The sequence below is a fragment of the Paraclostridium bifermentans genome (assembly GCF_964259345.1).
GTDB classification, from domain to species: Bacteria; Bacillota; Clostridia; order Peptostreptococcales; family Peptostreptococcaceae; genus Paraclostridium; species Paraclostridium bifermentans_B.
In genome coordinates this window covers 1-115,343 of sequence record NZ_CAXVJR010000008.1, presented here as the reverse complement: position 1 = coordinate 115,343, position 115,343 = coordinate 1, and the positions used below count along the sequence as shown (strand labels likewise).

The 115,343-nt window shown below is 27.5% G+C and carries 106 protein-coding genes and 1 riboswitch (1 of these 107 running past the window's edge); of the genes, 89 read left to right on the top strand and 17 right to left on the bottom strand.

All coding sequences use genetic code 11. The annotated features are described in order from the left end of the window. The 7 genes from tsaD to ACEXNK_RS14860 all read left to right on the top strand — a co-directional run. Nucleotides 1-465 carry the end of a tRNA (adenosine(37)-N6)-threonylcarbamoyltransferase complex transferase subunit TsaD gene (gene tsaD / locus ACEXNK_RS14890; RefSeq protein ID WP_373599858.1) on the top strand. The gene continues 552 nt to the left of window position 1, outside the view, so the window shows 465 of its 1,017 coding nt (coding positions 553-1,017); its start codon lies beyond the left edge, outside the window; the stop codon is at nucleotides 463-465. Nucleotides 466-756: 291 nt separating this feature from the next. After that, a complete protein-coding gene (glgB, locus tag ACEXNK_RS14885; protein WP_373599859.1) occupies nucleotides 757-2,661 on the top strand; it encodes a 1,4-alpha-glucan branching protein GlgB in 1,905 nt (634 codons plus the stop codon). A gap of 35 nt (nucleotides 2,662-2,696) precedes the next feature. Continuing rightward, the gene (locus ACEXNK_RS14880; protein ID WP_373599963.1) at nucleotides 2,697-3,824 is read left to right on the top strand and encodes a glucose-1-phosphate adenylyltransferase; all 1,128 of its coding nucleotides are present in this window, start codon (nucleotides 2,697-2,699) and stop codon (nucleotides 3,822-3,824) included. A gap of 13 nt (nucleotides 3,825-3,837) precedes the next feature. Then, nucleotides 3,838-4,965: a glucose-1-phosphate adenylyltransferase subunit GlgD gene (gene glgD, locus ACEXNK_RS14875; protein WP_373599860.1), complete on the top strand. Its 1,128-nt coding sequence runs from the start codon at nucleotides 3,838-3,840 to the stop codon at nucleotides 4,963-4,965. 13 nt (nucleotides 4,966-4,978) lie between these two features. Continuing rightward, nucleotides 4,979-6,424: a glycogen synthase GlgA gene (gene glgA, locus ACEXNK_RS14870; protein ID WP_373599861.1), complete on the top strand. Its 1,446-nt coding sequence runs from the start codon at nucleotides 4,979-4,981 to the stop codon at nucleotides 6,422-6,424. A 15-nt stretch (nucleotides 6,425-6,439) separates the two neighbouring features. Further along, nucleotides 6,440-8,875 carry a glycogen/starch/alpha-glucan phosphorylase gene (locus ACEXNK_RS14865; RefSeq protein ID WP_373599862.1) on the top strand — a complete coding sequence of 812 codons (2,436 nt, stop codon included), beginning with the start codon at nucleotides 6,440-6,442 and terminating at the stop codon, nucleotides 8,873-8,875. Between the two features lie 15 nt (nucleotides 8,876-8,890). Next, nucleotides 8,891-10,684, top strand: a complete 1,794-nt coding sequence (locus tag ACEXNK_RS14860) for a glycoside hydrolase family 13 protein (protein WP_373599863.1) — start codon at nucleotides 8,891-8,893, stop codon at nucleotides 10,682-10,684. A gap of 62 nt (nucleotides 10,685-10,746) precedes the next feature. On the opposite strand, the gene ACEXNK_RS14855 is transcribed toward ACEXNK_RS14860, so the two are convergent. Together ACEXNK_RS14855 and ACEXNK_RS14850 are read right to left on the bottom strand one after the other, a co-directional pair. After that, a complete protein-coding gene (locus tag ACEXNK_RS14855) occupies nucleotides 10,747-12,123 on the bottom strand; it encodes an MATE family efflux transporter (protein WP_373599864.1) in 1,377 nt (458 codons plus the stop codon). A 110-nt stretch (nucleotides 12,124-12,233) separates the two neighbouring features. Next, on the bottom strand, nucleotides 12,234-14,147 hold the full coding sequence (locus tag ACEXNK_RS14850) for an ABC-F family ATP-binding cassette domain-containing protein (RefSeq protein ID WP_373599865.1): 1,914 nt from the start codon (nucleotides 14,145-14,147) through the stop codon (nucleotides 12,234-12,236). 127 nt (nucleotides 14,148-14,274) lie between these two features. On the opposite strand from ACEXNK_RS14850, the gene ACEXNK_RS14845 reads away from it, so the two are divergent. After that, nucleotides 14,275-14,904: a redox-sensing transcriptional repressor Rex gene (locus ACEXNK_RS14845; protein ID WP_373599866.1), complete on the top strand. Its 630-nt coding sequence runs from the start codon at nucleotides 14,275-14,277 to the stop codon at nucleotides 14,902-14,904. Between the two features lie 61 nt (nucleotides 14,905-14,965). On the opposite strand, the gene ACEXNK_RS14840 is transcribed toward ACEXNK_RS14845, so the two are convergent. Then, complete coding sequence (locus ACEXNK_RS14840; RefSeq protein ID WP_373599867.1) at nucleotides 14,966-15,136, bottom strand: DUF362 domain-containing protein; 171 nt, start codon at nucleotides 15,134-15,136, stop codon at nucleotides 14,966-14,968. A 181-nt stretch (nucleotides 15,137-15,317) separates the two neighbouring features. On the opposite strand from ACEXNK_RS14840, the gene ACEXNK_RS14835 reads away from it, so the two are divergent. The 12 genes from ACEXNK_RS14835 to pyrE all read left to right on the top strand — a co-directional run bounded on the left by ACEXNK_RS14835 (nucleotide 15,318) and on the right by pyrE (nucleotide 28,635). Further along, complete coding sequence (locus tag ACEXNK_RS14835) at nucleotides 15,318-16,409, top strand: CapA family protein (protein ID WP_373599868.1); 1,092 nt, start codon at nucleotides 15,318-15,320, stop codon at nucleotides 16,407-16,409. A 160-nt stretch (nucleotides 16,410-16,569) separates the two neighbouring features. Continuing rightward, a complete protein-coding gene (gene cooS / locus ACEXNK_RS14830) occupies nucleotides 16,570-18,471 on the top strand; it encodes an anaerobic carbon-monoxide dehydrogenase catalytic subunit (RefSeq protein ID WP_373599869.1) in 1,902 nt (633 codons plus the stop codon). Beyond that, on the top strand, nucleotides 18,464-18,934 hold the full coding sequence (locus ACEXNK_RS14825) for a 4Fe-4S dicluster domain-containing protein (protein WP_373599870.1): 471 nt from the start codon (nucleotides 18,464-18,466) through the stop codon (nucleotides 18,932-18,934). The genes cooS and ACEXNK_RS14825 overlap by 8 nt, the downstream gene beginning before the upstream one ends. Then, nucleotides 18,909-20,141, top strand: coding sequence for an NAD(P)/FAD-dependent oxidoreductase (locus ACEXNK_RS14820; RefSeq protein ID WP_373599871.1), 1,233 nt, complete (start codon nucleotides 18,909-18,911; stop codon nucleotides 20,139-20,141). The genes ACEXNK_RS14825 and ACEXNK_RS14820 overlap by 26 nt, the downstream gene beginning before the upstream one ends. A gap of 62 nt (nucleotides 20,142-20,203) precedes the next feature. Further along, complete coding sequence (locus ACEXNK_RS14815) at nucleotides 20,204-21,013, top strand: ATP-binding protein (RefSeq protein WP_373599872.1); 810 nt, start codon at nucleotides 20,204-20,206, stop codon at nucleotides 21,011-21,013. Between the two features lie 129 nt (nucleotides 21,014-21,142). Then, nucleotides 21,143-22,420, top strand: coding sequence for a Glu/Leu/Phe/Val family dehydrogenase (locus tag ACEXNK_RS14810; RefSeq protein ID WP_373599873.1), 1,278 nt, complete (start codon nucleotides 21,143-21,145; stop codon nucleotides 22,418-22,420). 443 nt (nucleotides 22,421-22,863) lie between these two features. Beyond that, the gene (locus tag ACEXNK_RS14805; protein WP_373599874.1) at nucleotides 22,864-24,090 is read left to right on the top strand and encodes a C40 family peptidase; all 1,227 of its coding nucleotides are present in this window, start codon (nucleotides 22,864-22,866) and stop codon (nucleotides 24,088-24,090) included. A gap of 251 nt (nucleotides 24,091-24,341) precedes the next feature. Next, nucleotides 24,342-25,268 carry an aspartate carbamoyltransferase gene (gene pyrB, locus ACEXNK_RS14800; protein WP_373599875.1) on the top strand — a complete coding sequence of 309 codons (927 nt, stop codon included), beginning with the start codon at nucleotides 24,342-24,344 and terminating at the stop codon, nucleotides 25,266-25,268. Beyond that, nucleotides 25,261-26,424 (top strand): dihydroorotase, encoded by a 1,164-nt coding sequence (locus ACEXNK_RS14795; RefSeq protein WP_373599876.1) that lies wholly within the window; start codon nucleotides 25,261-25,263, stop codon nucleotides 26,422-26,424. Before pyrB ends, ACEXNK_RS14795 begins: the two co-directional genes overlap by 8 nt. After that, complete coding sequence (locus ACEXNK_RS14790; protein WP_373599877.1) at nucleotides 26,424-27,116, top strand: dihydroorotate dehydrogenase electron transfer subunit; 693 nt, start codon at nucleotides 26,424-26,426, stop codon at nucleotides 27,114-27,116. Before ACEXNK_RS14795 ends, ACEXNK_RS14790 begins: the two co-directional genes overlap by 1 nt. Beyond that, nucleotides 27,109-28,011: a dihydroorotate dehydrogenase gene (locus ACEXNK_RS14785; protein ID WP_373599878.1), complete on the top strand. Its 903-nt coding sequence runs from the start codon at nucleotides 27,109-27,111 to the stop codon at nucleotides 28,009-28,011. Before ACEXNK_RS14790 ends, ACEXNK_RS14785 begins: the two co-directional genes overlap by 8 nt. Nucleotides 28,012-28,050: 39 nt before the next feature. Then, on the top strand, nucleotides 28,051-28,635 hold the full coding sequence (gene pyrE, locus ACEXNK_RS14780; protein WP_373599879.1) for an orotate phosphoribosyltransferase: 585 nt from the start codon (nucleotides 28,051-28,053) through the stop codon (nucleotides 28,633-28,635). Nucleotides 28,636-28,679: 44 nt separating this feature from the next. Here the strand turns inward: pyrE and ACEXNK_RS14775 are convergent, their stop codons facing one another. Next, complete coding sequence (locus ACEXNK_RS14775; protein ID WP_373599880.1) at nucleotides 28,680-29,567, bottom strand: LysR substrate-binding domain-containing protein; 888 nt, start codon at nucleotides 29,565-29,567, stop codon at nucleotides 28,680-28,682. A 130-nt stretch (nucleotides 29,568-29,697) separates the two neighbouring features. Here ACEXNK_RS14775 and ACEXNK_RS14770 point away from each other — a divergent pair, with 130 nt between their 5' ends. Continuing rightward, complete coding sequence (locus ACEXNK_RS14770; protein WP_373599881.1) at nucleotides 29,698-30,702, top strand: YeiH family protein; 1,005 nt, start codon at nucleotides 29,698-29,700, stop codon at nucleotides 30,700-30,702. Between the two features lie 165 nt (nucleotides 30,703-30,867). Here the strand turns inward: ACEXNK_RS14770 and ACEXNK_RS14765 are convergent, their stop codons facing one another. Next, on the bottom strand, nucleotides 30,868-31,521 hold the full coding sequence (locus ACEXNK_RS14765; RefSeq protein WP_373599882.1) for a deoxynucleoside kinase: 654 nt from the start codon (nucleotides 31,519-31,521) through the stop codon (nucleotides 30,868-30,870). Then, entirely contained in the window at nucleotides 31,514-32,176 is a 663-nt protein-coding gene (locus ACEXNK_RS14760; protein WP_373599883.1) for a deoxynucleoside kinase, read from the bottom strand. The genes ACEXNK_RS14765 and ACEXNK_RS14760 overlap by 8 nt, the downstream gene beginning before the upstream one ends. A gap of 168 nt (nucleotides 32,177-32,344) precedes the next feature. Here ACEXNK_RS14760 and ACEXNK_RS14755 point away from each other — a divergent pair, with 168 nt between their 5' ends. From ACEXNK_RS14755 to ACEXNK_RS14685, 15 genes are all read left to right on the top strand, one after another. Then, nucleotides 32,345-33,220: a DNA-3-methyladenine glycosylase family protein gene (locus ACEXNK_RS14755; RefSeq protein WP_373599884.1), complete on the top strand. Its 876-nt coding sequence runs from the start codon at nucleotides 32,345-32,347 to the stop codon at nucleotides 33,218-33,220. 14 nt (nucleotides 33,221-33,234) lie between these two features. Beyond that, a complete protein-coding gene (gene cls, locus ACEXNK_RS14750) occupies nucleotides 33,235-34,725 on the top strand; it encodes a cardiolipin synthase (protein ID WP_373599885.1) in 1,491 nt (496 codons plus the stop codon). Nucleotides 34,726-34,922: 197 nt separating this feature from the next. Continuing rightward, nucleotides 34,923-35,207, top strand: a complete 285-nt coding sequence (groES, locus tag ACEXNK_RS14745) for a co-chaperone GroES (RefSeq protein ID WP_373599886.1) — start codon at nucleotides 34,923-34,925, stop codon at nucleotides 35,205-35,207. Nucleotides 35,208-35,228: 21 nt separating this feature from the next. After that, on the top strand, nucleotides 35,229-36,851 hold the full coding sequence (gene groL / locus ACEXNK_RS14740) for a chaperonin GroEL (RefSeq protein WP_373599887.1): 1,623 nt from the start codon (nucleotides 35,229-35,231) through the stop codon (nucleotides 36,849-36,851). A 265-nt stretch (nucleotides 36,852-37,116) separates the two neighbouring features. Continuing rightward, nucleotides 37,117-42,078 carry an MSCRAMM family protein gene (locus ACEXNK_RS14735; protein ID WP_373599888.1) on the top strand — a complete coding sequence of 1,654 codons (4,962 nt, stop codon included), beginning with the start codon at nucleotides 37,117-37,119 and terminating at the stop codon, nucleotides 42,076-42,078. 154 nt (nucleotides 42,079-42,232) lie between these two features. After that, nucleotides 42,233-42,904, top strand: a complete 672-nt coding sequence (locus tag ACEXNK_RS14730) for an NAD(P)/FAD-dependent oxidoreductase (protein WP_373599889.1) — start codon at nucleotides 42,233-42,235, stop codon at nucleotides 42,902-42,904. A 253-nt stretch (nucleotides 42,905-43,157) separates the two neighbouring features. Beyond that, on the top strand, nucleotides 43,158-43,901 hold the full coding sequence (larB, locus tag ACEXNK_RS14725; RefSeq protein WP_373599890.1) for a nickel pincer cofactor biosynthesis protein LarB: 744 nt from the start codon (nucleotides 43,158-43,160) through the stop codon (nucleotides 43,899-43,901). Nucleotides 43,902-43,933: 32 nt separating this feature from the next. Beyond that, nucleotides 43,934-44,704, top strand: coding sequence for a nitroreductase family protein (locus tag ACEXNK_RS14720; protein ID WP_373599891.1), 771 nt, complete (start codon nucleotides 43,934-43,936; stop codon nucleotides 44,702-44,704). A gap of 17 nt (nucleotides 44,705-44,721) precedes the next feature. Beyond that, complete coding sequence (larC, locus tag ACEXNK_RS14715; protein ID WP_373599892.1) at nucleotides 44,722-45,459, top strand: nickel pincer cofactor biosynthesis protein LarC; 738 nt, start codon at nucleotides 44,722-44,724, stop codon at nucleotides 45,457-45,459. Between the two features lie 29 nt (nucleotides 45,460-45,488). After that, entirely contained in the window at nucleotides 45,489-45,893 is a 405-nt protein-coding gene (gene larC / locus ACEXNK_RS14710) for a nickel insertion protein (RefSeq protein ID WP_373599893.1), read from the top strand. A gap of 63 nt (nucleotides 45,894-45,956) precedes the next feature. Continuing rightward, nucleotides 45,957-46,058: riboswitch (purine riboswitch) on the top strand. A gap of 216 nt (nucleotides 46,059-46,274) precedes the next feature. After that, complete coding sequence (guaB, locus tag ACEXNK_RS14705; RefSeq protein ID WP_373599894.1) at nucleotides 46,275-47,738, top strand: IMP dehydrogenase; 1,464 nt, start codon at nucleotides 46,275-46,277, stop codon at nucleotides 47,736-47,738. A 3-nt stretch (nucleotides 47,739-47,741) separates the two neighbouring features. Continuing rightward, entirely contained in the window at nucleotides 47,742-49,280 is a 1,539-nt protein-coding gene (gene guaA / locus ACEXNK_RS14700; RefSeq protein ID WP_373599895.1) for a glutamine-hydrolyzing GMP synthase, read from the top strand. Nucleotides 49,281-49,396: 116 nt separating this feature from the next. Further along, nucleotides 49,397-50,725, top strand: a complete 1,329-nt coding sequence (locus ACEXNK_RS14695; protein ID WP_373599896.1) for an NCS2 family permease — start codon at nucleotides 49,397-49,399, stop codon at nucleotides 50,723-50,725. A gap of 362 nt (nucleotides 50,726-51,087) precedes the next feature. Further along, on the top strand, nucleotides 51,088-52,485 hold the full coding sequence (locus ACEXNK_RS14690; protein WP_373599897.1) for an MFS transporter: 1,398 nt from the start codon (nucleotides 51,088-51,090) through the stop codon (nucleotides 52,483-52,485). Nucleotides 52,486-52,735: 250 nt separating this feature from the next. Next, the gene (locus ACEXNK_RS14685) at nucleotides 52,736-54,070 is read left to right on the top strand and encodes an NCS2 family permease (RefSeq protein WP_373599898.1); all 1,335 of its coding nucleotides are present in this window, start codon (nucleotides 52,736-52,738) and stop codon (nucleotides 54,068-54,070) included. Between the two features lie 70 nt (nucleotides 54,071-54,140). On the opposite strand, the gene rbr is transcribed toward ACEXNK_RS14685, so the two are convergent. Further along, on the bottom strand, nucleotides 54,141-54,722 hold the full coding sequence (gene rbr / locus ACEXNK_RS14680; RefSeq protein WP_373599899.1) for a rubrerythrin: 582 nt from the start codon (nucleotides 54,720-54,722) through the stop codon (nucleotides 54,141-54,143). 245 nt (nucleotides 54,723-54,967) lie between these two features. Here rbr and ACEXNK_RS14675 point away from each other — a divergent pair, with 245 nt between their 5' ends. The 25 genes from ACEXNK_RS14675 to ACEXNK_RS14555 all read left to right on the top strand — a co-directional run bounded on the left by ACEXNK_RS14675 (nucleotide 54,968) and on the right by ACEXNK_RS14555 (nucleotide 84,217). Then, nucleotides 54,968-55,324 (top strand): hypothetical protein, encoded by a 357-nt coding sequence (locus tag ACEXNK_RS14675; RefSeq protein WP_373599900.1) that lies wholly within the window; start codon nucleotides 54,968-54,970, stop codon nucleotides 55,322-55,324. Between the two features lie 45 nt (nucleotides 55,325-55,369). Further along, on the top strand, nucleotides 55,370-55,498 hold the full coding sequence (locus ACEXNK_RS14670) for a hypothetical protein (RefSeq protein WP_373599901.1): 129 nt from the start codon (nucleotides 55,370-55,372) through the stop codon (nucleotides 55,496-55,498). 202 nt (nucleotides 55,499-55,700) lie between these two features. Then, a complete protein-coding gene (gene purE, locus ACEXNK_RS14665) occupies nucleotides 55,701-56,177 on the top strand; it encodes a 5-(carboxyamino)imidazole ribonucleotide mutase (protein ID WP_373599902.1) in 477 nt (158 codons plus the stop codon). A gap of 5 nt (nucleotides 56,178-56,182) precedes the next feature. Next, nucleotides 56,183-56,878: a phosphoribosylaminoimidazolesuccinocarboxamide synthase gene (gene purC, locus ACEXNK_RS14660; RefSeq protein WP_373599903.1), complete on the top strand. Its 696-nt coding sequence runs from the start codon at nucleotides 56,183-56,185 to the stop codon at nucleotides 56,876-56,878. Between the two features lie 16 nt (nucleotides 56,879-56,894). Continuing rightward, nucleotides 56,895-58,265, top strand: a complete 1,371-nt coding sequence (gene purF, locus ACEXNK_RS14655) for an amidophosphoribosyltransferase (protein ID WP_373599904.1) — start codon at nucleotides 56,895-56,897, stop codon at nucleotides 58,263-58,265. After that, nucleotides 58,259-59,287, top strand: coding sequence for a phosphoribosylformylglycinamidine cyclo-ligase (gene purM, locus ACEXNK_RS14650; protein ID WP_373599905.1), 1,029 nt, complete (start codon nucleotides 58,259-58,261; stop codon nucleotides 59,285-59,287). The genes purF and purM overlap by 7 nt, the downstream gene beginning before the upstream one ends. After that, nucleotides 59,281-59,874 (top strand): phosphoribosylglycinamide formyltransferase, encoded by a 594-nt coding sequence (gene purN, locus ACEXNK_RS14645; RefSeq protein ID WP_373599906.1) that lies wholly within the window; start codon nucleotides 59,281-59,283, stop codon nucleotides 59,872-59,874. Before purM ends, purN begins: the two co-directional genes overlap by 7 nt. Further along, nucleotides 59,867-61,399, top strand: coding sequence for a bifunctional phosphoribosylaminoimidazolecarboxamide formyltransferase/IMP cyclohydrolase (gene purH / locus ACEXNK_RS14640; RefSeq protein WP_373599907.1), 1,533 nt, complete (start codon nucleotides 59,867-59,869; stop codon nucleotides 61,397-61,399). Before purN ends, purH begins: the two co-directional genes overlap by 8 nt. An 11-nt stretch (nucleotides 61,400-61,410) precedes the next feature. Then, on the top strand, nucleotides 61,411-62,670 hold the full coding sequence (gene purD, locus ACEXNK_RS14635) for a phosphoribosylamine--glycine ligase (protein WP_373599908.1): 1,260 nt from the start codon (nucleotides 61,411-61,413) through the stop codon (nucleotides 62,668-62,670). Between the two features lie 15 nt (nucleotides 62,671-62,685). After that, nucleotides 62,686-66,510, top strand: coding sequence for a phosphoribosylformylglycinamidine synthase (locus ACEXNK_RS14630; RefSeq protein ID WP_373599909.1), 3,825 nt, complete (start codon nucleotides 62,686-62,688; stop codon nucleotides 66,508-66,510). Between the two features lie 487 nt (nucleotides 66,511-66,997). Beyond that, nucleotides 66,998-67,846 carry a hypothetical protein gene (locus ACEXNK_RS14625; protein WP_373599910.1) on the top strand — a complete coding sequence of 283 codons (849 nt, stop codon included), beginning with the start codon at nucleotides 66,998-67,000 and terminating at the stop codon, nucleotides 67,844-67,846. A gap of 21 nt (nucleotides 67,847-67,867) precedes the next feature. Then, a complete protein-coding gene (locus tag ACEXNK_RS14620; RefSeq protein ID WP_373599911.1) occupies nucleotides 67,868-69,100 on the top strand; it encodes a glycosyltransferase family 4 protein in 1,233 nt (410 codons plus the stop codon). A 96-nt stretch (nucleotides 69,101-69,196) separates the two neighbouring features. Continuing rightward, entirely contained in the window at nucleotides 69,197-69,559 is a 363-nt protein-coding gene (locus ACEXNK_RS14615) for a C-GCAxxG-C-C family (seleno)protein (protein ID WP_373599912.1), read from the top strand. 167 nt (nucleotides 69,560-69,726) lie between these two features. Next, nucleotides 69,727-71,739 carry a sigma-54 interaction domain-containing protein gene (locus ACEXNK_RS14610; protein WP_373599913.1) on the top strand — a complete coding sequence of 671 codons (2,013 nt, stop codon included), beginning with the start codon at nucleotides 69,727-69,729 and terminating at the stop codon, nucleotides 71,737-71,739. A gap of 280 nt (nucleotides 71,740-72,019) precedes the next feature. Next, the gene (locus tag ACEXNK_RS14605) at nucleotides 72,020-72,757 is read left to right on the top strand and encodes a gamma-glutamyl-gamma-aminobutyrate hydrolase family protein (RefSeq protein ID WP_373599914.1); all 738 of its coding nucleotides are present in this window, start codon (nucleotides 72,020-72,022) and stop codon (nucleotides 72,755-72,757) included. A 33-nt stretch (nucleotides 72,758-72,790) separates the two neighbouring features. Further along, nucleotides 72,791-74,098 (top strand): APC family permease, encoded by a 1,308-nt coding sequence (locus ACEXNK_RS14600; RefSeq protein ID WP_373601610.1) that lies wholly within the window; start codon nucleotides 72,791-72,793, stop codon nucleotides 74,096-74,098. 124 nt (nucleotides 74,099-74,222) lie between these two features. Continuing rightward, on the top strand, nucleotides 74,223-74,744 hold the full coding sequence (locus tag ACEXNK_RS14595) for a GNAT family N-acetyltransferase (protein ID WP_373599916.1): 522 nt from the start codon (nucleotides 74,223-74,225) through the stop codon (nucleotides 74,742-74,744). 118 nt (nucleotides 74,745-74,862) lie between these two features. Continuing rightward, entirely contained in the window at nucleotides 74,863-75,363 is a 501-nt protein-coding gene (locus ACEXNK_RS14590; RefSeq protein WP_373599917.1) for a PH domain-containing protein, read from the top strand. Next, nucleotides 75,347-76,825 carry a PH domain-containing protein gene (locus ACEXNK_RS14585; RefSeq protein ID WP_373599918.1) on the top strand — a complete coding sequence of 493 codons (1,479 nt, stop codon included), beginning with the start codon at nucleotides 75,347-75,349 and terminating at the stop codon, nucleotides 76,823-76,825. The genes ACEXNK_RS14590 and ACEXNK_RS14585 overlap by 17 nt, the downstream gene beginning before the upstream one ends. Nucleotides 76,826-76,918: 93 nt before the next feature. After that, nucleotides 76,919-77,629, top strand: a complete 711-nt coding sequence (locus ACEXNK_RS14580; RefSeq protein ID WP_373599919.1) for a LytR/AlgR family response regulator transcription factor — start codon at nucleotides 76,919-76,921, stop codon at nucleotides 77,627-77,629. Beyond that, nucleotides 77,626-78,933 carry a GHKL domain-containing protein gene (locus tag ACEXNK_RS14575; protein ID WP_373599920.1) on the top strand — a complete coding sequence of 436 codons (1,308 nt, stop codon included), beginning with the start codon at nucleotides 77,626-77,628 and terminating at the stop codon, nucleotides 78,931-78,933. The genes ACEXNK_RS14580 and ACEXNK_RS14575 overlap by 4 nt, the downstream gene beginning before the upstream one ends. 90 nt (nucleotides 78,934-79,023) lie before the next feature. Beyond that, on the top strand, nucleotides 79,024-80,592 hold the full coding sequence (murJ, locus tag ACEXNK_RS14570; RefSeq protein ID WP_373599921.1) for a murein biosynthesis integral membrane protein MurJ: 1,569 nt from the start codon (nucleotides 79,024-79,026) through the stop codon (nucleotides 80,590-80,592). Between the two features lie 155 nt (nucleotides 80,593-80,747). Next, complete coding sequence (locus ACEXNK_RS14565) at nucleotides 80,748-81,791, top strand: Fe(3+) ABC transporter substrate-binding protein (protein ID WP_373599922.1); 1,044 nt, start codon at nucleotides 80,748-80,750, stop codon at nucleotides 81,789-81,791. A 119-nt stretch (nucleotides 81,792-81,910) separates the two neighbouring features. Next, nucleotides 81,911-83,536 (top strand): ABC transporter permease, encoded by a 1,626-nt coding sequence (locus tag ACEXNK_RS14560; protein ID WP_373599923.1) that lies wholly within the window; start codon nucleotides 81,911-81,913, stop codon nucleotides 83,534-83,536. Nucleotides 83,537-83,539: 3 nt separating this feature from the next. Next, nucleotides 83,540-84,217: an ABC transporter ATP-binding protein gene (locus tag ACEXNK_RS14555; RefSeq protein ID WP_373599924.1), complete on the top strand. Its 678-nt coding sequence runs from the start codon at nucleotides 83,540-83,542 to the stop codon at nucleotides 84,215-84,217. Between the two features lie 37 nt (nucleotides 84,218-84,254). Here the strand turns inward: ACEXNK_RS14555 and ACEXNK_RS14550 are convergent, their stop codons facing one another. Continuing rightward, nucleotides 84,255-85,391 (bottom strand): AI-2E family transporter, encoded by a 1,137-nt coding sequence (locus ACEXNK_RS14550; protein WP_373599925.1) that lies wholly within the window; start codon nucleotides 85,389-85,391, stop codon nucleotides 84,255-84,257. A gap of 190 nt (nucleotides 85,392-85,581) precedes the next feature. Between ACEXNK_RS14550 and ACEXNK_RS14545 the strand changes: the two genes are divergently transcribed. The 4 genes from ACEXNK_RS14545 to ACEXNK_RS14530 all read left to right on the top strand — a co-directional run bounded on the left by ACEXNK_RS14545 (nucleotide 85,582) and on the right by ACEXNK_RS14530 (nucleotide 87,939). Next, nucleotides 85,582-86,508: an ROK family protein gene (locus ACEXNK_RS14545; protein WP_373599926.1), complete on the top strand. Its 927-nt coding sequence runs from the start codon at nucleotides 85,582-85,584 to the stop codon at nucleotides 86,506-86,508. A gap of 72 nt (nucleotides 86,509-86,580) precedes the next feature. Then, on the top strand, nucleotides 86,581-87,042 hold the full coding sequence (locus tag ACEXNK_RS14540) for a hypothetical protein (RefSeq protein ID WP_373599927.1): 462 nt from the start codon (nucleotides 86,581-86,583) through the stop codon (nucleotides 87,040-87,042). A 99-nt stretch (nucleotides 87,043-87,141) separates the two neighbouring features. Further along, nucleotides 87,142-87,678, top strand: a complete 537-nt coding sequence (locus tag ACEXNK_RS14535; protein WP_373599928.1) for a GNAT family N-acetyltransferase — start codon at nucleotides 87,142-87,144, stop codon at nucleotides 87,676-87,678. Between the two features lie 90 nt (nucleotides 87,679-87,768). Continuing rightward, entirely contained in the window at nucleotides 87,769-87,939 is a 171-nt protein-coding gene (locus tag ACEXNK_RS14530) for a hypothetical protein (RefSeq protein WP_373599929.1), read from the top strand. Nucleotides 87,940-88,020: 81 nt separating this feature from the next. Here ACEXNK_RS14530 and ACEXNK_RS14525 read toward each other — a convergent pair whose 3' ends face one another. Then, nucleotides 88,021-88,296, bottom strand: a complete 276-nt coding sequence (locus tag ACEXNK_RS14525) for a hypothetical protein (protein ID WP_373599930.1) — start codon at nucleotides 88,294-88,296, stop codon at nucleotides 88,021-88,023. A gap of 160 nt (nucleotides 88,297-88,456) precedes the next feature. On the opposite strand from ACEXNK_RS14525, the gene splB reads away from it, so the two are divergent. The 7 genes from splB (at nucleotide 88,457) to ACEXNK_RS14490 (ending at nucleotide 95,944) form a co-directional block, all read left to right on the top strand. Next, entirely contained in the window at nucleotides 88,457-89,482 is a 1,026-nt protein-coding gene (gene splB / locus ACEXNK_RS14520) for a spore photoproduct lyase (protein ID WP_373599931.1), read from the top strand. 97 nt (nucleotides 89,483-89,579) lie between these two features. Beyond that, nucleotides 89,580-91,334: a sensor domain-containing diguanylate cyclase/phosphohydrolase gene (locus tag ACEXNK_RS14515; RefSeq protein ID WP_373599932.1), complete on the top strand. Its 1,755-nt coding sequence runs from the start codon at nucleotides 89,580-89,582 to the stop codon at nucleotides 91,332-91,334. 84 nt (nucleotides 91,335-91,418) lie between these two features. After that, the gene (hcp, locus tag ACEXNK_RS14510) at nucleotides 91,419-93,059 is read left to right on the top strand and encodes a hydroxylamine reductase (RefSeq protein WP_373599933.1); all 1,641 of its coding nucleotides are present in this window, start codon (nucleotides 91,419-91,421) and stop codon (nucleotides 93,057-93,059) included. A gap of 112 nt (nucleotides 93,060-93,171) precedes the next feature. Then, the gene (locus ACEXNK_RS14505) at nucleotides 93,172-93,435 is read left to right on the top strand and encodes a hypothetical protein (protein WP_373599934.1); all 264 of its coding nucleotides are present in this window, start codon (nucleotides 93,172-93,174) and stop codon (nucleotides 93,433-93,435) included. Between the two features lie 95 nt (nucleotides 93,436-93,530). Further along, nucleotides 93,531-94,211, top strand: coding sequence for a response regulator transcription factor (locus ACEXNK_RS14500; protein WP_373599935.1), 681 nt, complete (start codon nucleotides 93,531-93,533; stop codon nucleotides 94,209-94,211). Then, nucleotides 94,201-95,607 (top strand): sensor histidine kinase, encoded by a 1,407-nt coding sequence (locus tag ACEXNK_RS14495; protein WP_373599936.1) that lies wholly within the window; start codon nucleotides 94,201-94,203, stop codon nucleotides 95,605-95,607. Before ACEXNK_RS14500 ends, ACEXNK_RS14495 begins: the two co-directional genes overlap by 11 nt. Before the next feature lie 76 nt (nucleotides 95,608-95,683). Further along, nucleotides 95,684-95,944: a hypothetical protein gene (locus ACEXNK_RS14490; RefSeq protein WP_373599937.1), complete on the top strand. Its 261-nt coding sequence runs from the start codon at nucleotides 95,684-95,686 to the stop codon at nucleotides 95,942-95,944. Between the two features lie 265 nt (nucleotides 95,945-96,209). Here the strand turns inward: ACEXNK_RS14490 and ACEXNK_RS14485 are convergent, their stop codons facing one another. Next, nucleotides 96,210-96,785: a beta-class carbonic anhydrase gene (locus ACEXNK_RS14485; RefSeq protein WP_373599938.1), complete on the bottom strand. Its 576-nt coding sequence runs from the start codon at nucleotides 96,783-96,785 to the stop codon at nucleotides 96,210-96,212. 162 nt (nucleotides 96,786-96,947) lie between these two features. On the opposite strand from ACEXNK_RS14485, the gene ACEXNK_RS14480 reads away from it, so the two are divergent. The 3 genes from ACEXNK_RS14480 to ACEXNK_RS14470 all read left to right on the top strand — a co-directional run bounded on the left by ACEXNK_RS14480 (nucleotide 96,948) and on the right by ACEXNK_RS14470 (nucleotide 98,533). Then, entirely contained in the window at nucleotides 96,948-97,088 is a 141-nt protein-coding gene (locus ACEXNK_RS14480; RefSeq protein WP_373599939.1) for a hypothetical protein, read from the top strand. A gap of 10 nt (nucleotides 97,089-97,098) precedes the next feature. Next, nucleotides 97,099-97,344, top strand: a complete 246-nt coding sequence (locus ACEXNK_RS14475; RefSeq protein WP_373599940.1) for a hypothetical protein — start codon at nucleotides 97,099-97,101, stop codon at nucleotides 97,342-97,344. A 322-nt stretch (nucleotides 97,345-97,666) separates the two neighbouring features. After that, a complete protein-coding gene (locus ACEXNK_RS14470; protein ID WP_373599941.1) occupies nucleotides 97,667-98,533 on the top strand; it encodes an ROK family protein in 867 nt (288 codons plus the stop codon). Nucleotides 98,534-98,559: 26 nt separating this feature from the next. Here ACEXNK_RS14470 and ACEXNK_RS14465 read toward each other — a convergent pair whose 3' ends face one another. The 3 genes from ACEXNK_RS14465 to ACEXNK_RS14455 all read right to left on the bottom strand — a co-directional run bounded on the left by ACEXNK_RS14465 (nucleotide 98,560) and on the right by ACEXNK_RS14455 (nucleotide 99,876). Beyond that, nucleotides 98,560-99,009 carry a MarR family winged helix-turn-helix transcriptional regulator gene (locus ACEXNK_RS14465; RefSeq protein WP_373599942.1) on the bottom strand — a complete coding sequence of 150 codons (450 nt, stop codon included), beginning with the start codon at nucleotides 99,007-99,009 and terminating at the stop codon, nucleotides 98,560-98,562. Between the two features lie 139 nt (nucleotides 99,010-99,148). Further along, nucleotides 99,149-99,373, bottom strand: a complete 225-nt coding sequence (locus tag ACEXNK_RS14460; protein ID WP_373599943.1) for a helix-turn-helix domain-containing protein — start codon at nucleotides 99,371-99,373, stop codon at nucleotides 99,149-99,151. A 14-nt stretch (nucleotides 99,374-99,387) separates the two neighbouring features. Continuing rightward, nucleotides 99,388-99,876, bottom strand: coding sequence for a DUF2975 domain-containing protein (locus tag ACEXNK_RS14455; protein ID WP_373599944.1), 489 nt, complete (start codon nucleotides 99,874-99,876; stop codon nucleotides 99,388-99,390). A 215-nt stretch (nucleotides 99,877-100,091) separates the two neighbouring features. On the opposite strand from ACEXNK_RS14455, the gene msrB reads away from it, so the two are divergent. From msrB to ACEXNK_RS14415, 8 genes are all read left to right on the top strand, one after another. Beyond that, nucleotides 100,092-101,045: a peptide-methionine (R)-S-oxide reductase MsrB gene (gene msrB / locus ACEXNK_RS14450; RefSeq protein WP_373599945.1), complete on the top strand. Its 954-nt coding sequence runs from the start codon at nucleotides 100,092-100,094 to the stop codon at nucleotides 101,043-101,045. An 86-nt stretch (nucleotides 101,046-101,131) separates the two neighbouring features. Next, nucleotides 101,132-101,797, top strand: a complete 666-nt coding sequence (locus ACEXNK_RS14445) for a Bax inhibitor-1/YccA family protein (protein ID WP_373599946.1) — start codon at nucleotides 101,132-101,134, stop codon at nucleotides 101,795-101,797. A gap of 63 nt (nucleotides 101,798-101,860) precedes the next feature. After that, on the top strand, nucleotides 101,861-102,325 hold the full coding sequence (locus tag ACEXNK_RS14440) for a metallophosphoesterase family protein (RefSeq protein WP_373599947.1): 465 nt from the start codon (nucleotides 101,861-101,863) through the stop codon (nucleotides 102,323-102,325). 53 nt (nucleotides 102,326-102,378) lie between these two features. After that, nucleotides 102,379-102,744, top strand: coding sequence for a hypothetical protein (locus tag ACEXNK_RS14435; RefSeq protein WP_373599948.1), 366 nt, complete (start codon nucleotides 102,379-102,381; stop codon nucleotides 102,742-102,744). A gap of 82 nt (nucleotides 102,745-102,826) precedes the next feature. Beyond that, nucleotides 102,827-103,918, top strand: a complete 1,092-nt coding sequence (locus ACEXNK_RS14430; protein WP_373599949.1) for an ornithine cyclodeaminase family domain — start codon at nucleotides 102,827-102,829, stop codon at nucleotides 103,916-103,918. Between the two features lie 218 nt (nucleotides 103,919-104,136). Next, on the top strand, nucleotides 104,137-104,973 hold the full coding sequence (locus tag ACEXNK_RS14425; protein ID WP_373599950.1) for a DUF5685 family protein: 837 nt from the start codon (nucleotides 104,137-104,139) through the stop codon (nucleotides 104,971-104,973). Next, on the top strand, nucleotides 104,966-105,412 hold the full coding sequence (locus tag ACEXNK_RS14420; protein ID WP_373599951.1) for a tetratricopeptide repeat protein: 447 nt from the start codon (nucleotides 104,966-104,968) through the stop codon (nucleotides 105,410-105,412). Before ACEXNK_RS14425 ends, ACEXNK_RS14420 begins: the two co-directional genes overlap by 8 nt. Before the next feature lie 10 nt (nucleotides 105,413-105,422). Next, complete coding sequence (locus ACEXNK_RS14415; RefSeq protein ID WP_373599952.1) at nucleotides 105,423-105,914, top strand: hypothetical protein; 492 nt, start codon at nucleotides 105,423-105,425, stop codon at nucleotides 105,912-105,914. 59 nt (nucleotides 105,915-105,973) lie between these two features. Here the strand turns inward: ACEXNK_RS14415 and ACEXNK_RS14410 are convergent, their stop codons facing one another. Beyond that, nucleotides 105,974-106,747, bottom strand: a complete 774-nt coding sequence (locus ACEXNK_RS14410; RefSeq protein ID WP_373599953.1) for a hypothetical protein — start codon at nucleotides 106,745-106,747, stop codon at nucleotides 105,974-105,976. A gap of 17 nt (nucleotides 106,748-106,764) precedes the next feature. Continuing rightward, nucleotides 106,765-107,493: an HAD family hydrolase gene (locus ACEXNK_RS14405; protein WP_373599954.1), complete on the bottom strand. Its 729-nt coding sequence runs from the start codon at nucleotides 107,491-107,493 to the stop codon at nucleotides 106,765-106,767. Between the two features lie 191 nt (nucleotides 107,494-107,684). On the opposite strand from ACEXNK_RS14405, the gene ACEXNK_RS14400 reads away from it, so the two are divergent. The 3 genes from ACEXNK_RS14400 to ACEXNK_RS14390 all read left to right on the top strand — a co-directional run bounded on the left by ACEXNK_RS14400 (nucleotide 107,685) and on the right by ACEXNK_RS14390 (nucleotide 109,590). Beyond that, complete coding sequence (locus tag ACEXNK_RS14400) at nucleotides 107,685-108,767, top strand: hypothetical protein (RefSeq protein WP_373599955.1); 1,083 nt, start codon at nucleotides 107,685-107,687, stop codon at nucleotides 108,765-108,767. 92 nt (nucleotides 108,768-108,859) lie between these two features. Then, nucleotides 108,860-109,252: a YtxH domain-containing protein gene (locus ACEXNK_RS14395; protein WP_373599956.1), complete on the top strand. Its 393-nt coding sequence runs from the start codon at nucleotides 108,860-108,862 to the stop codon at nucleotides 109,250-109,252. A gap of 2 nt (nucleotides 109,253-109,254) precedes the next feature. Next, on the top strand, nucleotides 109,255-109,590 hold the full coding sequence (locus ACEXNK_RS14390) for a hypothetical protein (RefSeq protein WP_373599957.1): 336 nt from the start codon (nucleotides 109,255-109,257) through the stop codon (nucleotides 109,588-109,590). Between the two features lie 147 nt (nucleotides 109,591-109,737). Here ACEXNK_RS14390 and ACEXNK_RS14385 read toward each other — a convergent pair whose 3' ends face one another. Next, the gene (locus ACEXNK_RS14385; protein ID WP_373599958.1) at nucleotides 109,738-110,223 is read right to left on the bottom strand and encodes a hypothetical protein; all 486 of its coding nucleotides are present in this window, start codon (nucleotides 110,221-110,223) and stop codon (nucleotides 109,738-109,740) included. A gap of 202 nt (nucleotides 110,224-110,425) precedes the next feature. Here ACEXNK_RS14385 and ACEXNK_RS14380 point away from each other — a divergent pair, with 202 nt between their 5' ends. From ACEXNK_RS14380 to ACEXNK_RS14370, 3 genes are all read left to right on the top strand, one after another. Then, nucleotides 110,426-110,803, top strand: a complete 378-nt coding sequence (locus tag ACEXNK_RS14380) for an ArsR/SmtB family transcription factor (protein ID WP_373599959.1) — start codon at nucleotides 110,426-110,428, stop codon at nucleotides 110,801-110,803. 25 nt (nucleotides 110,804-110,828) lie between these two features. After that, nucleotides 110,829-113,201: a heavy metal translocating P-type ATPase gene (locus tag ACEXNK_RS14375; RefSeq protein WP_373599960.1), complete on the top strand. Its 2,373-nt coding sequence runs from the start codon at nucleotides 110,829-110,831 to the stop codon at nucleotides 113,199-113,201. Nucleotides 113,202-113,323: 122 nt separating this feature from the next. Beyond that, on the top strand, nucleotides 113,324-114,325 hold the full coding sequence (locus tag ACEXNK_RS14370; protein WP_373601609.1) for a hypothetical protein: 1,002 nt from the start codon (nucleotides 113,324-113,326) through the stop codon (nucleotides 114,323-114,325). A 41-nt stretch (nucleotides 114,326-114,366) separates the two neighbouring features. Here ACEXNK_RS14370 and trhA read toward each other — a convergent pair whose 3' ends face one another. Beyond that, on the bottom strand, nucleotides 114,367-115,014 hold the full coding sequence (gene trhA / locus ACEXNK_RS14365; RefSeq protein WP_373599962.1) for a PAQR family membrane homeostasis protein TrhA: 648 nt from the start codon (nucleotides 115,012-115,014) through the stop codon (nucleotides 114,367-114,369). Nucleotides 115,015-115,343 lie beyond the last annotated feature (329 nt).

Below are 115,343 nucleotides of genomic sequence, written 5' to 3'. Positions count from 1 at the left end.
CCTATAATAGATAGATTAGCTAAAACAGGAAATAAAAAAGCTATAGATTTTCCTAGAGCATGTATGGATGAAGGATATGATTTTAGTTTCAGTGGTTTAAAATCAGCCGTATTAAACTATTTAAATGCTAAGAAAATGAAAAATGAAGAAATAGTTGTTGAAGATGTAGCAGCATCATTCCAAGAAGCAGTAGTAGAGGTTTTATCTACTAAAGCAATAAAAGCAGCAAAAGAAAAAGGGTACAAGACTATTGCTCTAGCAGGTGGAGTTGCAGCTAACTCTGCATTAAGAGCTAAATTAACAGAAATGGCTAAAAAAGAAGATATACAAGTCAAATATCCATCACTTATATTATGTACAGATAATGCAGCTATGATAGGATGTGCAGGATATTACAATTATATAAATGGAAAAATTCATGATATGAGTTTAAATGCAGTTCCTAATTTAAAAATAGGACAATAATTAAAATAGACTAGAAGATATTTTATATATCTTCTAGTCTATTTTAATTTATAAAAAAATTTAATTTTAAAATTAAGCAGAATTAAAAAAATATTTTATATAAGAATAAATTTACATTGCTGTAATTAATTGAAAAAATATGTTAAATACAAGTGAATTATATTAAATATTAAAGAAATTTTTGGATGAATACTTTATAAAGTAAACCACAAGTTAATATATAATTAAAATATGTGTTTGAAATATTTTATTGCTTATAACTAAAGATGTAATTTTAATGGGGGTATTAGATTGAAAAATTACGAAGATATTATAAATAGTTACAATATAGGGCTATTTAAGGAAGGGAATAGCTATAGAAGCTATGAATTCATGGGAGCTCATAGAGTTAAGTTAAAAGGAATAGAAGGTATGACGTTTACATTGTGGGCACCTAATGCAAAAGAAGTGTTTTTAGTAGGTGATTTTAATAATTGGAATGAAAATTCACATCCTATGATTAATATAGATGATAGTGGAATATGGAATATATTTATACCCAAAAACATGGATAAAGAGATATATAAATATAATGTAGTAAGTAAAAGTGGAAAAAATAAGTTGAAATCCGATCCCTATGCATTTCTATCTGAAAAAAGGCCAGGTACAGCATCTGTTGTTTATGATATTGATGATTATAAATGGAATGATAAACAATGGATAGAAAGAAAAAATAAAGTTTCTTACATTGATGAACCAATGAATATATATGAGGCTCACTTAGGGTCTTGGAAACGAAAATGGGATGGAGAATTCTTTAGTTATGAAGATTTATATGAAATGATAGATTATGTATCTGATATGGGATATACACATATAGAGTTACTTCCGATAACAGAACATCCATTAGATATGTCATGGGGTTATCAAAGTATAGGATACTATAGTCCTACAAGTAGATATGGATCCCCTAATGACCTAATGAAATTTATTGATAAATGTCATAATAAAGGTTTAGGAATAATATTTGATTTTGCATATAGTCATTTTTGTAAAGATGACCATGGATTATATAAGTTTGATGGATCTAATCAATTTGAATATGAAGATGAAACAAAATCAGAAAATATTGGTTGGGGTACTGCACATTTTGATCTAGGAAAATCTGAAATACAAAGCTTTCTAATTTCAAATGCTGTGTTTTGGTTGGAAAAATTTCATGTAGATGGTATTAGAATGGATGCTGTATCAAGTATGCTATATTTGGATTACGATATAGGATATTGGAAGCCTAATAAATATGGTGGAAGAGAGAATATTGAAGCTATAGAATTTTTAAAAATGTTTAATGAAGTTATACATAAAGAAATAAAAAATCCAATTATAATAGCCGAGGAATCAACATCATGGCCAATGGTAACGGGACCAGCTTATAAGGGAGGATTAGCATTTGATAATAAATGGAATATGGGTTGGATGAATGATACGTTAAAGTATATGGAGATGGATCCTATTTATAGAAAATATCATCATGAACTTATAACTTTTTCATTTATGTATGCATTTTCAGAAAATTTTATACTTCCATTATCACATGATGAAGTAGTACATGGTAAAAAATCTTTATTAAATAAAATGCCAGGAGATGAATGGCAAAAATTTGCTAATTTAAGATTACTGTATGCTTATATGATGATACATCCAGGAAAAAAACTGTTATTTATGGGAAATGAATTTGCTCAAGATTTAGAATGGAGATTTGAATATGGATTAGAATGGACTTTATTAACTAAAGAACCTAATAGTAAGTTTAAAGATTATGTTAAAAATTTAAATCATATTTATAAAAGTGAAAAGTCTATGTATGAGATAGATTATCATCATTCAGGATTTGATTTTATAGATCCACATAATATTAATCAAAGCGTAATAGTTATAATGAGAAAAGGAAAGAAAAAAGAAGACTTTATAATAGGGGTAATGAATTTTACTCCGGTAGTTTACGATGAATATAGAATAGGTGTGCCATATAAAGGAGAATATGAAGAAATTTTTAATAGTGATAATAATAAGTATTATGGGTCAGGGCAAACAATGGAAGGTATAATTTTAAAAACAGAAGATGTAAATTGGCATAATAAAAAATATTCTATAAATATAAAAGTTCCACCATTGGGAGCAGTATTTATAAAAGGTAAAAATATAAATATTAAATAGAAGTTTAACTTTATTAGGGGGATTAGTAGTATATGATGAAAAAAGAAATGATAGCTATGATTTTAGCAGGTGGCCAAGGATCAAGATTAGGGGTTTTTACTAAAAATATAGCTAAGCCAGCAGTTTCATTTGGAGGTAAATATAGAATAATAGATTTTGTCTTAAGCAATTGTTCAAATTCAGGAATAGATACAGTTGGAGTATTAACTCAGTACAGACCACTGTTATTAAATTCACATATAGGTATAGGAAGTCATTGGGATTTAGATAGAAGAAATGGGGGATTATCAATACTTCAACCATATATGAAGGAAAAAGAAGGCAATTGGTATAAAGGAACTGCAGATGCTATATATCAAAACATGGACTATATAGATAGTTACAATCCAGAATATGTATTGATATTATCAGGAGACCATATTTATAAAATGGACTATAGTGACATGTTAGAACAACATAAAGCTAAGGACTCTGATGTTACAATTGCTGTTATGGAAGTTGACTGGGATGAAGCGAGTAGATTTGGAATAATGAATACCAAAGAAGATTTAAGTATATATGAATTTGAAGAAAAACCAGAAAAACCTAAGAGTAACTTAGCATCTATGGGAATTTATATATTTAATTGGAAAACACTAAAAAATTATTTTGAGTCAGAAGAAACATATATAGATTTTGGAAAAAATTTAATCCCTAAAATGTTGGAAGATAATATAAATATGTATGCTTATGAATTTAATGGATACTGGAGAGATGTAGGGACTATAGAAAGTTTATGGCAAGCAAATATGGACTTGATTGATTATAATAATGGATTTAACTTAAATGATTCAAATTGGAGAATTTATACAAATACAATGGCTATGCCTCCCCAATATTTAGGTAAAGATGCTAAGGTGAAAAAATCAATAGTAGTAGATGGATGTAGAGTATTAGGAACCGTTGAAAACTCTATTTTATCACATGATGTTATTATAGAAGAAGGTAGTGTTGTAAAAGATTCTATAATAATGTCTGGGGCAAGGATAGGTAAAAATGTAGTTATAGAGAAAGCTATGATAGGAGAATGTGCAGTTATAAAAGATGATAGTAATATATCTAGTAAAGATGGAAATATAAGTGTAGTATCGGAATTTGAAGTGATATCTATGGAATTGGTATAGGGGGATTAATTTTATGAATAAGGAATGCATGGGGATTATTAACATAAATAAAAAAGGTGACAATTTGAAAGAGCTAACTGGTTCAAGAGTAGTTGCATCTATTCCAATTGGTGGAAGGTATAGAATAATAGATTTTACATTATCCAATATGATAAATGCAGGCATGAAAAATATTGGTATTTTTTCAGATCAAAAATATAGATCATTAACAGATCATTTAGGCAATGGAAGTCATTGGGATTTATCTACTAAAAATGATGGACTATTTGTATTTAGTCCAGAGAATACGAAAAAAAATATTTACCATACAGTAAAAAGAGGAGATTTGAAAAATATATTTTCAAATATAGACTATATAGAAAAAAGTAAACAAAAGTATGTACTTGTATCTCCAAGTTATATGATTTGTAATATAGATTACAAAAAAGCACTTGATTATCATAAGCTATCAAAAAATAAAATAACTATAATTTATAAAAATATAAATAATGCAGATAAAGACTTTTTAGGAACAACTGTATTGAATATAAATGAGGAAAATAAAATTTCAAGTATGGGAGTTAATATAGGAAGAGAAACAGAAGCTAATATATCTATGGAAATGTATATAATGAAAAAGGAATTATTTATAGATATTATATATTCAGCTGTATCAAAAGGAGAATACAATTGTATAGAAGATTGCATAGCTGAAAGTTTAGATAAGATAGACGTAGGAGTATATGAATATGAAGGATATCTAAAGTGTATAAACTCTACAAGTTCTTATTTTCAGGCTAATAAAGATTTATTAGATGTTTATATAGCTAGTGAATTATTTTACTCGGAAAGAAAAATATATACAAAAGAAAAAAATGAACAACCAACTTTATATACTGAAACATCGAATGTAAGAAATTCACTTGTGGCAACAGGTTGTTTAATAGAAGGGGAAGTAAAAGATAGTATTATATTTAGAAAAGTTCATGTGAAAAAAGGAGCAGTTATTAAAAATTCTATAGTTATGCAAAATGGAATTATAAAGGAATATGTTAAATTAGACAATGTTATACTGGACAAAAATGTATGTATATCAGACGGGAAAGAGTTAAAGGGAGATATAAATTTACCATTAGTATTAGAAAAAAATGTGAGTATATAGAGGGGGATATATTGTGAAGGTTCTTTTTGTTACAGCCGAATGTTGGCCTTTCGCAAAGACAGGTGGATTAGGAGATGTATCTTATGCACTTCCTAAAGCATTAAAAAAAGAAGGTGTTGATGTAAGGGTTATTATGCCTAAATACGTTAATATACCTAAGTATTTAAAAGATAAAATGAAAAAAGTTGCAGTATTTAACGTAAATGTAGCTTGGAGAAATCAATATTGTGGGTTATTAGAACTAGAGTTAGATGGAGTAATATTTTATTTTATAGACAATGAGTTTTACTTTAAGAGAGAAGGTGAATATGCATATTTATATGGATATGAAGATGATGCAGAAAGATTTACATTCTTTAGTAATGCAGTATTAGAATCATTAAAAAGAATAGATTTTTACCCAGATGTAATGAATTTAAATGATTGGCATACGGGTATGATACCGTTACTTTTAAAAGAACATTATAATCAAGATGAAAGATATACTAATATAAAAACTATCTATACTATACATAATTTACAGTATCAAGGTGTATTTTCTAATAAAAATATAGATGATGTATTAGCTATACCTAGGTGGTATTTAGATGAAGGATATATTGAATACTATGGTGCGATTAACTTTATGAAAGCAGGTATAGTATATTCAGATAAGGTAAGTACAGTAAGCCCGACTTACTCAAATGAAATTCAGACAAAATACTATGGAGAAAGTTTAGATGGATTAATAAAAGCTAATAACCATAAGTTAAAGGGAATTGTAAATGGAATTGATTATGAAGTTAACAATCCAGAAGAAGATAAAAATATAGTATGTAATTACAGTTTAAATTCCATAGAAGATAAAGTAAATAATAAATTAGAGTTACAAAAAATTCTTGGATTAGAAGTTAATAAGGATATACCTATGATAGGTATAGTTTCTAGATTAGTTTCTCAAAAAGGGTTAGATTTGATTTCATATATGATGCCAGAAATAATAGGGGAAGATTTACAACTAGTTGTTTTAGGAACTGGAGAAGAGCAATATCAATCTATGCTAAATTATTATTCATCGAAATATACTAGTAAAGTTGCAGCAATACTAACATTTGATGCAGCATTAGCTCAACAAATTTATGCAGCATCAGATATGTTCTTAATGCCATCTTTATTTGAACCTTGTGGAATAGGACAAATGATAGCTATGAGATATGGGTCAATACCTATAGTTAGAGAAACTGGGGGACTTAAAGACACAGTTATACCGTATAACAAATATAATGGAGAAGGTAATGGATTTAGTTTTAAAAATTATAATGCTCATGAGATGTTTTATTGTATTAAGTCGGCAGTAGATCTTTATAAGAATAATAAAGATGATTGGTATAAATTAGTTAAAAGTGCTATGAATACAGATAACAGCTGGGATAAGTCGGCAAAAACATATATAGAAACATATAATGAGATGACTATATAAAAAGGAGGGGGGACATTGACTCTCATAAATAGAGAAGAATTTAAAGTCGAGTTTAAAAGGCAAATGGATTTTTTATATAATCAAAGTATATGCGAAGCTAATAGTGAGCAATTACTAAATACATTAGTTACAGTTTTAAAAAATAAAGTAGCTAATGTATGGAAAGAAAGTAGAATTAATAAAGAAAAAGAAGTGTATTATTTTTGCATAGAATTTTTATTGGGAAGGCAATTAGAATCAAATCTTTTAAACTTAGGAATAATGAAAGAAATTAAATCAATTCTTAATGATATGGATATAAACTTAGATGAATTAATTCAAGCAGAAGTTGATCCTGCATTAGGAAATGGAGGACTAGGAAGATTAGCAGCATGTTTTTTAGACTCTATGGCATCTCTTAATATAAGCGGACATGGATATGGAATAAGATATAAATATGGCTTATTTGAACAAAAATTTGTAAATGGGCACCAAATAGAAGTTCCTGATAATTGGTTAAAAGAAGAATCGTATATATGGGAAACTGTAAGACCTAATAAAGCTCTTATAGTTAAATTTGGAGGTAATATTGAACTTATTGAATATAATGGTAGATTAAAACCTATTCATAAAAATTATATTCCTGTAATGGCTGTTCCTTATGATATACCAATAATAGGATACAACAATAAACATATAAACACGCTTAGATTATTTAAATCGGATATACCTAGAAAAGATTTTGAACCTATATTAAAAGATTGCAGAAATAGCTATGGAAGTTATCATGATGCGTTGCAATATCGATATTATGCAGATGAAATATCACAAGTATTGTACCCGAATGATTCTAATGATGCAGGGAAAATATTAAGGTTAAAACAGGAGTACTTTTTAGTTAGCTCAGGAATACAGGATATAATAAGAAAATGTAAAAAAAATAAAATAGATATTAAAAAAATACATGAGAAGGTAGCAATTCATATAAATGACACTCATCCATCATTGTGTATTCCGGAGCTTATGAGAATACTTATGGATGAAGAAGGACTTGGATGGGATGAAGCTTGGATAATAACTAAAAAATCTATATCATATACAAATCATACTATAATGGCGGAAGCTATGGAAAAGTGGCAAATAAATATGATTAAAGATTTATTACCAAGAATTTATATGATAATAGAGGAAATAAATAAAAGACAATTAAAAGAATTAACTAGTAAATATAAAGATAATAATGAAAAAATTGATAGAATGTCTATAATATCAAATAATAATGTTAACATGGCAAATTTAAGTATAATTGGAAGTTACAGTGTAAATGGAGTTGCACAACTTCATACAGAAATATTAAAGAAAGAGGTTTTAAGAGATTTTTATGAAAATGAACCATTTAAATTTAATAATAAGACTAATGGAATAGCCCATAGACGTTGGTTAATGTTGTCTAATCCTAGATTATCCAGTTTTATAACTCAACTTATAGGAAATGATTGGGAAAAAGATACAACACAATTAAAAAAGCTAGAAGAATATAAAAATGACATTAACACACTAGAAAAATTGGAAAAAATAAAGTTAGATAATAAAAATGATTTAGCTAAAATCATAAAAGATAGAAACGGGATATTAGTAGACCCGAATTCTATCTTTGATGTTCAAATAAAGAGATTACATGCATATAAACGACAACTTATGAATGCACTTCACATACTTCATCTATACCATGAACTTTTAGATAATCCAAACTTAGATATACAACCTAGGACTTTTATATTTGGAGCAAAAGCAGCACCAGGATATTATTTTGCTAAATGTGTTATTAAATTTATAAATGAATTAGCTCATAAAATAAATAATGATAAAAACATAAATAATAAATTAAAGATAGTTTTTATAGAAAATTATGGAGTTTCCTTAGCTGAAAGAATAATACCAGCTACAAATGTAAGTGAACAAATATCTACAACTACAAAAGAAGCATCAGGAACTAGTAATATGAAGTTTATGATGAATGGAGCTATAACTATAGCAACTTTGGATGGTGCTAATGTAGAGATTTATGAACAAGTAGGCGATGAAAATATAATTTTATTTGGATTGTTAGCAGAACAAGTTCTACAGTACAACAAATATGGGGGATATTCATCTGCAGATATATATTCTAATAATTTTTATATAAAAAGAGTTGTAGATGACTTAGTAAATGGATTTATACCAAATATACGAGAAGAAGGAAGGCAAATATATAATTCGTTAATAACATATAATGATGAATTTTTTGTATTAAGAGATTTTGAAAATTATATAGAAGCTCAGAAAAAAATAAATAAATTATATAAAGATAGAAATCATTGGAATGAGATGTCTTTAATAAATATAGCTAATTCAGGAATATTTTCAACAGATAGAACTATAAGTGAATATGCTAAGGATATATGGTATAAAAATAATTTATCTAAGAGATAAAAGGTGGGGGAGCAAATGAGTATAACATATAATTCTTGGGTAGAAAGTTTTAAAAAACCTTTCGGAGCATTAGAATTAGGAGAAAAATTAAATTTGAATGTAACAGCTAGGGATAATGTAAAAGATGTATGGTTAATCGTAGAAGCTGATGAAAAATATATAGAAGAAATACCAATGAAAAAAATACAAAATAATATATTTAATTTAGCTGAATATTATTTAGCTGAAAAAAATATTTATTTCTATTACTTTAAAACTCAAGAAGAGATAAATGGAAATATAGAAACTAGATATTATGGTAAAAATCATGAAAATGGAGAGTGTAGAGTTTATTTAAATTTAAATGATATTAACAAATATCAGATTACAGTTAGTAAAGGAATAAAAAGCCCTAAGTGGTTTAAAGAAGGTGTTTTGTATCATATATTTGTAGATAGATTCAATAAAGTTGGAAAAATAAATAATCCTAAAAAAAACAGTTTTATATACGCAAATTGGGAAGATACACCTATGTATATAAAAAACAATGATAATGAAGTAGTTAGATGGGACTTTTATGGAGGGAATTTAAAAGGAGTAATTAATAAATTAAGTTACTTGAAAAATTTAGGAATAAGCATAATATATTTAAGTCCTATATTTGAGTCTCAAAGTAATCATAAGTATGACACTGGAGATTATAAAAAAATTGATTCTATGTTTGGAGATGAAGAAACATTTAAAAAATTAATTGAAGAATGTAGTAAAAAGGGTATAAACATTATACTTGATGGAGTATTTAGTCATACAGGTGATGATAGTATATATTTTAATAAATATGGAAATTATGATTCATTAGGTGCATACCAGTCGCTAGAATCTCCATATATACAATGGTATAAATTTAAGAATCATCCAGAAAAATATGATTGTTGGTGGGGAGTAAAATCACTCCCAAATGTTAATGAAATGGAAAAATCATATATTGACTATATTATAAAAGATAAAGATAGTGTAATAAAAAAATGGATGAATTATGGAGTTAAAGGTTGGAGATTAGATGTAGTAGATGAGCTTCCAACTGAATTTATAGAAGAATTAAAAAGTGAGACTTTAAAAATAGATGAAGAATCTATACTGATAGGTGAAGTATGGGAAGATGCATCAAATAAAGTTAGCTATGAAGAAAGAAGAAAGTATCTTTTAGGAAATCAGTTAAATGGAGTCACAGGATATGTATTTAAAAATATATTAATCGATTTTTTAACGCATAAGATAGACTCTATAGATGCATATAATAAGTTTATGACAGTAAAAGAAAATTATCCAAAAGAAGCCTTTAAGTCTAATTTGAATTTAATAGGAACTCATGACACTAGAAGAATAATTACAGAATTAAATGAAGATAAAGAACTATTTAAATTAGCAGTTGCTACACAAATGACATTTGAAGGCGTTCCATATATTTATTATGGAGATGAAGCAGGACTTTTAGGAGAAAAAGATCCAGATAATAGAAGAACATATCCTTGGAAAAATGAAGATAAGGATATATTAAATTTTTATAAAGACATTACTAAGTATAGAAATACAAATAAAACTTTAATTAAAGGGGATACAAAGTTTTTAAAGTTGGAAAACACAAATGTATTTGGATACATTAGATATATTGAAAGTGAATATAAAGATGGAATTTTAATATTAATAAATAGATCAGAAAGCGAAGAATATATAGAATTTGATACTATTGAAAATTTATGTAATAAAGTAAAAAATTTAAAATTAAAACCTAAGTCATTTGAAGTAATTAATTTAGATAAAATATTATAATAATATAAAAAAGCTCTGCTTATAAATTATAAGCAGAGCTTTTTTGTTAAAATAACTAAAAATTAGTTAATTTCTTTTACAATATTTGCAACCCATTTTTTAGATAATGCTCTAGGCACCCCAAATATAAACTTAACAATTTCTTCAGAATAAGTAAGAAGAACTAAAACATAAATTGGAGCTCCTTTTACAGCAAATATGAATGTAAGTGGTAATGAAACTAACCACATACAACCTAACTCTAAGAATAGAGAGTATTTCGTATCTCCACCACTTCTTAGTATACCTATAATTAAAAGTGTATTAAAAGATTTAAGCCCCATAAGAAGTCCCATTATAATAAATATTTTTATTATATCAGGAGCTAGACTATCAGTTACACTAAACATCTTAAGTAATAAAGGTATATTGAATATAAGAAGTATACCAAATATTGTACCTACAACAAATACAATTTTAGAAAATCTCTTTGCATAATCAATAGCAATTTCTTTGTTATCGGCACCAAGTTCATTACCAAGCATAATAGATGCACCAATGGCAACACATACAGCTGTCATAATAAAGAAGTTTCCTGTACTAGTAGCTATTTGACTAGCTGCGATAGCAGAAGTACCTGCTTTAGAATAAGCAACTGAGTATAAAACAGTTCCTATAGCCCATCCAGTGTCATTTAATAATATTGGAGTACTTTTAGCAAAAAATGAATTTATGAATGATTTATCAATATCTTTTATATTACTTAAGTTGAATTTTAATATATAATCTTTTTTAGCAAAATAAACATAGCCAATTAATAATGAAAACTCAATTATTCTAGCTATAACAGTTGCTATTGCTGCACCTTTAACACCTAAAGCAGGCATGCCTAAATTACCAAAAATTAAGCCGTAGTTTAAAATTATATTACTTATAAGAGCAATTGCACTACAAATCATACCTAATTTTGGATTTCTAACACTTCTAGAACCCATGCTAAAAACTGTACTTACAGCAATTAAAGGATAACAAAATGCTATTATACCAAAGTAATCAATACATAGTTTTATAACATCTGGGTCATATGAAAAAAAGTGTATTATTAATTTAGGGAAGAAAAAAGCCGGTATAAAAAATAATAAACCAAGTATTATTCCTAATAAAACATTTAAACCAGTAACTTTTTTTATATTATTTATATCATTTTTCCCGAAAAATTGAGATATAAATAAACCAGCTCCACCTGTTAATCCAGACAAAGTCATATTATATAAAAAGAAAAATTGATTAGCTACACCGATAGATGCAACAGAGGTTTCTCCTAAACTACTAATCATAACAGTATCTATAACATTTACTGAAGTTGATATAAGATTTTGTATTATTATTGGAATACAAAGTGAAATTAATAGCTTATAAAATCTCTTATTTTCATCATTTAGAGTAAATATATTACTCAAAAAAACACCCCCTCTAAAAATTTAATGTCTATACTATGGTAATATAAATAGTATATGCATAGCAACTAATTTCTATTGGTAATGTCAGAATTATTAAAAAAAGAAGCAGTTTACATTAACTGCTCCCATTCTTCGTATAGACTATTTAATTTATCTTCTAGTTCTGACTTTTCTTGTCCTACTTCTTTAGATTTTTCAGGGTTAGAATAAACTTCTTCTTGGCACATAAGCATATTTAACTCTTCTATTTTTTCTTCCGTAGTTTCTATTTCTTTTTCTATACTTTGTCTTTTAACTCTAGCTTTTTTCTCAATTTCTCTTTGTTCTCTTTCTTTTCTCTTCTCATCTTTTAATTGAGTTTTTGTTTTTTCTTCTACTACCTCTATTGCATTCATTTCAGTAGTTTGTTTTTTCTTATCTATATAATAGTCATAATTTCCAAGATATTCAGTTATTCCTTCAGAATCTAATACTAATATTTTATCTACAACTGTATTTAAGAAATATCTATCATGAGATATAGTAAATAAAGTTCCTGTGTAATTAATTAAAGCCTCTTCTAGTACTTCTTTTGAGTCTATATCAAGGTGATTGGTAGGCTCGTCTAACAGTAAGAAGTTAGAGTTAGATAAAATAAGTTTTAATATTGCAACTCTAGCTCTTTCACCACCACTTAAAGTAGATATTTTTTTAAATACTTCTTCATTTTCAAATAAAAATGCACCTAGCATATTTCTAAGTTCTGTTTGACTAAGCTGAGGATGATCATCCCAAATTTCATCTATTATAGTGTTATCTAAGTTAAGAGTTTTTTGCTCTTGGTGGAAGTAATCAACATGAACATTAGTACCTAATTTAGTTGACCCTGTTAAAGGAACTATTTCATTCATTATTATTTTAAATAAAGTAGATTTACCGATACCATTAGCTCCTACTAAAGCTACTTTTTCTCCTCTGTAAATATTAAAATTAATATCTTTAAAAAGTATTTTTTCTCCATATCCCATAGAAATATCTTTAACTTCTAGTACATCATTACCACTCGAGACTGCAGGATTAAATTTTATACTAGCTCTTTTTCTAAAAACATCAGGTCTGTCCATTACGTCTACTTTATCTAGCATTTTTTCTTTACTTCTAGCTCTTTTTAAATGCTTTTCTCTGCCGTAGGCTTTTAGTCTTTCGATTGACTCCTCTTGTTTTTTTATTTCTTTTTGTTGATCTTCGTATTTTTTTACTTCTAATTCTTTCTCCGTTTTAGATAATTCTACGAATTTAGAATAGTTACCATTATAAGTTCTAAGTTTCTTGTTATGTATTTCAAAAACTCTGTTAACTACTTGGTCTAAGAAATATCTATCATGGGAAATTAGTATAACTGTTCCTTTGTATTGCTTTAAGAAAAGTTCAAGCCACTCTATAGCATCTGCATCAAGATGGTTAGTAGGCTCATCTAGAAGTAAAAGAGAAGGATTTTTAAGTAATAATTTTGAAAGTAAGACTCTAGTTTTTTCTCCTCCAGAAAGAATATTTATAGGAGTTTCCATATTTTCATCTGAAAAACCTAAACCTTTTAATATTCCTTTAACTTCTGATTTGTATCCATAACCGTTTAATTCAGAGAAAAGTTCTAATTTATGAGAATACTCATTCATAAGCTTTTCTAATATTTTAGAATCTGGATTTGAACTTTCTTCAGAAATTTTAACCTCTAAACCTCTTATATAGTTTTCCATTTCTATTAAATCTGAAAATACCTCTAAAACTTCTTCATATATAGTTTTATCGGATTGAAAATTTGTATTTTGCTCAAGATATCCTATTTCTACACCTTTTCCAAGATATATATCACCACTATCATAACCATATATACCAGAAAGTACTTTAAATAAAGTTGTTTTTCCAGTACCGTTAACACCTATGATACCGACTTTATCACCTTCATTTACAGTAAAACTTACATCTTCTAATATAGTATCTATTCCAAAACTTTTATTTAAGTTATTACATGACAAAACAATCATAAAATTATACCTCCTTTAAACTACCTAAAATTATAATGTTTTGATATAATATAATCAAGGATATATGTACTATGTTAAAAAAATAGCATGGTTTAGGGATCATGGACTAAAATTAGGAGGTGAGAATATGAGTAATAGAAATATTTCTATGGCTGTAATTAGAAGATTACCAAAATATCACAGATATCTAGGAGATTTATTAGATAGAGATATACAAAGAATATCTTCTAAAGAATTAAGTGATATAATTGGTTTTACAGCATCTCAGATAAGACAAGATTTAAACAACTTTGGTGGATTTGGACAACAAGGATACGGGTATAATGTTGAGGAGTTATATAATGAAATAGGAAAGATACTAGGATTATCTAGAACTTATAACTCTATAATAATTGGGGCTGGAAATTTAGGACAAGCTATAGCTAACTACACAGGATTTACAAAAGCAGGATTTAAAATAAAAGCTTTATTTGATGCAAACCCAAGAATGATAGGGTTAAAAATTAGAGATTTTGAAATACTAGATTCTGAAAGCATCGAAGAGTTCGTGACAGAAAATGATATAGATATAGCTATATTATGTATACCAAAGAATGGGGCGCAAGATGTTGTAGATAGACTTGTGAAGTCTGGTATCAAAGGGATTTGGAATTTTGCACCATTAGATTTAGAAGTTCCAAATGATGTTATAGTTGAAAATGTAAACTTAACAGAGAGTTTATTTACATTATCATATCTTATGAACGAAGACAAATAGTATACAAAATACAAAAAACTACCTACAATTGTAGGTAGTTTTTATTTTGAATAATTTTAAATTATTCTGGTTGTGGAGCATCTACAGGACAAACTCCGTTACAAGCACCACACTCAACACAAGCGTCTGCATCTATAACGTATTTGTCATCTCCAGCTGATATACAGCTAACTGGGCACTCAGCTTCACAAGCACCACAGCTTATACAAGCGTCATTTATTTTGTAAGCCATTCTAAATCCCCTCCTAATTTATGTAAATAATATGTTCAATAGTTATTATATCAAAAAAAATATAATATAACAATAATTAGCATATATACAAAAAATAAACATATTTTACAGAATATTTATATTTATTAAAACAATTGAACTATAATAAATATGGAATGAATTTTTAGGGGGAAGAGTATTTATGGGGAGGAGAATTAACAAAAAAAGATTGGGTATTTTACTAGCTATACCATTTGTTTTTCTAATGTTTATATTTTATATAGGGGGGAGAAATGCTTTTAATTATAATAATAAAGTAGTAAAACAAGAGAAGTATATAAAGTCGACTGGGAGTACAGAAAAGAAAGCAAAAAAGGAAAGTATAACTATAAGTTTTGCTGGAGATGTAACTATGGGAAATTATAAAGGAGCATCATATTATAGTTCTTTTGACCATGAATTTGAAAAACAAAATCAAAATTATAGTTATTTTTTTCAAAATGTAAAAGATGTATTTGAACAAGATGATTTAACGGTAGTCAATTTGGAAGGACCACTTACAACATCAAATAATGCTCAAGTAAAAAGATTTGCATTTAAAGGAGATCCAACCTATGTAAATATTTTAAAAGAAGGAAATATAGAAGCAGTTACTTTAGCTAACAATCATTCAAAAGATTATTTAGAAGAAGGCTTAAAAGATACTGAATTTATACTAAAAGAAAATGGTATTGAGTATTTTGGTTCAAGTAAGCAAGCTATAATAGATGTAAAAGGAGTTAAGGTTGGATTATTGGGATATAATGGATGGCCAGAAAATTATAATGATAAATATTTAAATAATATGAAGAATGAAATTGAAGTTATGAAAAAAGAATCTGATTTAATTTTAGCATATTTTCATTGGGGAACGGAAAGTATGTATTACCCAGATAAGGTTCAAATAGATTTTGCACACTTTGCTATTGATAGTGGAGTTGATGGAGTATTAGGTAGCCATCCTCATGTTATTCAAGGTATTGAAAAATATAAAGAAAAATATATAGCATATAGTTTAAGTAACTTTTGTTTTGGGGGGAATAAAAATCCAAAAGATAAAGATGCTTTTATATATCAACAAACATTTAATTTTGAAGATGAAAAATTAGTGAGTATTAATAAACCGAATTTAATACCGTGTTCTATATCTTCTAAAAGTAATATAAATAATTATCAACCTACTCCATCTGAAGGAGAAGAAAAGAATCGTATATTAAACAAGGTAATAGATATTAGCGAAAGTTTAAATAAATAAAAAAAGATATATGAGATTTATTATTAATTTTTATAAATCTCATATATCTTTTTTAAAATTTTCAGAAAAATTTCGAAAAACATGTTTAATAATTAACAATAAATGGTATTATAAGTAAAAATAGTAATAATTATTAAAACTAAATTAGGGGGACAAACAAATGAATTGTAGTAGTTGTAAAATGTGTGAAAGTGCAGATAAGAAGTTAGAAAGTTTTGTAGCAACTAGAGAGGTTGAAACAGCATTTCACAGAACAGAAGATCAAAAGGTAAAGTGTGGGTTTGGATTACAAGGAGTATGTTGTAGATTATGTGCAAATGGACCTTGTAGGGTTACGCCTAAATCACCAAGGGGAATATGTGGAGCAGACGCAGATACAATAGTTGCGAGAAACTTTTTAAGAGCAGTTGCAAGTGGAGCAGCATGTTATTTACATGTTGTTGAGAATACAGCAAGAAACTTAAAAAAATTAGGGGAAGATAAAGGGATAATAAAAGGAGAAAAAACAATAGATGAACTTGCTGAAATATTTGGGGTTGAAGCTAAAGATAGACATGAAAAATGTATAAAAGTAGCACAAAAGGTTTTAGATGATTTATATAAATCTAGAGATGACAAAATGGAATTAGTAGAAAAAATAGCATATGCACCAAGAGTTAAAAAGTGGAAAGCGTTAGGGATAATGCCAGGTGGAGCTAAATCAGAAGTATTTGATGCTATAGTAAAATCATCTACTAATTTAAATAGTGATCCAGTTGATATGTTAGTTAACTGTTTAAATCTTGGTATATCTACAGGGTTATATGGGCTTACATTAACAAATTTACTTAATGATGTTATGTTAGGAGAACCTGTAATAAGAACGGCTCCAGTAGGGTTTAGAGTTATAGACAAAGATTATATAAACATAATGATAACAGGACATCAACATTCAACATTTTCTAACTTCCAAGATAGATTAAAGGATGAAGATGTAGTAGCTTTAGCTAAAGAATTAGGAGCAAAAGGATTTAGACTAGTTGGATGTACATGTGTAGGTCAAGATTTACAATTAAGAGGAGAGCACTACCAAGAAATATTTGCAGGTCATGCAGGAAATAACTTTACAAGTGAAGCTGTATTATCTACAGGAGCAATAGATATGGTTTTATCAGAATTTAACTGTACTATACCTGGTATAGAACCAATAGCTGATAAATATAAGGTGAAAATGATATGTTTAGATGATGTAGCTAAAAAATCTAATGCAGAATATATTCACTTTGACAGAAATAATATAGATGAAATTACAAATAAATTAATAAATGAAGCTTTAGAAAGCTATAAAAATAGAAGAAATGAAATTGAAATAGATATACCTAGTGATCATGGATATGAGTCTTCTTTAACTGGTGTAAGTGAAAAGAATTTAAAGGCTTTCTTGGGAGATTCATGGAAACCACTTATAAACTTGATAGGAGAAGGTAAGATAAAAGGAATTGCAGCAGTTGTAGGATGTTCAAATATGACGGCTAAAGGACACGATGTATTTACTGTAGAACTTACAAAAGAACTTATAAAGAGAGATATAATAGTTTTATCAGCAGGATGTTCGACTGGAGGACTTGAAAATGTTGGATTAATGTCTCCTGGAGCTGAAGAATTAGCAGGGGACAATTTAAAAGAAGTATGCAAGTCTTTAGGAATACCTCCAGTATTAAACTTTGGACCATGTTTAGCAATAGGAAGACTTGAAATAGTTGCAACTGAAATAGCTAAGGAGTTAGGTATAGATATACCTCAATTACCTTTAGTACTATCAGCACCACAATGGTTAGAAGAACAAGCTTTAGCTGATGGTGCATTTGGATTAGCATTAGGATTACCTCTGCATTTAGCACTACCTCCATTTATAACAGGTGGTAAATTAGTAACAGAGGTTTTAACTGAAAAGTTAAAAGACCTTACAGGAGGACACGTTATAGTAGATTCAGAAGTTAAATCTTCAGCAGACACTTTAGAGAAAATAGTTATAGACAGAAGAGAAAAACTTGGTCTAAAGGAAGTGGAGTGTTATGCATAGAATTTTAATAAATAAAGATTTATGCACAGGATGTAAAAGTTGTGTTTTAGCTTGTATGGTAAAACATAATCCAAACAAGGATATGTATACTTTAGATTTAGAATGTTTAAATAATGATGGAAGAAATCATATTGAAATAGATAAAAGTAATAAACCAGTTCCGATAGTATGTAGACATTGTGACACACCAGAATGTGTATTAACATGTATGAGTGGAGCTATGACTAAAGATAAAGAAAGTAAAATTGTTAGTTACAATGAAGAAAAATGTGGATTATGCTATATGTGTGTAATGGCATGTCCATATGGACTTTTAAAGCCAGATGATAAAACTAAACAAACTATACTAAAATGTGATATGTGCAAAGGTTTAGGATATCCTAGGTGTGTAGCGAACTGTCCAACTGGGGCGATAATGCTACAGGAGGAGGTAGAACATGAAGTATGTAGTTCTGGGTGCTAGTGCTGCAGGAATAAATGCAGTTAAAACTTTAAGACAATTAGACAAAGACTCGCAAATAACTATGATTTCCAAGGATGAAAATATATATTCAAGATGCATGCTACACCATGTTATATCAGAACATAGACAATTAGATAGTTTAAACTTCGTAGAAGAAAACTTTGAAGAAGAATATAGAGTTAACTGGATTAAAGGATGTACTGTTAAATCTATAGATATAGAAAATAAATTTATAGAAATGAAAGAAGATAATAAAAAAATACAATACGATAAACTATTGATAGCTACAGGCGCATCTTCTGCGATGCCACCTATAAAGAACTTAAAAGAATCTAATTTTGTATATGGACTTAGAAATATAGAAGATGTATATAATATAAGAGAAAAAGCTAAGTCATGTAAAAAAATAACAATATTAGGGGCTGGGCTTGTTGGAATAGATGCTTTAGTAGGACTTTTAGAATATGAAAATCTAGAAATATCTGTAATATACAGAGAACCATTCATTTTAAATAGGCAATTAGATGAATACTCTGCGTCTATCTATGAAAATAAATTTACTGAGATTGGTATAAAATTTTATCCTAATGCATCTGTAAAAGAAATATGCATAGATAGTAGTAAAAATATAACAGGAGTTTTATTGGATGATGGAACTTGTATAGAGTGTGAACTGGCAATAGTTGCTACAGGAGTTGTACCTAATGCAAACTTTATAGATAAAGATATTATAAAATATGACCGAGGAATAGTAATAGATGATCATTGTAAGACTAACATAGAAAATATATTTGCAGCAGGCGATGTAGTTGGAAAAAATGCTATATGGCCAATAGCTGTTAAACAAGGCATTGTAGCTGCATATAATATGTGTGAAATTAAAAAAAATATAGATGATGATTTTATATATAGAAACACAATGAATTTTTTAGGAATTCCTACGGTTTCATTAGGTATAGTAGATAATATTGATAAAGATTGTGTTGTAAAAATAATTAAAGACAAAAATGGATATAAAAAGTTTATTATAAAAAATAACAAACTTAAAGGTTGTATTATTCAAGGTGATATATCTTATGTAGGTGTATTTACTCAACTTATAAAAAATAATATAGAAGTTGATAATTTAGAAAATAGAATATTTGATATAGGATATGCAGATTTCTTTTCTATTAAAGGAAATGGAGAGTTTTGCTATAATATATAATATTAAAGGCTATAGATAAAAATCTATAGCCTTTAAATTATATCTAAATTATAGGAGAAATTATGAAAGTATATGCATTAGTTGGAGAAAGTGGAACTGGAAAGAGCTATAAAGCTTTAGAGGTTGCTTATGAAAATAATATAAACTATATAGTTGATGATGGAATTTTAATTCATAAGAATAAGATAATAGCAGGGATATCAGCGAAACAAGCAAGCACAAAAATACAAGCAGTTAAAAGAGCTATTTTTAATGATAATGATCATCGAGATTCTGTTAAGAGAAAAATTACAGAAGAAAATATAAATAAGATTTTATTGATAGGAACTTCTGACAGGATGGTAAATCAAATATCTAAAAGATTAGGAATCGATAAAATAGATAAAACTATTTATATTCAAGATATTGCTACTAAATCTGAAATAAGTATAGCAAAGGAATCTAGAAAAGCCGGAAATCATATAATACCCGTTCCTACTTTGGAAGTTAAATCAATTGCTAGTGGATTAAGTATAAATCCTATAAAAAGGTTATTTAAAAGAAATAATAAAGATTCTATTGTAATGGAAAAAACTATAATAAGACCTACTTTTAGCTATATAGGTAAGTTTTATATAAGTAAGAATGCTATAAATCAAATAATTTTTCACGAACTTTCTAAATTTGAAGAAATAAATAAGGTAAATAGTGTAAAATTTCAAAATAAAAACAGCAATCTAGAAGTTTTTATAATTTTAGAAATTAATTTATTTAAAGGAATTGAAAGTATTTACCAAATTCAAAAACACATAATAAAGTCTTTGTATGAAACAACTTTAATAAATGTAAATAGGGTCGATATAGTTATAAATAAAGTCAAGACTGTTAAATAAAAAACTAATAGAAATTATATACAAAAGCTAAAAAAACTATGTTATAATCAAAATGTAACAACAGGAAAATGTTTTCAAAAAAGAAACAGGGGATATAAAATTATAAATATTTTTAAGGGGGCTTTTAAAATGGCTGAAAAAACTTTAAATGTTCTAGAGATAGCAAGATCTCAAGTTAAAACTGCATGTGATAAGTTAGGGGCTGATCCAGCAGTATATGAAATATTAAAAAATCCGATGAGAGTATTAGAAGTATCATTCCCAGTAAAAATGGATGATGGAACTATAAGAACATTTACAGGATATAGATCACAACACAATAATGCTTGTGGACCATTTAAAGGTGGATTAAGATTCCATCCAGCGGTTTGCATGGATGAGGTTAAAGCATTATCTACTTGGATGACTTTCAAGTGTTCAGTAGTAGGTATACCATATGGTGGAGGTAAAGGTGGTATGGCCATCGATCCAACTGAATTTTCTCAAGGTGAATTAGAGAGAATATCTAGAGGATTCTCAAGAGCTATAGCTCCAATAATAGGAGAAAAAGAAGATATACCAGCTCCAGATGTTAATACAAATGGACAAATAATGGCTTGGATGTTAGATGAGTATGCAAATGTTACAGGGGAATTCCAACCAGGAGTATTTACTGGAAAGCCAGTAGATTTCTACGGATCTTTAGCTAGAACAGAAGCTACAGGATATGGAGTTGCTACAATGGCAATGGAAGCAGCTAAGAAAAAAGGTATAGATGTATCTAATGTTACAGTAGGACTTCAAGGATTTGGAAATGTTGGAAGCTTCGCAGGTATGTACATAGAAGAAGCTGGAGCAAAAGTTATATATGTAGAAGACCACACAGGTACTATATACAATAAAGATGGAATAGATATGAAAGCATTAATGGCTTATAATAAAGAACATAGATGTATAAAAGGATTCCCAGGTGCAGAAGCATTTGATGGAAGTGTTATAACTAGAGAAGTTGATATATTAATGCCATGTGCATTAGAAAATCAAATAACTTCTGCTAATGCAGCTGATATAAAAGCTAAAATAGTATGTGAAGGTGCTAATGGACCAACTACTCCAGAAGCAGACCATATATTATTTGAAAAAGGTGTTACTTTAGTACCAGATATATTAGCTAATAGTGGTGGAGTTACAGTTTCTTACTTCGAGTGGGTACAAAACTTAATGAGATACAACTGGACTTTCGAAGAAGTTCAAGAAAAAGAAAAAGCTTTAATGGTAAAAGCTTTTGAAGAAATATGGGCACTAGCAGGAGAACATAAAGTTGATATGAGAACTGCTGCATATATGATGTCTATAAAGAGAGTATCTGCAGCTATGAAGTTAAGAGGATGGTATACAGAAGCTCCAGAAGCAGCTCTTAACTGCTAATAAATTGAAAATATAAATTTTTATAATATAAAAGTGCATACTTCTAGATCGCACGATCTAGAAGTATGCACTTTCTATTTATAAACAAAAAGAGCATAAAAAAATACATAAAAGAAATTTTTTATGTAATGGTATATGCTAAAATAGGTAAAAATATTTACTTTTTGAAAAAATTAGTATATAATAAAGATAAAAATGTATATTAAGGTTATTTTTGGATAAAATAATAAATTTAAATATTATATACAAGATATAAATTAATTATCTTTAATATAAGAATACTACATAACTTGTAACAATTATTTACAAAAAAGTTACAAAAGTTATAATATATAAATAAAATAAAAAGATATCTTGTGTATTAGTATTTTATCCTACATAGGTTTAATCTATTAAAATAAAACGTAAGAAAACTTATGGGTGAATTTTGGAGGAGAAACATTATGAAGAGAAAAATATTAGTACCAGTATTTGCATCATTTATGGCATTATCAATGAATGGAGTAGCACATGCAGATGACGCAAAAACTGAAAAAGTTACAGATAAAAAAGACACTAAAGAAGTAAATGAAAAGAGTATAATAGATTTAGCAAACTTTAAAGATGTAGATTATAAAGTGGCTACTGTAAAAGACGGAGTAGCTGTAAAGATAAGAAAACAAGGTTCAGTTCAAACTGTAGCATATGAAGGAGATTCATTCAGAATCGTAGGAGAGCAAGATGGTTGGTATAAAATCCAATTAGATGATGAGTCTGAAGGATGGGTAGCATCTAGATTTGTTGATGTAGATAATGCTCATGGATATGTAACAGCAGATAAAGTAAACTTAAGAGAAAAAGCAACTACAGAGTCTGAAGTAAAAGATGAGTTAGATGCATCTACAAAGGTTAAAGTATTAGAAACTAAAGACAATTGGGTAAAAGTTAAGAGTGGAGATAAAGAAGGATATATAAGAGATTTATATGTATCAGATAAAGCTCCAGTAGTTGAAGAAGAAACTCAAACTGACGATCAAACTCAAAATGATGTACAAGAATCAACTGTTGATCAAACTCAAAATAATGTACAAGAGTCAACTAATGATCAAGCTCAAAATGATGTACAAGAGTCAACTAATGATCAAAATAATACACAAGAGTCAACTGAGTCAGAAGACAACAGTAGCGATGTAGTAAACAATAACAATAGTAATACTAATAACAATAATAATAACAATCAATCATCAAATAATAATAATTCTTCAAGTAATGAAGAAGCTAAACCAGAGGAGAAACCAGCTCCTCCAACAAGTAATACAAATGCAGCTAGTGCTGTAGTAAACTTAGCATACTCTAAGTTAGGATCTCCATATGTATGGGGAGCTGAAGGTCCTAATAGCTTTGACTGTTCAGGATTAACTTCATATGTATACAGAAATGCAGCAGGAATATCTTTACCAAGAACTTCAGGATCTCAATATGGAGTAGGTAGATCTGTAAGTAAAGCTAATTTACAAGCTGGAGATTTAGTATTCTTTGCTACTGGTGGTGGAGGAATAAGCCACGTTGGTATATATGTTGGTGGAGGAAATATGATACATGCACCTCAAGCAGGAGATGTTGTTAAAGTTAGTAATATAAACTCTTCTTACTGGCAAAATGCTTATGTAGGAGCTAAGAGAGTATTATAATAAATGAAAAATACGAGACTGTCTATTTTTAGATAGTCTCTTTTTTGTGTAATTAATAAAAATAACAATTTTATTAAAGTAATTAGTTTATATAATGCTAAATTAAATTGAAAAATTGAATAATTTTAAGATTACAAAATATAAAAAGTTATATTGACATACTTTGGCAAAGGTGATAAGCTACTATCAAAGAAAAAATTAAGATACTTTTAAATTTAGTCCAGAGAGGCTAAAAAAGGAGGATATATAAAATGAACTTAAAGGGAAGAAATTTAATCCAACCAGAAGACTTTTCAATAGATGAAATAGATGAAATATTATCGTTATCTCAGAAGATAATAGATAACCCATCAAAATACTCGCGTGTTTGTGAAGGTAATTTACTAGCAACCTTATTTTATGAACCATCAACAAGAACAAGATTTAGCTTTGAAGCAGCTATGAATAGATTAGGAGGAAGAGTGATAGGCTTTTCTGAACCGAACTCATCATCAACAGCTAAAGGTGAAACATTAGAAGACACTATGCAAACAGTATCTTGTTATGTAGACGTTATTGCTATGAGGCATCCAAGAGCAGGTTCAGCTCTAGAAGCATCAAAATTTGCTAGAGTACCATTTATAAATGCGGGAGATGGAGGAAATCAACATCCAACTCAAACACTTACAGATATTCTTACAATAAAATCACTTAAAGGAAGTTTAGAAAATCATACAATTGGCTTATGTGGAGATTTAAAAAATGGAAGAACAGTACATTCTCTAGTTAAAGCTATGGCTAGATATAAAAATACTAAATTTGTATTTATATCACCTAAAGAATTAGAAATGCCAGAGTATATAAAGGAATCTATAAAAGGACATGATTATGTAGAAACAAATAACTTAGATGAAGTTATAGGTGACCTAGATGTACTTTATATGACAAGAGTTCAGCAAGAGAGATTCGAAGATAAAGCTGAATATGAAAGATTAAAAGATTATTATATACTAACTACTAATAAAATGGATAAAGCCAAAGAAGATATGTTAGTAATGCATCCACTACCAAGAGTAAATGAAATAGATACAGAAGTAGATAAAGATGATAGAGCGGTTTATTTTAAACAAGCACAGTTTGGAATGTATGTGAGAATGGCTCTAATAATGAAACTTTTGGGGGTAAACATAAATGAATAATCTTCTTATAAAAAATGTTAGAGTAGTAGATGCTAAAAAAAACTTAAAAAGTGATGTACTTGTAGAGAATGGTAAGATTTCTAAAATAGATTCAAATATAAATATAGAGAACATTAATTGTATAGATGGAAAAAATTATGTACTAATGCCAGCTTTTATAGATTTACACACTCATTTAAGAGATCCTGGATTAACTCATAAGGAAGACTTAGAAAGTGGTCAAAAAGCTGCATTAAAAGGTGGATTTACAGTTCTTTGTCCTATGGCAAATACTAAACCGGCTTGTGATAATAAAGAAACGATGGAGTATATATTAAATAAATCTAAAGAATTAGATTTATGTGAAATAAAACAAGTTTGTGCTATAACTAAAAATCTTGAAGGTCAAGAGATGATAGATATAGAAAGCATGAGAACTTACACAGATTTATTTTCAGATGATGGATATACACTTCATAATGAAAAGATAATGAAAGAGGCTTTAGAGTTATCTAGAAACTTAAACTTTAAAGTATTAACTCATTGCCAACCCGAATATGAAATAGTAAATAGAGATTTAAAACTGCTTAAAGAAGTAGGTGGAAATCTTCACATATGTCATATAAGTTTAAAAGATACTTTAGAAGAAATTAAAAAGTATAAAAATGAAGGATTTAAGTTTACGTGTGAAGTTGGACCACATCATATATTTGGATATGGACTTGATTATAAAGTAAATCCATCATTTGCTGAAGAAGAAGATATGAAATACCTTATACAAGGAATAAAAGATGGATATATAGATATGATAGGAACAGATCACGCACCTCATACAGAGGAAGATAAGAAGAATGGGTCACCTGGAATATCTAATATAGAGGTTGCATTCCAAATGGTTAATAAGGTATTTAGTGAAAATAATATAAAATTAAGCAAATTGAGTGAAATGATGAGTTATAATCCAGCTAAACTTTTAGGATTAGACCAAGGATTGATAGAAGAAGGATTAAGAGCAGATTTAGTTTTAGTAGATGAAGAATATGAAGAGTCTATAGACACAAGTAAATTTATATCAAAAGGAAAAAATAATCCTTTTAATGGCCAAAGAGTAAAAGGAAAAGTACTTATGACTATAAAAAATGGCAAAATTATGTATGACATAAAGGGGGATATGTAATGTATAAAATTTTAGAAAATAAATACATAGGAGAAGATATGTATTTTATGAAAGTAGCAGGTAATTTTGATGCTAAGATGGGGCAATTTTATATGCTAAGAGCTTGGGATACATATCCTTTATTATCAAGACCAATAAGTGTTCATGATGTAGATGATGAAGGAATATCATTTTTATATAAAGTAGTTGGAGAAGGCACAAAAATTTTAAGTAACTTAAAAGAAAATGATGAGATTAAACTAGAAGGACCATATGGAAATGGATACGAAAAAGTAGAAGGAAGAGTAGCTTTAGTAGGTGGTGGAATCGGAATAGCACCATTATACTTAGTAGCTAAGAATATAGAAAACTGTGATGCTTACTTAGGATTTAGAAAAGAAGTAATATTAGAAGAGGAATATAAAGCAGTGTGTAATGAGGTTAATATAGCTTTGGGGGATACATTTGTAACGGATATAATAGATGTTGAAAAATATGACTATATACTAACTTGTGGGCCAACTCCTATGATGGAAAAATTAGTTAAAATGACAGAAGGTACTAACACAAAAATAATGGTATCATTAGAAAACCACATGGCATGTGGTGTTGGAGCATGCTTAGTATGTACTTGTAAGACTAAATTTGGAAATAAAAAGACATGTAAAGATGGGCCAGTTTTCTGGGGAGAGGACGTGATATTCAATGGCTAATTTAAATGTTAAATTTGGAAATATAGAATTTAAAAATCCTTTGATAATGGCATCGGGAACTTTTGGATTTGGAAAAGAATATGCAGAAATTTATGATATAGAAAAATTAGGTGGAATAAGTAGTAAAGGTCTTACACTAGAAAAAAGAGATGGAAACAAAGGAATGAGAGTTCATGAAACACCATCTGGTATGATGAATAGTGTAGGATTAGAAAATCCAGGAGTTAGAGGATTTATAGAAAATGAGCTTCCATTTTTTAAAGAATTAAATACTGTTAGGATAGCAAATCTAGGTGGAGGAACACTAGATGATTACATAAAAGGAGTAGAACTTCTTAATGAACAAGATATAGACATGATAGAACTTAATATATCTTGTCCAAATGTAAAAGCTGGAGGAATGGCTTTTGGTATAAAAAATGAAGTTGCAAGAGAAGTTGTAAGAGCTGTAAGAGCAAAAACAAAGTTACCTTTAGTTGTAAAATTATCACCAAATGCTGAAGATATAGTTGGTATGGCTAAAGTTTGTGAAGAAGAAGGTGCTGATGGAATATCTTTAGTAAATACATTTAAAGCTATGGCCATAGATATAAATAAGAAAAAGCCAGTATTTGAAAATGTATATGCTGGATTATCAGGTCCAGCTATAAAACCAATAGCACTTAGAATGGTACATGAAGTTTGCAAAGCTGTTAATATTCCTGTAATGGGAATGGGCGGAATAACTACTTGGCAAGATGCTATAGAGTTTATAATGGCTGGAGCAACTTGTATACAAGTTGGAACTGCAAACTTTATAAATCCTAGAATAGGATTAGATATAATCAAAGGAATAGAAGATTATATGGACAGAGAAGGAATACAAAGTTTAGATGAAATTAGAGGAATAATATAGATAAAACTAAAATAAAAAGACAAAAGGGAGAATATAATTATGAGTAATGTAAATGTTGTTGAAATATTAAAAGAATGTGATGCTTTATTAGAAGGGCATTTCTTATTATCATCAGGAAAGCATAGTAATAGATATGTTCAATGTGCTAAAGTTTTAAGATTTCCAAATCAAGCTGAAAAAGTATTAAGTACAGTTGTAGATCAAATAAAAGATTTAGGTATAGATTTAGTTGTAGGGCCAGCTATGGGTGGAGTTATAGTTTCTTATGAGTTAGGAAGACAGTTAAACAAAGAATCTGTATTCACAGAAAGAAAAGATGGTGTTATGCAATTAAGAAGAGGGTTTGAGGTTAAGCCGGGAGCTAAGATAATAATAGCTGAAGATGTTGTAACTACTGGTAAATCAACTATAGAAACTAAAAAAGCATTAGAAGCATTAGGCGGAGAAGTTATAGGAGTTGCTTGTATAGCAGATAGAACGAATCATGATATAGGGATGCCAATATATAGTGCTATAAAATTAGATATACAAGTTTATGAAGCTGATGAATGTCCTTTATGTAAAGAAGGTAAAATAGAATTAACTAAGCCAGGAAGTAGAGAATTTAAAGAATTAGGAATGTAAGTAAATAAAAATGGGATGGATTGTAAAATCCATCCCATTTTTATTTATTTATTTAATGAAGCAGCATATTTATTAAGTTCATCTATAAACAAATTAGTTGTGTTTGACGGATTGATACCTTTTGGTGTAATAAATGAAAAATATCTATTATAGGTATCATCTAAGCTAACGGTAGATAAATAGTCAGGTTCTGAATCAGTTACCAATTTAGAAATAATTGAGATTCCTAGATTATTTTTAATGGCTTCTTTAACAGCATAGTTACTACCTAAAACCATTATTTGCTTAGGGGTTATTTTATGAGTACTTAAAAATATATTTAAGTATTCTCTTGTTCCTGAACCATCTTCTCTAACTATCCATTTTTTATTTTTTATAGAGTCTAAGTTGAAATTACCAGAGTCTATATCTGATTTTGGAGAAAAAGTTAATACCATATTATCTTTAAAGAAAAACTTTTGGTTAAAGTCAAAAGAAGCTAAAGTTCCTTCAACCAATCCTATATCTAAATTAGAACTCTTAACTTTATCACAAATCTTATGAGTATTTTCAATTAACATTTCTAACTCTATTTCTGGGTATTTACTTGAAAATAAAGCTAAAAAATTAGGTAAAAAATATTCAGCTATAGTAAGGCTAGCACCTATTTTTATATGTCCCTTTATAGAGTTAGACATACTATTTAATTCATCTTTAATGGATTCAATTGAAGTTATTATTTCTCTAGCTCTTTTATAAAGTAAATATCCATTATCCGTTATAGAGATAGTTTTTTGTTTTATTGATCGATTAATCAATGTTGTATTAAAATAGTTTTCTAAATTTTTTATATGCGTACTTACTGTTGGTTGAGATAAGTTTATACTCTCTCCAGCCTTTGTAAAATTTTGATGCTCAACAACGGCTATAAATGTTTTAAATTCCTCTATCACCTTGCAAACCTCCTAGTTAGTAATCATTAAAAAAAATAATGGTTATTATATTATATATCTATTTTACCAATAATAATGGTTTTGTTATACTAATTTATGAAAAAAAGATAAAAAAATAGGAGAAAAAAAGATGAATAAATTTAAAAGTATACTACCCGGATTAATGGTATCTGTTATTATAGGATTTGTAAGTATATTCTTAGCCAGGTATGCGCCGAGTTTAGGGGCAGCAACAATATCTATATTTTTAGGAATGATAATGGGGAATTTATTTTTAAATAAAGAAAAATTTTATGATGGATATAAATTTTCAGAAACAGAGTTATTATCATATTCAATAGTTCTTTTAGGAGCAACTCTAAGCATTTCAACAATAATGGAATTAGGTATAGGTGGAATATTATTTATAATTATACAAATGACTGTAACAATAGTTGGAGCAATATATATAGGAAAGAAGTTAGGATTTAATGAAAATTTTAGATTTCTAATGGCAAGTGGGAACGCAGTATGTGGTTCATCTGCTATAGCGGCAACTGCACCAGTTATAGATGCGGATGATAAAGATAAAGGGATAGCAATAACTATAGTTAATGTAACTGGAGTTGTATTAATGTTATTACTACCAGTTTTAGCAGGGATTTTATATAATCATGAGTTAATAAAAACTTCTGCAATAATAGGAGGTACACTACAATCAGTAGGGCAAGTTGTTGCGAGTGGAGCTATGGTAAACGAAGCTACAAAAGATCTAGCTACTATTTTTAAAATAATGAGAGTTATATTTTTAGTAGTAGTAGTATTTGTATTTGGACATTTAAAACATAAAAGTAATGCTGAAATTATAAGAGAAGAAGAAGTTGAAATTTCTAAAAAGAAAATAAAAGTTCCTTGGTATGTAATTGGATTTTTTATAACATGTGCATTATTCTCTATGAACTTAATACCTATGGAAGTATCTCATATAGCAAAAGAGTTAAGTAGTAAGCTAGAAATAATAGCATTAGCGGCTATAGGTCTTAGAGTTAATTTTAAAGATCTTATGAAACAAGGAAAAGAGGTATCTCTATACGGTTTATTTGTAGGAATTTTACAAATTATAACAGCAATAATATTAATAAGTATATTATTATAAAAAAGTCGCTTCGCTCCTTTCGCCAACGACTTCGTCCGTTGCTCAAAAATGTACTTTTTTTACTTTCGGCAAAGTGTTTATATAACTATACTCTATAAGTTATAAACAGATATTCATTAAGTATAAATTCGTTAAGCGTAAAAAATGACCATCAAGGTCATTTTTTTATATATTTAATATATTTTTTATCTCATTACATAGAGCATCAAGATGTTCAGGATTATTTATTAAATCGACTTCATTTATATTTATATAAAGAACTGGAGATTGATCATATTCTCTTATCCATTTTTCATATCTATTATGAAGGTTAGTCCAATATTCTAAATCAACAGATTTTTCCATTTCGCGCCCTCTAAGATTTATTCTATTTATTATAGTATCAATAGACCCATCTAAATATATCATTAAATCTGGTCTTCTTAAATGAGGGACCATATCATTAAATAAATCTCTATATGTTATATAATCTCTTTTTGACATTTTACCATTGTCATATAAGTTTCTGGCGAATATTTCAACATCTTCGTATATACTTCTATCTTGTATATTATTTAATCCGTTACTATCAATTTCCTTTTGTTGTTTAAATCTTTGCGCTAAAAAATATAATTGAAGATGAAATCCCCAAGTGTTTTGGTCTTGATAAAAATCTTCAAGATATGGATTGCCGTCAACTTTTTCGAAATGTGTTTCAAAACCTAATTTTTCTCCAACTAGTTTAGTAAGTGTAGATTTACCAGCACCAACGTTACCAGCAACAGTTATGAATAAGTCTCTATTTAGTGGTTTGTTACATTGATTTACTAACTTAAACATTATATTGACCTCCTAAGGAATTAATTGCATCTTCTACTTTTTTTATTATAAAGTTTCTATCAGTTTCACTATTTAAAAAATCTAAATTTGAATTATCTATTTCTAATATAATTGGTTCTTTGCTAATGAAGTTATGTTTTATAGATAAAGGATTGAAATAATATTTGTACTCAGATCTTAACTCATCTATATAGTTTCTATCCATTTGTCTTTCAAAACTTCTATCTCTCATAGCGATTCTATTCATTAATACATCAGTTTTTGAGTTTAGATATATAATTATATCTGGTTGAGGTAAGTCATTAATGAAAATATTATACATTTGTTTATATTTATAAAATTGCATTTTATCAAGTGTTATTCCTGCAAAAATAAGATTCTTAATTATATGATAATCACTTACGACACCCATTCCTTTATTTAAAAAATCATTTTGAGTATCTTCAAGTTGCTTGATCCTATTAAAAAGAAAAAATGCTTCAGTTTGTAAAGCATACTCTTTTATATCAGTATAAAATTTTGATAAAAATGGATTTTCTTCAACTATTTCTCTAAGCAATGTATAGTTGAAGTGGTTATTTAATATATTTGCTAAAGTGGTTTTCCCAACACCTATAGGCCCTTCTATGGCTATAAAAACACCTTTATTACTCATATAATCACCCTCTAAAAATAATGTCTTCTGTATTTTAGCAAAAAAAAATAATCAATTCTACTCTAGACTTTTTAAATTAAATTTGTATTATAAATAAATAGTTAATTTAAATTTAATGAAATATGGGTAAAATGAAAGGTATAAGTGTAAATTGAAGGGAGTTTTAAAATGAAAATATACGAAAATAAAAATACAGTTATACTAGAGGGTGTATCAGATTTTGATCCAAAGCATATATTTGAATGTGGGCAATGCTTTAGATGGAAGGTTCAAGATGATGGCTCTTATACTGGAGTAGCAAAAGGAAGAGTTATAAACGTATCGAGAGAAGGAGATACAGTTTATTTAAAGAATACTAATTTAGAGGATTTTAATAAAATTTGGAAAGAATATTTTGATTTAGATACAGATTATGCGCAAATAAAAAATGAATTAAGAAAAATGGATGAATACTTAGAAAAAGCTACAGAGTTTGGATGGGGAATAAGGTTATTAAAACAAGATCCATGGGAAATGATAATTTCATTTATAATATCATCTAACAATAGAATTCCTATGATACAAAAAGCTATAGCTAATTTATCTAGAGAATATGGTACATATATAGGAGAATACGGTGGTGTAGATTACTATGATTTTCCAACCCCAGAACAACTGAATAATGCATCTGTAGAAGAAATAAGAGCTTGTTCTACAGGTTTTAGAGATAAATATATAAAATCTACAACAGAATCTGTTATAAACAATAATGATGATGTTTATGAATATTTCAAACTAGATACTGAAGATTGCAGAAAAGAACTTATGAAATTTAATGGAATAGGTCCTAAAGTATGTGATTGTATAGCATTATTTGGAATGCAAAAGTATGATACTTTTCCAGTAGACGTATGGGTAAAAAGAGTTATGCAAGAATTTTATGTAGAAGATGATATGAGTTTACCGAAAATTAGAAAATACGCTATAGATAAATTTGGAGAACTTTCTGGATTTGCACAACAATATTTATTCTATTATGCACGAGAGTTAGGTATAGGCAGATAATTAAAGGAGGTAGTATGGGTGTTTTAGACATAATATTACTAAGTTATGTAGCTATATCTTATATAGCAAGTATTATAGTATCGATTAATATAATACTTCAAAATAGAGATCCAGCAAAAACTATGGCATGGCTATTGATATTTATATTACTACCAGGTATAGGGTTATTAATATATGCAGTTTTAGGTAGAAATATAAGAAAACACAAGATATTTAAAACACAAAAGCTAGCAACAAATATAAAAGAAAATAATTTATTTAAAAATATGGAGTCCATAGAAGAACTAGTTGAACTTGAACAGCAAGCGATAAAAGATAAAAAACTAATAAATGATAATAATTATGAAGGTATAAAGAAAAAAGTCATAAGCCTTCTTTTGAACACTGGAAAATTTCCATTTACAACAAATAATACAGTGGATTTATTTATTGATGGTAATGAAAAATTCGAACGATTATTAAAAGATATCGAGTCTGCGAAAGATCATATTCACTTAGAATATTTTATAATAAAAGATAGTGATATAGGTAGAAAGCTAAAAAATCTATTAATAAAGAAAGCTAAAGAAGGTATAACTATAAAAATATTATATGATGATGTTGGTTGCTGGAGATTTTGGTTTCATAGAGGATATTTTAGAGAAATGAAATCTGTTGGAATAGAAATAGTTCCATTTTTACCTGCTAAATTTCCTATAATAGGAGGAAAAATTAATTATAGAAATCATCGTAAAATAGCTATAATAGATGGTTATATAGGATATACAGGAGGAATAAATGTTGGAGATGAGTATATGGGTAAGAATAAAAAGTTTGGATACTGGAGAGATACCCATATAAGAATAGAAGGTAGTTCTGTATATATGTTACAAATGGTATTTTTAACTGATTGGTATTATACAACTCAAAAAGTATCGTTTGAAGAAAGATTTTTTCCTAAATTAGATGATAAAGGTAACTCTATGATACAAGTTGTTGCAACTGGTCCAGATAGCGATTGGGAGGCTATACACTATGCTTATTTTTCAGCTATATGTAACGCCAAAAAGCGGGTATATATAGAAACTCCATATTTTATACCGGATGAAAGTTTATTAAGGGCATTGAAAAGTGCAGCTCTTAGTGGTGTTGATGTAAGAATTATTTTTCCAAGTATAGCAGATCATAAAATAGTTCATCATGCATCTTACTCCTATTTTGATGATATTTTAAGGTCAGGGGGAAAAGTTTACTTATATAAAAAAGGGTTTATACATTCAAAAGTAGTAATTATAGATGATAAGATTTCATCAACTGGTTCTGCAAATATGGACTTAAGAAGCTTTATGCTTAATTTTGAAATAAATGCATTTATGTATGATGAAAAAATAATAAAAAAAATAACAGAAGATTTCTTTGAAGATATAAAAAATAGTGAAGAAATTGATTTGAATGATTTTGCAAAAAGGCCTTTTATAAAAAAATGGATAGAGTCAGTAGCTAGATTATTTTCACCAATGTTATAGAACTTATATATAAGTATGCGAGGAATTATGTCAATAAAAGTAAATATTCCTCGCATAAAAAATGTATAAAATACAATTAAAGCTATTGAAAAATAAAAAGATTTGATATATTATAAAATTATTAGCAGTCTATAAATAAGAGTGATAAAAAGGTTAATAAAAATTTACATATATAAATTTCATTAGGAGGGATAATTATGAAAATAAGACCATTGGCTGACAGAGTAGTAATAAAGAAAGTTGAAGCTGAAGAAAGAACTGCAAGTGGTATAGTTTTACCTGGTGCAGCTAAAGAACAACCTCAAATGGCAGAGGTAGTAGAAGTAGGACCTGGTGGAATAGTAGATGGTAAAGAAGTAAAAATGGAGTTAAAAGTAGGAGATAAAGTGATCTTCTCTAAATATGCAGGAACAGAAGTTAAATTAGAAGGTCAAGAATATATAATATTAAAACAAAATGATATATTAGCAGTAGTTGAATAATTTTGAGGGAGGGTATTGAAAATGGCTAAAGAAATAAAATTCGCACAAGATTCAAGATCAGCTTTAGAGGCTGGTGTAAATAAATTAGCAGATACAGTAAAAGTAACATTAGGACCAAAAGGGAGAAATGTTATATTAGATAAAAAATTTGGAGCACCACTTATAACAAATGATGGGGTTACTATAGCTAAAGAAATAGAACTAGAAGATAGATTTGAAAATATGGGAGCACAATTAGTTAAGGAAGTTGCAACTAAGACTAACGATGTTGCTGGAGATGGAACTACAACTGCAACTGTACTTGCTCAAGCTATAATAAGAGAAGGATTAAAAAATGTTACAGCAGGAGCAAACCCAGTACTTTTAAGAAAAGGAATACAAAAAGCTGTAGAAGTATCTGTTGAAGAGTTAAAGAAACAATCAAGAACTATAGAAACTAAGGAATCTATATCTCAAGTTGCATCTATATCAGCTGGAGATGAAGAAGTAGGAAACTTAATAGCAGAAGCTATGGAAATAGTAGGAAAAGATGGAGTTATAACTGTTGAAGAATCTAAAACAATGCATACTGAATTAGATGCTGTTGAAGGTATGCAATTTGATAGAGGATTTGTTTCTGCATATATGGTAACAGATGTAGATAAAATGGAAGCAGTTTTAAATGATCCATATATATTAATAACAGATAGAAAGATAACTAACATACAAGATATATTACCTGTACTTGAGCAAATAGTTCAACAAGGTAAGAAGTTATTAATAGTAGCTGAGGATGTAGAAGGAGAAGCATTATCTACACTAGTTGTTAATAAATTAAGAGGAACTTTCGAGGTTGTAGCTGTTAAAGCTCCTGGATTTGGAGATAGAAGAAAAGCTATGCTTGAAGATATAGCTATACTTACAGGAGGAACTGTTATATCTGAAGAATTAGGATATGATTTAAAAGATGCTGATTTATCTATGTTAGGTAGAGCAGGTTCTGTAAAAGTTACAAAAGAGAACACAACTATAGTTGATGGAGCTGGAGATAAAAAAGCTATAGAAGATAGAGTTTCTCAAATTAAGAATCAAATAGAGCAAACTACTTCTGAGTTTGATACTGAAAAGTTAATGGAAAGATTAGCTAAACTTGCTGGTGGAGTAGCTGTTATAAAAGTTGGAGCTGCTACAGAAGTTGAAATGAAAGAAAGAAAATTAAGAATAGAAGATGCATTAAATGCAACAAGAGCAGCTGTAGAAGAAGGTATAGTTGCTGGTGGAGGTACTGCGCTTGTTAGTGTAATACCAGTTGTGGATAAATTAATAGAAGAGCTTGAAGGAGAACTTCAAGTTGGAGCTAAAATAATAAGAAGATCTTTAGAAGAGCCATTAAGACAAATAGCGACTAATGCAGGTCTTGAAGGAGCTGTTATAATACAAAAGGTTATAAATGAAGAAGCTGAAATAGGATTTGATGCTTTAAATGAAAAATACGTTAATATGATAGATGAAGGAATAGTAGACCCAACTAAGGTTACTAGAAGTGCTTTACAAAATGCTGCATCTATAGCAGGAGTATTCTTAACTACAGAAGCTGCAGTAGCAGATCTTCCTGAGAGTGAACCAATGCCTGGAATGGGTGGAGGAATGCCCCCAATGATGTAGGGAATTAAATATTAAAAAGAGATTGATTAATTAATTAATCAATCTCTTTTTTTATGCGTATTAAAATTCTGAATTTATAAATAAAATAACTAATAAAATAAAAATTTAAAAATAGTATAAAGTTAAAAATACTTTTTACGTACATATAACTGTCTGATGTGAGAGGAAATTTATGTATACTAAATTTTCTGAAATAATAAATAAAAATTATATTACATTATGAACCAACAAAAACATAAATGCATGTAAGAAAAGGAGACAGTTTATGAAAAGAAAGAATTTAGCATTTATAAGCATGGTGATGATCTTTACACTAATAATTAATATTATCTCACCTCAATTAGTTGTATTTGCAAATACTCCAGATTTAAGTCTAAGTATTACTACTAATCCTAGTAGTGGAGTATTAAATTCAGAAAATGATATTAAAATAATTATAAATTATAAGATATCAAATTATAGTGTTGAAGATGGAGATAAAATTTCTATTAAACTCCCCAATATACTAAAAGACGCAAAGGTGGATTTCCCCAAAAAACATTTTAAAGATAAGGGAACATCTACACAAACATCAGATGGAATAGTATATGAGGCTACTTTTGGAAATCAAATTAAATATGCTGTACAAGGATTTGTAAAGATAGTAGCAAAAGCGGAAGATGTAAAAGTAGCTACAAAAGGCAAAATAGCAGTTGATATAGAGGGAATAAAATCTGAGAAAGAGATTATGGTCAATCCAAAACCCATACCCCCGCCACCAAAGCCACCAGAACCTCCAAAACCAATAGAAATACCAGATAGATATTTATATAAAACAGTGAATACTACTACTATACAAAAGCCTTCTATAGGAAGGGTGTTAAATTATACATTGTATGTAAATGAAAAATTTGCAAATATAAATGATGCTAAACTAGAAGATACAATACCGAGTTCTTTAAAGTTTCTAGAAAATACTGCTAGAGTATATATAATTGATAATTATGGTAAAAAACAAGATGTAACAAGTAGTATACCTAAAAAGTATGAAAATGGAACATTTAAGGCTTACTTTGGAAAAATAAATTCTAGATACGAAGTAAGATATTCATGTGAAGTAATAAAGCAAGAAGCATCATATTTAAATGAAGCTACACTATATGATGGAAGTAGTGAATTAGAAGAGAGCTCAGCTAAAGTAGATACTTATATAAATGATGATATTATAGATAAAGTTAATAAAGTATATAGAGTAGATGATAGAGGTAATAGAAATGCTATTCCAGCAGTAGAAACTATAGGAAATCAAGTGGACTATGTTATAGATATTAACAGAAACTTCCATGAAGTTAAAAATGTTAATATATTTGATGAGTTACCGGAAGATACAAGTATAGTTCCGGGATCACTGAAAATAGTTACTGTAGATGTTAAAAACCATTATACTAATGTAACAGATAAATTTAAAGGTAAGATAGTCGACAAAGATGGAAATATAAATATGTATGTAGGCGACACTAATTATTGGTATAAAGTTTATTACACATTGAGGATAGATGATATACACAGAATATACAATAACAAAGCAACAGTTACCGCAGATAGAATAAATCAAACAACAGTATGCCCAGCTAGATTACAAAGCGGACCAGGTGCATTAAATGCATGGAAAGAGGTAGACAAAAAAGTTGTAGATAAAAATGGCGATCAGACAGTTACCTACAATATAGTTTTTGATAGTGAAGGATTCTTTGATAAGGGAAATATAAAAATATCTGACAAAATTAATCCATACGTTAAAATACTAAAAGTAGAGCCATCTGAACAATTTAGTGTAAGTGTGGATAAAAGTACAAATACAGTAAATATAGTAAATGATAAAAAAGATATAAAATACGGAGAAGTATCTCAGATAAAAATAGTAACAGACTTTACGGGTGTAGAAGAAGGAACGACTATAGAAAATGTAGCTAAAATAAAAGTAGGGTCTGAATCAGTTAACACCAGATCGGTATATACTAAAAAAGGTTATAGATTTAAAGCAACTAAAATAGATGCTATAAATAAAACTGGATTAAAAAATGTTAAATTCCAATTACTAGATAGTTCTAAAAAGCTTATAAAAAGCATTGAAAGTGATGAAAATGGGATTATAACATCTCCAATAGACAAACCAGGGAATTATTACATAAAAGAAATACAAACCATAGATGGATACAAATTAGATAGCAAAGAAATAAAACTTACAGTAAAACCAGAAGATCTAGGAACGGCAGTAGATTTAGGTTGCATAAAAAATGAAAGATTAAACCATACATTTACCATTGTAAATATTGATAAAAATGATAAAAATAAATTCTTATCAAATTCTAAATTTACTATAAAAAATATTAATGATAAAGAGGTAGGCCAAATAAGTACTAACTATAAAGGAATTGGAAGTTTAGAGTTGCCACCAGGAGATTATACAGTTGTTCAAACTAAACCACCTAAAGGTTATATAATTAATAATGAAAAAAAAGAATTTACTATAAAGATAGGTAAAGACTGTGATGTAAAGCTTGAAATAGATAATTCTATAATAAGAGGGAATTTAGAAATAACTAATATAGATAAAAACAACAGTAGTATTTTACTAGAAGGTACAGATATCAAGTTATTTGACAAGAATAAAAAAGAGATATCAGAGAGTAAGACAGATGATGAAGGAAAAGTAGTATTTAATAACTTAGAATATGGAAATTATTATTACAAAGAAATAAAAGTTCCTAAAGAATATGTTATAGACAATAATTACTACTCAATTAATATTGAGTCAAACAACACTACATTAAAAAGAACCATAAAAAATAATATGATAAAGGGTAGTTTAGAGATAACTAAGTTAGATTCAGACACAAAAAAAGCATTAGCAGGAGTAGAGTTTACCTTGCTAGATAAAGATAATAATGAGTTAGAAAAGAAAACTACAGATAAAGAAGGTAAGGTAGTATTTGATAATTTAATATATGGAAATTACTATTACAAAGAAAGTAAAGGTATAGAAGGATATGTAGAAAATAACAATCTGTATCCAATTAAGATTAAAAATAATAATGAAGTAATAGAAAAAATAGTAGAGAATGACAAAATAAAAGGAAGTTTAGAAATAACAAAAACTGATTCTATAAGTAAAGAACTTTTAAAAGATGTTCAGTTTGTAATTTTCGATGAAAATAATAAAGAAATATCAAGAGCAACTACAAATACTGAAGGTAAAGCTATTATTTATGATATAGAATACGGTAAATACTATTTTAAAGAAGTGAAGGCTTTAGAAGGTTATGTTATAAATGATAAGAAGTATGAATTTGAAATAGAAACTAACAATCAAAAAGTAGAAAAAGTAGTTGAAAATGATAAAATCAGAGGTTATTTCCAACTATTTATATTAGACAATAATAAAAAAGGTGTAGAAGGCATAGAAGTTGAAATATACAACTCTAAAAAGGAGCCTATAGGTAAATTTACATCAGGTAAAGATGGGGTAATTGAATTAGATGACTTAGAATATGGAAACTATTACTATAAAGAAATCTCAGTACCTCAAGGCTATGTAATAAATAGTAATATGCAGTTGTTTTCTATAAAAGAAGATAACCAGGTTGTAAAAAATAATAATTCTAAAGACTTAATAAAGGGAGATTTAGAATTAAGTAAAATAGATTCAAAGAGTAAAAAACCATTAGTAGGAGTAGAATTTACTTTATTAGATAAAGACAAAAAAGAGATAGAAAAGAAAACTACTGATAAAACAGGGAAAGTAGTATTTGAAAATTTAGTATACGGAACATATTACTATAAAGAAAGTAAAACTATAGAAGGCTATGTAGAAAATGATAATATGTATCCAGTTAAAATTGAAAACAACGATGAAGTAATTAAAAAAACAGTAGAAAATGAAAAAATAAAAGGAAATCTAGAGATAACAAAAGTAGATTCAGAAAGTAAAGAACCTTTAAAAGGTGTTGAATTTACAGTGTTTGATAAAAATAACAAAGAGGTTTCAAAGTTGACTACAGATGATGAAGGAAAAGTTGTGTTTAATAACTTAGAATATGGAAACTACTATTATAAAGAAACAAAATCATTAGAAGGATATGTTGAGAATAATAATAAATATGATTTTGAAATAAAAACAAAAAATCAGATCGTAGTAAAAACAATAGAAAATAATAAAATTATAGGAGGATTCCAACTATATATATTAGATCATAATAAAAAAGGTATAGAAGGAATTGGAGTTGAAATATATAATTCTGAAAAACAAATAATAGAAAAATTAACTACAGATAAATCTGGAAAAGTTGAATTAAGTAATTTAGAATATGGTCAATACTACTACAAAGAAATTTCAGGTCCAATAGGATATATAATAAATGATAGTATGCATCCATTTTTTATAAGGGAAGACAATGAAATTGTAAAAAACAACAATACTGAAGACAAAATAAAAGGAAGTTTAGAAATAACAAAAATAGATTCAGAAAGTAAAGAGCCTTTAAAAGGTGTTGAATTTACGGTATTTGATAAAAATGATAAAGAAATTTCGAAATTAACTACAAATGATAAAGGTATAGTTGTATTTAATAATTTAGAATATGGATATTATTATTGCAAAGAAACAAAATTATTAGAAGGATACCTTAAAAATAATAATAAATATGATTTTGAAATAAAAACAAATAATCAAAAAGTAACTAAAAAAGTAGAAAATAATGAAATAGATGGAGATTTTGAGCTTTATATATCTAATCCTAATAATAAGGGTATAGAAGGTATAACTGTAGATGTTTATAATGATGATAAAAAACTTATAGAAGAATTAGCTACAGATAGAAATGGTAAAATTGAAGTAGAGAATTTAGACTATGGAAACTATTATTACAAGGAAGTTAAAGTTCCCAAAGGATATAAGTTAGATACAAAAATATATGAGTTTAAAATAACTTCAGAAAATCAAGTTGTGAAAAAGTCAAATACAAATGAAATGATTACACAAAATAAAGAAGAAAATAATAGTATAAAAATTAAAGAAATAAATGAAACTACAAATAATAAAGAAGAAAATAAAATAAAAATCAATACTGAAAATAAAGTAAAACATAATGGACCACAAACAGGAGATAGTAACATATTACCTTATATAAGTCTATTTATTTTATCATCATTAAGTATTGTAGTTAGTATAAATAAAAAATACTATTAAATTAGATTAAGTACAAAGAAAGATAGATTTTAAAAATTAAAATCTATCTTTCTTTATTTGTAACAGAAGTTACGTCTAAAAATTGAAATTACTGGTATAATAAACTATAAAATAATGAAATACGTTAAATAAAAATTTAGGAGTGTAATAAATCATGGGTAATTATGGGAACTTACAAAAAATAAAAGATGGAAAAAGAACTTATGGAATAACTCCTCATATACCAGGAGGATTTGTACTTCCAGAAACTCTTATAAAAATAGCAGAAGTTGCAAAAAAATATAAAGGGGTTCTGAAATTAACATCAGGACAAAGAATTCTTATAACTAATCTTAGAGAAGAAGACTTAGAAAATATATGGGATGAATTAGGAATGGAGCCTGCTGTAAAAAATCAGTACTCTGTAAAAAATGTTGAGATGTGTCCTGCAAATTATTGTAAAAGATCAAAATATCCTACGATAGGTATAGGGATGAAAATAAGTAAGAATTTACATGGAATGCCATTGCCAAATAGAACTAAGATAGGTGTAGCAGGATGTAGAAATGCGTGTACAAGTGTATATTCAAAGGATGTAGGTGTTATAGTTGATATAGATGGAAAATTTTTCATAACAGTTGGAGGTAGCGCAGGTTTTAATCCAAGACAAGCTGATATTTTAGTAAAGGGGCTTTCAGAAAAAGAAGCGTATGAAGTAGTAAAATCAACTTTAGAATATTATAATGAGCATGCTCAAATGGGAGAAAAATTAGGTGAGTTTATAGATAGAATAAGTATAGATTGTTTCAAAGCGGATATATTGAAAAATTTAAATATGCAAGAATAGTATGTTAATAAGACCTTTTAAAGGTCTTTTTTTACGCTTAAAAAATAAATGCTTATTGATGCATTTTAAAAGATATGCATATCAATAGTTGGACTTTAATTGTAAAAAGTATTTTTAAACAATGAATGAAGTTGTTGTAATATTAGATAAGGGGAATTTTTATTTAAAGAATTATAATATTGCTTTACTAGAAAACGAAACTTCAGTATGTTAAAATTATTATAAAATAAACACATATTAATGGGGGTAGCTTATGGATATTAGAGATTTGCTTGAAAAAGTTAAAAATGATGATATTGATATAGATTTAGCAATGGATAAATTAAAAAACTTACCGTATGAAGATATAGGATATGCAAATATTGACCATCATAGACAAATAAGAAATGGATATCCAGAAGTTATATATTGTGAGGGAAAAAGTGATGAACATATATTAGGAATTATAAAAAGGATGAATGAAAAAGGATCTAATATATTAGGAACTAGATGCAAAAAAGAAACTTATGAAAAAGTTAAGAAAGTATATCCTAATTGTGAGTATGAAGAGCTTTCAAAAATATTAAAGTTGCAAAATAAACCTATAGAAAATGTAGGTAAAGGAAAAATCGTTGTTGTTACAGGAGGTACATCTGATATTCCTGTAGCAGATGAAGCTTACTATACAGCTAAATTTTTAGGCAATGAAGTGGAAAGAGTATATGATGTAGGTGTAGCAGGAATACATAGATTATTAAATAAAATGAATATAATTCAATCAGCTAGAGTATTAATAGTTGTGGCAGGAATGGAAGGTGCATTACCTAGTGTTGTAGGAGGATTAGTTGATGTACCAGTTATAGCAGTTCCAACATCTGTAGGTTATGGTGCTAATTTTGGAGGATTATCAGCTCTTTTAACGATGTTAAATAGCTGTGCTTCAGGTATATCTGTAGTTAATATAGACAATGGATTTGGAGCTGGATATTTAGCTGCTACAATAAATAAATTAGACTAATAGCTAGTGTGAAATGAAAAGGAGTGTTAGATGTGAAGCTTGATAGGCTATGGGTTGATGCCATTCAAAAAAGATGTTCTAGAAGAACTTACAAAGCAAAAGAAATTAGTATTTTTGATATAGAGAATATGAATAGTCTTATACAAAAAATAAATGAAGAATCTGGTCTTAATTTTCAATTTATAAAAAATGGAAAAGATGCGTTCAAAGGATTCAAAAGCTCATATGGGGTTTTAAGTGGAGTTAATTCATTTATAGCACTAGTTGGAGGCAAAGATATAGATAATTTAGATGAAAAAATAGGGTACTATGGAGAGATGGTAGTATTAGAAGCTACAAGTATGGGACTTGGAACTTGCTGGGTAGGGGGAACATATAACAAATCAGAATGTATCAATTATATAGATATAGGCGAAAATGAAGATTTAAGGTGCATAATAACTATAGGTTATACAGAAAAGGAAAAATCAGTAAAAGAAAAATTTATATGCAAATTAAATAAGAGTAAAAAAGATTATAAAGATATGCTAATTAACTATAATACTTACACTCCTGATGTAATTAAGCAAGGCATATATTTTGCTCTAAAAGCTCCATCAGCACTTAATAAAAAACCTGTTGGATATGAATATAAAAATAATGTAGTTAAGGTTTACAATACTAAAGAAAATCATGGCTATGAAAAAATTGATTTAGGTATATCTATGTTACATTTTGAATTAGGAGTATATTCAAGAGGATATAAAGGTAAATGGCTTTTAAATAATGGAATAAATGAATTTAAAATAGACAAGCAAATATAAAGATGGGAGAGTAAATTATGTTAGAGGAAAGAGTTTTATATTTTGATATAGTAAATGGAATTTCAGGGGATATGACAATTGCTAGTTTACTTAACTTAGGGGTACCTACAGAAATGTTTTTAGAAGAAATGGAAAAATTAAATTTAGGAGATGAATTTAATATAGAGATAAAATCTAAAAATGAAAGCGGAATAGTTGGAACCACTGTAAATGTTGTAGCAAAAGAAGCACATGCCCATAGACACCTAGTAGATGTTTTTGAAATAATAGATAATTCAACTTTAAAAGATAATATAAAAGAGCGTGCAAAAAAAATATTTATGACTATAGGAGAAGCAGAGGCTAAGGTTCATGGAACGACTATAGATAAGATACATTTTCATGAAGTAGGAGCTATAGACTCTATAGTTGATATAGTAGGATGCTCTATTTTAATAGATTTGCTAAATATAGATAGAATATATGCAAGTTGTGTACCTGTAGGGTCTGGATTTGTAAAATGCGATCATGGAATTATGCCAGTTCCGGCACCTGCGACTATAGAAATACTAAAGGGAGTACCTGTTAAATTAAACACTGTTAAAGGAGAATGTACAACTCCTACAGGAGCAGCAATAGTAAAAACTTTATGTGATGAATTCATAGAAGTGTTAGAATTTGAAGTAGATCAAATAGGATATGGAATAGGTCATAAAAAATTTGAAATACCTAATATGTTAAGGACTATTTTGGGTATAAAAAAAAAGAGGAAGTAATATATGAAATAAATGCTAATATAGATGATATGTCTTCTGAAATTTTTTCATACTTATATGAAAAACTTATAGAAGAGGGAGCATTAGATGTATATACAGAAAGTATATATATGAAAAAGAACAGACCTGCTATTAAATTATCTGTATTATGCAAAAAAGTACATTTAGAAAAGTTTATAGAAATTATATTAATAGAAACAAGTACATTTGGAATTAGATATCAAAGATATAATCGAGAGATACTTTCAAGAAAATTTGAGAAAATAGAGTGTGAATATGGAGAAGTTACTGTAAAAATAGGTTATTATAAAAATAAAATCATAAAAGTTACACCAGAATATGAAGAATGTAGAATAATAGCTAAAAATGCTAATTTACCCATAAAAAACGTATATGATAGTATAAATTGCTCAATAAAAAATAAATTCCTATAAAAATGTTGACACAAGTTCGAAAATTTGATAAATTAATAAACAACTTATACAAATTGTATACAATATAGCAAATAAAAAATCACTCATATATACTCGGAAATATGGTCTGAGAGTCTCTACCGGGGTACCGAAAATATCCTGACTATGAGTGAAATTATTATAGCAAAACTCTATCATAATAAGTAAATTTATAGGCTGATTTAAATCCCTATAAGTTGGCTATAAAATAAAAGAGTTTTGGGAACCTGTATAGTAATTTCACTTATATAAAGAAGTTATTATACAGGTTTTTTTGTACACTTTTTTAGAATATAAAGTATAAAAATACTTGATTATATAAGAATAATAAATAATGTGAAAATAATGAAGGGGGCAACCGATATGGCAAAGATATTAAAAGAAGGGTTAACGTTTGACGATGTACTTTTAGTTCCTCAAAGATCAGAGGTATTACCAAAGGATGTTAGCACACAAACTCAATTAACAAAAACTATAAAGTTAAATATACCATTAATGAGTGCAGGTATGGATACTGTTACTGAATCTAAAATGGCAATCTCAATGGCAAGACAAGGTGGAATAGGAATAATTCACAAAAATATGTCAATAGAAGAGCAAGCTTTAGAAGTTGATAAAGTAAAAAGAAGTGAGAGTGGGGTTATAGTAGATCCATTCTATTTATCAAAAGACCATACAATACAAGATGCTGATGACATAATGGCGAGATATAAGATATCGGGTGTACCAATAGTAGATGACAATAATAAATTAATCGGAATAATAACAAATAGAGATATAAAATTTGAAGATGATTTTACTAAAAAAGTAGACGAGGTTATGACAAAAGAAAACCTAGTTACTGCAAAAGAAGGAATTAATTTAGTAGAAGCACAACAAATATTAAAGCAACATAAAATAGAGAAATTACCTCTAGTTGATGATGAAGGGCATTTAAAAGGATTAATAACTATAAAAGATATAGAGAAAAAGATACAATATCCAAACTCTGCTAAAGATGCTCAAGGTAGATTACTATGTGGAGCAGCTCTTGGAATAAGTGCTGACTTAATGGATAGAGTTGAAGCTTTAGTAAAGGCTAACGTAGATGTTGTTGTACTTGACAGTGCACATGGACATTCTATGGGTGTTATAAATGCACTTAAAATGGTTAAAGAAAAGTATCCTAATTTACAAGTTATAGCAGGAAATGTTGCTACAGCTAAAGCTACAGAAGACTTAATACAAGCTGGAGCAGACTGTGTTAAAGTAGGAATAGGACCTGGATCTATATGTACAACAAGAGTTGTTGCAGGAATAGGAGTTCCACAAGTAACGGCAGTTATGGACTGTGCAGAAGTTGGACATAAGTACGGAGTTCCAGTTATAGCTGATGGAGGAATAAAATTCTCTGGAGATATAGTGAAGGCTTTAGCAGCAGGAGCATCAATTTGTATGATGGGATCTATGTTCGCAGGAACAGAAGAAAGTCCAGGAGAAACTGTATTATATAGAGGTAGATCATATAAGACATATAGAGGTATGGGATCTATAGGAGCTATGGAAAAAGGATCTAAAGATAGATACTTCCAAAATGATGCTAAGAAATTAGTTCCTGAAGGTGTTGAAGGAATGGTTGCGTATAAAGGTAAAGCTGAAGATATAGTATACCAAATGATAGGTGGAATAAGAGCTGGTATGGGATATTGTGGAGCAGCTACAATAAAAGACTTAATGGAAAATGCGGAATTTATAAAAATAACAGCTGCATCATTAAAAGAAAGTCATCCACATGATATAACAATAACTAAAGAAGCACCAAATTACAGCACTCAAGGGGAGGTATAAAATATGAAAAAACAACACGAATTAGTTTTAGTAATAGATTTTGGTGGACAATATAACCAATTAATAGCTAGAAGAGTTAGAGAAAATAATGTATATTGTGAGATATTACCACACACAACAGACATAGAAGTAATAAAAGCTAAAAATCCAAAGGGAATAATATTTACAGGAGGTCCTAATAGTGCATATTTAGAGGAATCACCAAAAATATCTAAAGAGATATTTGAAATAGGTGTACCTATACTTGGAATATGTTACGGAGTTCAATTAATGGCTCATTTATTAGGTGGAAACGTAAGAAAAGGAACTAATGCAGAAAAAGAATATGGAAAAACTTCTATAACATATAATGCATCAAACATATTTGAAGGTATTGGAACAAACACAGTTTGGATGAGTCACACTGATTTAATAGATGTTTTACCAGAAGGGTTTGAAGTTGCAGCATATACAGCAGACTGTCCAGTAGCTGCTATGCATCATCCAGAGAAAAAATTATATGGAGTACAATTCCATCCAGAAGTTGAACATTGTTTAGATGGAGATAAAGTTTTAAGAAACTTCTTATATAATGTTTGTGAGGTAAGTGGGGATTGGACAACAGATTCATTTATAGAAGAAAAAATAAAAGAATTAAAAGAAATTATAGGTGATAAAAAAGTACTTTGTGCATTAAGTGGTGGAGTTGATTCATCTGTTGCAGCTGTACTTGTTCATAAAGCTATAGGAGACAATTTAACTTGTGTATTCGTTGACCATGGATTACTTAGAAAAAATGAAGGTAATGATGTTGAGAGAATATTTAGAGATAAGTTTGATATGAACTTAATAAGAGTTAACTGTGAAGATAGATTCTTAGGTAAACTTAAAGGAGTTACAGAACCTGAATCTAAGAGAAAGATAATAGGTGAAGAATTCATAAGAGTATTTGAAGAAGAATCTAATAAATTAGGAAAAATGGACTTCCTAGCTCAAGGAACTATATATCCAGACGTTGTAGAAAGTGGACATGGAGAAGCTGCTACAATAAAATCTCACCATAATGTTGGTGGAATACCAGAAGACATAGAGTTTAAAATAGTTGAGCCATTAAGAGAGTTATTTAAAGATGAAGTTAGAAAAATAGGATTAGAACTTGGAATAGATTACGATTTAATATTTAGACATCCATTCCCAGGACCAGGTCTTGGAATAAGAGTTATAGGTGAAGTAACTAAAGAAAAATGTGATATCTTAAGAGAAGCTGATGCTATATACATGGAAGAACTTAAGAAAGCTGACCTATACGATAAAATATGGCAAGCTTTTGCTACATTACCAGATGTGAAAACTGTTGGAGTTATGGGAGATGAAAGAACATATGCTTACTTAGTAGGTATAAGAGCTGTTACATCTTCAGATGGTATGACTTCTGATTGGTTCAAAATGCCATATGATGTGTTAGAAAAAATATCTAACAGAATAGTTAATGAAGTAGATGGTGCAAACAGAGTAGTTTACGATATAACAAGTAAACCTCCTGGAACTATTGAATGGGAATAATAAGTTTATTCGAACACTTTATTAATAAATTATATAAAAAAATAAAAAGCATTTGCTTTTTATTTTTTTATATACCTTTTAAATAAGAGTAATATTTATCAGCAAGGGAGGAAAATATGCAAAATACGGCAAAAATTAATAATAGTTTTTTAGAAAAAGCATTTAAGTTAAATGAAAATAATACCAATGTAAAAACAGAAGTATTAGCAGGTGTAACAACGTTTATGACGATAGCATATATATTAGTTGTAAACCCTACTATACTAGGACAAGCTGGTATGGATAAAGGAGCAGTATTTACAGCTACGGCAATAGCTTCAGGTATAGGGTGTTTTATAATGGGGATTCTAGCTAATTATCCTATAATATTAGCACCTAGTATGGGAATAAATGCATTCTTTACATATACTGTAGTTTTAGGAATGGGATATACTTGGCAATTTGCCTTATGTGCTATGTTTATAGAAGGTGTTATATTTGTGTTATTAACAGTAACAAATATCCGTGAAAAAATAATAGAGTGTATGCCAGATGTACTAAAGCATGCAATAACAGCTGGAATCGGATTATTTATAACATTTATAGGACTTGTAAATGCAGGGATTGTTACTCAAGGTGGAGCTATAATATCTTTAGGAAATATAAAGTCACCAGTAGTATTACTTGCAATAATTGGATTAATGATAGCGGCTACATTACTTATAAAGAATGTAAATGGTGCATTTTTAATATCTATAGTAATAACATCTGCAATAGGTATGATATTTTCTATAGTACCTATGCCAACAGGAGTTATAGATTTACCACCATCTATACAACCTGTATTTATGAAAGTATTTGATGTAAGTAGAAGTCAAATATTTAGTTTAGATATGGTTGTAATAGTTCTTACACTGTTATTTGTAAATATGTTTGACTCAATTGGATTTTTATTAGGGATAGCTCAAAAGGCAGATTTATTAGATGAAAATGGAAATATGCCAAATGTTAAAAAAGCATTGTTAGCAGAGTCTGTTTCTACAACTATATCATCTGTACTAGGAACATCAACTTTAGCTACTACAGTTGAAAGTGGATCAGGAATAGCTGTTGGTGGAAGAACTGGTTTAACAGCATGTGTTACAGGAATTTTATTTTTTATATCATTATTTTTTGCACCACTGTTTGTATCAATACCAACACAAGCGACAGCACCTATACTTATACTTGTAGGTTTCTTGATGGCTAGCTCTATACTTAGAATTAATTTTGATGATTTTACGGATGCTATACCGGCATTTATAACATTTGTAATGATGCCTTTAGCATATAGTGTTGCTGATGGAATAATGTTTGGGATAATATCTTATACATTCCTAAAGTTAGTTAGTGGAAAAAAGGAAGATGCGAAACTTTCTTTAATAATACTTAGTGTAATATTTATTTTGAAATTTGCATTTTTATAAAAATATAAAAAGCCTATAGATATAAAATTTATATCTATAGGCTTTTATTGACTCAAAATAAAAATTTCAAAAATAAAGTTATATGAAATAAAGTATTTAAAAAATATACTTAAAATAACGTTTTCGCTATTGTTTTAAAATGAAATAATATATACAATGATAATTAATATCGATTCTAAAATTTCAATATCAATTCAGTATTTTCTATATTTTCAAAACTAAGCTCACAGTTGTTAAAAATAAAACAATTTAAAAAATTTAATATATTTTTGTGTAATGTCATAATTATGTAAACAAAAAATATGAAAAATTTTCCAAAAACTAATGTATAATTAAAAAAAACAACTCAAGGGGTGAATTGTATGGAAGAAAGATTAGTAGGCTTTATTACTAGCAATGATAAGAGTTGGGACAAAAGATGGAAATATAATTGTGCCATATTCATTGTAAGTTATATATTTATGGGTGCTGTTACGGGGATAACAAACGACTCATATATATCATATCTAAATTTAACAGTTCCGGACGTTGTAAAAGGTTTACCAATGTACACATCAATAGGAACCTTCATAATGGCGATGACACTTTTACTAGTTCATAAGTTAGGGTACAAGAAAATTATAATATTTGCACCAATTGTACTGGTAGGGGCATTACTATCTTGTATATATAGTAGTAATGCAAAAGTAATTCTTGTAGCAAACATCTTAGTTAATGTAGGGGCGGGCTTATTCGATTTTATATATCCCCTAATGTTCACATCATACACACCAAAAGAAAAAAGAATTTCAATGTTTTCAAGAGTAATGTATTGCAATTTAATAAGTCAATCAATATTAACATTTTTAAATGGTAAAATAGTTGTATGGAAGTTTAGTCAGTACTTAGGAATAAGTTATGACAAAGCATCTATATTATCTGAAAATGCAAGTAAGTTAACTTCAGAACAAATGAGTTATTATATAAGTTCATACGAATTTGCTTTATGGATAGCTATAATATTTACAGTACTAGCTCTAGGATGTCTATTCTTTTTAAGAGAAAGAGTTGAAGATTATCAAGAAACTGCTGAAGAGATAGCATCTAGAAAATCAGAGAAAAAATTTGATATTAGATTATTCTGTAATAAACACATAATAATGTGGGTTGTAGTTTTTAGTATAATAAGATTTGGAGCACTTTTAATAACTCCATACTTCCCAATATACTTAAATAACTTCTTACATATAAGTAGAGGTACAGTATCAACAATAATTACATTACAAACACTAGCTATGGTACTAGGATTCTTGGCAGCGCCATATTTAGAAAAAAAATTAGGTTCTATAGTAACTATATCTGCATCTATGATACTATGTATTCCTCTTATGCTAATAATGGCAAATGGAACTATGCTAGGTGGAAATATAGCTTGGATAATAGGTGGAGTATTATTCCTAAGATCAGGACTTGCTAATGCATCAAATCCGATACAACAATCATTACCACTTACATTTGTACCTAAAAACTTAGCTCCTGCATATAGTTCATTTATACTTATATCAAATTCTATAGTAGGTATATTTGCAGGTATATATGCTAGATACTCTTTATTAAAAACAGAAGCAGGTTATGGAACAGCATATTATATAGCAAGTACATTGTACTTTATAGCAGCAGTTTTATTACTAATTGTATTTATTAAAAAATATAATAGAGGTTTAAGCGAAGAGGAAATAAAAGAAAATGAAGTAAAAGAAGAATTTGTAGAAGCAAAATAAAATATACAATTAAAATTTATATAAATAATAAGCTACCTTTAGATATTAAGATTAATAATCATAATATTTTTAAGGTAGCTTATTTTTAATTTTGAAACTGAGGAATATAAAATCGAACGAAAAATATAAAAAATATATAAATATTCGTAAAATAACTTGAAAAACTATTTTAAATAAAATATAATTAAGATGAAAGGTTAATAAAACACGAACGAAATTATAATTAAATTTAAAAAATAGGAGGAAGGGTATGCAAATAGCACAAACTTCAAAAGGGAATAAATCTATTTTAGAAAGAGTTTTTAAACTTAGTGAACATAACACAAATGTTAAGACTGAAATAATAGCAGGAATAACAACATTCATGACTATGGCTTATATACTAGTCGTAAATCCTAGTATACTAGGAGATGCTGGTATGGATAAAGATGCAGTATTTGCAGCAACTGCTATAGCGGCATTTATAGGCAGTACAGTTATGGGATTATTAGCTAATTATCCAATAGCTCTTGCACCTGGTATGGGACTTAACGCATTCTTTGCTTATACAGTAGTTTTACAGATGGGTTATAGTTGGCAATTTGCATTATGTGCAGTTTTAATCGAGGGACTTGTATTTATATTACTAACAGTTACAAACGTAAGAGAAAAAATTATAGACTGTATTCCATCTATTCTAAAGCATGCAGTTACAGCAGGTATAGGTTTATTTATAGCTTTTATAGGATTAGTAAATGCAGGTATAGTAGAAGGTGGGGGAGCAATATTACAACTTGGTAATATGCAAAATCCAACAGTATTACTTTCTATAGCAGGATTAGTAATAGCGGCAATATTACTTTCTAAAAATGTTAAAGGTACATTTTTATTAGCGATGATAGTTACTACAGCAATAGGGATAGTTGGAGGATTAGTTCAAATACCTTCAGCAATAGTTTCATCTGTACCATCTTTAAAACCAGTATTTTTACAAGCTTTATCAGTTCCAATGGATCAAATATTTAGTTTAGATATGGTAGTCGTTGTATTTACATTCTTATTCGTAGATTTATTTGATACAGTAGGTTGTTTAGTAGGTGTAGCATCTAAAGGAAATATGTTAGATGAACAAGGTAAGTTACCAAAAGCTAAACAAGCATTGTTTTCAGATGCAATAGCGACTACAACAGGGGCTTTACTTGGAACTTCAACAGTTACAGCATATGTTGAAAGTGCATCTGGTATAGGTGAAGGTGGTAGAACTGGATTAACTGCAATAACTACAGGGGTGTTATTCTTATTATCATTATTCTTTGCTCCAATATTTACTGCAATACCAGCACAAGCAACAGCACCGGTACTTATATTAGTTGGGGTTATGATGGCAAGTTCATTACTTCAAATAGATTTTAGTGATTTTACAAATGCAATACCAGCATTTTTAACTTTTGCAATGATGCCTTTAGCTTACAGTATCGCAGATGGTATTATATTCGGGATAATATCATTTACAGTATTAAAGTTAGCTACAGGTAAAAAAGAAGAAGTTAACTTCTCGCTAATACTACTTTCTATATTATTTATATTAAAGTTCGTTTTATTATAATAGATCGGATAAATAAAAAAGTGGTAAGTATATATTAAAATATATACTTACCACTTTTTTATACTTAGTTTTAGAAGTTTTCAGCTTTAACTTCATAATATCCTTGTGGATGTTTACAAGCTGGACATACTTGTGGAGCTTCAGTTCCTACATGAACGTATCCACAAACTGTACATACCCACTCTTGAACTTCTGGTTTAGCAAATACAGTACCCTCTTCTATATTTTTAGCTAATCTTAAAAATCTATCTCTATGATGTGCTTCTATTGTGTGTATATGAGTTAAAGAAGCAGATATTTCTTCAAATCCTTCTTCTCTAGCATCAGCAGCAAATTTTAAGTAAAGAGTATCTTCTTCATTTTCTCCTTTTGCAGCTGTTTTTAAGTTTTCTAAAGTACTAGACATTCCTACTCCATAAGAACCAGTTACTTGTAAATCTTCTCCAGTAAAATCATTTAATAAATATCTGTAGAAAATTTTACCATGCATTTCTTCATTATGAGCTGTTTCATCAAATATATCTCCTATTTGAGCAAAACCTTCTTTTCTAGCTATTTTAGCATAGAATTGGTATTTGTTCTTAGCCATTGATTCCCCTGCAAATGCATTCATTAAATTTTGTGCTGTTTTAGTTCCTTTTAAAGATTTCATCTTTAATTCATCTCCCTAAGTATAAAGTTTATTTTTAATTATTTTATATAGATACCACAATGAATTAATTTAAAACAGATTAATTCGAAATCGAACATTTTTGTAATTTTTAGAATTTATATAATTGTTATTTTTTTACTTACAAAAACTAAATTAATTTTAAAATATACTAAATAAATTGAATTAAATATGAATTATTTGTAAAACATATTAGTTAGTATATTATGGTAAAAGGAAGTGGATAAATGAAATTATATAGTTTACTAATAGGTAGTATATTGGTTTCAGGATTTTTAATAATAGGATGTGTAGCTAGTTCAGAAGATGATTATACAGAAAAAAATACAAAAGAAGTTTCAGCAAGTAACAATAAAGAAAAAATTAGTGAAGAAGATGCTGTAAATTTAATAAAAAATTATTTAGCAAGTAATAATTCATATATACCAAGTGTTATAGAAGTAGATAACATTTCAGGAGATAGTTATATAGTTCATGCTTATGATGTAATTACTAATGAAGATGAAACCCATATTGCAACTAGTGGATGGTTTGAAGTTAATATGTATACAGGGAATATAACCGATATAATGAATGAACAATAAAGATAATCATTAGTATATAATATAAGTATAAGAGGGGATGATAATATGACTATTAAAAGCAAAAAAATCATATATTGGTTTTTAGATGTTATGTACGCTGTTATATTTGGAGCAATTATTGGGATTGGTTTTGGATTTGATATAAGTGAAAAATTAAAAAAATATTTTGATTAATAAAAATATAGATGCTTGAACATATTTTGAATTAAATATATTCGAGTATTTTTTTATAAATAAAAAAATACGAACAAAATAAAAAATATGGTTGATAATATACGGATAATGATATACAATTTAAATATAAAGTTCGTTATATAGTATGTACTATATAAAAAAAATAAAGTAGTAAATACGCATAAAAATAAGGGGGATTATGATGAAAGTAGCAGTAGTTATGGGTTCGAAGTCAGATTATCCAAAATTAGAAAAAGGTATAGAACTTTTAGAAATGTTCGGGATTGAAGTTGTGGCAAGAGCATTATCTGCACATAGGACACCCAATCAATTAATGACATTTTTAAAAGAAATAGAAGAAGATACAGATGTAATAATAGCAGCAGCAGGAAAAGCAGCACATTTACCAGGAGTAATAGCATCACATACTTTAAAGCCAGTTATAGGATTACCAATAAAATCATCTACAATGGATGGACTAGATTCACTTCTTTCGATAGTTCAAATGCCACAAGGAATACCCGTAGCTACAGTAACTATAGATTCAGGAATAAATGCAGCCTTAATGTCAGCACAAATAATGAGCATAAAATACCCAGTAATAAAAGATAAATTAATAAATTATAGAAAAGAAATGGAATTAAAAGTATTAGAAGATGATAAAAATCTAAGGGGGTAATTGAGATGTTATTATACGAAGGAAAAGCGAAACAAATATTTAGCACAGAAAATGAAAATGAGTATTTAGTTTATTACAAAGATGACGCAACGGCTTTTAATGGAGAGAAAAAGGCATTAATAAATTCAAAAGGTATATTAAATAATAAAATATGTACAGCAATGTTTGATATGTTAGAAAAAGAAAGTATAAAAACACATTTTATTAAAGGTTTATCAGATAGAGAAATGTTAGTAAAAAAAGTTGAAATACTGCCACTTGAAGTTATAGTAAGAAATATAACAGCAGGATCTTTTTGTAAGAGATATGGAATAGAAGAAGGAATAGTTTTAGATGAACCTATATTTGAACTATCTTATAAAAATGATGATTATGGGGATCCAATGTTAAATAATGATCATGCAGTAGCTATGAAGCTTGCTACTAGAGAAGAACTAGAATTTTTAAGACAAGAAGCTTTAAAGATAAATGAAATAATGAAAAAATTCTTCTTAAAATTAAACTTTAAGTTAGTAGATTTCAAATTAGAATTTGGTAAAGATGCTGATGGAAATATAATACTAGCGGATGAAATATCTCCAGATACTTGTAGACTTTGGGATGTAGATACAAATGAAAAATTTGATAAAGACAGATTTAGAAGAGATTTAGGAGATTTAGTTGAGGGATATACAGAAGTTCTTTCTAGGATAGAGAATTAATTAGGGGGATATACAAATGTGCGGTGTAGTAGGAATATACTCAAATAGAGATATATCTAAAGAATTATATTATGCATTATACTCTATACAACATAGAGGTCAGGAAAGTTGTGGAATGGCAGTTTTAAATGATGGAAATATAAATTTTAAAAAGGACATGGGGCTTGTAGGTGATGTTTTTAAGTCAAATGAATTAGAACAATTAAAAGGTAATATAGGAATAGGTCATGTAAGATACTCAACGGCAGGAGGAAGTAGCTTATCTAACTGCCAGCCATTAGTAGGTAGATGTAGAAAAAGACAGTTGTCAGTAGCTCATAATGGAAACCTTGTTAATGCAAACTATTTAAGAAATATGTTAGAAGAAGAAGGTTATATGCTTCAATCAGATTCAGACACAGAAGCAATACTTTGTATATTAGCTAGATACTATAAAGGAGATATAGTTGAAAGTTTAAAAATAACTATGGATTATATAAAAGGTGCATATTCATTAGTTATATCAAGTAGTGAAAATGAACTTGTTGCAGTAAGAGACCCACATGGTTTTAGACCTTTGTTATTAGGTAAAAAAGATGATACTTATATTGTAGCTTCAGAGGATTGTGCTATAAATATATTGGGTGGAGAAGTTATACGAGATGTTGAACCGGGAGAAATTATTGTAATAAAAGACAACAAATTGAAATCATATCAATATAGAGAAAATTATAAACCTATAAAGGCTAGTTGTATATTTGAACATATATATTTTGCAAGAAATGATGCAACAATAGACAATGTTAATGTATATGATTTTAGAATTAAGTGTGGAGAAATATTGGCTCAAGATGAGGATATAACTGCTGACATAGTAGTTCCTGTTCCAGATTCTGGATGGGCTGGAGCTATAGGGTATTCAAATGCTAGTGGAATAAAACTTACAGAAGGACTTGTGAAAAATAGATATGTTGGAAGAACATTCATAAAGCCTACTCAAGAAGAAAGAGAGATAGGGGTTAAAATAAAATTAAATCCATTATCTAATGTGGTAAAGAATAAATCAGTTGTATTGATAGATGACTCAGTAGTAAGGGGAACAACTTCGAAGCAGATTGTTAAGTCATTAAAAGATGCAGGAGCAAAAGAAATACATTTAAGAATAACATCGCCAGAGGTTACAAACTCATGTTATTACGGTATAGATACTCCAGAAAGATCGAATTTAATAGCATCAAAATATAATTTAGAAGAAATTAGAGAATATATAGGTTGTGATACATTAAAGTTTTTAAGTATAGAAGGAACATTAAAAGCGACTGAAGGTAAAGCAACTTTTTGTAAAGCTTGCTTTGATGGAAAATATCCAGTTGAAAAAATTGACGAGGGGGAATTGGTGTCATGTTAACTTATAGAGATTCAGGTGTAGATATAGATGAAGGAAATAGAGCTGTAGATCTTATAAAAAATAAAATAAAAGGAACATATGACAACAACGTTATAGGTGATTTAGGCAATTTTAGTGGATTATATAGTTTGAAGGATTTTATTAATCTTCAAGAACCAGTACTTCTTTCATCAACAGATGGAGTTGGAACTAAATTAAAGTTAGCTCAAATGATGGATGTTCATGATACGGTAGGAATTGATTTAGTTGCAATGTGTGTCAATGACTTAATTTGCCAAGGAGCTAAACCATTATTTTTCTTAGATTATATAGCAACGGGAAAATTAGTGCCTGAAAAAATAGACGATATAGTTTCAGGTATAGTTGAAGGTTGCAAAATGGCAGGATGTGCACTTATTGGAGGCGAAACTGCTGAGATGCCAGGAATGTATAGCGAAGAAGATTATGATTTAGCAGGTTTTTCAGTTGGGATAGCTGATAAAAATAAAATAATAAGTGGTCAGAATGTAAAAGAAGGAGATAAGCTAATAGGAATATCATCAAGTGGAATTCATAGTAATGGATATTCATTTATAAGAAAAATTTTCTTAGACGAGTATAACTACAAACTGACTGATTATATAGAAGATTTAGGAATGACACTTGGAGAGGCACTTTTAATTCCTACAAAGATATACGTAAAACTTATTATGGATTTAATATCTAAATATGAATTAAAAGCAATAGCACATATAACGGGTGGTGGAGTTATAGAAAATATACCAAGAGTAATACCTAAAGGATTAGGGATAGACATAAATAAAAATTCTTGGGAGAAGCCAGCTATATTTAAAATGATAGAAAAATTCAATGCTATAGATGAAGTTGAATTGCACAAAAGCTTTAATATGGGAATAGGTCTTGTAATGATCGTAGAGTCTGAAAAATGCGAAGAAATATTAAATTATATAAATGAAAAGAATGAAAAAGCATATATAATTGGTGAGGTTGTAAACAGTCATGAAGGTGTTAAATTATGCTAAACATTGCTGTTTTAATATCAGGAAGTGGAAGTAATTTACAAAGCATTATAGATGGATGTGAATCAGGTTATATAGATGGGAAAATTAAGCTAGTTATTTCAAATAAAGAAAATGCATATGGACTACAAAGAGCAAAGAAACACAACATTAACTCGATATTTGAAAATGATGAAAGTATGATTATAGAATTATTAAAAAAAGAAGAAATCGACTTAATTGTATTAGCGGGGTATTTGAAAATAATAAGTCCATTATTTGTAGAAGAATTTAGAAATAAAATAATAAATATTCATCCATCATTAATACCAGCTTTTTGTGGAGAAGGATTTTATGGAATGAAAGTTCATAAAGCTGTTATAGATTATGGTGTTAAATTAAGTGGAGCAACTGTTCACTTTGTAGATGAAGGTGCAGATACAGGACCTATAATAATACAAAAATGTGTAGAAGTTAAAAATGATGATACACCTGAAAGTTTAGCAAAGAAAGTGTTAAACGTAGAACATGAGATTTTAAAAGAAAGTGTAAAACTATACTGTGAAAATAAATTAATTGTTAATGGAAGGGGAGTAATTATAAATGACTAAGAGAGCATTAATAAGTGTAACTGATAAAAGTGGGGTAGTAGAATTTGCAAAAGGTCTAAATGAACTTGGATATGAAATAATATCTACGGGAAATACTTTTAAGACTCTTGAAAAAGAAGGTTTAAATGTATTACAAATAGACGAAGTTACAAACTTTCCAGAGATATTAGACGGAAGAGTTAAAACATTAAATCCATATATACATGGAGGAATACTTTATAAAAGAGATAATAAAAATCACGTAGATACAGTTAATCAACATAAAATAGGAGCTATAGACTTGGTAGTTGTAAATTTATATGATTTTGAAGGAAACTTAAAAAGTAATAAACCTCATGATGTAATGATAGAAAATATAGATATAGGTGGACCATCTATGATACGTTCTGCTGCTAAAAATTATAAGGATGTTTTAGTAGTAGTTGATACTAAAGACTATGAATTTATATTAGAAAACTTAAAAAATGATAATATATCAATGGAAGATAGAGAAAAATTAGCATATAAAGCATTTGCTACAACTGCTAGATATGACGCATTAATATCAAATTACTTCAGAGGTGAAGTAGGAGATAAATTCCCAGAAACTCTAACAATGACATTTCAAAAGGAAGACAGTTTAAGATATGGAGAAAATCCTCATCAAGAGGCTGTACTTTACTCTCAATCAGATGCAAAAAATCCAATATTAAATTATGAACAACTAAATGGTAAAGAACTTTCGTTTAACAATATAAATGACTTACAAGGTTGTTTAGAAATAATGAGAGAATTCAAAGATTGTGAAGATGTAGCTTGTGTAGCTATAAAGCACACTAATCCATGTGGAGTAGGAATAGGAAAGAATAGTTTTGAAGCCTATGAAAAATGTTATGAAGCTGATAAGGTTTCAATATTTGGTGGTATAGTAGGATTCACATCAACAGTTGATGTAGAAACAGCTAAAAAATTAAATGAAATATTCTTAGAAATAGTAGTAGCGTATGACTTTACAGAGGAAGCTTTAGAAGTATTAAAACAAAAGAAAAATTTAAGAGTATTAAAACTTGCTAAGATAGAAAATAGCTTACAAAGCTTTGATTTGAAATACTTAGATGGAAAGTTACTTGTTCAAGATAGAAACGATAAAATAGCTGATGGATATAAAAATGTAACTAAAAGAGAAGCTAATGAAAATATGCTAAAAGATATGGAGTTTGGAATGAAGGTTGTTAAAAATATGAAATCAAATGCTATAGCTATTGTAAAAGATGGTCAGACTTTAGCTTTAGGATGTGGTCAAACTTCAAGAATATGGGCATTAAAAAATGCTTTAGAAAATAATAAAGATAAAAACTTTGAAGGTGCAGTATTAGCATCAGATGCATTCTTCCCATTTGATGATTGTGTAACATTGGCTAGTGAGTACAAAATTGAAGGTATAGTTCAACCAGGTGGGTCTATAAAAGATAAAGATTCAATTGATGCTTGTAATAAAAATGATATGGTAATGGTATTTACAGGAATAAGACATTTTAAACACTAGGGGGTATTAATATGAAAATTTTAGTTGTAGGTGGAGGCGGAAGAGAACACGCTATATGCTATAAGTTAAGTAGTGAGGAGAATGTTGAAAAAATATACTGTGCTCCTGGAAATGCAGGAATAAGTAACGTTGCAGAATGTATAAATATAAATGACAGTGACATAGATAGTCTTTTAAATTTTGCTAAAGAAAAGGAAATTGACTTAACTATAGTAGGACCTGAAGTTCCTTTAGTAAGTGGTATTGTAGACAAATTTGAAGAAAGTAATTTGAAAATCTTTGGTCCAAATAAAAAGTGTGCTCAACTTGAAGGTAGTAAAGCTTTTTCAAAAGAATTTATGATGAAAAATAACATACCTACTGCAAAATATAAAGAATATACAGACTTAGAAAAAGCTATAGAAGAAATAGATAGCTTTGGGTATCCAGTAGTTATAAAAGCAGATGGACTAGCAGCAGGAAAAGGTGTTGTAATAGCACAAAATAATGAAGAAGCAGTAAATACACTTAAAGAGATGATGAGTGAAAGAAAGTTTGGAGATGCTGGTGAAAAAATAGTAGTGGAAGAATTTTTACAAGGTATTGAAACATCAATTTTAGCATTTGTCGATAATAATACAATAGTACCTATGGTAAGTGCAAAAGACCATAAGAAAGTATATAACAATGAAGAAGGTCCAAATACAGGAGGTATGGGTACTTTTTCACCAAGTAATGTATATGACGAAGAATTAGCTGAATCCGTAAAGAAAGAAATATTAGATAAGACTTTAGAAGGATTTAAAAAATGTAACTTAGATTATAAAGGGATTTTATTTGTTGGACTTATGATAACTGATAAAGGACCTAAAGTACTTGAATATAATGTTAGATTTGGAGACCCTGAAACTCAATCAGTTCTTTTAAGGTTAGAGACAGATTTAAGCAAAATAATAGAGTCTATTTTAAATAATAAATTAATGGAAATAGATATAAATTATGATAATAGACATACGGTATGCGTAATGTTAACATCTGGAGGATATCCTTATAACTATGAAAAGGGAAAAATAATAACAGGATTAGAAAGTATAGATGAAGATATAGTGGTATTCCATAGTGGAACTAAGTTTTTAGATAAAAACATAGTTACTAATGGTGGAAGAGTTATAGGTATAACAGCAAAGGGAATTTCCTTAGAAGAAGCAAGTAATAAAGTATATAAAAACATAGAAAAAATAAAGTTTGAAGGTATACACTATAGAACAGATATAGGAATTTTATCAAATTAATAACGGGGGTACATTATGACTGGAATTACTAGTTTAAAATCTACTGTAAAAAGAATTTTAGTTGAGAAAAAGGCAGGTTTTGATTTAGAAGCAAGACACCTTAAAAAAGAATTAGAAGAAAGTTTACACATAAATACAATTGAAAACATAAGGATTTTAAATAGATATGACGTTGAGGGTATAGAAGATTTAGCTTATGAAAAAGCAGTATATACAATATTTTCAGAGGCCAATACAGACAATGTATACAAAGAAGAATTAAAAGTAAATGAAGAAGATAAAGTATTTGCTATTGAATATTTACCTGGTCAATACGACCAAAGAGGAGATTGGGCAGCTCAATGTATTCAAATAGTTAATCAAGGAATGAGACCTATTATAAATACAGCGAAGGTTATTGTTATAAGTGGAGATATAACAGATAAAGAATTTGAACAAATTAAGTCATATTGCATAAACCCGGTAGATAGTAGAGAAGCAAGTTTACAAAAACCTGATACTTTAAAAATGGAAATGAATATTCCTACATCAGTAGAGATATTAGAAGAATTTATTGACTTAGATGAGTTAAATTTAAAAAAATTAATGGACAATATAGGTCTTGCTATGACATTTGAAGATTTAAAGCATATACAAACTTATTTTAAAAGTGAAGAAAAAAGAAATCCAACAATAACAGAAATAAAAGTACTAGATACTTACTGGTCAGATCATTGTAGACATACAACATTCATGACAAAGATAGAAGATGTAGTTATAGAAGAAGGAAAGTATACTAATGTTGTAAAAGAAGCCTACGATATGTATTTGGATTCAAGAAAAAATGTATATGGTAACAAAGAAAAAGATATATGCTTAATGGACATAGCTACAATAGCTATGAAAGAATTGAGAAAAAGTGGTAAGTTAGAAGACTTAGATGTGAGTGAAGAAATAAATGCTTGTAGTATAAATGTTGATGTAGATATAGATGGTAAAAAACATGAGTACCTGGTTATGTTTAAAAATGAAACACATAATCACCCTACAGAAATAGAACCTTTTGGAGGAGCTGCTACATGTTTAGGAGGAGCTATAAGAGACCCATTGTCAGGTAGAAGTTATGTGTATCAAGCTATGAGAGTTACTGGTAGTGCAGACCCTAGAACCTCATTAGAAGATACATTACCAGGAAAGTTAATGCAAAAGAAAATAACAACAGAAGCAGCAAACGGATATAGTTCATATGGAAATCAAATAGGACTTACAACTGGTCAAGTTGCAGAAGTATATGATGATAACTTTGTTGCAAAAAGGATGGAGATAGGAGCTGTAATAGCAGCTTCACCGAAAGAAAATGTAATCAGAGAAGTTCCTCAAAGTGGAGATGCTGTAATCTTACTTGGAGGAAAGACTGGTAGAGACGGATGTGGAGGTGCTACAGGATCTTCAAAAGAGCACAGTGAAAAATCATTACTTACTTGCAGTGCAGAAGTTCAAAAAGGTGATGCTCCAAATGAAAGAAAAATTCAAAGATTCTTTAGAAATAAAGAAGCTGCTCAAATGATAAAAAGATGTAATGACTTTGGAGCTGGTGGAGTTTGTGTAGCTATTGGGGAAATTGCAGATAGTATAGATATAAACTTAGATTTAGTTCCTAAAAAATATGATGGACTTGATGGAACTGAGTTAGCAATATCTGAATCTCAAGAGCGTATGGCTGTAGTGGTTAAAAAAGAAGATATAGAAAAGTTTATAGATATGGCTAGAGATGAAAACTTAGAAGCTACTCATGTTGCTAATGTAACTGACAATAATAGAGTAAGAATGTTTTGGAATAATAAAGCAATAGTAGATATGTCTAGAAGTTTTATAGATACAAATGGAGTTAAGCAATCAACAAAAGTTCATGTTAAAGCAATAGAAGATATAAAGTTAAATGACAAAATAAAAGAGAATGAATTAGAATTAGCTATTGATAAAGAAGAAATATTAAAAGATAGATTTATCAAGATAATGACAGACTTAAATATTTGCTCACAAAAAGGTTTAGTTGAAAAGTTTGACACAACAATAGGTGGGAATACTGTTTTACTACCTTTTGGAGGAAAATATCAAGCAACTCCTGCTCAAGGAATGGTTGCTAAAATACCTGTTCTTAATGGTGAAACAAATACTTCTACTATAATGACTTACGGATATAATCCAAAGATAGGAAAGTACAGTCCTTTTCATGGAGCTTTGTATGCTGTAGTAGAATCTGTGTGTAAAGTTGTGGCTATTGGGGGTAACTTTAGTACAATAAGACTTACATTACAAGAATACTTTGAAAAACTGGGGATAAGTGAATTAAAGTGGGGGAAACCTTTTGCCGCATTACTAGGAGCATATTACGCACAAAATAAACTTCAAATACCTGCAATAGGTGGCAAAGACAGTATGTCTGGGACTTTTAAAGATATAGATGTTCCTCCAACATTGGTATCATTTGCTGTTGATACTGTGGATGCAAAACAGGTGTTATCCCCAGAATTTAAAAATTCTGATTCTACAGTGATTATATTATCAACAAAGATATGTGAAAATAAAGTAATTGATTTTGAAGAACTAAAGAAAAACTTAAATAAAATTACACAACTTATAAACGATAAAAAAGTAATTTCAGCATATTCAGTTGGATATGGAGGAATATGTGAAGCAATAAGTAAAATGAGTTTTGGTAATAAAATAGGATTTAAGTTTGAAGATGAAAATGTAAATAGTGAATTATTATTTGATACATCTTATGGAAATATGATTTTAGAATTAAATAGTGATAAAGAAGAAGTTGAGGAAATACTTAAAGGATTAAGTGGATATAATTATAAAGTTTTAGGTAAAACAATAGAAGATAAATCTATAATTATAAAAGATGAAATAATAGATATAGATTTCTTATATGAAAATTACTGTGGAGTTTTAGAAAATATATTCCCTACTAAAACTGAAGAAATAAAGGAAAAAATAGAAACTATAAGTTTTATAACAAATAAAGAAAACACTAAATCAGGAATTAGTATAGCAACTCCGAAAGTATTTATACCAGCATTTCCTGGAACTAACTGCGAATATGATTCAGCTAGAGTATTTGAAAGAGCTGGAGCTAAAACTTCAACTAAAGTATTTAAGAACCTAAGTTATCGAGATATAGAAAGTTCTGTAGATACTATGGTAGAAGAAATAAAATCTTCTCAAATAATAATGCTACCAGGTGGATTTAGTGCAGGAGATGAGCCAGATGGATCTGGTAAATTTATAGCTACGGTATTTAGAAATCCTAAAATAAAAGAAGCTATTAATGAATTTTTAACTAATAAAGATGGATTAATGCTAGGTATATGTAATGGATTCCAAGCTCTTATAAAGTTAGGGTTGGTACCATATGGTGAAATAAGAGATATAGATGAAAATTGTCCGACTCTTACTTATAATAATATAGGAAGACACCAAGCTAAGATGGTTAACACGAGAATATCATCAAATAAATCTCCTTGGTTATACAATACAGAAGTAGGAGATATTCACAGTATAGCAGTATCTCATGGAGAAGGAAGATTTGTAGCTAGTGAAGATGTTATGAAATCATTAATAGAAAATGGTCAAATAGCTACACAATATGTAGATTTTGATGGTAATGCAACTTATGATATAGATTTTAATCCAAATGGATCTACATATGCAGTTGAAGGTATAACAAGTTTAGATGGTAGAGTATTTGGTAAAATGGGACACTCAGAAAGAATAGGTGAAAATGTAGTAAAAAATATCATTGGAAAAAAAGATCAAAAGATATTTGAATCGGGAGTTAATTACTTTAAATAAAATTAAGATAAAAGGAACTGATACCAATTAATATCAGTTCCTTTTTTACGTTTAAGAAATTATGTTTAACGTATAGTAATTCAAATATGTAGTGGTTCAAGTTAAGCGGATTTTTTACGCTTAAGTAATTTATGATTAACGAATATTTGTTGATAACTTATAGAGTATAGTTATACCAATATTTTGATGAAAGTAAAAAAGGACGTTTTTGAGCAACGGACGAAGTCGTTGGCGACATGAGCGAAGCGAATTTTTTATTTATTTAAATATTAATAGGTATGTTCAATACTTTCTAATTATATTATTGAATATACCTATTAATATCCTAAAGGTATTTATCGATAAATATAGAATAAAGTTAAATATAGATGAATATTTGGGGTAATAAATAAAAATAGTAAGAAATTTGATTATATTTATATATTTTTCGACAAAATTTTTGGGGATAGTATGGTAATATTGAAATGCCATACATGGAGGATTGGATATGGAGTTTAATATAATTGATACTTTATGTTGTAAAGGTAGTGCAAAGCATAATGAAGATATAATAGGAATTAACCCATTTGGAGCTTGGGTTTTAGATGGAGCTACAGGACTTAACAAAAAAAACTTAATTTCAAATAAAAGTGATGCTAATTGGTATGTAAATTGGTGGAATTCATATTTACATAAAAATATAGATAGTGAATTGAGCTTAAAAGAAGTTATGACAAAAGGTATAGAACTTATAAGCAAAGAATATTTTAAAGTTATCGATAAAGAAAAGATAACCAATTTAGATAGACCATCTAGTTCTATAGCAGCTGTGAAGTTTTATGAAGATAAAATAGAATATTTTTTACTAGGAGATTGTGCACTACACTTAAAACAAAAGGAATCATTAACTATTTTAAAAGACAAGACTTTATGTAAATTAGATAGATTAGTATACGATAAAATGGAAAGTTTGCCTGATTTAAAAAATCTTTCATTTGAAGAAATTAAAGATGAAGTTATGGATATTATTATCGATAATAGATTGAAAAAAAATACTTATAATGGTTATTGGATTTTAGAGTTTGAAAAAGAAGCGATAAAAAACTCTATAAGTGGATTTATCAACATAGATGATAATATAAAATTAATGTTAACAAGTGATGGATTTTCATGTATTAGTGATAGATATAATGAAATAAAAGAAAGTGAACTATTAGATAATGTTCAAGAAAATGGTGTAGAGAGTATTTACAATAGTCTTAGAAGTATTGAAGATAATGATTACTTAACAATTAAATTTCCAAGATTTAAAGTAAATGATGACTCTTCTTGTGTATACTTAGACATAAGTTTTTAATTGACTAACAGGGGGAATGATATGAATATACTACATATAATAACTCAAAAACCAAATAGTACAGGTAGTGGAATTTACATGAGTGGAATGATAAAAGGATTTGAAAAACTAGGATATGAACAAGGGGTAATAGCAGGAATTGATAAGTTTGACACTCTAGAATGTTTTAATCCTAATATAAAATTTTATCCGGTAGTTTACAATACAGATGAACTACCATTTAATGTATTAGGAATGAGTGATATTATGCCATATGACAGTACTATATATAAAGAAATGAGTTTAGATATGATAGATAAACTAAAAGTAGCTTTTAGTTATAGAATAAAAAAGGCAATAGATGAAATAAAACCAGATATAGTTATATGTCATCATTTATACTTATTAACAGCATATGTAAGAGAAATAGTTAAAGATATTCCTGTGGTTGGGATATGTCATGGAACTTGTTTGAAACAAATACAAAGTCATAACTTAGAAAAAGATTATATAAAAAATAATATAAAAAATTTAGATATGATTTTTTCGTTACATGAGGAACAAAAGAAAGAAATTATAGATATTTTTGATGTGAAACCAAGTAAGGTATTTCCATTAGGTAGCGGATATGATGAAAATATGTTTTTTAACAAAAAAATAGGTAATGAAAGTATTAATATTACATTTGCCGGAAAGATATGTAAGCTAAAAGGGGTAGAGTCCTTAATAAGATCTTTGGATAACGTTAATTATAAAAAGGAATTAATAAATATTAATATTATTGGAGATGGAAGCAATAAGGAAGAGTATAATAATATATTAAAGCTTGCAAACTCATGTAAATTTGATATAAAATTTTTAGGTAAAATAAAACAAACTGAATTAGCAGAGATATTTAGAGATACACATATATTTATACTACCATCTTTTTTCGAAGGATTACCATTAGTTGTAATAGAAGCACTTGCTAGTGGATGTAATGTAATTACAACTGATATTCCAGGAGTTAGTGAATGGATTGGTGAAGAAATAAATACATCTGGAAAAATAAGATATATAGATTTGCCTAAAATGAAAAATATTGCTATTCCATATGAGGATGAATTGCCTAAATATGAAGAAGAGTTAGGAAATTCTATAAATGATATGATAAATAGTATAATAAATTTTAATACTAGAAATAAATTAATAGACATGAAAGACAAAACATGGGTTGGTTTGTGTAATAGATTAAAAGACAATATAATTTACAAAGATGAAGCTTATAATATGTAACATTATCACAGATAATATGCATATATTTAATATAAGATTAATACATAAATGATTAATAGATATTATATAAATTAATATAAATTGGAGGACATAAAAATGACAAGACCATCGCAATATCATAAAGAAGGATACACTTGTGCTGAAGCTATAATTAAATCATACAATGATGAACACAATACTGATATACCAGTTGCATTAGGCAGTGGTATGGGAACAGGTATAACTGTTGGAAGTCTTTGTGGAGCTGTAAATGCAGCAGTTTTAGTATTAGGGTATATAAAAGGTAGAGAAAGTAACTCTGAAGCTAATGATGCGAGAGTTTATTCTAGAGAATTAATGAATAGAGTTAGAGAAAAATATGAGAGTGAAATATGCAGAGATTTAAAAAAGAATAAAATTAGCTGTTCAGAAATAATTGATTTTTCATATGATGCTTTAAATGAGATAGTAGGAAAGTAAAAAAATAATATATATCTAAAAAAGGGATGACAAATTGTCATCCCTTTTTTAGATATATATTAAATTAAATCAATTTAAAAATTGTGTATAATAAAAATACTAATGTAATTTATGCAATATATTTAATTTTATTCAAAAATAAGAAGCAAGATTAAGGAGAAAAAAATATGAAAACTATAGGTGTAGTTACTGATGGATTGTCTAAATTAGAGGTTTTTTTAAATAATAATATAAAGATGATTTTTAAAGATACAGTAAAGATTAATAATTACTTCTTTAATAATTTAGAAAAAGGACAGGTTATAAAAGATGATGTAATACTTGTTATGCTTAAAGAAAGGTCTATAAAAATAAAAGATTATGTAGATGATAGTAAGAAAATAATAACTATAAATAGGACTGTTAAGCAAAAAGATATATATAAATTATTCTCATTACCAGATGATATAGATGTATTAATTGTAAATGATAATGAGCAGACGATACTAGAAACAATATCTACACTATATCATATAGGTGTAAATCATTTAAATTTAATTCCTTATGAAAAAGGAAGAGAGTATCTAGACATAAAAGTATGTGTAACACCGGGAGAAGTCCAGTTAGTTCCAAGTTACATGGAAGAAGTTATTGATATAGGCCATAGATTTATAGACATATCTACTTTCATACAGATATTAACAAAGTTAAATATAGATGATAAAGATATAACTGAAAGGTTAATAAAATATACTGAAGAAGTTATAAGTCTTGATTCAGGAGTTAATCATGCTTACAAAAACTTAACAGTGGAAAATGATGAATTAAAGTCAATTATAGGTCTATCTAAAAATGGAATGATATTAATATCAAACGAAGGCAATATAAAGGTTTGTAATGAAAGTATTAAAAATATTTTAGATATTAAAGATGATATTGTAGGACTTAATATTGATGATATAAATGATAATGAAGTAGTTAAAGTTCTTAAATTAAAAAGTCCGAAAGATGAAGTTGTAAAGTTTAAAGATAAATACATAACTGTAAATAAACATATTATAAATAGTTTTGGGAAAGAGATAGGTAGATATTTTTGTATTCATGAAATAACATACATAAAAAAATTAGAACAAAATTTAAGTAAAATGCTTAGAGGAAAAGGGCAGGTAGCTAGATATACATTTGATGATATAAAGACTAATTCTAATAATATGGAGAATACGAAAAAACTAGCTAAAAAAATAGCTAAATCAGATTATACAGTATTAATAACTGGAGAAAGTGGAACGGGTAAAGAGTTATTAGCACAGTCTATACATAATGAATCAAATAGATGTAATCAGCCATTCATAGCAATAAATTGTGCAGCAATGCCAGAAAATTTATTAGAAAGTGAGCTGTTTGGTTATGAAGAAGGAGCATTTACAGGAGCATTAAGAGGTGGCAAAAAAGGACTGTTTGAACAAGCTCATAATGGAACTATATTCTTAGATGAAATAGGGGATATGCCAATATACTTACAAACTAAACTACTTAGAGTATTACAAGAAAATCAGGTTATGAGAGTTGGAGGAGAGAGTGTAATTGATATAGATGTTAGAGTAATATCTGCGACAAATAGAGATTTACTTAACATGATAAAAGAGGAAAAATTTAGAGCTGATTTATATTATAGAATAAATGTACTTCCAATACACATTCCACCATTAAGAGAAAGAAAAGAAGATATTAATATGATGTTAAAGCATTTTATAGAAAAAGATATAAAAATAAATGAAGATGTTACAGATATAATAAACGCTTATAATTGGCCAGGGAATATTAGAGAATTGAGAAATGTTGCTATGTATATAAATACAATGGCTATGGGCAATGAAGTTTTAGTAAGTGATTTGCCTCACAATATAAAGAATGTAAAAAAAGATTACAATAAAGAATTAGAATATTTAAGGAATAAAACTTGTATAGAAAAAACTGTTGAGGTTATGAAATGTATACGAAATAACAATGTAATAAATAAATCTTCAGGAAGAAGTAGTATATTAAAAGACCTTCAAGAAGATAATACTTTAATTTCAGAGGGAGAGATTAGACATATATTAGAGGTTCTTAAAGGAATTGATCTTATAATATCTAGTTCTGGAAGAAAAGGAAGTGAGCTAAGTACGAAAGGATTAGAAATTCTTAAAATATTAGAATAGGTAGGTAAATAGGTTATAAAAATAACCTATTTAGCCTGATTAGCAATGAATTATTTTAAAATAAATAAATAACAATCGAAAGGTTTTCATAAAATGTGAAATGATCGGAAGTATTGAAATAACTAGGGTTTAAGCTTACCTAAGTATTTATTATTTAAAAATATAATTTAAAATTATTACTTTGGCATGGGAGTTGCTTTAAATAATTAATGAGATTAAAAATTAATAATCTTTTTATAATTGAAATAAATTTTATCTAATGAATGGAGTGCATTAAGTTATGAGAAGCAACAAAAAGCCAGTAATAGGAATTTCAGGCAGCTTAATAATTGATGAAGGAGGAATGTTCCCAGGGTATGAAAGAGCATATGTAAACAATGATTATGTACAATCAGTAGCTATGTGTAATGCAGTGCCTTATATAATACCGATGGTATATGATGATGAGATAATAAAAGAGCAAGTAGCAAATATAGATGCACTTATATTATCTGGGGGACATGATGTAAGCCCATTAAACTGGGGAGAAGAACCACATCAAAAACTAGGTGGAATATTACCAAAAAGAGATACTTATGATTCTAAACTATTAAAATTTGCTTTAGAAATGAAAAAGCCGATATTAGGGATATGTAGAGGAGAGCAAGTTATAACTGTATTTGAAGGAGGAAGCTTATACCAAGATTTATCTCTAATAGACGGATGTTATATAAAACATAATCAACAACATTTATCAAATGTAGCTACACATACAGCAATTGTAAAAGAAGGAACAAAACTATATGAAATACTAGGAGAAAAAGAAATCCATGTAAATAGTTTCCATCACTTAGCAGCTAATAAAATACCTAATGGATATATAGTTTCAGCATTATCAAAAGATGGTGTAATTGAAGCAATAGAAAAAGAAGGAGATCACTTTGTAGTAGGAATACAATGGCATCCAGAAATGATGACAAAGGATTATCCTATAATGCAAAAGATATTCAAAGCATTAGTAGATGAAGCAACTAAGTAAAAATAAAAATAGAATAAATTTATGGAGGACACTATGGGAGATAGCAAAAAATTAGGATTTTGGAGTATTGTACTTCTAGGTATCAATGCAATTATAGGTTCAGGAATCTTTGGATTACCTGGAGAAGCTTATAAGATGATAGGACCTGCAAGTATAGTTGTATTAGTATTTTGTATGGTACTTGCAGTATCTATAGCACTTTGTTTTGCTGAAGCAGGTAGTTGGTTTGATGAAAATGGAGGACCGTACCTTTATGCTAAAGAAGCATTTGGTGAGTTTGTAGGATTTGAAGTTGGATTTATGAAATGGGCTATAGGAATGATAGCTTGGGCAGCTATGGCAAACTTCTTTGCAATAACTATATCTACAGTTTGGCCACAAGCAGCAGAGCCATTTACTAAGAATGTTATAATTGGGGTAGTATTAATAGGTCTTGGAATAGTAAATATAATGGGTGTGCAAGCATCTAAAGTTTTAAATGATATAATAACAATTGGAAAACTAGTACCATTAATATTCTTTATAGTAGTAGGTATATTCTTTATAAAAGGACATAACTTCCAACCATTTGTAATAGTTCCAGATGGCGAAGCTACAACTACTGCATTCGTTGCAGCAGCAATATCATTATTCTATGCATTTACAGGATTTGAGTCTTTAGCAGTTGCAGCAAAAGATATGCAAAATCCTAAAGAAAACGTTCCTAAAGCGTTAATAACTGTAATGGCAATAGTATCTATAGTTTATGTATTCGTATTAGCAATAAGTATAGGTATATTAGGTTCAGATTTAAGTGGAGCAGCTACACCAGTTGCAGATGCAGCTAAAGCTATGATAGGTAATACTGGAGTTTATATAATAACAGTAGGAACTGTAATATCTGTTGGTGGTATAAATATAGCAGCATCATTCTTAACACCAAGATCAGGAGTTGCATTAGCAGAGCAAGGATTAGTTCCAAAGTGTATAGCTAAAAATAACAAAAAAGGAGCTCCATATATAGCAATAATAATAACTGTTGTAGGAACTCTTTTAATAGCTTGGTCAGGATCATTTAAGTTTTTATTACAAATAAGTGTTATATCTAGATTTATACAATATATACCAACTTGTATCGCGGTATTAGTATTTAGAAAGAAATATGCAGATAAAGAAGTTAAATTTAGAATACCAGGGGGAGCATTTGTTCCGGTATTTGCAGTATTAGTTAGTTTATGGTTATTAGTTGAAGCTGGAATGAGCGACCCAATGAAGATAGTTTGGGGATTAGGTGGATTATTAATAGCAGTTCCATTCTACTTCTATATGACTAAAATATATAAACCTAAAGACACTAAATAAATTTTATATTTAACGAAAGGCTACTTTGATTAGTAAAAGCAATAGCTTAATACTAATTGAAGTAGTCTTTTATTATTTTATATACTACAATTTATAATAAATTGTGAAAGTGAGGTGGGAATAGATGATTTTATTAAAAGAACAGAATTTAACTATAAGATTTATGAGAGAAAGTGATTGTGAAACTGTTTTAGAAAATTTCAAAGAACAAGGATGGAATAAAGATATAGAAGTTTTAAACAATTACTATAAAGAGCAAAAAATAGGGCAAAGAAGTGTGATTGTTGCACAGGTAGATGATGATATAGCTGGGTATATTACATTAATATCTGAAGCTAAAGATGGGCCATTTTCAAATAAAAATATACCAGAAATCGTAGATTTTAATGTATTTATAAAATATCAGAAAAATGGAATAGGAAATAAATTAATGGATGTAGTTGAGATTCTAGCTAAAAAAATAAGTAATAAGGTATCTTTAGGAGTAGGATTGCACTATGGATATGGGCAAGCTCAACGAATGTATGTTAAAAGAGGATATATATTTGATGGAAGTGGAGTATGGTACCAAAATAAACAATTAGAACAATATACACAATGTGCTAATGATGATGATTTAATTTTATATATGATAAAAGAGATATGATAAAAATATAAAATACAGATTTTAATCCTGTAAAATCATATCTTAATCCAAAAGCAGTTTTCAATACAAAATTTATGCTAAGATTTATATTGATTAATTTAAAAGAGGAGGGCATATTTTGGAATATAGAAAACTTAGTATTAAAGCTAAAAAGTCATGGTTTATATCTAGATTAATAGCTACTGTTACTATAGGCGGTATTTTAATAATTGGAATATGGTATTTGAATTATAATATTAAATTCAAATATACATTAATGTTTGAAGAAGCAATAAATTTAGGAGTAGGATTAGTAATATTATTACTAATTATTAATACATTTATATATCCAATTATAGAATATAAACAATGGAGGTACTTTATTAACAAAGATAAAGTAGATTTTATACATGGCATATATTCAACAGAAAGAACTATAATACCTATGGTAAGAATTCAACATATAGTTATAAAAGAAGGCATTATAAATCGATTTTTTAAGTTGGCAAATATAGATATACATACAGCTGGAGGTGTTCATACAATACCTAACATAGAAATTGAAAAAGCAAAAGAAATAGGTGAATATTTAAGAGAGAAGATAAGCAAGAAGGTGGAAATATATGATGAGTCCAACTAGAAATCATTGGTCTTCTATTATAACAAAATCATTTAGAGAAATTTTTTCGAATTTAATATTTCTACTTATACTTATTAAATGGATAGAAAAATATATTGTACCTATAGCTATAGTATTGGGGATTATAATAATAGTAGTTTCTATAGTTGGATGGAAAAATAATATATTTTATATAAAAAATAATATATTATTTGTAGAAAGTGGAGTGTTTACAAAGAAAAAGATAGAGGTGCCTTTAGAGAAAATAAGTACAGTAGATACGGAACGAGGTGTTATTGATTCTTTGATAGGAGTTTCTGTATTACGTATAAATACAGGGGCTATAGATATAGGGGGAAGCTCAGAGTTTAAATTTACTCTTAGGAATGAAGATATAGATAATATTAAGAATATATTACTTAGCAAATCAAAAATAGATATACCAAAAACTGACAATATCAATATTGAAGACAAAGCTAAAGTTTATGAATTTAAGTATGAAATTTCTTGTAAAGATATATTTAAATATGCATTAACTAAGAGCAAAATCATTATGATAATACCTATAGGGTACGTATTTGATAAATTAGATATATTGTTTGATTTAGAACAATTAGAAAAATATATTGATTCATATGGAGAAAAATTGAATTATATAGGGGACTTTGCAAGCCAATATTCTATTCCCTTTTTAATTTTAGCTTCAATAATATCAATAGTTATAATTTACTTGATAGCAACAGTTATATGTTTTATAGCTTATTATATTAAATATTATGAGTTCACATTAGTTAGAGAAGGTAATAAAATTTTAATAGAGTATGGAATGTTTAATAAACGCCAATTTAATTTTAAGGTTGAACAAATTAACTCTTTAAAAATAAAACAAAACTTAATGTGCCAATTATTAGGTTTATACACTCTAGAAGTAAGTGTAATTGGATATGGGAATGCTGATGGTGAAAATATAAAATCATTACTATATCCTATAGTAAATAGTAACATGAGAGAAGAAATAGTGAGTAATATATTAGGAGAATTTGAATTTAAAAGTTATATTAACAGGGCATATAAAAAATATATACATATGTTCTTTATAAGAAGATATATTTGTACTATATTGATTTTAGGGAGTATTTGCTATATAGATACCATAAGTAACATAGGTATAAATATATATGTATCTTTATTTATTTTGATAATTGTTATTCAAACAATTTTAGGATACATGACATATAGAAACAGTGGAATAGGAATAGATGAAGAAAAAATATTGCTATCAAATGGGAGTGTAAGAAAAAGTATAACGGTTATTCCTATAGAAAAAATACAATCAATAGGATATAAACAAAGTATATTTCAAAGAAATAAGAACATCTGTAATTATGTTATAGATACTTATTCGGAAAATCTATCAGAATTAATAAAAATTAAAAACTTAGATAAAAAAATAATTAGCTATATTGAAAATGAAATAGTTTAAGAATAGCCTCCTGCCACTAATATGGAAGGAGGTTATTTTTAAATTATTATGATAAAATATATTAATAAAAATTAAACTAAAAGGAGTTTATATATGCTTAAAATAGCTATATGTGAAGACGAAAGCTCACAAAGAACTAAACTAAAAGAGTATATAAATAAAGCTTTAACTGAAAATACTAATAAGGAATATGAAATAATAGAGTATGAAAGAGGCGAAGCAATACTTGAAGATTACCCTAGAGGTGTAGATATAATATTTTTAGATATACAAATGGATAATATAAATGGAATGGATACTGCTAGGAAAATTAGAGAATTTGATGAAAATGTAGAGATTATATTTATAACTGGAGTATGGGAATATGTACAAGAAGGTTATGAAGTAAGGGCTTATAGATATTTAATAAAACCAGTAGAATTTGAAAACTTTCAAAAACAACTATGTTTATGTATTAATGAAATTGAAAAAAATAGCAAAAGCTATATGATTACCACATATAAAGGAGATACTAATAAAATAGCTATAAGCTCTATATTATATATAGAAACTGAAGGAAGAAATACGATTATACACACAATAAATGAAACTTATAAATCTAATGTAGGTATAAATAAACTAGAGAGAGAACTAGAAAACAAAACCTTTGTTAGATGCCATAATAGTTTTTTAATAAATTTAGAACATATAAATAAAATAGATTCGAGTAGTGTTAAATTATATAATTATGAAGTACCAGTTAGTAGACATAAAATGAAAGAATTAAAATTAAGATTTACAAGTTTTTTAGGAGATAAACTATGATAATAAATAGAACTATTGTTGCTTTAATAACTAATTTAAGTATTTTAACTATAGAATGGTTATGTTTTAAAATTTTTATAGATTATTTTAGTAAACAAAAAACATCTAAAAAGACTAGGTTTTTAACTTTTACATTATGTGTATTATTAAGTTTAACTCCAAATAAAATATTAAAACCAATTATATATATAGGAGCAGGGTTTTTATTTTATAAGATTAACTATTTGGAAACCTTATTTAAATCTGTAATAATTACATCTGTATTTTGGATATCTGTAATGGTTTTAAAAACGTTGGGAGTTTTAATCTTTGTAAGTAATAGTGAATTAGGAATAGAGGCATTTAATGCTTATAGTTACTTTTCAAGTTTAGAAATAATGACGTTTTCGGTGCTAATATTTATTGCAACAGCATTGTTGTATAAATATTTTAAAGCTTACAATAATATAAATAAAAAACACTTCATATCTATATTTTTTCCTATATGTGTAAATATATTAAGCTTAGGAATAGTATTAGTAAATAAAAGCAATAAAGTATTTCACAATGAAATAATAAATAACTTTTCGGTTTTCTTTATGGGGATATTAATGGTTTTTTCAAATATATTTATGATAATTTTATTTAGAAAAATAACTAGAGACAACAGAATCTATATAGAAAATAAAATTATGAAAGAAAAGATGGATATGGAGTATAGATATTATTCTAAAATAAAAGAAAATCAAGAAAGAGTTAGACACATGTATCATGATATGAAAAATCATATGATATGCATAAAAAACTTATCTGAAGATAGTAATAAATTAAATGAATATATAAAAGAAATAAGTTCAGAAATACGAAAGTGTGAAACATCTTTCAATACAGGAAATATGATTTTAGATATAATTTTAAATGAAAAAAAAGAAATATGCGAAAGTAAAAATATAGAATTTAATTCATATGTAGAATTTAAAAAGTGCGACTTTATAAAAGTAAATGATGTATGCATAATATTTTCTAATTTAATAGATAATGCAATAGAAGCAAGTGAAAAATTAAAAGATAAAAATAAATATATAGTTTTAAAGAGCTCATACATAAATGATAATTTTTTTATTATGAAGGTAGAAAATAGTAAATCAAATAATATAGAGACTAAAAATGGAAATATAATTACAGATAAAGAAGATAAATTGGTTCATGGTATAGGACTAGAAAATGTAAGAAGAACTATTTATAAATATGAAGGAGAAATAGATATAAATTACGATAATGATGTTTTTGTAGTAAAAATATTAATTCCATTACCAAGTGTGTAATAAAAACAACCAACCGTGCAAGTTATATTGAAGCTAAAAACTTAAGGTGGTATTTTAAAGCATATAAATTACTTGCAAGGAGAGAGAGAAATGAGTAAGGTTGCTAAAAATACCATATTAATTATGATACTAGGTATTGTTTGTAAGGTATTAGGGTTTGGGAGAGATATAGTGTTAGGTTCACTATATGGACTTGGAGGTTACGGAGGTATATATGTATCAGTTATAAGTATACCAAATATAACATTTGCAATGATAAGTAGTTGTATAATGACAACATTTATACCTATGCATTATGAGATAAAAAATAATTGTGGAATAAAAAGATCAGATGAGTTTTTAAACAATGTATTTAACATAACAATAATAGTTAGTTTAATAGTTGCTTTGTTTGGGATATTTTTCACGGAGCCTATAGTTAAAATATTTGCAATGGGACTACAAGGAAGTGAATTTGATATAGCTGTTAAGTTTACTAAAATACTTATGATAGGTGGCTTTTTCACTGGAATAGCTGGAATTATGACTGCATATTTAAATATTAATGGAGAATTTACAATTCCATCTATTGTAAGTATTCCATATAATATTATAGTAATAATAGCAATGTATATAAGTGTTAAAACAAGTCCATATATTATGGTTATAGGAACTAGTATAGGTGTTATTTCAACTTTTATAGTTCAATTGATAGCTGCATATAAAAAAGGATATAGATATAGATTTAAAATAAATTTAAAAGATGAATATTTAATTAAGATGCTAATTTTAGCCTCTCCTATTTTAATTGGAGTTGCTGTAAATCAAGTTAATGCAGCAGTTGATAAAAGTATGGCTACTGATTTTGGGATAGAAAGCGCAGCTGCATTAGGTTATGCAAGTAAGTTAAATGGTTTTATAATGGGAATATTTATAGCATCATTGGCATCAGTTATATATCCTAAATTATCAGAGCTATTAATAGATGATAATAAAGAGGGATTTGTAAGTATAATTACTAAGAGTATAAACCTTATTATTATATTTATAATTCCTATATCAGCAGGAGCTATAATTTTATCTAATCCTATTGTAAGTATGCTTTTTGAAAGTGGTAAATTTGATTCAGAAGCTACAAAAATGACGGCATTAGCATTATCAGGGTACTCATTAGGAATGATTGCATATTCTTTAAGAGATATATTATCTAAAATATTTTATTCATTAAAAGATACCAAAACACCTATGATAAACGGAATAGTAGCAGTAGCCTTGAATATAATTATGGATATCTATTTTTCAAGAAAATTTGGATATGTGGGATTAACTTTTGCAACAAGTTTATCATCTATAATTTGTGTAATAAGCTTATTTATAGGATTGCATAAAAAAGCTGGATATTTTGGACAAGATAAAATAATTAAAACTTTATTAAAATCACTAATATCAGTAGTAGTAATGAGCTTAGCTGTATTATTTGTTTATAATAATATAGTTAATATATTTAATTTAACGGTTATACCATTATCTATAGCGGTTTTTGTAGGAGGACTATTATATCTAGGATTAATGTTTATATTAAGAGTTGATGAACTTGATATAATTTTAGATTTAACGAAAAAGATTATTACAAATTTAAAAATAAAGATATTAAAAAACAAAGCAGAGCAAAATATATAGCTCTGTTTTTTATTTTGCATATATATGGAAATATTTAGAAAATTATAAAAAATATTTGACATAAATGAATCTGGATATTATTATTAAGAAGAAATGATAATTATTTTCAAAAGAGGTTAATGATTTTAAATTTACATAATAGACGGAGGTATAAAATGTCACTAAAAAGAAGAAGCAAGGCTTTATTAGGAGTAGTTGCTATTTCAGCAGGGATGTTAGCTGGATGTACTGCTAATACAGGAGTAAGTGAAAATCAACAAGAAGTAGTTAATGTTTATTCAGCAAGACATTATGATGCAGATAAAGAAATGTACAAAGAATTTGAAAAAGATACTGGAATAAAAGTTAATGTTATAGAAGGCAAAGCACCTGAACTATTAGAGAGAATGAAAAGAGAAGGTAAAGATACACAGGCAGATGTATTTGTAACTTCAGATATAGCAAATTTATATCAAGCAGTAGACTCTGGATTAACTCAAAATATTGAGTCGGAAGTTGTTAAGAAAAACATACCTGAAAACTTAAGGGGAGAAAATAATGAATGGGTAGGATTAACTCAAAGAGCTAGAATAATAGCATATGATAAAGAAAAGGTTAAGCCAGAAGAGTTATCTACATATGAAGATTTAACTTCAGATAAGTGGAAAGGTGAAATCTTAGTGAGATCTTCAGAATCAACGTATAACCAATCATTGTTAGCTTCATTTATAGAGCTAAATGGTGAAAAAGCAGCACAAGAATGGGCTCAAGGAATAGTTAATAACTTTGCAAGAGATCCACAAGGGAATGATAGAGATCAAGTTAAAGCTATAGCTGCGGGAGAAGGGAAACTTGCAATAGTTAATTCATACTATATAGGTAAAATGGTAAACTCAGAAGATCCAGAAGAGAAAAAAGCAGTAGAGAAGGTAGATGTATTCTTCCCAGAAAATACTCATGTAAATGTAAGTGGTGTGGTACTAGGTAAGTATTCTAAAAATAAAGATAATGCAATTAAATTTATAGAATATATGACAGAAGAAAAAGCTCAAAAAGCATTTACAGATATAAACTCGGAATATCCTGCAAATCCTAATGTTGAACCAAGTGAGTTACTTAAGTCTTGGGGAGAATTCCAAGCACAAGATATAAACTTAACTAAAGTTGGAGAGTACAACAAACAGGCAATGGAAATATTCAATAAAGTAGGATGGAAGTAAAATCAAGGGAGCTTTTAAAGCTCCCTTATTTATTAAAGTCTATATTAAGTATTATATAAATATAAAATTTAATATAGATTTTGATAGATTAAACAATATTAGATATAAAGGAGGAGAGTATGAAAAAATTAAAAATTAATGGATGGTTAGGATTAAGCACTATTTTTATGTTAATGATTTTAATTCCTAACATAGATGTAATACTTCATTTATTTAAAGAACCTAATGAAAATTGGTATCATATAAAGGAATATTTATTAAAGGATTATATTTTAAATACAACTATTATTGCAGTAGCTACAGGAATTTTAACTATGATTATAGGGACAAGCTTAGCTTGGATAGTATCTGCTTATGATTTTCCAATGAGAAAGTTTTTTAAATGGGCATTAATATTACCTCTTAGTATACCGCCATATATAGCTGCTTATACATATGCAGGAATGTTAAGTTACACAGGTGTAGTACAGGCATTTTTTAGAAATAATTTAGGAATTCAACCTGACCCTAAGTACTTTGATATAATGTCTATTCCAGGAACTATATTTATATTTACAATATTTTTATTACCTTATGTATATATGGTAGTAAAATCATATTTGGAAAAACAATCAGCCTCTCTTATAGAAAATGCTAGATTATTAGGTGAAAATTCTCTTGGAGTATTTTTAAAGGTAGTAATACCGATATCAAGAGGAGTTATAATAGCTGGAGTTACACTTGTTGTATTAGAAGTTTTAAGTGACTATGGAGTTGTATCATACTTTGGAATACCGACATTTTCTACAGCTATTTTTTCTAGCTGGTTTAATATGGGAGATATAGATTCAGCTATAAGATTAGCATCTATATTATTAATAGTAGTATTTATAATAATGACTAGTGAAAAGTTTTTAAGAGGAAGAAAAAGATACAGTAGCACAAATACTAAAATAAGACCTTTGGCCAGAAAAAAATTAAATAGATTTTATGGAAGTTTAGCGTTTATATATTGCTTTATAATATTAGCTTTAGGATTTATAATTCCAACAATGCAATTAGTAAGCTGGTCAATTATGACATACAAAGATATTTTAAGTCCACAATTTATAGTACTTATAAAAAACTCTATTTTAGTATCTATAATATCTAGTCTAATAGTTATAGTGATGGCATTGATAATAGCGAATTATACAAGAATAAACAATGGGATTATATCTAAGTTATATTCAAAAATAACTCTTTTAGGATATTCAATACCTGGAGCTGTAGTATCTATTACTGTTATATTATTCTTTGTTGACTTAGATAGATTACTAAGTCCTATTTATAGGTCAATTAATCCAAACTCACCAACGTTGGTTTTAAGTATGAGCATAGTAATGCTTATATTTGCATATACTATAAGATTTTTAGCAGTAGGGTTTCAATCTATAGAAGGTGGATTTGATAAAATAGGAAATAAATTTTTTGAAGCATCAAGAACACTTGGTTATACAACTACAAAAACATTTTTCTTTGTTGATTTACCAATGTTAAAACCTGCTATACTAAGTGGATTTGCATTAGTATTTGTAGATATAATAAAAGAATTACCATTAGCACTTACACTTAGACCTTTTAATTTTCATACACTAGCAACTAAGGTTTTTGAATATGCTAATGACGAAATGCTATTTGAAGCGGCAGTACCATCTTTAATAATAATATTTGTAAGTTTTTTAGCTATATTTACTCTATATAAAGTAGTAGATAAGGAGGACTAAGTAATGTTTTTAAAAATTAGTAATTTACATTTTAAGTATAAAAATAATAAAATAGATAACATATCAAATTTAAATATCAATATAGAACAAGGTGATATTGTAGGAATATTAGGAGAAAGTGGTAGTGGTAAAAGTACTATCCTTAGAATTTTAGCAGGACTTGAAAAACCATATAAGGGAAGTATAGTTATTGATAATAAAGAAATATATTCAAAAAATATATTTATTGAGCCTGAAAATAGAGGAGTAGGAATGGTATTTCAAGATTATGCTCTATTTCCTCATATGACAGTAGAAAAAAATATAATGTTTGGATTAAAAGGTTTAAAAAAGAATGAAAAAGAGAAACGTATGATTGAAATGTTAGAACTAGTAAACTTAACTGAATATAAAAATAAATATCCACATGAGTTAAGTGGAGGACAGCAACAACGTATAGCTATAGCTAGAGCTTTAGCTCCAAAACCATCTATATTACTGCTAGACGAACCATTTAGTAATCTAGATGCAAACTTAAAATCAAAAATAAGAACAGATTTAAAAGAAATTTTAAGAAAAGCGAATATAACATCTATATTTGTAACTCATGATAAGGAAGATGCTATAGATTTATCAACAAAAGTTATCATAATAGATAAAGGAATAATAACTAAAGAAGGAAATACGAAGGATATATTTTAGAAAAAATGGCTAATTTTACAAATTAGCCATTTTTTTATTAAGATATGTTAATATTTTTTTCTCTTAATTTTTTATTTATATATTTAGATAACAGTGTATATATAACACTGAAAAGTGGAACTCCTATTAAAATTCCTAGCACGCCAAATGTAGAAGAGCCTATAAATATAGGAACTAGTATCCAAAATGATGATAAACCTATAGAATTTCCAACTACGAATGGATAAACTAAATTCCCTTCAATTTGTTGAATGACAATAATCATAATTACAAAATAAAGAGCTGTTATAGGCTTAACCATAAATATAATAAAAGCAGCAATAGCAGTTCCTATAAATGTACCAAATATAGGTATTAAATCAGCAACTGCAATTATTGTACTTACAAGAAGTGCATAAGGCATTTTAAATATACTCATACCTATAAAACATAAACTACCTAAGATAACTCCATCTGTACATTGACCAGCTATAAATCTAGAAAATTTAAATTCAACTAAATGAGATATATCTATAAGTTTTTTTGCTGTATCTTTATTAAAAAAAGCATAAGCAAACTTTTTACATTGAAGTAGAAGTTTTTCTTTGCTTAAAAGTATATATATAGCTATTACAAATCCAATAACAAAATTTGTTATTGCAGAAGTTATACCGAATGTAATGCCTAGTATATTTGAAATAAAGTAATTTGCAAACTTAACTACGAAATTAGATATTTTCTCCATACTAGATAAAATACTTGAATGCATGGTATTTGGAATTTTTATATGCGAAAAATATGTTGATGCATAAGATTCAAAAGAATCTATATAATTAGGAACACCACTTACTAAACTAGATGTACTTTTAACTAATTGAGGAACTACAAAATTTACAAATAAACTAATAAATATAGTTAGTATAATTAGTGTAGTTAGTAAAGAAAGTAGTCTTGCTATAGTTTTTATGTTATTAAGTTTAGATTTTTTTAATAGTGGAGTTATAATCTTTCGTTCAAAAAACTTCATAGGTATATTTATTAAAAATGCAATAGCAATACCTATTATAAATGGTTTAGTTACTGAAAATAATTGACTAAATATACTCAAAACAGATTTTATATTTAATAGTAAAAAAGCTAATACCACTATATAGGTTGAAATTATAAATTGGTTTTTTAGTTTAAAATCTCTCATAATATTTAAACTTCCCTTCGACAAAATTCTTTTATTAATAACAGTATACAATAAAAAGTAAGATTTTTAACGAAAATAAAAATTATTATCTAATTAAAATTGATTAATATAAGTCAATTAGAAACATAAAATTATTATGTATTTATGATAGAATTGATAATAGAAAAATAGTTTCAAGGAGGGGAAGATATTGAGTAATTACTTAGGAATTGACATTGGTGGTACTTCTATAAAGTATGGATTATATAATGAATATGGTATTGAAATAAAAAAAGGTATTCAAAATATAAAAACACCTAAATATGACCTAACAAAACTTATAAAGATTATTAAAAATATAATTGAAGAGTTTGAAGATATATATAATATAGATGGAATAGGATTTAGTATACCGGGATGTATAAATCCTAATAATGGATATATAAAAGATGGAGGATCAATAAGAGCATTAGATAAAGTAAACATAAAAGAAATTTTGAGCAAAGAAATAGATATTAATATAGAGGTTGAAAATGATGCTAACTGTGCATTATTAGCAGAAAAATGGAGCGGAAATGCTAAAAAATGTGAAAACTTTATATGTATTACTATAGGCACAGGGATAGGCGGAGCTTTGTATATAAATGATAAATTAGTTAGTGGAAAAAATTATTTTTCTGGTGAATTTGGATATATGATTATTGATAATATTTATGATAAATATAAAGTTAAAACATTAAATAGTGATAGCTCTACAATAACTTTTATAAAGGAAGTTGCAAATAAAAAAGGTATAAATCATAAGATATTAAATGGCATTTCAGTTTTTAATATGATACAAGGAAAAGATGAAGAAATAATAGATATATATAAAAATTGGATAAGAAGAATTGCTATATGTATATATAATTTAGGTTTTATTGTTGATCCAGAAAAAGTACTTATTGGAGGCGGAATAAGTAGCGAAGAAAGATTTATTAATGACATTAAATTTGAACTTAATAAATTATCAGTAGAACTTATAAAAGAAATTGGTAGATTTGATAGTTTATCAAATAAGTGGAATATAGAAGCATGTAAACATTTGAATGAAGCTGGAAAAATAGGAGCTGTATATAATTACATAATTAGAAATTAAAGCAAAGTATTTTAAGCTCTTATTTTTAGGGTATATAATCACTACTAATAATAAAGTATGGAGGTTATAAATATGACTTTGGCAGAAAAAATAAAACCAGCAGTATCAAAAAGAACATTATTTTTGTTTGCAGCTATTATTTGGGGAATAGCCGCTGATCGAGTTTTATCATTAGGCGTAGGTGATGTTATAAAGAATTCATCAAAAGAATATTTGTTTTTTATAATTGGGGCAGTGGGTGCATACTTTTTCTTTACTAAAGTCTTTTTAAATATATACAAAAGAAATGTTAATAGAATAATTAATTCAGACTTAGAAAAACATTGTGCTTTTTCATTTTTTGATTTAAAAGGATTTATAACTATGGCATTTATGATAACATTTGGGATATCACTTAGAAACTTAGATTTTATACCTAAGTTATACTTAGGAACATTTTATATAGTTATAGGGCTTTCATTGTTAGCCTCAGCAGTTATATTTCTAGGTGCATTTATAAGATTTAATGATGTAAAAGAAAAATATACAATATGAGAATGATATAGACATTACATGTAGAAGTAATACTTCTACATGTTTTTTTATTGAATAGAAACTTAATATCAAAATGAAAAATTAAAGGGGGATATTTAAATGAAAGAAGTAAAATTGAAAAATAATCAAATAGTAACGCTTAGACAACCTTATAAAGAAGATGCTAAAAATATGATAGATTATTTAAATGAAATAGGAGGAGAAAGTGACTTTTTAACTTTTGGGAAAAATGAATTTAAAGTAAGTTTAGAAGCGGAACAAGAATATATTGAAAAAAACAATATAATGGAAAATTCGATTATAATAATTGCGACTATTGATGATAATATAGCAGGTATTGCATCTATAAATTCTAATCAAAAAGAAAGAACTAAACATAATGGGACTTTAGGAATTAGTATACTGAAAAAATACTGGGGAATTGGATTAGGTAGTGAAATGATGGATTATATAATAAATTGGGCAAAAGAAAATGAGATTACAAAGAGAATAGAGTTATTAGTTAGAGAAGATAATTATAAAGCTATAGCATTATATGAAAAGTTTGGTTTCGAGAGAGAAGGACTACATAAAAGAGATATATATGTTGATGGAATATATTATAATACTATAATAATGGCATTATATATAAATTAATTTATATAATAAAATATTGTATAAATTAACTTGATTACCTCAATAATCTATTATGAAGGTAAATTTATTGAGGAAAGGGTGTTTATTTAAATGGAAGTTTTAAAAACTAGAAAATTAAAAGAATCAGTATTTTGTAACAACTGTGAAAAGGAAAGAAAACACACTATAGTAACATATCAAAATGTTAATGAAAACAATGAATTGCAAACATTTGAAATGCAAAGATGTAAAGCATGTGGAAAAGAACAATCATTAATATAATTTATAAGTACGTAAGTATTTAATATAAATAAAAGTAGAGGCTATGAATTATTTTAGCCTCTACTTTTATTTATATTAAATTTACTCATTGCATCTAAAGTTTATATGAAGATACCCTTCAAATGCTGGTTCTGATTGAACTTCTGTTATAATACATTTTTTGATTTCACCATCTAAAACTAAATCTACATTAATGTTGTTACGAGTGCTTTCTATGAATCTTAAAAATGGAGTTTTAGGAATTTTTATAGGTATATTACTTCCAGAAGTTGGATTGGATATTAAGCCTAATATATAACCTGATTTTCTTATTTCTTTATTTTTTTCGTTTAAATCTCTTCTATATACTTGTATCATTAAAAGTTCCCCCCTGAGAAATTAAATTTAAATTTAAAAGTCTGTATTAAATTATATTAACAAAAAGTATATATATTCACGTTTGTAACATAAATATAAAAATTTAAGAAAAAATAATATATAAAGATACATAAAAAATCTAAAATAGAGGATGGATAAGATGTTTAAACCTAAAAGAGTAATATTTGAAAAAGGTGTACTGGACACTGAAGCTGGAAGAGATATATATAATAAAGTTAAAGATTCTAAGAACATAGAAATAATCATAGAGTCACCAATAAATCAAATTAAAAAACATATACCAGGTGAAAATCTGTATAGCCAATATAGAGAGGGAAAAAAGACTATGGTTGTAGGACTTAAGAAAAGCTTGAAATTTCAAACTTGTAAACCCTCGGCACACTATCAACTACCTCTTGTATCTGGGTGTATGGGACAGTGTGAATATTGTTATCTAAATACTCAATTGGGGGATAAACCATTTGTAAGAGTATTTGCAAATATAGATGACATACTACAGCAAGCTAAAAAATATATAGAAGAAAGAAAACCAGAAATAACCATATTTGAAGGGGCTGCTACATCAGATCCTATTCCTGTAGAACTATATACTAACTCATTAAGAAAATCTATAGAGTTTTTTGGAGAAGATGAATATGCTAGGTTTAGATTTGTTACTAAATATAGTGATATAGATTCATTGATAGATGCAAAACATAATGGACATACGGAGATAAGGTTTAGCTTAAATACTCAAAAAGTTATAGATACTTACGAACATTATACAGCAAGCGCAAATAAGAGGATTGAAGCTGCTATAAAATTAGCAAAGTCAGGCTATAAAGTAGGGTTTCTTATAGCTCCTGTATTTTTATATGATAACTGGGAAGAAGACTATAAGGATTTATTAATAAGTATACGCAATAAATTACCTAAAGATTTTAATTCAAACATAACATTTGAAATAATAACACATAGATATACAACAAAGGCAAAGAATAGAATTCTTGAAATATTTCCAGACACAACATTACCAATGAATGACGAAGTAAGAAAATTTAAATTTGGACAATTTGGATATGGAAAATATGTGTACACAAAAGAAGATTTATCTCAAGTAAAAGATTTCTTTAAAAAATCCATAGATGATATATTTCCTGAGAATACAATAATGTATATAATTTAAGTTGTTATATGCATGAAATAAGCATTTATATATGATAATATATAGTAATAGATAAAAATTAAAAGAACGGAAATTTGATTAGATAGGGGGAAGAAGTATGGTAGATAGGTGTATAAAACCGCTTATAGACAATATGCCTTTTCCGGTATGGATAAAAGATTTAAATAAAGAAACTAAATTAGCTAACAGTAAGTTTCATAATATGTGTAAAGCAATTTCAAAAGAAAGTAACTATAAAGAGATATGCAGTAAATGCTCGTTAAAATCTGTATGTGATAATGCTATAGATGAAGTTATAAAAACGAAAAAACTAGTAGTTTTTGAGTTAACTATTAATAATAAAATAAAAAAATGCTATGTAAATCCCTTTTTTGATGAAGAAAAGTTAATAGGAGTAATAGGTATATTAATAGACATAACTAAAAGAAAAGAAGAACAAAGACAATTAGAAGAGCAAGAACATATACTTAGAACTATAATTGATACGATACCGGATTATATATTTTATAAAGACAAAAATTGCAGATACCTAGGTTATAATAAAAAGTGGAAAGAACATTACAAAAACTTGGGAATAGAAAGTATGATAGGCAAAACTGATTTTGAAAGTGGAGCAGTGCCTTATAATATGGCAAAAACATTTGTAGAAGAAGATATAGATATAATGAATAATAAATCTATAAAGGTATCTGAAAGAAGGATAGTAGATTCTGAAGGAAAACTAAAAATAGAAGAGACTATAAAAGTTCCTGTAATTAGTGAAGACGGACAGGTTTGGGGAATTGTAGGATTAGCCAGTGATGTTACCGAAAAGATAGAGTTAAAGGAAAAATTAATTAAACTTAGCTATACAGATAGCTTAACAGGGGTATACAATAGAGCTTGTTTTGATGAAAAAAAGGAAGAACTAAATAAAAATGAATATATGCCTATGGGTGTAATAATGGGAGATGTTAATGGACTTAAAGTAGTAAATGATACATTCGGACACCTAGAAGGAGATAGATTATTAATAGAAATTACAGAAGTTATTAAATCTGTAGTTGATAAAAATGATTTTATATTTAGGTGGGGAGGAGACGAATTTGTAATTCTTGCACCGAATTGTAATAAAAATAGATGTGAAAAAATAATAAATGATATTGTTAAAAAATGTAAAGAGTCCCAATTTAATTTAATTGAAATGAGCATATCACTAGGATTTTCAGTTAAAAATCATGTTAATGGAGATATAAATGAAAATTTAAAAGAAGCTGAGGAAAGATTGTATCGACAAAAGTTTTTAAAAGAAGATAAAATAAGAAGTTCTATAATATTTTCTTTATTTCAGTCTTTACATGAAAAGAACATAGAAACTAAAGACCATACACAAAGATTATTGAAGTATACGATTGACATAGGAAAGAGGTTGGGGTTTAATAAGGATCAAATAGATGAACTTGAATTAGTTACAGAACTTCATGATATAGGTAAGATAGGTATTAATGATAGTATATTATTAAATAAAGGAAAATTAACTGATGAGGAATTTAAAATTATGAAGACTCATACAGAAAAAGGATATAGAATATTACAAGCATCAAATGAGTTATCTCATGTTGCTAGAAGTGTCCTGACTCACCATGAACGATATGATGGGAAGGGGTATCCTTTAGGACTAAAAGGAGAAGAGATTCCTATTATGGCTAGAATTGTTAATGTAGTCGATTCATATGATGCTATGATTACTGATAATGGGTATAATTATATAAAAAGCAAGAAAGAAGCTATAATTGAGATAAAAAGATGTAAAGGGAAACAGTTTGACCCTAAAATAGCAGATATATTTATCGATATATTAGAAAATACATAAAAACGTAACTTAGGTTACGTTCTTTTTTTTTATATAGATATATAATTAATACATAAGATGATATAAGAAATTGGAGGGAATATTATGGAAAATAAAATGTTTTGTTTTCAATGTCAAGAAACAGCGGGATGTACAGGGTGTACTAAATTTGGAGTTTGTGGAAAGTCACCAGATTTAGCTAGGATGCAAGATTTATTAATATATATAACAAAAGGGTTATCAGAAGTTACAACAAAACTTAGAAATGAAAATAAAGAAATTTCAAGTGAAGTAAACCATTTAATAACTTTAAATTTATTTACAACTATAACAAATGCAAATTTTGATGATTTAGTATTTTATGAAAGAGTTGCAAAGACTTTAGCTATAAAAGAGGATTTATTATCAAAACTAGATAATAAAGAAGATTTATCAGAAGCAGCTTTATGGAGTACAGATGATAAAGTAATAATGGATGAAAAATCATTAAAAGTTGGTGTTTTAGCTACTGAAAATGAAGATGTAAGAAGTTTAAGAGAACTTATAATATATGGATTAAAAGGTATGTCAGCTTATATGAAGCATGCTAATGCATTAGGATATGATAATGAAGAAATAAATGCATTTATGCAAAGTACTTTAGCAAAAACTTTAAATGATAATTTAACAGTAGATGAGTTAGTTGCATTAACATTAGAAACTGGAAAAGTTGGAGTAGATGGAATGGCACTACTTGATAGTGCTAATACTGGAACTTATGGACATCCAGAAATAACAAAAGTTAATATAGGTGTTAGAAATAATCCAGCAATATTAATATCAGGACACGATTTAAAAGATTTAGAATTATTATTAAAGCAAACAGAAGGAACTGGTATAGATGTATATACTCACTCAGAGATGCTACCTGCACATTACTATCCTGCATTTAAAAAATATGATCATTTTGTAGGAAACTATGGAAATGCATGGTGGAAACAAAAAGAAGAATTTGAAAGCTTTAATGGACCGATATTAATGACTACAAACTGTATAGTTCCTCCAAAAGATAGCTATAAAGACAGAGTATATACAACAGGGGCAGCTGGATTTACAGGATGTACTCATATAGAAGCTGATTCAGAAGGTAATAAAGATTTTACTAAAATAATAGAACATGCTAAAAAATGTGAAGCACCTAAAGAAATAGAAACAGGAGAAATAATAGGTGGATTTGCTCATAATCAAGTATTTGCACTTGCAGATAAAATAGTAGATGCTATAAAAACTGGTGCTATAAAAAGATTCTTTGTAATGGGTGGATGTGATGGTAGAGCTAAATCAAGAGACTACTATACAGAATTTGCTAAAGCAATACCACAAGATATGGTAATATTAACAGCAGGATGTGCTAAATATAAATATAATAAATTACCACTAGGAGACATAAATGGAATACCTAGAGTTTTAGATGCAGGTCAATGTAACGACTCATACTCATTAGCACTTATTGCATTAAAACTTAAAGAAGTATTTGAATTAGAAGATATAAATGATTTACCAATATCATTTAATATAGCTTGGTATGAACAAAAAGCTGTAATAGTATTATTATCACTATTATACTTAGGAGTTAAGAATATACATCTAGGACCAACATTACCAGCATTCTTATCTCCAAATGTAGCTAAAGTATTAGTTGAAAACTTTGGTATAGGTGGAATAACTAACGTAGAAGATGATTTAAAAATGTTTTTAGAAAATTAATCAAAAAGAGATGCTTATAAATTAGCATCTCTTTTTATTTATAATGTATATTAACTAATTAATGAAAATATAATCTACTATAATAGTTTATCTATAAATTAGGAGGATTATAATGAAAATAATTTCAAAATCTATAAAATCCAAAAGAGCAAATATGAGTAATATACCTAATGCTATAGCTTTTACATTCATTAGAAATTGGCTTAGTGATAAGCAATATTCAAAAGAAAGAGAAGAATACTTTATAGGGAGTTTATCGCCTCAAGAAGTTAGTAAAGCAATGAAAGAAATAAAGTGGTTATCTAAAACATATAGAGACTTAGATATAATAACTGTAGAAGATAAATCAGGAAATATTACGAAAATTATATTATAAAAATACCCTTTGAATATAAAGGGTATTTTTTAGTTCATAAAAAATTTATAATTAACTTGTATTATATATAATATAAAGTTATTTAGGAGGAATAGATGTTTAATATATTAATAGTAGAAGATGAAATAAAGATTGCAGAAGTAGTAAAAGCATATTTAGATAAGGAAGGATATAATACGAAGATAGCTTATGATGGACATAGTGCCATAAATATGTTTAACAAAAATATATATGACGTAGTTTTATTAGATTTGATGCTTCCTGATATTAGTGGAGAAGAAGTATGTAAAAAAATAAGAGATATATCAGAGGTTCCTATTATAATGGTTACTGCAAAAATAGAAGATGAATATAGAATAGAAGGGTTTAACATGGGGTGTGATGATTATATTTGTAAACCGTTTAACATGAAAGAGCTTATACTTAGAGTAAAAGCGATACTTAAACGTACTAATAGAGATAAAGATAAAAATGATTTTATAAATCTATCAGATATATTAACAATAAATACTAAAACAAGAGAAGTAATAGTGTATGAAAAAATAGTAGAGCTTACAAATACAGAATATAAAATATTATTAACTTTGGCTAATTCTCCAAAAAGAATTTTTACTAGAGAAGAACTTATGGAATATGCTTTGGATGAGCATTATGATAAAATCGATAGAGTTATAGATGCACATATAAAAAACTTAAGGCAAAAAATAGAAAAAGATACTAGAAAGCCACAAATAGTTCAAACTGTTTATGGAGTAGGGTACAAGATTGATTTATAAAAATAAAAAGATAAGTATCAATAAAAAGTTAATAACATATTTTACTTTAGTTATGTTGGTAGGAATAACTACTATTGGAATATTAGTTAATTTAATTGTAGAAAGAGAATTTTCTAATTACATATCCAAGCAACATACTGAAGATATAAATAAATTAATAAAAAATATAAATAGCTCTTATCAATATGAAGGATGGAATAAAGATTATATAGAGAGCCTAGGTATAAAATATCTAGATAAAGGGATGATTATAGAAGTATATGATAGAAATAAAAATCTTATATGGTCTGCAAATGAATATGATAGGAATATGTGTCATTCAAAATTAAAAAATATTAAAGATGATATGATTAAAAGATATAGTAAATGGGATGGAGACTATAAAGAAGAACTGTTTAATATAGAAAATGAAGATAATAAAATAATTGGATTTTTAAAGGTTGGGCATTATGGACCATATTATTACATGGATAATGAATTAGATTTTCTTAAGGAAATAAATAGAGTAATAATAATAGTGGGAACTATAGTTATGATTATAGTTATACTTATATCTTTGGTACTAGCCAAAGGAATCTCCAAACCTATAAAAAAAGTATCTGATGTAACTAAAATTATAGAGGCAGGAAATTACAATAAGAAAATAGACTATGAAAGTAATATAGTCGAAGTAAATGATTTAATAAATTCAATAAATAATCTAGCTAGTAGTTTGAATAATCAAGAAGAACTTAGAAAGAGACTAACTATAGATATTGCCCATGAACTTAGAACACCGTTAACTAGTGTAAAAGCTCATTTAGAAGCTATTATAGATGGTATATGGGAACCTTCACCTGAAAGATTAAATAGTATAAATGAAGAAGTTTCAAGACTAGTAGGATTAGTAAATCAGTTAAGAAAACTATCAAAATTTGATATGGAAATAGATAAGTTACAAGTTGATAAAACAGATACTAAAGAATTAATAAAGAATATAATTTTCAATTTACAAGGCAGTGCATTAGATAAAAATATAAATATAGAGTACAATCTAGAAAATATAAGTACAAATTTAGATAAGGATAAAATATCTCAAGTTATCTTTAATATATTGTCAAATAGTATTAGATATACGAATGAAAATGGAAGTATAAATATAACTTCATTTGAGGTAGAAAACAGGCTTATTATATCTATAAAAGATAATGGTATAGGTATACCTAAAGACGATTTAGAAAATATTTTTGAGAGGTTTTACAGAGTAGATAAATCTAGAAGTAAGCTAACTGGGGGTATAGGAGTAGGATTAACAATAAGTAAAGCGATAGTTAATGCTCATGGAGGAAATATATTTGTAGAGAGTGAACTTGGGGAAGGTAGTGAGTTTAAAGTAGAAATACCAATTAAAGATTAAGGCTTCATAATTTATTCACAATTTTATATTAATCTATATTTATAAAATATAAATTTATATGAAAGGTGGATGTATTATGAAAAAAATAATAATAGGGGCATTAGGATTAGGGATTTTAGTTACCGGATTTAGTTCAATAAGTTATGCAAATGAGAATAAATCATTAGATAATTACAATAACTATTCAATACAAAGGTTAGATAGTCAAAATGAGGAACCTAGAAATGATGGTTATAGAGGAAATTATAATGATTGTTGTTATGGTAATAGAGGATATGATAATCAAAGTAATAGAATAAATGAAAATAATGTAAATTATGAGGCTACAAGTTTATAAAAAAGTATAATAAAAAGAAGGTATTTTATTTAAATAAAATACCTTCTTTTTATTATACTTTCAATACTTATGTATTGAGTATACAATGCTTATATCTTTAACGTGAGATATAAGCTAGTTCAACAAAACAAATAAAATAAAACAAAGTCAGGAGTATGATATGTAATCTATCACACAATGTTCAAACATTAAAGATATACTGAACAATTTAATTATATTCCTATTATATAGATTTGTAAATAGTAAAAAATCTAACGAAAATATTTTATTTATTATATCCGTTAATAACTATATCTATTTTACCTGTATCAGGATCAATTACTAATCCATGTACTATTATATTATCCGGAGTAAGGGGATGTTTCTTTATCATATTAACGCTATCTATTATAGATTCATTAACAGATTCGAATCCATGAAGCCATTTTTTTACATTGATACCTGAATTAGATAAAGTATCGATAGTATCTACAGCTACTCCTTTATCTATTATTTTATCTATTAACTTTTGAGTATCTAAGTTACACATTCCACATCCATGATGACCTACAACTAATACTTCATCAACTCCAAATTCATATATTGCAACTATAATACTTCTCATAATACTACCAAATGGATGCAAAACTGAAGCCCCTGCATTTTTTATTATTTTAGCATCTCCATTTTTAAAATTCATTGCTTTAGGTAGTAAATCTGTTAATCTAGTGTCCATACAAGATAAAATTACTATTTTTTTATCTGGATCTTTAGAAGTTTTATATTTTTCATATTCTTTATTTTTTACAAATTCATTATTAAATTCGAGTATTTCATCTAATTTTCTAGTATTGTTACTCATAAATAGTACCCCTTTCATCATGACATAAATTTAGTTTATATAATATTATAATTATTTAGTATTCTTTACAACTATAAAAATAATAAATATTTATTTTGACAATGTTTGATAGGAAATAAATGGGTATATATATAATATGAAAATATAGGAGGTGCTCTAAAAATGAGTAGAGATAGAATGAGTTTTGTATCTACAAAAGAAAAAATAGAAAGAAAAGAATGCAATTACAAAGCTAAGCAAAACGAAGAAAAATATGAATTAAACAGAAAAAAAGAAATTGAAAAAGCAAAAGAGCATAGATAGGAGATAAAAAATGAGTAATTTAAATCAAGAGAAAAATAAATTAGAAAAAGCTATATTAAAAGAAGAAAGAGAAGTTAATAAAATAGAAAGAAAATCTTGCGAGTATGATAAAAAAGAAAGTGAAATAGAAAATAAAGCAAATTATAAAGAAGCTCAAAAGGAAGCTAAAGCAGAACATAAAGCTCAAAAAAAAATAGAGGTTGAGGAATTTAAAGAAAGACGTTTAGAAAGAGAGATAAATAAACATAGTAAATAGGGGTTTATAAATTTATATAAAAAATTTGTATAAAAGTATAAGTATCTATTTAAGTAAAAGCAAAGTATGTATTTTATATAAAATACATACTTTGCTTTTTGTGAATTTAAAGTGATTTTATTAAATAAAATTGTATATATTAAGTTTGTAAGTAGTATGAAAAAATTTGAATACAGAAGGTGTATGATTAAAATTAAATTAGATATAAAAAGTTATAGAGAAAAATATAATTATAATAACTTAAAATTATCAATAAAGTATTAGTTTAGCTGTATATAAGAAAAAATATTTTAAAAAACTAAGTTAGGGGGATAGGATTAGAATGAATAAGTATGTGTGTTTAGATATAGGGGGAACATATATAAAGCATAGTGTAATTACTGAGGATTATAAAATAATAACAAAAAATAAGACTTCTACTATAAAAAAAGGTATAAACATATTAGATAATATTAAACATATAATAAATAACTATAAAATAGAATATGAAATAAGTGGGATATGTATTTCTAGTGCAGGAATAGTAGACAGTAAAGCAGGAAAGATAATATCTGCGACTTTAATACCTAATTATTCTGGATTAGAACTTAAGTCAGAGATAGAAAAAGGGTTTAATATAAAGTGTGAAGTTGAAAATGATGTAAACTGTGTTGGAATAGCTGAAAATTATGTAGGAGAAGCAAAGGGAACATCATCAAGTATATGTATAACGGTTGGAACTGGAATCGGGGGATGTATTATCATAAATAATAAAATAATTAATGGGTTTAGTAATAGTGCTGGAGAGTTAGGATATATGCACATAAGGAATTCTAGATTCAGCAAATTGGCAACAACTAGTTCGTTAGTAGATAGAGTATCTAAAATAAAAGGCTATAAAATAACTGGTGAAGAAATATTTGAACTAGCTAAATTTAAAGACGAAGAATGTATTAAAGCTATAGATGAAATGATAGAAAACTTAGCTATAGGCATAGCTAATATAATATACATAATAAATCCAGAAGTTATAATTTTAGGTGGGGGTATCATGGAACAAGAAGAATATATAAACCCTATATTAAAAAAACATTTAGAAAACAATGTAGTAAGCAATATACTTCAACATACAAAAATAAAATTTGCAAAAAATCAAAATAATAGTGGAATGATAGGAGCTTTACAAAATTTTATTATTAAAAACAAATAAGAGGATGTCTATTTTGAGACAGCCTCTTATTTAAAATTATCATTTGCATCTTTAAAGTTTTTGCTTAGCTTTCTTAACAACCTTAAAAATTCTTTTTTTTCTTCCTCAGTAAAATCTTTATAAGCGGTCTCTTTAACTTGAGATGATATAAAATCAAACTTATCTTTTATATCAATAGCTTTATCTGTGAGACTAATATAAGTAACTCGTTTATCTATATCGCATTTATCTTTTTTTATATAACCTAAGCTAATTAGCTTATTAACTAATGCAGTAACTGTAGATTTATCTTTACCAATTTTTTTAGCAATTTCTTTCATAGTTAACCTACCATCACTTTCATAAAGTGCAGTAAGTATATTTCCATGAGTAGGTATTAAGTCATTTAACTCATTACTTTTTAACCTATTTTCTATAAATTTAATCATATTAGCTTTAGTACGGCTAATAAAATATATAATATATTTATCGTTCAAAATAACACCTCCAAAAATAGGGTTAAATAAGTTTATACGTTATTATATAATACCACATTTTGAGACTTACAAACTATATATTTATAATAGAAAACCACTTAACATTTTAAGGTTATAGTGGTTTGTATTTGGTATTAACTTATTTTAATCTAGGATCATTATCTTCAACATATTCTAATATATCACCGGGTTGACAATCTAGTATACGACACAAAGCATCTAGGGTAGTAAATCTAACAGCTTTAGCTTTATTATTTTTTAAAATAGATAAGTTAGCCATAGTAATTCCTAGTTTTTCAGAAAGTTCAGTTGAACTCATTTTTCTTTTTGCCATCATGACATCTAAATTAACGATAATTGGCATAATAAAATTCCTTTCTATATTGTCTTATCATTTTCATCTTTTATATCAATAAATAGTTTAAATAGTTCAGATGCTACTAAACCAAGCAATCCTATAGTTATAGCTACAAATGAAAGAGCAAAAAAAGGACCTATCCACAATGTGTATCTAAAGAAATCTATAAAATTTTTCAGATACCATACACACCCTATAAAAATAAAAATTTCGCTAAATGCACATATGGAAATATACTTTAAAGATATAACTATTTTATCAGAAAAGGGATTGCTTTTAGCTATCAATCCACATAGTTTTTTTAAATTAACTAATGCTATTAAATATGGAACTGCACAAATATATATACATATAGATGTATTAATTACTAAATTGTTATCTAGTATAGAATATCTACTTTTAAAGAAAGCAGACAATATTAATGGAGTTCCTAAGAGAAGTATACATGTAATTATTATCCCTAACAACACAGTTATATTTAAAACTTTAGAAGTTAAATTGTTTTTCATTGTATTTACCTCATTTTCAATTAGTTATTACACTAATAATAAATAAATATTTATTGTTTGTCAATAAAAACAAAAATGTAAAAGACAAATAAAAAAGTACTAAATTTAAAAGGTAATAAGAAATTTATTTAGAATATATACGATTATAGCTTAATAAAATAGGGAATAAATAAAGATTATATTAAATTATTTGGGTTATTTAGGAGGGAATATATATGAAAAAATTAGCAACTTTTGCAGGTGGATGTTTTTGGTGCATGTTTAAACCTTTTAGCAAATATGAAGGCATAGAAAAAATAGTAGCGGGATATACAGGTGGAATGAAAGCAAATCCTACATATGAGGAGGTTTGTTCAGAAACTACAGGACATGTAGAAGCTATTCAATTGACATATAATGATGAACTAGTAAGTTATGAAGAAATATTAGATATATTTTGGAAGCAAATAGATCCAACTGATGAAGGGGGTCAATTTAATGATAGAGGAACAAGATACAATACAGCTATTTTTTATCATGATGAAAAACAAAAAGAGATAGCAATAAAATCAAAGCAAGAACTTGAGAACAGAAAATTATTTTATAAACCTATAGTGACTAAAATTTTACCAGCGGAAGTTTTTTATGCGGCAGAGGAATATCATCAAGATTATTACAAAAAAGATCCTATGCATTATGAAATGTATTATAAAGGATCAGGAAGATATGATTTCATAAAAACTCATTGGGATAAAAATAATAAAGATAGAGAGTCTCTTAGAAATAAACTTACAACTATTCAATTTGAAGTAACGCAGAATGATAAAACAGAACCAGCTTTTAATAATGAATATTGGGATAATAAAGAAGAAGGTATATATGTAGACATAGTAAGTGGAGAAGTATTGTTTACTTCAAAAGATAAATTTGATTCAGGGTGTGGATGGCCGAGTTTTACTAAACCAGTAAATGAAAATGTTGTAAGAGAAAAAAGTGACTTTTCTAATGGAATGTATAGGACTGAAGTTAGAAGTACAAATGCAAATTCTCATTTAGGGCATGTATTTGATGATGGGCCAAAAGCATTTGGAGGATTAAGATATTGTATAAATTCCGCAGCACTTAGATTTATACCTAAAGATAAAATAGAAGAAGAAGGATATGGTAAATATTTAGATTTACTTAAGTAACTTGAAATTTGTAACCATAAATTAACTAAAACTGGGTATAAAAAGGTTATAATGGTTTTACAAATATCAAGAGGAAGTGAATTAAAATGAGTAAAGCAATGGTAAATCCTATGTCATCGGTATTTAAATACTTAGCAATATCAATACTATTTTGTTTCGTAGGATATGGATTTGGGATGATGTTTATACCTGAAAGTATAGCTATAGCAGCTAATTTTATAGTATTTATATTTATAATAGGTCTTCTAATATTATGTTTAGTATCTAGAAAAGGTATTATTCCAGCTAGATTTAGTATGAATTGGGTATATCTATTTACTTTCATAGATGGAATTCTAATGTACCCAATACTTGAGATGTATGTAGGCAGTTTAGGAAATCAAGTAGTAATAAATGTATTATTAGTTACAGCGTTAATATTTTTTGTACTATCTATGATAGCTAAAAAAGAAACTAGTGATAAGTACCTAAGATTAGGAAATGTTTTATTTACAGGCTTGATAGCATTAATAATTCTTACTATAATAGGTTTCTTTATGGGATATGGAATTTTTAACATGGCAGTTTCTATATTATCTATAATTATATTTAGTGGGTATATATTATACGATGTAAGCTTAGTGAAATATGATATTGAAAATGGAAATATAAATGATAGTAAAGACCTATCTATACATGTTTTTAATTTATATTTAGATTTTATTAATATATTCTTAGATTTATTGAACTTAATATATGATTTCAAAGAGTAAAAAATAGGGGCTCCTCAATATTTTGAGATTGCCCCTATAATTTTATATAATAAGGAGAATCGTATGAAAATAGGAATAATTTCAGATACTCATGGATTATTAAGAGAAAAAGTAAAAGAAAATTTAAATGATTGTAATATAATATTGCATGCAGGAGATATTGGCAAAATAGAAATTATAGATAAACTAGAGGGTATAGGACATACTTTTTGTGTAAAAGGTAATTGTGATAAAAATATAGATTTTAAGGATACTAAAGAAAGTGTAGTTATAGATATCAAAGGTATTAAATTTTATTTAATCCATGATATAAAAACTATTAAAGAGGATTTAGTTGATTTAGATATTGATATAGTTATATTTGGACATTCGCACAAGAAAGATTCTTTTAAAAAGGATAATATGTGGTATATAAATCCAGGGTCAGTAGGTCCTAAAAGATTTAATTTGCCTATAACTATGGCGAAATTAGAAATATGTGACTTAGGTAAAGAGAAGTCAAAACTAGAGTTTATAGAAATAGATTAAACAAAGGATAATAAGTGTTTTAAAATACTTATAAATATATAGGAGGGTTTAATTTGAGTAAGTTTGATAAATATATAGAGAAATTAATAGAAAATACACCGGATTTTATGAGGATAGAAAAAGATGGTGAAATATATTTACTGCTAGATTATGTGGTTACAAGTATGAGTAGTAACGCAATGACATGGCTATTTAAAGTATATCTTGATAAAAATTATAATATAATAGTTGATGATAAACTAACAAAACATATAAAAGAAAAATATAAGAATAGAAAATTAAAAATAGAAAATTTAAATGGTAATTTATTTTTAAATAAAGATGTTATAGGAGTAATATTAGAAGAATTGGAAAAATCTAATCAAGGTGAATATAACGAAAATACGTTAACGTTTTCATTAAAACAGAGTTATCCATAGCAAAATTCCACGAAATAGTGATATAATTATATCAAAGAGGTTAAATTAAGGATAAATTATTTTATTATGGAGGGTTTTAGAGATGACTTTTAAATTAAGAGAGTACAGGGAACCAGACTTTACACAAGAAATATTTGTTAATGCTCCAGATGCAAATTATGGAGTTGTTGAGAAAGATGGCGTTGCTCCAGACAATTATCATGCAATGTCTATATATCCAGAATACTTCAAAGTGAATGGAAAATGGGTATTAGCAGAAGAAACTAGAATGGACTGTGTACCTGTAATAACTGATGAAGATAAAATTGAAGTTGTAGAGTTTAGAAGACTTAAAGTAGGAGATAAAGTAGTTGTAGGAAGAACTGAAAATGCAACTGATGGAATATATTTATACCCAAATGGTTTCCAAAGTGAAGAAGAAGCTAAAGGGGATGTTTTTGCGTTTAGATCAGGAAGATCAAGAGAAACATCATACACAAGAGATTATGAAAACTTATATGAATTATTAGAATATGAGAAAGAAAATGGATACATAGTTTGGGTTTTAGGACCAGCAGCAGTATTTGCTAAAGGTGCAAGAGATTCTATGGCAGCTTTAATTGATAATGGATATGTTGATGCATTTTTAGGTGGAAATGCAGTAGCAACACATGACTTAGAAGCAGGAGTATTTGGAACTGCATTAGGCCAACATGTATATACTCAAGAATCTATAAAAGATGGACATTATCATCACCTAGATTTATTAAATAAAGCTAGAAGAGCAGGTTCTATAGAAAAGCTTATAGAAAATGAAAATATACAAGATGGAATAATACATGCTTGTGTGAAAAATAATGTACCTATAGTTCTTGGAGGGTCTATAAGAGATGACGGACCACTTCCAATAGTTTATGGAGATGTTTATCAAGCTCAAGATGCTATGAGAAATCATGTTAAAAAAGCTACTACAGTAATTTGTTTAGCTACTCAATTACATACAATAGCTGTAGGAAACATGACTCCTTCATATAGAGTTGTGGATGGAAAAGTTAGACCTGTAAACTTCTACACTATAGATATATCAGAGTTTGCAGTTAATAAATTAAGAGATAGAGGAAGCTTAGAAGTTATAACAATGGTTACTAATGTACAAGACTTCCTAGGAAAGTTAGCAGAGAATTTAGTTAAATAATAGATTTCAAAAAGCTATAGGAGTGTGAGTTAAGCTTCTATAGCTTTTTTATATGCAAATTTGAAATAATATAAGTATATATTTATAAAATATAATAATAATTAAAATAGATACAAGAAATAATTGAAATTAAGGGTATATAATGATTGATATAATAGAAAAAAATGTATATCATATAAAGAAAAAACATAATACATTTATATTTAGAAAGGATAAATATGTTTGGATACGTTAGAATAAATAAGATGGATTTAACCTTTAGAGAATTTGATACTTATAAAGGATATTATTGTGGATTATGTAAATATTTAAAGCAAAATCATGGAGAAATATCAAGATTATCATTAAATTATGATATAACATTTTTAATATTGCTTTTAACTTCGGTGTATAGGCCAAAATCTACTGTTACTCAAGAAGTGTGTATAGCTAATCCAATAAAGAAAAAATCAAGAATAATAAATGAAATAACTGAGTATGCAGCTAGTATGAATGTACTGTTAACATATTATAAATTAGAAGATAATTTAAATGATGATAAAGGAATAAAAGACATATTTGCATATAATATATATAAAGGAAAGCTAAAAAAAGCTTATGAAAAGTACCCAGAAAAAGCTAATTATATAAAGAAACAATTAGAGGAATTACAAAGGTTAGAATCTGAGAATAGCACTAATATCGATGAGGTGTCTAATACCTTTGGGAATTTAATGGGAGAAATTTTTGCATATAAAAATGATGAGCATGAATATAATTTAAGAACTGTAGGTTTTAATATAGGGAAATATATATATGTATTAGATGCCTATGAGGATTTAGATAAAGATGTCAAAAAAGGAAGGTATAATCCATTTATTGAATATAAAGATAAAAAAGATGTATTAAGTAAAAGGGTAGATAAACTAATATCTATAAGCTTAGGATATTTAGCACAAGCAATAGACAATCTACATATAAAGTTAAATATAGGTATAATTGAAAATATAATATATTCAGGAGTTTATCTTAGATATAAAAATATATTGAATGAAGGGTGTGAAACAAATGTATAGTGATTTGACTTACAATGAAGGTATAAATTTAGCACAAAGTCTTATGGAAAACAAAGAATTTAAACAGGCATATAATGTATTAAACTCTTTAGCTGACAAAAGTAGTGCTAAATGGTTTTATATGATGGGAATAGCTTCATCAAATATAGGATACTATGAACAAGCAGAAGCTTACTTAAGAAAAGCGAATGTACTAAATCCAGATAATAAGGAATATGAAGAAGCTATAAAAAAATATCATAATAACTACGATGATTATGACAGAAGAGCTAGGAGATATAATAGGAGAAGAAGAAGTGACTTAGATGGATGCTGTTGCTGTTGTTGCTGCGATGATCTTTGCTGTTGTGGAGATGACTTCTGTGATACATGTACAAAATTATGGTGCTTAGATAGTATATGTGAATGCTTTGGTGGTGACTTTATAGAATGTTGTTAAGGATGATGATATGAATAAAAAAATAGCGTATACAGGTATATTATTAGCTCTAAATATAATAATTTTATTATTAGTAAATATTATACCTATGAATACATTGTTTCTTATGGGAATAGCATCACTTTTAATATCTATTGTAATACTAGAGTATGGAATTAAATTGGGATTTGTATTTTATATAGCGTCATCTATATTAAGCTTTATAGTATTGGCTAACAAAGCTCAGTGGATATTATATGTATTTACATTCGGGGTATATGGGTTAGTTAAATACTTGATAGAAAGGGATAGACCTTTTTATATAGATTTAGGACTGAAACTATGTTTTGCTAATGGAGTGATATTGGTTGTATATTTTATTTTAAAAGCAATCGTGTTTATACCTATAAACATATATACAATATTAGTGTTTCAAGTTGCTTTTTTAGTTTATGATTATATATATACTCTTTTTATCGAATATTATGAAGCTAAATTAAGAAAAATGATTAAATTTAAATAGAAATGAGCTATAAATTTTTTATAGCTCATTTTTTGTAAAATTTCCGGGGAAATTATTGTTTATATTAAATTAAAATGTTGCAATTGATCGTTTTCTAGTGGTTTTCTACATGATTTACAACAATAAATTGTTTTGTTATCTTTAAAAATATTGTCTTCTTTATCGAAGGTTACGCTTGTTTCTTTTAATATACCTGATGTTGGAAGATGAACTCCACAAGTTACACAATTTTCTATATTGGTGATTCTTTCTAAAGCTGTAGGGGTAATAGTATCAATTTCTCTATTACAATTAGTACAAACAACTTTATCTAATTCTTTTGGATTAGATCTTATTATTTTAAAATCTTTAGAAGAATAAGTACAAGTTGAAGAGATTAATACATTATAACCAAATTCAAATATATTTACATTACAGTGAGGGCAATTAAATAAAGGCCCTGTATAATCTATAGAATTAGAATGATTGGAATTACTTTCTTTGTTATCACTTGAATATATAGATTCATTTGTATTGCTAGATAAGTAATTCAAAACATCCGATGAATTCTCTGAAATAGCTGCGTTTAAAATATGATTTTTTACAGAAGGAAAAGCCTTGTTTTTAGACTCAGAGTTTAAATCGAAATTATTTACCTCCACAGCATATTTTATTATAGATACAAGATTATGTTTAGCTGCGAAGAATAAAGACATTTCATCAAAATTTTTATCCGAAGATTTTTCTAAAAAATCAAACCATAGGTCTGGATTTTCTAGATATAAAGATTTGCTTAACGCTTCTACATCTAGGTTTAATCTTTTTATAAATTCTGTATCTTTTGTTAAATTCATACATACCTCCTAAAAAATTATACGTCTAAAACATCTACATTTGATGGTAGTTGATAAACTAAATCTTTTCTTTCTATGATTATTTTTGATATATCTTTTATATCTTCATCACTATTTATTTGGTTAAGTAATTCTTTTGTTGGATTTATAGCAATAGGATTTCCAACTCTTCTAAGCATATTTATATCACCATTGGTATCACCATAAGCATAAGACTTAGATAAATCGATGTTATATTTTTTAACAAATTCATTAATTGCTATATTTTTACTAGCAGAATCCCACATTGGTATAACTTCTCCATTAAACTTACCGTCTTCAAAAACATATTTACTTCCTGTGAAATCTGTAGCATTATATTTTTCTGCCATTTTAGAAACTAAAAAATCAGGACTTCCAGATATAAATATTACTACATGGCCTTGGTCTAAATGCCATTTAATTTGAGAACGAGTATACTTATAAACTCTATCAGATTTTAACTTGATAACTTGATTACTAGTAAAGTGTATAGAACATAAGTCTAATCCCTTTAAAGACTCTACATAAATATCACATACTTCAAACAGATAGTCATCATAATTTCCTTGGCGTTTATCCCAGTTAACGAAAGTGTCTCTAGCATTAGCTAGCCATACTTTTTCATCTATAATTTCATATCTTATAAGTTTTTTGAAGTGTTCAACCATTAATGAATCTCTATATAGAGTACCGTCTATATCGAAAAATGCTGCAATTTTTTTCATACTATATCACCTCAATTAATACGATTTTTCTTTTATCTATTATATTATAAAATTAGCATAGAGTTGTAAAAATATAAGAAATAATTTAAAATTAATTCCTAAATGGGTATATTCTAAATATATACTAATTAAATTGAAAACATGTAAGTTATTATATATTTACATAAAATATCAAGGAAGGGTGTTAAAAAATGAATTTCATCTTTGCAAAAATAACGAACTCAAGGTTAATGGGAAGTATGGGGCTTATAATAGGATGGGAAGATAATAATGATATACTATATCAATATTATTTAATTGATGCAGAAGGTTTAGGAATAGCAGATTATATTAGTTTGAGGAATGCTTCATATGAAGAGTTAAATAGAGAACAGGAACGATTAATGGGTGGTTTAGGAGCAGATAGAATACAATTAAGTAAAGATGAAGCTCTTAGTATAGTTAACTACTACGGAAATAAAACTAGATATTGGGAAAAAGAATTACCAGGGGAAGTTAGTGAATATATAGAATTTATAGATGATTACAAACCAAGTGCAAACATATTTGAATTGTATCCTAAAATATGTAAAAAAATAGAAACGGATATAGAGTTTATAAATTATATGACAATGAGATTTATAGCTTGGGATAAGGACAGTTTAAAATATTATTCAAACAATGAAGAAATATCAAATATGCATATAACAAATATAAATGGAGCATTACTTAAAAATAAAGTTACTAAAAAAGATGAAAATATGTATATATGTGATGTTTTATATGAAGACAGTGATGGATATTATACTTGTAAGTTAGCATTTCATATAAATCAAGAAAATGATGAATATAGAATAAATTCGCTTATGTTTGCGGATAAAGAAAGTATATATGATTTTGAAGTTTTTGATGAAATATCTAAATCTGAGTATATAGCAATTTATGATATAAATGATAAAGATGAATTTGTAGATAAATTTTATAAATTAAATCCATTTGTACTTAAAAGCGATTTAGATCTAGGAACGTTATTTACAAGATTTAATTTTGATAATAATCATGTAAAAGAAGAGGTGTATGTTATAAATAACGATTTAACTGCATTATATTATCAAATGAATGATAAACTTTTTGTAGCGACTTATAATGAAAAAGATAGATTATATATAAATAAACTTTTGCAATGTAACTTTAATGATTATGTAAAAATAGATGAAGAAATGTTCTTTGAGCAAAATGTATTATATGAATTTGTAGAGTCTGAGTCAGAAGATTTTTATGATTTTCTTGACTAAATTTGATTTTAGCATTATTTTAATGTAAAATAATGTTAAGATTTAAAGAATTTGGGTAAATAACAAATATAATATAATTTGGAGGAGATAAAATGAACTTAGCACAAAAAATAGAACAAAAAAGAAAAGCTAAAAAAATAGCAGAAAGAAACAAAAAAATGAAAATAGCTAGTGCAGGAATAGCAGCTGGTGTAACAGCAGGAGCATTAGGTGGAATATTATTAGCTCCAAAATCAGGAAAAGAGACTAGGGAAGATATAAAAGGAAAATCAAAAGAAGTTGCAAATACAATAAATGAGAAAACTAAAGAAGCTAAAAGTAACCTTGATGAAAAGTTAGCATTAGGAAAAGATAACTTTTTAGAATCAAAGAAAAAAATAAGAGAGTACTTAGATAGCAAAAAAGTTAATAAAGGACTAATTGATACAACTGAAGAGGTTAATGCTATAGAAGAACCTCAAACAAGTGAAGAGGCAGGTCTATAATTATGTATATAGATCCAAATGTATTGAGTATATTATTAATGATATTAGGATGCGTTGCAATAGTGTACTTAATATTAGTACTAAAAAACTTAAACGAGTTTTTAAAAAATATTAAAAAACTAATTAACGATAATTCAAGTAACATAACTACAACTGTAACAAAGCTACCAGGTGTAGTAGATAATGTTAATGAGATAAGTGATAATATAAAAGATGTAACAGAGGTTATAACAGACACTACAGCTGATTTTATAGTTGCGAAGGAAAGTGTTAAGTCTAATGTAGAAATAGCTACAGATATACTTCACATTGTAAAAAATGTTATGTCTAATAAATAGTGAAAAAGCCATAGCTTAAGCTATGGCTTTTTTCATGTATTTATAATATTGGGGGAATATTATGAGGAATACATTAATATTATGAACTTAAATAAGAATGTTTATACACAAAAATAAAAAATATTTTAAATATCCCCGTACTATAAATTACATTTCTTCCTCATCGAATTCTTCTATGTTTATATTAGGCATACCAGGCATGCAACCCATCATAGGCATGCAACCCATCATAGGCATACCAGGCATACCTTTCATTGGATCTGGATAGTTATTTGATGTAGGTTCTTGCATCATCATATTATCCATCATAGGATTAACATTAGGAGCACATCCAAACATTTGCATCATTTGCATCATTTGCATGTACATTTGCATAATCATATTAGGGTCTATATTGCCCATCATAGGATTCATCATATAAGGATTCATATACATCGTAGGATTATTTTGATAAGAATTTTGGTGCGTATCATTTTGATTATCATTATTACTTTTTTGATTGTTATTCTGGCAAGGCATAGAGTTCATCATATAAGGGTTCATATATATCATTGGGTTAACATAAGGCATAGGATATATATATTTATTATCCATATCAGAAAACATAGGGTTCATGTAATTATCAAAATTCATAAACTCGACCTCCTAAGTTAAAGACTTTTCGTATCTTAAATTTAAAAACACTTTATTATATATATATAATAAATAACTACTTATTATGTGCATTAAAAAATAAATTTATAAATTTGTTGCAAAAACATGGACAGAAATCTATAATATAATATATGAACAATTATTCATATGTTTGGATATATAAAACTAAGGAGGTATCTCAATGAGATATGAAATAGATGACATAAAAGATTGTACTTGTAAAGAAGTGCATGAGGAGTTAGTTTACAAAGCTAAAGAAAAAATGCCAGAAGATGAAACGTTATATGACTTGGCGGAGTTATTTAAAGTATTTGGAGATACAACTAGAATAAAGATTTTATATGCTTTATTTTCAAGTGAGATGTGTGTTTGTGATATAGCTGATTTATTAGGAATGACGCACTCGGCAATATCACACCAGTTAAGAGTATTAAAGCAAGCTAGATTAGTTAAATTTAGAAAAGAAGGAAAAACCGTGTATTACTCATTAGATGATAGTCATATAAGTCAAATATTTAATTGTGGGTTAGCTCATATACAAGAGATTTACAATAAATAATTTTAAAATGAATGGAAGGGATAATATGAGTACAGCAGCTCTTTTAAAAAGAGAAATAATACTAGATGGATTAAATTGTGCACATTGTGCAGAGGTTATAAATGAGAAAGTTAATAAATTAGAAGAAGTAGAAAGTGCAAATTTAAACTTTATAAATAAGACATTAAGTTTAAATATAATATCAGGATTTAATCAGGATGAAGTTATAGAAAAAGTTATAAACATAGTAAATGATACAGAACCAGGGCTAGATATAAAAGTCAAAGAAATTAAATTGAAATCTAATAAAAAAGAATTAATTTTAAATGGATTAAATTGTGCACATTGTGCAGAGGTAATATGTGAAAAAGTGGATAAGTTAGAAGAAGTAAAAAGTGCAAATTTAAATTTTATCAACAAGGTGTTAACAATTAACTTAGAATCAAATGTTAATTCAAAAGAAACTTTAGATAAGGTTATTAAGATAATTAATGATACAGAACCGGGATTAGATATACAGTTTAAAAGTAATAAAATTGATAGAACAGAAAAACAAGATACTTCTAAATCTAAAGATAACGAAAAAAAAGATATAATTAAACTTTTAATAGGAACATTAGTGTATATTTTTGGAATATATGAATCTGCAATAGGTATGGAGTCAAACTTAAATACTATAGTATTCATAGTAGCGTATATTGTAGTAGGTGGAGATGTATTAATAAAAGCATTTAAAAATATTGGTAAAGGTCAACTATTTGATGAAAATTTCTTAATGTCTATAGCTACTATTGGGGCATTATCAATAGGTGAATCAGCAGAAGCAGTTGGTGTTATGCTATTTTATAAAATAGGAGAGTTTTTACAAGGTAAAGCAGTTGGGAAATCAAGAAAATCAATTGCCGAACTTATGGAGATAAGACCTGATTATGCAAATTTAAAATTAGGATCTGAAATTAAGGAAGTTTCACCTTATGATGTAGAGGTTGGGGATACAATTGTAGTTAAACCTGGAGAAAAAGTGCCTTTAGATGGAACTATAATAGATGGTTTTAGTATGGTAGACACATCAGCTTTAACAGGAGAATCTTTATTTAGAGAAGTTGGAGCGGGAGAAGAAGTTTTATCAGGGTTTATAAATAAAAATGCAGTATTAACTATAAGGGTAGATAAAGAATTTGAAGAATCAACTGTTTCAAAAATATTAGATTTAGTTGAAAATGCTAGTAGTAAGAAATCTAAGACTGAAAACTTTATAACTAAGTTTTCTAAATACTATACGCCTATAGTTGTAATTTCAGCATTATTAATAGCTATAGTTCCTCCTATATTAATACCAGGAGCACAGTTTAGTGACTGGTTTTATAGAGGATTAGTTTTCCTAGTGGTTTCTTGCCCTTGTGCTTTAGTTCTTTCTATACCTTTAAGTTTCTTTAGTGGAATAGGGCATGCATCTAAGCAAGGAATACTTATCAAAGGTAGTAGCTACTTAGAAGCGTTAAGAAGTGTAGATACAGTTGTGTTTGATAAAACAGGTACTCTTACTAAAGGTGTATTTGATGTAACTTATGTAAAACCTGTAGGAATAACTGAAGATGAATTATTAAGATATGCTGCGATAGCGGAGGTTAACTCAAATCACCCTATAGCAAAATCTATAATGAATCACTATGATGGTGATATTGATTTAGATAAAATTAAAAACTATGAGGAAATAGCTGCTCATGGAATAAGGGTAGATTATGAAGGACAACATATATTGGCAGGTAATGAGAAATTAATGATGACTCAAAACATATTCTTCTCTAAAGCTAAGGAAATAGGTACGGTTATATATATAGCTGTTAATAAAAGATATAGAGGATATATTGTAATATCTGATCAAATAAAATCAGACTCAAAAGAAGCTATACAAGGGTTGAAAAATGCAGGTATAAAACAAACTGTTATGTTAACAGGTGATAACCAAGCTGTAGCAAATGATATAGCATCTAAGCTGAACTTAGATAAAGTTTATTCTAATTTACTTCCTACTGATAAGGTGGAAAAGTTAGAAGAACTATATATAGGAAGAAGTGATAAAGAAAAAATTGCTTTTGTTGGAGATGGAATAAATGATGCCCCAGTTCTTGCTAGAGCAGATGTAGGAATTGCAATGGGAGGATTGGGATCGGATGCAGCAATTGAAGCATCTGATGTAGTATTAATGACAGATGAACCAAGTAATATTGTAAAAGCAATTGAAATAGCTAAGAAAACAAATAAAATAGTATGGCAAAATATATTCTTTGCATTGGGAGTAAAAATAATAGTATTAATTTTAGGAGCAGGTGGTATGGCTACAATGTGGGAAGCTATATTTGCAGATGTAGGAGTAGCCTTATTAGCTGTATTAAATGCAATGCGAGTAATGAAATAGATAGAAACTAATCTAAATTAAGAGGTATGAATAAAATTTTATTCATACCTTTTGTTTTTATATTTATATATATGGAGAAGATATAAGTAGATTCATTAATTTATAATATGGAGAGTGTTGATTTGAATTCTAAAGATAAAGACAAAATGATAAATGAAATTATTTATATACTAAAAGATAAGTTAGACAAAGACTATAAAAGAGGTAAGTTTAAAAGAGGTGCCCATCCTAAAAATTTAGGGTTAATAAAGGCAAATTTCAAAGTAGATAATAATTTAGATGAAGAATTAAGAACAAGCTTAATAAAGCCAGGAATAAGCTATAATTGTTTAATTAGGTTTTCGAGTGGAGGAAATAAAGTTAAAAGTGATAAGAGTAAAGATATTAGAGGTATGTCAATAAAAGTTTTAGGAGCTAAAGGTAAGAGGTTTAAAAATGACGAAAAAAATACTAATGACTTTATAATGTTAACAATTCCTACTATGCCTATAGGAACACTTAGCCTTTTTAGAGATTCTATAAAATATATGGTTAAAAAGAAAAATCCTATAGCTTATATGTGTATATTAATAAAAAAGAAAAAATTACATATAGTAAAAGACTTAATGAAATATAGAAAAAATCAGACTAGTCCATTAGATGTTAGTTATTTTAGTACTACTCCATATGCATATGGGAATAAAGTTGTTAAATTTTCTGTTGTACCAAAATCTACTTATAAAAGTGAGATGCCAAATCGCTTAGAATACAATTATTTAACTAACAATATGCAAAGCCACCTTATGAATCATGAAGCAAAATTTGATTTTTTAATTCAGATTAGAAATGATGAAAAAGATATGCCAATAAATGATGCATCAGTACAATGGAATGAAAATAAATCTCCTTTTATAAAAATTGGAGAAATTTCTATACCTAAACAGAATTTTATAAATAAGAAAAGAAATTACTTAAGTGAAAATTTAAGTTTTTCTCCAGGGAATAGTGTTATAGACCATAAACCTTTAGGAGATATAAACTTAGCAAGAGTGAGGATATATAGTGAACTAAGTAAATTTAGACATTATAAGAATAAAAATAAATTAGTTGAACCAACTATAGAGGACTTTAATAAACTAAAATAATTAGGCAAAAAAAGAGAACAATTTATAAATTGTTCTCTTTTTTATATTACATATTTAAAAACACAATAGAAGTGAGTTAGGCTTCCTAACATTACGAAAATATGAAAAATATCATGGAAATTAACATATTTAAAATTTAAGAATTTAGGTTTAAGACCATAAATTATTCCGCCTATTGTATAAAAAACTCCTCCTAATGCTAAAAAGAATACTCCCTCAGGTGAAATGACCTTAGATAAAGGCCCTATTATAAATATAGAAATCCAACCCATACCTATATAAATAGAGGTTGAAAGCCATCTAGGGCAATTAAACCAAAGCATTTTAAATAAGACTCCGGCAATAGCAATTCCTGAAATTACTATAAATAATGCTAGGCCATGTTTACCATTTAAAGCTATTAGGCAGAATGGAGTATATGAACCCGCTATTAATATAAAAATCATTGAATGATCAAGTTTTCTTAAAAATTTAATTACTTTATCAGAGGATACTACCAAATGATAAGTTGCAGAAGCTGAATATAACAAGATCATGCTTATCCCAAAAATTATAACCGCAGTTAAATTTAATATGGTAGGACTAGTCATTGTTGTTTTAATAACTAAAGCTAATAGTCCTATAAATGAAAGTATAGCTCCAGCTAAATGAGTAAAACCACTTACGGGCTCCCTAATATAAGTACCCAATATAATCCCTCCTTTTATATAATATAAAATATTTAATTCATAATTATAATTCTAATTATGTCCAATACATATCTATTTAAAATATTTTATCACACTTATAATAAGTTTATGTTAAATATATAAAATATTTATTGAAAAGTGAATAAATTTAAAATTATTTTTTATGACAAATAATTAAGTTGAATTAATAGTTTCTAAAATAAAAATAAAAAATTTTAAAAAAGTGTTGACGAGATTTTAAAAAGGTGATAAAGTATTACTTGTCCTTAAGAAAAGGGCAAAACGAAAAACACAAAATGAACTTTGAAAATTAAACAGTAGGTTAATTA

Coding starts and splice junctions, on each gene's coding strand:
- ACEXNK_RS14880 (WP_373599963.1), top strand. CDS start 2,697: ATGAAAAAAGAAATGATAGCTATGATTTTAGCAGGTGGCCAAGGATCA.
- glgD (WP_373599860.1), top strand. CDS start 3,838: ATGAATAAGGAATGCATGGGGATTATTAACATAAATAAAAAAGGTGAC.
- ACEXNK_RS14860 (WP_373599863.1), top strand. CDS start 8,891: ATGAGTATAACATATAATTCTTGGGTAGAAAGTTTTAAAAAACCTTTC.
- ACEXNK_RS14850 (WP_373599865.1), bottom strand. CDS start 14,147: ATGATTGTTTTGTCATGTAATAACTTAAATAAAAGTTTTGGAATAGAT.
- ACEXNK_RS14845 (WP_373599866.1), top strand. CDS start 14,275: ATGAGTAATAGAAATATTTCTATGGCTGTAATTAGAAGATTACCAAAA.
- ACEXNK_RS14840 (WP_373599867.1), bottom strand. CDS start 15,136: ATGGCTTACAAAATAAATGACGCTTGTATAAGCTGTGGTGCTTGTGAA.
- ACEXNK_RS14835 (WP_373599868.1), top strand. CDS start 15,318: ATGGGGAGGAGAATTAACAAAAAAAGATTGGGTATTTTACTAGCTATA.
- cooS (WP_373599869.1), top strand. CDS start 16,570: ATGAATTGTAGTAGTTGTAAAATGTGTGAAAGTGCAGATAAGAAGTTA.
- ACEXNK_RS14825 (WP_373599870.1), top strand. CDS start 18,464: ATGCATAGAATTTTAATAAATAAAGATTTATGCACAGGATGTAAAAGT.
- ACEXNK_RS14820 (WP_373599871.1), top strand. CDS start 18,909: ATGAAGTATGTAGTTCTGGGTGCTAGTGCTGCAGGAATAAATGCAGTT.
- ACEXNK_RS14815 (WP_373599872.1), top strand. CDS start 20,204: ATGAAAGTATATGCATTAGTTGGAGAAAGTGGAACTGGAAAGAGCTAT.
- ACEXNK_RS14810 (WP_373599873.1), top strand. CDS start 21,143: ATGGCTGAAAAAACTTTAAATGTTCTAGAGATAGCAAGATCTCAAGTT.
- ACEXNK_RS14805 (WP_373599874.1), top strand. CDS start 22,864: ATGAAGAGAAAAATATTAGTACCAGTATTTGCATCATTTATGGCATTA.
- pyrB (WP_373599875.1), top strand. CDS start 24,342: ATGAACTTAAAGGGAAGAAATTTAATCCAACCAGAAGACTTTTCAATA.
- ACEXNK_RS14795 (WP_373599876.1), top strand. CDS start 25,261: ATGAATAATCTTCTTATAAAAAATGTTAGAGTAGTAGATGCTAAAAAA.
- ACEXNK_RS14790 (WP_373599877.1), top strand. CDS start 26,424: ATGTATAAAATTTTAGAAAATAAATACATAGGAGAAGATATGTATTTT.
- ACEXNK_RS14785 (WP_373599878.1), top strand. CDS start 27,109: ATGGCTAATTTAAATGTTAAATTTGGAAATATAGAATTTAAAAATCCT.
- pyrE (WP_373599879.1), top strand. CDS start 28,051: ATGAGTAATGTAAATGTTGTTGAAATATTAAAAGAATGTGATGCTTTA.
- ACEXNK_RS14770 (WP_373599881.1), top strand. CDS start 29,698: ATGAATAAATTTAAAAGTATACTACCCGGATTAATGGTATCTGTTATT.
- ACEXNK_RS14765 (WP_373599882.1), bottom strand. CDS start 31,521: ATGTTTAAGTTAGTAAATCAATGTAACAAACCACTAAATAGAGACTTA.
- ACEXNK_RS14760 (WP_373599883.1), bottom strand. CDS start 32,176: ATGAGTAATAAAGGTGTTTTTATAGCCATAGAAGGGCCTATAGGTGTT.
- ACEXNK_RS14755 (WP_373599884.1), top strand. CDS start 32,345: ATGAAAATATACGAAAATAAAAATACAGTTATACTAGAGGGTGTATCA.
- cls (WP_373599885.1), top strand. CDS start 33,235: ATGGGTGTTTTAGACATAATATTACTAAGTTATGTAGCTATATCTTAT.
- groES (WP_373599886.1), top strand. CDS start 34,923: ATGAAAATAAGACCATTGGCTGACAGAGTAGTAATAAAGAAAGTTGAA.
- groL (WP_373599887.1), top strand. CDS start 35,229: ATGGCTAAAGAAATAAAATTCGCACAAGATTCAAGATCAGCTTTAGAG.
- ACEXNK_RS14735 (WP_373599888.1), top strand. CDS start 37,117: ATGAAAAGAAAGAATTTAGCATTTATAAGCATGGTGATGATCTTTACA.
- ACEXNK_RS14730 (WP_373599889.1), top strand. CDS start 42,233: ATGGGTAATTATGGGAACTTACAAAAAATAAAAGATGGAAAAAGAACT.
- larB (WP_373599890.1), top strand. CDS start 43,158: ATGGATATTAGAGATTTGCTTGAAAAAGTTAAAAATGATGATATTGAT.
- larC (WP_373599892.1), top strand. CDS start 44,722: ATGTTAGAGGAAAGAGTTTTATATTTTGATATAGTAAATGGAATTTCA.
- larC (WP_373599893.1), top strand. CDS start 45,489: ATGTCTTCTGAAATTTTTTCATACTTATATGAAAAACTTATAGAAGAG.
- guaB (WP_373599894.1), top strand. CDS start 46,275: ATGGCAAAGATATTAAAAGAAGGGTTAACGTTTGACGATGTACTTTTA.
- guaA (WP_373599895.1), top strand. CDS start 47,742: ATGAAAAAACAACACGAATTAGTTTTAGTAATAGATTTTGGTGGACAA.
- ACEXNK_RS14695 (WP_373599896.1), top strand. CDS start 49,397: ATGCAAAATACGGCAAAAATTAATAATAGTTTTTTAGAAAAAGCATTT.
- ACEXNK_RS14690 (WP_373599897.1), top strand. CDS start 51,088: ATGGAAGAAAGATTAGTAGGCTTTATTACTAGCAATGATAAGAGTTGG.
- ACEXNK_RS14685 (WP_373599898.1), top strand. CDS start 52,736: ATGCAAATAGCACAAACTTCAAAAGGGAATAAATCTATTTTAGAAAGA.
- rbr (WP_373599899.1), bottom strand. CDS start 54,722: ATGAAATCTTTAAAAGGAACTAAAACAGCACAAAATTTAATGAATGCA.
- ACEXNK_RS14675 (WP_373599900.1), top strand. CDS start 54,968: ATGAAATTATATAGTTTACTAATAGGTAGTATATTGGTTTCAGGATTT.
- ACEXNK_RS14670 (WP_373599901.1), top strand. CDS start 55,370: ATGACTATTAAAAGCAAAAAAATCATATATTGGTTTTTAGATGTTATG.
- purE (WP_373599902.1), top strand. CDS start 55,701: ATGAAAGTAGCAGTAGTTATGGGTTCGAAGTCAGATTATCCAAAATTA.
- purC (WP_373599903.1), top strand. CDS start 56,183: ATGTTATTATACGAAGGAAAAGCGAAACAAATATTTAGCACAGAAAAT.
- purF (WP_373599904.1), top strand. CDS start 56,895: ATGTGCGGTGTAGTAGGAATATACTCAAATAGAGATATATCTAAAGAA.
- purM (WP_373599905.1), top strand. CDS start 58,259: ATGTTAACTTATAGAGATTCAGGTGTAGATATAGATGAAGGAAATAGA.
- purN (WP_373599906.1), top strand. CDS start 59,281: ATGCTAAACATTGCTGTTTTAATATCAGGAAGTGGAAGTAATTTACAA.
- purH (WP_373599907.1), top strand. CDS start 59,867: ATGACTAAGAGAGCATTAATAAGTGTAACTGATAAAAGTGGGGTAGTA.
- purD (WP_373599908.1), top strand. CDS start 61,411: ATGAAAATTTTAGTTGTAGGTGGAGGCGGAAGAGAACACGCTATATGC.
- ACEXNK_RS14630 (WP_373599909.1), top strand. CDS start 62,686: ATGACTGGAATTACTAGTTTAAAATCTACTGTAAAAAGAATTTTAGTT.
- ACEXNK_RS14625 (WP_373599910.1), top strand. CDS start 66,998: ATGGAGTTTAATATAATTGATACTTTATGTTGTAAAGGTAGTGCAAAG.
- ACEXNK_RS14620 (WP_373599911.1), top strand. CDS start 67,868: ATGAATATACTACATATAATAACTCAAAAACCAAATAGTACAGGTAGT.
- ACEXNK_RS14615 (WP_373599912.1), top strand. CDS start 69,197: ATGACAAGACCATCGCAATATCATAAAGAAGGATACACTTGTGCTGAA.
- ACEXNK_RS14610 (WP_373599913.1), top strand. CDS start 69,727: ATGAAAACTATAGGTGTAGTTACTGATGGATTGTCTAAATTAGAGGTT.
- ACEXNK_RS14605 (WP_373599914.1), top strand. CDS start 72,020: ATGAGAAGCAACAAAAAGCCAGTAATAGGAATTTCAGGCAGCTTAATA.
- ACEXNK_RS14600 (WP_373601610.1), top strand. CDS start 72,791: ATGGGAGATAGCAAAAAATTAGGATTTTGGAGTATTGTACTTCTAGGT.
- ACEXNK_RS14595 (WP_373599916.1), top strand. CDS start 74,223: ATGATTTTATTAAAAGAACAGAATTTAACTATAAGATTTATGAGAGAA.
- ACEXNK_RS14585 (WP_373599918.1), top strand. CDS start 75,347: ATGATGAGTCCAACTAGAAATCATTGGTCTTCTATTATAACAAAATCA.
- ACEXNK_RS14580 (WP_373599919.1), top strand. CDS start 76,919: ATGCTTAAAATAGCTATATGTGAAGACGAAAGCTCACAAAGAACTAAA.
- ACEXNK_RS14575 (WP_373599920.1), top strand. CDS start 77,626: ATGATAATAAATAGAACTATTGTTGCTTTAATAACTAATTTAAGTATT.
- murJ (WP_373599921.1), top strand. CDS start 79,024: ATGAGTAAGGTTGCTAAAAATACCATATTAATTATGATACTAGGTATT.
- ACEXNK_RS14565 (WP_373599922.1), top strand. CDS start 80,748: ATGTCACTAAAAAGAAGAAGCAAGGCTTTATTAGGAGTAGTTGCTATT.
- ACEXNK_RS14560 (WP_373599923.1), top strand. CDS start 81,911: ATGAAAAAATTAAAAATTAATGGATGGTTAGGATTAAGCACTATTTTT.
- ACEXNK_RS14555 (WP_373599924.1), top strand. CDS start 83,540: ATGTTTTTAAAAATTAGTAATTTACATTTTAAGTATAAAAATAATAAA.
- ACEXNK_RS14550 (WP_373599925.1), bottom strand. CDS start 85,391: ATGAGAGATTTTAAACTAAAAAACCAATTTATAATTTCAACCTATATA.
- ACEXNK_RS14540 (WP_373599927.1), top strand. CDS start 86,581: ATGACTTTGGCAGAAAAAATAAAACCAGCAGTATCAAAAAGAACATTA.
- ACEXNK_RS14535 (WP_373599928.1), top strand. CDS start 87,142: ATGAAAGAAGTAAAATTGAAAAATAATCAAATAGTAACGCTTAGACAA.
- ACEXNK_RS14530 (WP_373599929.1), top strand. CDS start 87,769: ATGGAAGTTTTAAAAACTAGAAAATTAAAAGAATCAGTATTTTGTAAC.
- ACEXNK_RS14525 (WP_373599930.1), bottom strand. CDS start 88,296: ATGATACAAGTATATAGAAGAGATTTAAACGAAAAAAATAAAGAAATA.
- splB (WP_373599931.1), top strand. CDS start 88,457: ATGTTTAAACCTAAAAGAGTAATATTTGAAAAAGGTGTACTGGACACT.
- ACEXNK_RS14515 (WP_373599932.1), top strand. CDS start 89,580: ATGGTAGATAGGTGTATAAAACCGCTTATAGACAATATGCCTTTTCCG.
- hcp (WP_373599933.1), top strand. CDS start 91,419: ATGGAAAATAAAATGTTTTGTTTTCAATGTCAAGAAACAGCGGGATGT.
- ACEXNK_RS14505 (WP_373599934.1), top strand. CDS start 93,172: ATGAAAATAATTTCAAAATCTATAAAATCCAAAAGAGCAAATATGAGT.
- ACEXNK_RS14500 (WP_373599935.1), top strand. CDS start 93,531: ATGTTTAATATATTAATAGTAGAAGATGAAATAAAGATTGCAGAAGTA.
- ACEXNK_RS14490 (WP_373599937.1), top strand. CDS start 95,684: ATGAAAAAAATAATAATAGGGGCATTAGGATTAGGGATTTTAGTTACC.
- ACEXNK_RS14485 (WP_373599938.1), bottom strand. CDS start 96,785: ATGAGTAACAATACTAGAAAATTAGATGAAATACTCGAATTTAATAAT.
- ACEXNK_RS14480 (WP_373599939.1), top strand. CDS start 96,948: ATGAGTAGAGATAGAATGAGTTTTGTATCTACAAAAGAAAAAATAGAA.
- ACEXNK_RS14475 (WP_373599940.1), top strand. CDS start 97,099: ATGAGTAATTTAAATCAAGAGAAAAATAAATTAGAAAAAGCTATATTA.
- ACEXNK_RS14470 (WP_373599941.1), top strand. CDS start 97,667: ATGAATAAGTATGTGTGTTTAGATATAGGGGGAACATATATAAAGCAT.
- ACEXNK_RS14460 (WP_373599943.1), bottom strand. CDS start 99,373: ATGCCAATTATCGTTAATTTAGATGTCATGATGGCAAAAAGAAAAATG.
- ACEXNK_RS14455 (WP_373599944.1), bottom strand. CDS start 99,876: ATGAAAAACAATTTAACTTCTAAAGTTTTAAATATAACTGTGTTGTTA.
- msrB (WP_373599945.1), top strand. CDS start 100,092: ATGAAAAAATTAGCAACTTTTGCAGGTGGATGTTTTTGGTGCATGTTT.
- ACEXNK_RS14445 (WP_373599946.1), top strand. CDS start 101,132: ATGAGTAAAGCAATGGTAAATCCTATGTCATCGGTATTTAAATACTTA.
- ACEXNK_RS14440 (WP_373599947.1), top strand. CDS start 101,861: ATGAAAATAGGAATAATTTCAGATACTCATGGATTATTAAGAGAAAAA.
- ACEXNK_RS14430 (WP_373599949.1), top strand. CDS start 102,827: ATGACTTTTAAATTAAGAGAGTACAGGGAACCAGACTTTACACAAGAA.
- ACEXNK_RS14425 (WP_373599950.1), top strand. CDS start 104,137: ATGTTTGGATACGTTAGAATAAATAAGATGGATTTAACCTTTAGAGAA.
- ACEXNK_RS14420 (WP_373599951.1), top strand. CDS start 104,966: ATGTATAGTGATTTGACTTACAATGAAGGTATAAATTTAGCACAAAGT.
- ACEXNK_RS14415 (WP_373599952.1), top strand. CDS start 105,423: ATGAATAAAAAAATAGCGTATACAGGTATATTATTAGCTCTAAATATA.
- ACEXNK_RS14410 (WP_373599953.1), bottom strand. CDS start 106,747: ATGAATTTAACAAAAGATACAGAATTTATAAAAAGATTAAACCTAGAT.
- ACEXNK_RS14405 (WP_373599954.1), bottom strand. CDS start 107,493: ATGAAAAAAATTGCAGCATTTTTCGATATAGACGGTACTCTATATAGA.
- ACEXNK_RS14400 (WP_373599955.1), top strand. CDS start 107,685: ATGAATTTCATCTTTGCAAAAATAACGAACTCAAGGTTAATGGGAAGT.
- ACEXNK_RS14395 (WP_373599956.1), top strand. CDS start 108,860: ATGAACTTAGCACAAAAAATAGAACAAAAAAGAAAAGCTAAAAAAATA.
- ACEXNK_RS14390 (WP_373599957.1), top strand. CDS start 109,255: ATGTATATAGATCCAAATGTATTGAGTATATTATTAATGATATTAGGA.
- ACEXNK_RS14385 (WP_373599958.1), bottom strand. CDS start 110,223: ATGAATTTTGATAATTACATGAACCCTATGTTTTCTGATATGGATAAT.
- ACEXNK_RS14380 (WP_373599959.1), top strand. CDS start 110,426: ATGAGATATGAAATAGATGACATAAAAGATTGTACTTGTAAAGAAGTG.
- ACEXNK_RS14375 (WP_373599960.1), top strand. CDS start 110,829: ATGAGTACAGCAGCTCTTTTAAAAAGAGAAATAATACTAGATGGATTA.